Source organism: Algoriphagus aurantiacus (assembly GCF_035156405.1).
Taxonomy (GTDB): Bacteria; Bacteroidota; Bacteroidia; order Cytophagales; family Cyclobacteriaceae; genus Algoriphagus; species Algoriphagus aurantiacus.
The window spans coordinates 346,030-461,372 of sequence record NZ_JAXRUT010000001.1; the positions used below are offsets into that span (position 1 = coordinate 346,030).

The 115,343-nt window shown below is 40.4% G+C and carries 108 protein-coding genes, 2 tRNA genes and 2 pseudogenes (2 of these 112 only partly in view); 51 read left to right on the forward strand and 61 right to left on the reverse strand.

Going from position 1 to position 115,343, the window contains the following annotated elements:
- The 5 genes in view from SYJ56_RS01370 to SYJ56_RS01390 are tightly spaced (at most 38 nt apart) and all read left to right on the forward strand, a layout consistent with a single transcriptional unit that may run on beyond the window.
- Positions 1-889 carry the 3' end of a TonB-dependent receptor gene (locus SYJ56_RS01370; RefSeq protein ID WP_323831692.1) on the forward strand. The gene continues 1,499 nt to the left of window position 1, outside the view, so 889 of the gene's 2,388 nt are visible here — the last part of the coding sequence; the start codon falls outside the window, past its left edge; it ends in the stop codon at positions 887-889.
- Positions 890-927: 38 nt separating this feature from the next.
- Positions 928-1,650 (forward strand): class I SAM-dependent methyltransferase, encoded by a 723-nt coding sequence (locus SYJ56_RS01375; RefSeq protein WP_323831693.1) that lies wholly within the window; start codon positions 928-930, stop codon positions 1,648-1,650.
- Positions 1,650-2,702: an AIR synthase family protein gene (locus tag SYJ56_RS01380; RefSeq protein ID WP_323831694.1), complete on the forward strand. Its 1,053-nt coding sequence runs from the start codon at positions 1,650-1,652 to the stop codon at positions 2,700-2,702. The genes SYJ56_RS01375 and SYJ56_RS01380 overlap by 1 nt, the downstream gene beginning before the upstream one ends.
- A complete protein-coding gene (locus SYJ56_RS01385) occupies positions 2,699-3,343 on the forward strand; it encodes a thiamine phosphate synthase (protein ID WP_323831695.1) in 645 nt (214 codons plus the stop codon). Before SYJ56_RS01380 ends, SYJ56_RS01385 begins: the two co-directional genes overlap by 4 nt.
- A complete protein-coding gene (locus SYJ56_RS01390; RefSeq protein WP_323831696.1) occupies positions 3,340-3,624 on the forward strand; it encodes a Trm112 family protein in 285 nt (94 codons plus the stop codon). The genes SYJ56_RS01385 and SYJ56_RS01390 overlap by 4 nt, the downstream gene beginning before the upstream one ends.
- Here the strand turns inward: SYJ56_RS01390 and SYJ56_RS01395 are convergent.
- The 7 genes from SYJ56_RS01395 to SYJ56_RS01425 all read right to left on the reverse strand — a co-directional run bounded on the left by SYJ56_RS01395 (position 3,610) and on the right by SYJ56_RS01425 (position 11,067).
- Complete coding sequence (locus SYJ56_RS01395; protein ID WP_323831697.1) at positions 3,610-4,095, reverse strand: hypothetical protein; 486 nt, start codon at positions 4,093-4,095, stop codon at positions 3,610-3,612. The genes SYJ56_RS01390 and SYJ56_RS01395 overlap by 15 nt on opposite strands.
- Before the next feature lie 44 nt (positions 4,096-4,139).
- Positions 4,140-4,757: a YceI family protein gene (locus tag SYJ56_RS01400; protein WP_323831699.1), complete on the reverse strand. Its 618-nt coding sequence runs from the start codon at positions 4,755-4,757 to the stop codon at positions 4,140-4,142.
- Positions 4,750-5,370, reverse strand: a complete 621-nt coding sequence (locus tag SYJ56_RS01405) for a dioxygenase family protein (RefSeq protein WP_323831700.1) — start codon at positions 5,368-5,370, stop codon at positions 4,750-4,752. The genes SYJ56_RS01400 and SYJ56_RS01405 overlap by 8 nt, the downstream gene beginning before the upstream one ends.
- A 77-nt stretch (positions 5,371-5,447) precedes the next feature.
- Positions 5,448-6,269 carry a LytR/AlgR family response regulator transcription factor gene (locus tag SYJ56_RS01410; protein WP_323831702.1) on the reverse strand — a complete coding sequence of 274 codons (822 nt, stop codon included), beginning with the start codon at positions 6,267-6,269 and terminating at the stop codon, positions 5,448-5,450.
- Positions 6,270-6,817: 548 nt separating this feature from the next.
- A complete protein-coding gene (locus SYJ56_RS01415) occupies positions 6,818-7,231 on the reverse strand; it encodes a 3-hydroxyacyl-ACP dehydratase FabZ family protein (protein WP_323831703.1) in 414 nt (137 codons plus the stop codon).
- A 49-nt stretch (positions 7,232-7,280) separates the two neighbouring features.
- On the reverse strand, positions 7,281-8,399 hold the full coding sequence (locus SYJ56_RS01420; protein WP_323831705.1) for an amidohydrolase family protein: 1,119 nt from the start codon (positions 8,397-8,399) through the stop codon (positions 7,281-7,283).
- Positions 8,400-8,511: 112 nt separating this feature from the next.
- A complete protein-coding gene (locus SYJ56_RS01425; protein ID WP_323831707.1) occupies positions 8,512-11,067 on the reverse strand; it encodes a M14 family zinc carboxypeptidase in 2,556 nt (851 codons plus the stop codon).
- A 175-nt stretch (positions 11,068-11,242) separates the two neighbouring features.
- Between SYJ56_RS01425 and SYJ56_RS25870 the strand changes: the two genes are divergently transcribed.
- Genes SYJ56_RS25870 through SYJ56_RS01435 form a run of 3 tightly spaced genes read left to right on the forward strand, consistent with a single transcriptional unit; the run spans position 11,243 to position 11,842 of the window.
- Entirely contained in the window at positions 11,243-11,437 is a 195-nt protein-coding gene (locus SYJ56_RS25870) for a PLD nuclease N-terminal domain-containing protein (RefSeq protein WP_416377778.1), read from the forward strand.
- A 38-nt stretch (positions 11,438-11,475) separates the two neighbouring features.
- Positions 11,476-11,667: a PLD nuclease N-terminal domain-containing protein gene (locus SYJ56_RS01430; RefSeq protein ID WP_323831709.1), complete on the forward strand. Its 192-nt coding sequence runs from the start codon at positions 11,476-11,478 to the stop codon at positions 11,665-11,667.
- A 1-nt stretch (position 11,668) separates the two neighbouring features.
- Positions 11,669-11,842, forward strand: coding sequence for a PLDc N-terminal domain-containing protein (locus tag SYJ56_RS01435; protein ID WP_323831711.1), 174 nt, complete (start codon positions 11,669-11,671; stop codon positions 11,840-11,842).
- Positions 11,843-11,872: 30 nt separating this feature from the next.
- Here SYJ56_RS01435 and SYJ56_RS01440 read toward each other — a convergent pair whose 3' ends face one another.
- A complete protein-coding gene (locus tag SYJ56_RS01440) occupies positions 11,873-12,760 on the reverse strand; it encodes a TIGR01777 family oxidoreductase (protein WP_323831713.1) in 888 nt (295 codons plus the stop codon).
- A gap of 135 nt (positions 12,761-12,895) precedes the next feature.
- Here SYJ56_RS01440 and SYJ56_RS01445 point away from each other — a divergent pair, with 135 nt between their 5' ends.
- From SYJ56_RS01445 to SYJ56_RS01455, 3 genes are all read left to right on the forward strand, one after another.
- Positions 12,896-14,161 (forward strand): voltage-gated chloride channel family protein, encoded by a 1,266-nt coding sequence (locus tag SYJ56_RS01445; RefSeq protein WP_323831715.1) that lies wholly within the window; start codon positions 12,896-12,898, stop codon positions 14,159-14,161.
- 27 nt (positions 14,162-14,188) lie between these two features.
- On the forward strand, positions 14,189-16,003 hold the full coding sequence (locus tag SYJ56_RS01450) for a TrkH family potassium uptake protein (protein WP_323831717.1): 1,815 nt from the start codon (positions 14,189-14,191) through the stop codon (positions 16,001-16,003).
- Between the two features lie 131 nt (positions 16,004-16,134).
- A complete protein-coding gene (locus tag SYJ56_RS01455) occupies positions 16,135-16,824 on the forward strand; it encodes a potassium channel family protein (RefSeq protein WP_323831719.1) in 690 nt (229 codons plus the stop codon).
- Here the strand turns inward: SYJ56_RS01455 and SYJ56_RS01460 are convergent.
- The 4 genes from SYJ56_RS01460 to SYJ56_RS01475 are packed head-to-tail and all read right to left on the reverse strand — an operon-like array spanning position 16,821 to position 21,949.
- The gene (locus SYJ56_RS01460; protein ID WP_323831721.1) at positions 16,821-17,630 is read right to left on the reverse strand and encodes an ion transporter; all 810 of its coding nucleotides are present in this window, start codon (positions 17,628-17,630) and stop codon (positions 16,821-16,823) included. The two genes, SYJ56_RS01455 and SYJ56_RS01460, sit on opposite strands and share 4 nt — an antisense overlap.
- A gap of 37 nt (positions 17,631-17,667) precedes the next feature.
- Complete coding sequence (locus SYJ56_RS01465; protein WP_323831722.1) at positions 17,668-20,130, reverse strand: bifunctional UDP-N-acetylmuramoyl-tripeptide:D-alanyl-D-alanine ligase/alanine racemase; 2,463 nt, start codon at positions 20,128-20,130, stop codon at positions 17,668-17,670.
- Positions 20,114-21,196: a lysylphosphatidylglycerol synthase transmembrane domain-containing protein gene (locus SYJ56_RS01470; RefSeq protein WP_323831724.1), complete on the reverse strand. Its 1,083-nt coding sequence runs from the start codon at positions 21,194-21,196 to the stop codon at positions 20,114-20,116. The genes SYJ56_RS01465 and SYJ56_RS01470 overlap by 17 nt, the downstream gene beginning before the upstream one ends.
- Before the next feature lie 3 nt (positions 21,197-21,199).
- Positions 21,200-21,949, reverse strand: coding sequence for a segregation and condensation protein A (locus tag SYJ56_RS01475; RefSeq protein ID WP_323831725.1), 750 nt, complete (start codon positions 21,947-21,949; stop codon positions 21,200-21,202).
- Between the two features lie 178 nt (positions 21,950-22,127).
- Between SYJ56_RS01475 and dxs the strand changes: the two genes are divergently transcribed.
- Both dxs and SYJ56_RS01485 read left to right on the forward strand, forming a co-directional pair.
- A complete protein-coding gene (dxs, locus tag SYJ56_RS01480) occupies positions 22,128-24,047 on the forward strand; it encodes a 1-deoxy-D-xylulose-5-phosphate synthase (RefSeq protein ID WP_323831727.1) in 1,920 nt (639 codons plus the stop codon).
- A gap of 1 nt (position 24,048) precedes the next feature.
- A complete protein-coding gene (locus SYJ56_RS01485; protein ID WP_323831729.1) occupies positions 24,049-24,822 on the forward strand; it encodes an alpha/beta fold hydrolase in 774 nt (257 codons plus the stop codon).
- Between the two features lie 159 nt (positions 24,823-24,981).
- Here SYJ56_RS01485 and SYJ56_RS01490 read toward each other — a convergent pair whose 3' ends face one another.
- From SYJ56_RS01490 to SYJ56_RS01505, 4 genes are all read right to left on the reverse strand, one after another.
- Positions 24,982-25,464, reverse strand: a complete 483-nt coding sequence (locus SYJ56_RS01490; protein ID WP_323831731.1) for a GAF domain-containing protein — start codon at positions 25,462-25,464, stop codon at positions 24,982-24,984.
- On the reverse strand, positions 25,457-26,482 hold the full coding sequence (gene ribD / locus SYJ56_RS01495; RefSeq protein ID WP_323831732.1) for a bifunctional diaminohydroxyphosphoribosylaminopyrimidine deaminase/5-amino-6-(5-phosphoribosylamino)uracil reductase RibD: 1,026 nt from the start codon (positions 26,480-26,482) through the stop codon (positions 25,457-25,459). Before ribD ends, SYJ56_RS01490 begins: the two co-directional genes overlap by 8 nt.
- A complete protein-coding gene (locus SYJ56_RS01500; protein WP_323831734.1) occupies positions 26,482-27,279 on the reverse strand; it encodes a DUF4382 domain-containing protein in 798 nt (265 codons plus the stop codon). Before SYJ56_RS01500 ends, ribD begins: the two co-directional genes overlap by 1 nt.
- Positions 27,280-27,367: 88 nt before the next feature.
- Positions 27,368-28,189, reverse strand: a complete 822-nt coding sequence (locus SYJ56_RS01505; protein WP_323831736.1) for a DUF4382 domain-containing protein — start codon at positions 28,187-28,189, stop codon at positions 27,368-27,370.
- Between the two features lie 103 nt (positions 28,190-28,292).
- Here SYJ56_RS01505 and dgt point away from each other — a divergent pair, with 103 nt between their 5' ends.
- Complete coding sequence (dgt, locus tag SYJ56_RS01510) at positions 28,293-29,639, forward strand: dGTP triphosphohydrolase (protein ID WP_323831738.1); 1,347 nt, start codon at positions 28,293-28,295, stop codon at positions 29,637-29,639.
- Here dgt and SYJ56_RS01515 read toward each other — a convergent pair.
- Positions 29,636-30,007 carry a VOC family protein gene (locus tag SYJ56_RS01515; RefSeq protein ID WP_323831740.1) on the reverse strand — a complete coding sequence of 124 codons (372 nt, stop codon included), beginning with the start codon at positions 30,005-30,007 and terminating at the stop codon, positions 29,636-29,638. The genes dgt and SYJ56_RS01515 overlap by 4 nt on opposite strands.
- 210 nt (positions 30,008-30,217) lie before the next feature.
- Here SYJ56_RS01515 and SYJ56_RS01520 point away from each other — a divergent pair, with 210 nt between their 5' ends.
- On the forward strand, positions 30,218-33,226 hold the full coding sequence (locus SYJ56_RS01520) for an AsmA-like C-terminal region-containing protein (protein ID WP_323831742.1): 3,009 nt from the start codon (positions 30,218-30,220) through the stop codon (positions 33,224-33,226).
- Positions 33,227-33,306: 80 nt separating this feature from the next.
- Here SYJ56_RS01520 and SYJ56_RS01525 read toward each other — a convergent pair whose 3' ends face one another.
- The 17 genes from SYJ56_RS01525 to SYJ56_RS01610 all read right to left on the reverse strand — a co-directional run bounded on the left by SYJ56_RS01525 (position 33,307) and on the right by SYJ56_RS01610 (position 53,064).
- Positions 33,307-35,718, reverse strand: a complete 2,412-nt coding sequence (locus tag SYJ56_RS01525) for an alpha/beta hydrolase (protein ID WP_323831744.1) — start codon at positions 35,716-35,718, stop codon at positions 33,307-33,309.
- Positions 35,719-36,281: 563 nt separating this feature from the next.
- Positions 36,282-36,752, reverse strand: coding sequence for a GyrI-like domain-containing protein (locus tag SYJ56_RS01530; RefSeq protein ID WP_323831746.1), 471 nt, complete (start codon positions 36,750-36,752; stop codon positions 36,282-36,284).
- Between the two features lie 94 nt (positions 36,753-36,846).
- Entirely contained in the window at positions 36,847-38,640 is a 1,794-nt protein-coding gene (locus tag SYJ56_RS01535) for an acyl-CoA dehydrogenase family protein (RefSeq protein WP_323831748.1), read from the reverse strand.
- 178 nt (positions 38,641-38,818) lie between these two features.
- Complete coding sequence (locus tag SYJ56_RS26035; protein WP_323831750.1) at positions 38,819-38,962, reverse strand: four helix bundle protein; 144 nt, start codon at positions 38,960-38,962, stop codon at positions 38,819-38,821.
- A gap of 199 nt (positions 38,963-39,161) precedes the next feature.
- On the reverse strand, positions 39,162-40,337 hold the full coding sequence (locus SYJ56_RS01550; protein ID WP_323831752.1) for a thiolase family protein: 1,176 nt from the start codon (positions 40,335-40,337) through the stop codon (positions 39,162-39,164).
- A 61-nt stretch (positions 40,338-40,398) separates the two neighbouring features.
- Positions 40,399-40,758, reverse strand: a complete 360-nt coding sequence (locus tag SYJ56_RS01555) for a four helix bundle protein (RefSeq protein WP_323831754.1) — start codon at positions 40,756-40,758, stop codon at positions 40,399-40,401.
- A 73-nt stretch (positions 40,759-40,831) separates the two neighbouring features.
- Positions 40,832-43,237 (reverse strand): 3-hydroxyacyl-CoA dehydrogenase/enoyl-CoA hydratase family protein, encoded by a 2,406-nt coding sequence (locus SYJ56_RS01560; protein WP_323831756.1) that lies wholly within the window; start codon positions 43,235-43,237, stop codon positions 40,832-40,834.
- A 45-nt stretch (positions 43,238-43,282) separates the two neighbouring features.
- Positions 43,283-43,753 (reverse strand): MarR family winged helix-turn-helix transcriptional regulator, encoded by a 471-nt coding sequence (locus tag SYJ56_RS01565; protein ID WP_323831757.1) that lies wholly within the window; start codon positions 43,751-43,753, stop codon positions 43,283-43,285.
- A 246-nt stretch (positions 43,754-43,999) separates the two neighbouring features.
- Positions 44,000-45,748 carry an AMP-dependent synthetase/ligase gene (locus SYJ56_RS01570; RefSeq protein ID WP_323831759.1) on the reverse strand — a complete coding sequence of 583 codons (1,749 nt, stop codon included), beginning with the start codon at positions 45,746-45,748 and terminating at the stop codon, positions 44,000-44,002.
- A 461-nt stretch (positions 45,749-46,209) separates the two neighbouring features.
- Positions 46,210-47,808, reverse strand: coding sequence for an Ig-like domain-containing domain (locus SYJ56_RS01575; RefSeq protein ID WP_323831761.1), 1,599 nt, complete (start codon positions 47,806-47,808; stop codon positions 46,210-46,212).
- Positions 47,809-47,879: 71 nt separating this feature from the next.
- The gene (locus tag SYJ56_RS01580; RefSeq protein WP_323831764.1) at positions 47,880-48,791 is read right to left on the reverse strand and encodes a class I SAM-dependent methyltransferase; all 912 of its coding nucleotides are present in this window, start codon (positions 48,789-48,791) and stop codon (positions 47,880-47,882) included.
- On the reverse strand, positions 48,781-50,646 hold the full coding sequence (gene mnmG, locus SYJ56_RS01585) for a tRNA uridine-5-carboxymethylaminomethyl(34) synthesis enzyme MnmG (RefSeq protein WP_323831766.1): 1,866 nt from the start codon (positions 50,644-50,646) through the stop codon (positions 48,781-48,783). Before mnmG ends, SYJ56_RS01580 begins: the two co-directional genes overlap by 11 nt.
- 77 nt (positions 50,647-50,723) lie before the next feature.
- Positions 50,724-51,149, reverse strand: coding sequence for an rRNA maturation RNase YbeY (ybeY, locus tag SYJ56_RS01590; RefSeq protein ID WP_323831768.1), 426 nt, complete (start codon positions 51,147-51,149; stop codon positions 50,724-50,726).
- Positions 51,150-51,152: 3 nt separating this feature from the next.
- Positions 51,153-51,554: an ATP-binding protein gene (locus tag SYJ56_RS01595; RefSeq protein WP_323831771.1), complete on the reverse strand. Its 402-nt coding sequence runs from the start codon at positions 51,552-51,554 to the stop codon at positions 51,153-51,155.
- Positions 51,555-51,588: 34 nt separating this feature from the next.
- Complete coding sequence (locus tag SYJ56_RS01600; RefSeq protein ID WP_323831773.1) at positions 51,589-52,350, reverse strand: exodeoxyribonuclease III; 762 nt, start codon at positions 52,348-52,350, stop codon at positions 51,589-51,591.
- A gap of 3 nt (positions 52,351-52,353) precedes the next feature.
- Complete coding sequence (locus SYJ56_RS01605) at positions 52,354-52,716, reverse strand: hypothetical protein (RefSeq protein ID WP_323831775.1); 363 nt, start codon at positions 52,714-52,716, stop codon at positions 52,354-52,356.
- Between the two features lie 6 nt (positions 52,717-52,722).
- On the reverse strand, positions 52,723-53,064 hold the full coding sequence (locus SYJ56_RS01610) for a carboxymuconolactone decarboxylase family protein (protein WP_323831777.1): 342 nt from the start codon (positions 53,062-53,064) through the stop codon (positions 52,723-52,725).
- 81 nt (positions 53,065-53,145) lie between these two features.
- Between SYJ56_RS01610 and SYJ56_RS01615 the strand changes: the two are divergent.
- The 7 genes and pseudogenes from SYJ56_RS01615 to SYJ56_RS01645 all read left to right on the forward strand — a co-directional run.
- Positions 53,146-53,259: pseudogene (locus tag SYJ56_RS01615) on the forward strand (double zinc ribbon domain-containing protein); the annotation flags it as partial.
- Positions 53,260-53,346: 87 nt separating this feature from the next.
- Entirely contained in the window at positions 53,347-53,838 is a 492-nt protein-coding gene (locus tag SYJ56_RS01620; RefSeq protein WP_323831887.1) for a ComF family protein, read from the forward strand.
- A 5-nt stretch (positions 53,839-53,843) separates the two neighbouring features.
- Positions 53,844-54,377, forward strand: coding sequence for a YfiT family bacillithiol transferase (locus SYJ56_RS01625; RefSeq protein WP_323831778.1), 534 nt, complete (start codon positions 53,844-53,846; stop codon positions 54,375-54,377).
- A 186-nt stretch (positions 54,378-54,563) separates the two neighbouring features.
- A complete protein-coding gene (locus SYJ56_RS01630; protein WP_323831780.1) occupies positions 54,564-55,322 on the forward strand; it encodes an SDR family NAD(P)-dependent oxidoreductase in 759 nt (252 codons plus the stop codon).
- Between the two features lie 31 nt (positions 55,323-55,353).
- A complete protein-coding gene (locus SYJ56_RS01635) occupies positions 55,354-55,947 on the forward strand; it encodes a hypothetical protein (RefSeq protein ID WP_323831781.1) in 594 nt (197 codons plus the stop codon).
- A gap of 4 nt (positions 55,948-55,951) precedes the next feature.
- On the forward strand, positions 55,952-56,407 hold the full coding sequence (locus SYJ56_RS01640) for a PaaI family thioesterase (protein ID WP_323831783.1): 456 nt from the start codon (positions 55,952-55,954) through the stop codon (positions 56,405-56,407).
- A gap of 130 nt (positions 56,408-56,537) precedes the next feature.
- Positions 56,538-56,954 (forward strand): hypothetical protein, encoded by a 417-nt coding sequence (locus SYJ56_RS01645; RefSeq protein WP_323831785.1) that lies wholly within the window; start codon positions 56,538-56,540, stop codon positions 56,952-56,954.
- Here SYJ56_RS01645 and SYJ56_RS01650 read toward each other — a convergent pair.
- Positions 56,951-57,484 (reverse strand): RNA methyltransferase, encoded by a 534-nt coding sequence (locus tag SYJ56_RS01650; protein WP_323831787.1) that lies wholly within the window; start codon positions 57,482-57,484, stop codon positions 56,951-56,953. The two genes, SYJ56_RS01645 and SYJ56_RS01650, sit on opposite strands and share 4 nt — an antisense overlap.
- A gap of 89 nt (positions 57,485-57,573) precedes the next feature.
- Here SYJ56_RS01650 and mutS point away from each other — a divergent pair, with 89 nt between their 5' ends.
- From mutS to SYJ56_RS01675, 5 genes are all read left to right on the forward strand, one after another.
- A complete protein-coding gene (mutS, locus tag SYJ56_RS01655) occupies positions 57,574-60,180 on the forward strand; it encodes a DNA mismatch repair protein MutS (RefSeq protein ID WP_323831789.1) in 2,607 nt (868 codons plus the stop codon).
- A 51-nt stretch (positions 60,181-60,231) separates the two neighbouring features.
- Positions 60,232-61,029, forward strand: coding sequence for a LuxR C-terminal-related transcriptional regulator (locus tag SYJ56_RS01660; RefSeq protein ID WP_323831791.1), 798 nt, complete (start codon positions 60,232-60,234; stop codon positions 61,027-61,029).
- 139 nt (positions 61,030-61,168) lie between these two features.
- Positions 61,169-61,241, forward strand: a tRNA-Gly gene (locus SYJ56_RS01665).
- A gap of 65 nt (positions 61,242-61,306) precedes the next feature.
- Positions 61,307-61,390: transfer RNA gene (locus SYJ56_RS01670), tRNA-Leu, on the forward strand.
- Between the two features lie 153 nt (positions 61,391-61,543).
- Positions 61,544-62,410 carry a mechanosensitive ion channel family protein gene (locus SYJ56_RS01675; protein ID WP_323831794.1) on the forward strand — a complete coding sequence of 289 codons (867 nt, stop codon included), beginning with the start codon at positions 61,544-61,546 and terminating at the stop codon, positions 62,408-62,410.
- Here the strand turns inward: SYJ56_RS01675 and SYJ56_RS01680 are convergent.
- Complete coding sequence (locus tag SYJ56_RS01680) at positions 62,405-62,872, reverse strand: nucleoside triphosphate pyrophosphohydrolase family protein (protein ID WP_323831796.1); 468 nt, start codon at positions 62,870-62,872, stop codon at positions 62,405-62,407. The genes SYJ56_RS01675 and SYJ56_RS01680 overlap by 6 nt on opposite strands.
- 80 nt (positions 62,873-62,952) lie before the next feature.
- A complete protein-coding gene (locus SYJ56_RS01685; RefSeq protein WP_323831797.1) occupies positions 62,953-63,720 on the reverse strand; it encodes a hypothetical protein in 768 nt (255 codons plus the stop codon).
- Between the two features lie 603 nt (positions 63,721-64,323).
- On the opposite strand from SYJ56_RS01685, the gene dapF reads away from it, so the two are divergent.
- The 7 genes from dapF (at position 64,324) to SYJ56_RS01720 (ending at position 73,843) form a co-directional block, all read left to right on the forward strand.
- The gene (gene dapF / locus SYJ56_RS01690; RefSeq protein ID WP_323831799.1) at positions 64,324-65,097 is read left to right on the forward strand and encodes a diaminopimelate epimerase; all 774 of its coding nucleotides are present in this window, start codon (positions 64,324-64,326) and stop codon (positions 65,095-65,097) included.
- Positions 65,098-65,196: 99 nt separating this feature from the next.
- The gene (secA, locus tag SYJ56_RS01695) at positions 65,197-68,577 is read left to right on the forward strand and encodes a preprotein translocase subunit SecA (RefSeq protein WP_323831801.1); all 3,381 of its coding nucleotides are present in this window, start codon (positions 65,197-65,199) and stop codon (positions 68,575-68,577) included.
- Between the two features lie 7 nt (positions 68,578-68,584).
- Positions 68,585-69,109 carry a hypothetical protein gene (locus SYJ56_RS01700; protein WP_323831802.1) on the forward strand — a complete coding sequence of 175 codons (525 nt, stop codon included), beginning with the start codon at positions 68,585-68,587 and terminating at the stop codon, positions 69,107-69,109.
- Position 69,110: 1 nt separating this feature from the next.
- Entirely contained in the window at positions 69,111-70,301 is a 1,191-nt protein-coding gene (locus SYJ56_RS01705) for a M20 metallopeptidase family protein (protein WP_323831803.1), read from the forward strand.
- Positions 70,302-70,463: 162 nt separating this feature from the next.
- On the forward strand, positions 70,464-71,231 hold the full coding sequence (locus SYJ56_RS01710; protein WP_323831804.1) for a S1/P1 nuclease: 768 nt from the start codon (positions 70,464-70,466) through the stop codon (positions 71,229-71,231).
- 83 nt (positions 71,232-71,314) lie between these two features.
- Complete coding sequence (locus SYJ56_RS01715) at positions 71,315-73,171, forward strand: tetratricopeptide repeat-containing sensor histidine kinase (RefSeq protein WP_323831805.1); 1,857 nt, start codon at positions 71,315-71,317, stop codon at positions 73,169-73,171.
- A 21-nt stretch (positions 73,172-73,192) separates the two neighbouring features.
- Positions 73,193-73,843, forward strand: a complete 651-nt coding sequence (locus SYJ56_RS01720; protein ID WP_323831808.1) for a response regulator transcription factor — start codon at positions 73,193-73,195, stop codon at positions 73,841-73,843.
- Between the two features lie 54 nt (positions 73,844-73,897).
- On the opposite strand, the gene SYJ56_RS01725 is transcribed toward SYJ56_RS01720, so the two are convergent.
- Genes SYJ56_RS01725 through ruvB form a run of 3 tightly spaced genes read right to left on the reverse strand, consistent with a single transcriptional unit; the run spans position 73,898 to position 75,609 of the window.
- Complete coding sequence (locus SYJ56_RS01725; protein WP_323821416.1) at positions 73,898-74,188, reverse strand: helix-turn-helix domain-containing protein; 291 nt, start codon at positions 74,186-74,188, stop codon at positions 73,898-73,900.
- A gap of 2 nt (positions 74,189-74,190) precedes the next feature.
- Positions 74,191-74,532, reverse strand: a complete 342-nt coding sequence (locus tag SYJ56_RS01730) for a type II toxin-antitoxin system RelE/ParE family toxin (RefSeq protein WP_323831810.1) — start codon at positions 74,530-74,532, stop codon at positions 74,191-74,193.
- Positions 74,533-74,574: 42 nt separating this feature from the next.
- Complete coding sequence (gene ruvB / locus SYJ56_RS01735; RefSeq protein ID WP_323831812.1) at positions 74,575-75,609, reverse strand: Holliday junction branch migration DNA helicase RuvB; 1,035 nt, start codon at positions 75,607-75,609, stop codon at positions 74,575-74,577.
- 122 nt (positions 75,610-75,731) lie between these two features.
- Here ruvB and SYJ56_RS01740 point away from each other — a divergent pair, with 122 nt between their 5' ends.
- The 5 genes from SYJ56_RS01740 (at position 75,732) to acs (ending at position 81,748) form a co-directional block, all read left to right on the forward strand.
- The gene (locus SYJ56_RS01740; RefSeq protein ID WP_323831813.1) at positions 75,732-76,802 is read left to right on the forward strand and encodes an FAD:protein FMN transferase; all 1,071 of its coding nucleotides are present in this window, start codon (positions 75,732-75,734) and stop codon (positions 76,800-76,802) included.
- 91 nt (positions 76,803-76,893) lie between these two features.
- Positions 76,894-77,649: a ZIP family metal transporter gene (locus tag SYJ56_RS01745; protein ID WP_323831814.1), complete on the forward strand. Its 756-nt coding sequence runs from the start codon at positions 76,894-76,896 to the stop codon at positions 77,647-77,649.
- 189 nt (positions 77,650-77,838) lie between these two features.
- Complete coding sequence (locus SYJ56_RS01750) at positions 77,839-78,102, forward strand: DUF4212 domain-containing protein (RefSeq protein ID WP_323831815.1); 264 nt, start codon at positions 77,839-77,841, stop codon at positions 78,100-78,102.
- A 19-nt stretch (positions 78,103-78,121) separates the two neighbouring features.
- Entirely contained in the window at positions 78,122-79,807 is a 1,686-nt protein-coding gene (locus tag SYJ56_RS01755; protein WP_323831816.1) for a sodium:solute symporter family protein, read from the forward strand.
- A 48-nt stretch (positions 79,808-79,855) separates the two neighbouring features.
- On the forward strand, positions 79,856-81,748 hold the full coding sequence (gene acs / locus SYJ56_RS01760) for an acetate--CoA ligase (protein WP_323831817.1): 1,893 nt from the start codon (positions 79,856-79,858) through the stop codon (positions 81,746-81,748).
- A gap of 52 nt (positions 81,749-81,800) precedes the next feature.
- On the opposite strand, the gene SYJ56_RS01765 is transcribed toward acs, so the two are convergent.
- Positions 81,801-81,974, reverse strand: coding sequence for a hypothetical protein (locus SYJ56_RS01765; protein ID WP_323831818.1), 174 nt, complete (start codon positions 81,972-81,974; stop codon positions 81,801-81,803).
- A gap of 124 nt (positions 81,975-82,098) precedes the next feature.
- On the opposite strand from SYJ56_RS01765, the gene SYJ56_RS01770 reads away from it, so the two are divergent.
- The 4 genes from SYJ56_RS01770 to SYJ56_RS01785 all read left to right on the forward strand — a co-directional run bounded on the left by SYJ56_RS01770 (position 82,099) and on the right by SYJ56_RS01785 (position 86,589).
- A complete protein-coding gene (locus SYJ56_RS01770; RefSeq protein WP_323831819.1) occupies positions 82,099-84,045 on the forward strand; it encodes a DUF294 nucleotidyltransferase-like domain-containing protein in 1,947 nt (648 codons plus the stop codon).
- Positions 84,046-84,074: 29 nt separating this feature from the next.
- Positions 84,075-84,713 (forward strand): 3'-5' exonuclease, encoded by a 639-nt coding sequence (locus SYJ56_RS01775; RefSeq protein ID WP_323831820.1) that lies wholly within the window; start codon positions 84,075-84,077, stop codon positions 84,711-84,713.
- Between the two features lie 130 nt (positions 84,714-84,843).
- Positions 84,844-86,088: an LGFP repeat-containing protein gene (locus SYJ56_RS01780; RefSeq protein ID WP_323831821.1), complete on the forward strand. Its 1,245-nt coding sequence runs from the start codon at positions 84,844-84,846 to the stop codon at positions 86,086-86,088.
- Positions 86,089-86,100: 12 nt separating this feature from the next.
- On the forward strand, positions 86,101-86,589 hold the full coding sequence (locus SYJ56_RS01785; protein WP_323831822.1) for a HEAT repeat domain-containing protein: 489 nt from the start codon (positions 86,101-86,103) through the stop codon (positions 86,587-86,589).
- Between the two features lie 46 nt (positions 86,590-86,635).
- Here the strand turns inward: SYJ56_RS01785 and SYJ56_RS01790 are convergent, their stop codons facing one another.
- Positions 86,636-88,039 carry a DUF4403 family protein gene (locus tag SYJ56_RS01790; RefSeq protein WP_323831823.1) on the reverse strand — a complete coding sequence of 468 codons (1,404 nt, stop codon included), beginning with the start codon at positions 88,037-88,039 and terminating at the stop codon, positions 86,636-86,638.
- Positions 88,040-88,110: 71 nt separating this feature from the next.
- Between SYJ56_RS01790 and ytxJ the strand changes: the two genes are divergently transcribed.
- The 3 genes from ytxJ (at position 88,111) to SYJ56_RS01805 (ending at position 92,659) form a co-directional block, all read left to right on the forward strand.
- Positions 88,111-88,446, forward strand: a complete 336-nt coding sequence (gene ytxJ / locus SYJ56_RS01795) for a bacillithiol system redox-active protein YtxJ (RefSeq protein ID WP_323831824.1) — start codon at positions 88,111-88,113, stop codon at positions 88,444-88,446.
- Positions 88,447-88,572: 126 nt separating this feature from the next.
- Positions 88,573-91,428, forward strand: a complete 2,856-nt coding sequence (locus tag SYJ56_RS01800) for a TonB-dependent receptor (protein WP_323831825.1) — start codon at positions 88,573-88,575, stop codon at positions 91,426-91,428.
- Between the two features lie 157 nt (positions 91,429-91,585).
- On the forward strand, positions 91,586-92,659 hold the full coding sequence (locus SYJ56_RS01805; RefSeq protein WP_323831826.1) for a BF3164 family lipoprotein: 1,074 nt from the start codon (positions 91,586-91,588) through the stop codon (positions 92,657-92,659).
- A gap of 94 nt (positions 92,660-92,753) precedes the next feature.
- Here SYJ56_RS01805 and SYJ56_RS01810 read toward each other — a convergent pair whose 3' ends face one another.
- The 5 genes from SYJ56_RS01810 to pyrF form a co-directional block, all read right to left on the reverse strand.
- Positions 92,754-93,611 carry a nucleoside phosphorylase gene (locus SYJ56_RS01810; protein WP_323831827.1) on the reverse strand — a complete coding sequence of 286 codons (858 nt, stop codon included), beginning with the start codon at positions 93,609-93,611 and terminating at the stop codon, positions 92,754-92,756.
- 8 nt (positions 93,612-93,619) lie between these two features.
- Positions 93,620-94,588 carry an oxygen-dependent tRNA uridine(34) hydroxylase TrhO gene (gene trhO, locus SYJ56_RS01815; RefSeq protein WP_323831828.1) on the reverse strand — a complete coding sequence of 323 codons (969 nt, stop codon included), beginning with the start codon at positions 94,586-94,588 and terminating at the stop codon, positions 93,620-93,622.
- A 72-nt stretch (positions 94,589-94,660) separates the two neighbouring features.
- Complete coding sequence (locus SYJ56_RS01820; RefSeq protein ID WP_323831830.1) at positions 94,661-95,296, reverse strand: acetyltransferase; 636 nt, start codon at positions 95,294-95,296, stop codon at positions 94,661-94,663.
- A 55-nt stretch (positions 95,297-95,351) separates the two neighbouring features.
- Complete coding sequence (locus tag SYJ56_RS01825) at positions 95,352-96,647, reverse strand: DUF2851 family protein (RefSeq protein ID WP_323831832.1); 1,296 nt, start codon at positions 96,645-96,647, stop codon at positions 95,352-95,354.
- Positions 96,648-96,747: 100 nt separating this feature from the next.
- Positions 96,748-97,563: an orotidine-5'-phosphate decarboxylase gene (gene pyrF / locus SYJ56_RS01830; RefSeq protein ID WP_323831834.1), complete on the reverse strand. Its 816-nt coding sequence runs from the start codon at positions 97,561-97,563 to the stop codon at positions 96,748-96,750.
- A gap of 148 nt (positions 97,564-97,711) precedes the next feature.
- Here pyrF and SYJ56_RS01835 point away from each other — a divergent pair, with 148 nt between their 5' ends.
- Positions 97,712-98,134, forward strand: coding sequence for a hypothetical protein (locus SYJ56_RS01835; RefSeq protein WP_323831836.1), 423 nt, complete (start codon positions 97,712-97,714; stop codon positions 98,132-98,134).
- Positions 98,135-98,167: 33 nt separating this feature from the next.
- On the opposite strand, the gene SYJ56_RS01840 is transcribed toward SYJ56_RS01835, so the two are convergent.
- From SYJ56_RS01840 to SYJ56_RS01850, 3 genes are all read right to left on the reverse strand, one after another.
- Entirely contained in the window at positions 98,168-99,343 is a 1,176-nt protein-coding gene (locus SYJ56_RS01840) for an ATP-binding protein (RefSeq protein WP_323831837.1), read from the reverse strand.
- A gap of 75 nt (positions 99,344-99,418) precedes the next feature.
- The gene (locus tag SYJ56_RS01845; protein WP_323831839.1) at positions 99,419-100,300 is read right to left on the reverse strand and encodes a lysylphosphatidylglycerol synthase transmembrane domain-containing protein; all 882 of its coding nucleotides are present in this window, start codon (positions 100,298-100,300) and stop codon (positions 99,419-99,421) included.
- Positions 100,301-100,310: 10 nt separating this feature from the next.
- A complete protein-coding gene (locus SYJ56_RS01850) occupies positions 100,311-101,306 on the reverse strand; it encodes a glycosyltransferase family 2 protein (RefSeq protein ID WP_323831841.1) in 996 nt (331 codons plus the stop codon).
- 118 nt (positions 101,307-101,424) lie between these two features.
- On the opposite strand from SYJ56_RS01850, the gene SYJ56_RS01855 reads away from it, so the two are divergent.
- On the forward strand, positions 101,425-103,089 hold the full coding sequence (locus tag SYJ56_RS01855) for an ArnT family glycosyltransferase (protein ID WP_323831843.1): 1,665 nt from the start codon (positions 101,425-101,427) through the stop codon (positions 103,087-103,089).
- A gap of 22 nt (positions 103,090-103,111) precedes the next feature.
- On the opposite strand, the gene SYJ56_RS01860 is transcribed toward SYJ56_RS01855, so the two are convergent.
- The 7 genes and pseudogenes from SYJ56_RS01860 to SYJ56_RS01890 form a co-directional block, all read right to left on the reverse strand.
- A complete protein-coding gene (locus SYJ56_RS01860; RefSeq protein WP_323831845.1) occupies positions 103,112-104,617 on the reverse strand; it encodes an ArnT family glycosyltransferase in 1,506 nt (501 codons plus the stop codon).
- A 72-nt stretch (positions 104,618-104,689) separates the two neighbouring features.
- Positions 104,690-104,995: a ribosome hibernation-promoting factor, HPF/YfiA family gene (gene hpf, locus SYJ56_RS01865; protein WP_323831847.1), complete on the reverse strand. Its 306-nt coding sequence runs from the start codon at positions 104,993-104,995 to the stop codon at positions 104,690-104,692.
- A 35-nt stretch (positions 104,996-105,030) separates the two neighbouring features.
- A complete protein-coding gene (locus SYJ56_RS01870; protein ID WP_323831849.1) occupies positions 105,031-105,915 on the reverse strand; it encodes a tyrosine-type recombinase/integrase in 885 nt (294 codons plus the stop codon).
- A gap of 247 nt (positions 105,916-106,162) precedes the next feature.
- Positions 106,163-106,345: pseudogene (rpsU, locus tag SYJ56_RS01875) on the reverse strand (30S ribosomal protein S21); the annotation flags it as partial.
- A 348-nt stretch (positions 106,346-106,693) separates the two neighbouring features.
- Positions 106,694-106,939 carry an ATP synthase F1 subunit epsilon gene (atpC, locus tag SYJ56_RS01880; RefSeq protein WP_091692508.1) on the reverse strand — a complete coding sequence of 82 codons (246 nt, stop codon included), beginning with the start codon at positions 106,937-106,939 and terminating at the stop codon, positions 106,694-106,696.
- Between the two features lie 129 nt (positions 106,940-107,068).
- Positions 107,069-108,571 (reverse strand): F0F1 ATP synthase subunit beta, encoded by a 1,503-nt coding sequence (gene atpD / locus SYJ56_RS01885; protein ID WP_323831851.1) that lies wholly within the window; start codon positions 108,569-108,571, stop codon positions 107,069-107,071.
- A 150-nt stretch (positions 108,572-108,721) separates the two neighbouring features.
- A complete protein-coding gene (locus tag SYJ56_RS01890) occupies positions 108,722-109,201 on the reverse strand; it encodes a C40 family peptidase (RefSeq protein WP_323831853.1) in 480 nt (159 codons plus the stop codon).
- A gap of 107 nt (positions 109,202-109,308) precedes the next feature.
- Between SYJ56_RS01890 and SYJ56_RS01895 the strand changes: the two genes are divergently transcribed.
- Both SYJ56_RS01895 and SYJ56_RS01900 read left to right on the forward strand, forming a co-directional pair.
- Positions 109,309-109,548: a hypothetical protein gene (locus tag SYJ56_RS01895; protein ID WP_323831855.1), complete on the forward strand. Its 240-nt coding sequence runs from the start codon at positions 109,309-109,311 to the stop codon at positions 109,546-109,548.
- A gap of 155 nt (positions 109,549-109,703) precedes the next feature.
- Positions 109,704-110,690, forward strand: a complete 987-nt coding sequence (locus tag SYJ56_RS01900; RefSeq protein ID WP_323831857.1) for a D-alanine--D-alanine ligase — start codon at positions 109,704-109,706, stop codon at positions 110,688-110,690.
- Between the two features lie 160 nt (positions 110,691-110,850).
- On the opposite strand, the gene metK is transcribed toward SYJ56_RS01900, so the two are convergent.
- Positions 110,851-112,104 carry a methionine adenosyltransferase gene (gene metK, locus SYJ56_RS01905; protein WP_323831859.1) on the reverse strand — a complete coding sequence of 418 codons (1,254 nt, stop codon included), beginning with the start codon at positions 112,102-112,104 and terminating at the stop codon, positions 110,851-110,853.
- Positions 112,105-112,281: 177 nt separating this feature from the next.
- Here metK and SYJ56_RS01910 point away from each other — a divergent pair, with 177 nt between their 5' ends.
- Positions 112,282-112,899, forward strand: a complete 618-nt coding sequence (locus SYJ56_RS01910) for a hypothetical protein (RefSeq protein ID WP_323831861.1) — start codon at positions 112,282-112,284, stop codon at positions 112,897-112,899.
- 48 nt (positions 112,900-112,947) lie between these two features.
- On the opposite strand, the gene SYJ56_RS01915 is transcribed toward SYJ56_RS01910, so the two are convergent.
- The 3 genes from SYJ56_RS01915 to SYJ56_RS01925 all read right to left on the reverse strand — a co-directional run.
- Entirely contained in the window at positions 112,948-113,526 is a 579-nt protein-coding gene (locus SYJ56_RS01915) for a precorrin-2 dehydrogenase/sirohydrochlorin ferrochelatase family protein (RefSeq protein WP_323831863.1), read from the reverse strand.
- Between the two features lie 173 nt (positions 113,527-113,699).
- Complete coding sequence (cobA, locus tag SYJ56_RS01920; RefSeq protein ID WP_323831865.1) at positions 113,700-114,476, reverse strand: uroporphyrinogen-III C-methyltransferase; 777 nt, start codon at positions 114,474-114,476, stop codon at positions 113,700-113,702.
- On the reverse strand, positions 114,473-115,343 hold the 3' end of the coding sequence (locus SYJ56_RS01925) for a nitrite reductase (protein WP_323831867.1). Its footprint extends 1,229 nt past the window's final position; the window shows 871 of its 2,100 coding nt (coding positions 1,230-2,100); the start codon falls outside the window, past its right edge — the gene reads right to left on this strand; its stop codon occupies positions 114,473-114,475. Before SYJ56_RS01925 ends, cobA begins: the two co-directional genes overlap by 4 nt.

Below are 115,343 nucleotides of genomic sequence, written 5' to 3' on the forward strand. Positions count from 1 at the left end.
TGATTATTCATTTGTAGGTATAAATGATGATGGAAGAATAGTGGATGGAGAGGAAAAATATAACTTCTTTAATCCAAAAGTTGGGGTCAGCTACGAGAAGTTCGGCCGCACTTGGTATGCGAGCTATGCAGTGGCAAACAGAGAACCGAAAAGATCTGATTTCACGGACAATCCAATCACAGAAATCCCAAAACCTGAACGATTGAATAACATCGAAGCAGGACTCAGAGCCAGAAGCGGGAGTTTCTCCTATAACGCTAATTTCTACTTCATGGACTACAAAGATCAATTGATCCCTACTGGACAAATTAACAACGTAGGCTCAAGTATCCGGGAGAATGTAGCAGACTCATACCGAGCAGGAATTGAGTTGGACGTGGCCTACCAGCTATCTAATAGGTGGATTTTGGGCGCAAATGTGGCACTTAGTCAAAATAAAATTAAGGAATTCACTGAATATGTGGACGATTACAGCACAGTTGAGTTCACTCAAGAAACGTTCACTTACACAGATACAGATATTGCGCTTTCTCCAAATGCGGTGGCCTCTGCAATGATCGAATATAAGCCTGTGAAAAATCTTTCCCTGAACTGGCTGAGTAAATATGTGAGCAAGCAGTATCTGGATAATTCAAGTCTTGACGCACGCTCGCTGGATGCTTTCTTTACAAACGATATCCGCATCAGCTATTCCGTACAGCCACGATTCTTCAAAAGCGTGGAGTTAAATCTTCTGGTGAATAACATTTTCAATGAGATGTACGAGCCAAATGGCTACACATTCAGCTATTTCCTTCCGGGAGAAAACGATAGAGAATTGGTAACGGAGAATTACTATTACCCAATGGCTGGCACAAACTTTATGCTGGGACTCAGCCTGAAGTTTTAAGAGATATTCATAGTTAAAATCAACATTGACGACTGACCATGCAACTCGAAAAACAGAACTTCGAATTACTGCCCAAAGCACAGCAAAACTGGCAAAACCGCCCCGAATGGTTTTTTAATCGTGCCCATACAGATACTTACGAGCTTTGGTACGAAGGTCGCTATAAGCGTGCTGAAGTCTGGCAAAAGAAAGTCATGGAGCAGCTGGTTTCCAAAGATGGAAGGATTAAAACATTGCTGGAATTTGGCTGTGGCACGACACGATTCACGCGTTGGTGGAAGGAAATAGGCATCAAAGCTACCGGAGGAGATATTTCTCCTCTGATGCTTTCCCAGGCGATCAATCTTTTCGATGGAGATTTGGTCATGGCCGATTCGCATCATATGCCTTTCAAGGATCATACCTTCGATTCCCTTGCGTTCATCACGACCTTTGAATACTATAAGGATCCGGTGAAAGTGATCCGGGAATCAGCCCGCGTGGCAAAATATGGGATCGCTATGGGAATGATGAATCGCAATTCCCCCAAAGTGCTGAGGCGAAGGGTTCAGCAAGTTTTTGGCAAGAATCCATTTTACGTCACAGCGACATTCTACACTCCTGATATGCTCATCAAGATCATTGAGGAAGCACTGCAAGGGAGGCAATATACCATCGAGTGGTCTTGCACGGGACTACCGAAGTGGTTTCCAGTCCAACAATGGAGCGTTCCCTATGGCGATTTTTTCGGCTTGTATGTCAAATTCAATGACGTGGACTGATGGCGGATCTCGGCAAAATCAACAATGAAGGTTATCAAAAATTACTTAGTGGTAGACTTGGTGCTGTGCGCAAAGAAGTGAAGCAAGGCCCAGGCTTTGGTGTGGATGTGTCCATTACTTCATTGACGGGTGGCTTGGCTATGGCTGCCACGAGCGATCCTTTAACACTAATTCCATCCCTAGGATTGCAGGAATCAGCCTGGCTCAGTGTGCACCTGATGGCAAATGATATGGCTACGACTGGCTTTGCTCCGCAGTATGGGCAGTTTGTGCTAAATCTGCCTGATTCCTTGAGCAATGAAGATTTTAGTACGTATTGGGGATTTATTGACCGCTATTGCAAAGAAATAGGAGTAGCAATTACCGGTGGTCATACTGGATTTGTTCAAGGGCAAAATTCGACTTTTGCCGGGGGAGGCACCTTGATTACTATCGCGCCAGAGTCAGAAATAATCTGTGCTACCGGAGCTCAGGAAGGGGATGTGGTTTTGGTCACAAAAACCTGTGCACTCACGGCTACGGCTATTTTAGGGATGAGCTTTCCGGATACAATTAAAACCAAATTGGGTACTGAGATCTATCATGCCGCATGTGAGCAATTTTATCAAACTTCCTCACTCGCCGAAGGACTGATTGCTGCTGGAGAATCCGAAAAATTCTCAGAAATCAATGCAATGCATGATGTGACTGAAGGCGGAGTGCTGGGAGCAATCTTCGAAATGATGGTCGCCTCAGGCAAAGGTGCGCTGATTGAAAATGAATTGATTCCGATAGGAGAAACTGCCTCAGCGATTTCAGGATTATTTCAGCTTGACCCACGCTATTGTGTAGGAGCAGGAGCTATGATCATTTCCTGCAACCCTGAGAAGTCAGACCAGCTGATCACCCGCTTGGCAAAATCCAACATTGCGTGCTCAGTGGTAGGAGAAGTAAAATCTAATGATTTTGGGATAATGTTGGAAACAGCTGGGAACACATCTCCGCTAGTTTATCAAGAAACTGATCCTTACTGGAAAGCATATTTCAAAGCTTTAAATGCTGGCTGGAAATGAAAAAGCAACCAAAAATATTGGCGGGGCTTTACCTTGTGATTGATCCAGGCAAAGCTGAAAAAGGGCTTCTTGACGCATTGCAAAAAGCCCTGGAAGCTAAGCCTTGTGCCGTTCAGATCTGGGATAATTTCTTAGAAAATGCTTCAGTGTCTGCGCTGATCTGTAAAATCAAAAAGCTATGTAACGCTGCGGGTGTTCCGCTTCTGATCAACAATCATCCAGAATGGGTTGAGCTTTTTGATTTGGATGGCGTACACTTTGACGAATTTGATGAGCTTTCACAGCGCTGCGTGACAACTTTTCATGAATTGGGAAAATTAGTGGGGATCACCACCAATAATGATTTAGATGTGATCCGGAAAGCTGTCGAAGCTGGAGTAGATTATCTTTCTTTTTGCTCCATATTTCCTTCCGACACGAGCACAAGCTGTGAGTTGGTGGATTTTGACTCGGTACGGCAGACGAGAGTAATGACAGATATTCCGATTTTTCTGGCTGGCGGGATCAATTCTAAAAATATGGATAAGCTTCGGACTTTAGACTTTGACGGAGTCGCCATAGTTTCTGGAGTGATGAGCTCTCCAGACCCAGCGGAAGCCGTTCTGAATTACCAACAATCACTTATTAACCTTAAAAAATGAAATTAGAAACTATCGAGAAATTGTGCTGTCCCTTTGATAAACAGGATCTTGAATTGAAAACAATTTTGACAGATGACCGGGAGAATATCATCGAGGGATGGCTGACCTGCGGTACATGCATGAGACTTTATCCGATTATAAAAGGCATTCCTATCATGAATCCTGACGAATATAGAGAAGGACATTTGGAGCAGCCTGTACTTGACCGTTGGCAAAAACAGCTAGCGGGAAAAGAAATTAAGGATTTTAGATTGCTGGATAAGGCTTCAGACAATACCTAACCCGGATTTGAGAGCTTGTAACGCTTTAATTGCTTCTTTTTCTCTGGCGAAATCAAGCGAAATAAATTTGGTCCCTCCTGCCACGAGCACACACTTGTAAATGGTGATCTCCCTCGAAAGTGTGGGGCTAATTCCATTGGGAATATTTGTTCTTCGAAAACTATGAAGAATCAATTCCGCATGCTCGATTTTAGCAAGCTCTTGCCATTCGCCAAATTTGATCCAAAAAATACTTTGGTATTCTTTGAATTTATTGCCTTCAAAATCAATGAGAGTCCCGGTAAAGGTGGATAAACTCAAAAGTCCCAGCAAAAATGAAATCCCAATAATCGTGTACAAAGTAAGGGGATCAGTCTTATTGTCAATAAGATATGATGTGACCCATATGATCAATGCGATTGAAATCAGTAAAACACCTATCAGGTGAAAGCCACTCCAGTGCGACTGATTCTTGTGGATGAATTGAGGCAATTAGATTTTTGTATGATTTACTTTTCAATTTAGCAAACTATGCCTTAATCATATGCAATTTCTATCTTAAGCTCAATTATCCTATCCACTTGTGTTCGATCTATCCAGCTTCCGCTATAGGCAATATCCCAATCAAAACGATCTATTTCCAATGTTGCAGTATATCCATTCTCATACTCCGTAGCAGCCAATGTAACGGTATTTGTGATTCCTTTTATCTTCAGCTCTCCGCTTATACCTATTTCTCCATTTTTATTTTTCTTGATTTCAACGATTTTGAAGGTTGAAAAAGGATATTTGTCCACATCAAAAAAGTCTGCACTTTTAAGATGATTCGTGAGATTTCGGATTGGTATTGGATCAGTGGCAGGAATATCAGTGACGGTTATACTATTCATATCCACGAATAATTCTCCTCCCGCTAGCTGCTTGTTATCTATCAAAACATACCCCTCATGAATTGCGATTTCTCCCTCATGCTTCCCCAAGCCCATCATCTTGGTACCTTTCCAAAATATTTTTGACTTGAAAAGATCAATTTCAAGTGTGTCTGCCCCCTGATTAGAAATCGGGTCACCTATTGATGCAAACGTTTTAGAATCTGAGCTATCTATACAACCAATCATTAAAAATCCGATAATGGAAACAAGCAACTCATTCATATTCTGGAATATTCAAGCCTAAGATAAGATCTCGGTGAATGGTCAAAATCCCATTCTCTAACATAGGTATCATCACACCCGAACCACCTCTATTATTAAGGTTCTCTTTTCTTTCCTTTGTCAAAAGTGGATCATCTTCGAAAACAAAATCATCCAGATAATACGCTGTTTTTCCAGGCTCTTTTATAGTGATATGAATATGCTCAGGCTCATCTCTGCTGGAATAGGCGCCAGGCCGGAAGGTGTAAAAAGTATAGTTTCCTTCATCATCCGTTTTCACCCAGCCCCGAATAAAGCCATGGCGTTTTGCCCACCCTTTTTCATTTCCTTGAGTTTGATAGATGCCTTCCCGATTTGTATGATAAATGTAGATTATCACATCAGAAGTAGGGGTTTTGCCATCTCTTTGAAATACCCGTCCAGTGATTATTAGCTTGGGTTCGTTTTCGGAAAAGAGTGGTAAGGTATCCACCGCATTCAATTTCTTGTCTCCAAATTCAAATATTGCTTCGCAACCCTCACAAGGGCCGCCCACAACTTTATCAGAAGGAATCGTTTGTGCATTGCAGGAAAAAGAGCACAAGAGCATTAGAGAAAAAAGGAGTTTTTGCATCGCTTTATTTTTTCCAAAAGATTGGTAAAAGTTCTTTTGGGAAAAAACTGACTAGGCTAACCTGAGGAAAAAATAGGTCAAGACGATTGCAGGGACGAAAATCTCTCTTTGAAGTTATCCACATAATTCCTGCTTAGGCGCAATTCGCTGGAATTGGACAGCTGAATATCGTAATCACCGTTTAATCTGGATTTATAAGAAATCACTTTATTAAGATTCACAATTGTAGATTTATGGATTCTAACAAACTTGTCTGGATTCAACTGATCCAAAATCGATTTAAGTGTGGAGGAATGAAGTAATTTTTTATTTATTGTATGAATCGCGATATAAGGGGCTTCGGCGCTGATGAAGAAAACGTCCGATGTTTTAATCGCTGTTTTTGTCCTTCCAGAACCTACTAATATCTGATCGAGGTAATTTGACTTGCGCACTTCTTTTATAATGGATTTGTTTTTTCGCAGAAGTACCAACGAAATCACCGAATAGATCAGCAGATATTTGTACAAATCCGCTGAAATAGTATAGTTCAAATTCCTGAAAAAAGTGAAGGTGTGCCCATAGAAAAGTGCAGAAATTATATGCACTAAACCCGCAAAGATCAAGATGTGAAAAATGGAAGCGAAAATGACAAACAAGAGCCTTTTCGCTAATAAAACCCGAATCCCGGCAAGTGCAGAAACCTTATTAAAAAAACCATTAAGGATTATAGAAACTGGCAAAATCAGAATCCAAAACATATTGAAAAGGAAGGATTCTGAAGCGTAAAAAGAATAATCATTATACTGTGAATGCAGGTAATCCTGAAAAATCGTAACCAGCAATATCAGAACCAACACGGCTAGATATTTCAGTGTCGCCTTGATTCGGAGTTTCTTTTGTTGGAATATTGGACTCATGTAATCAGCAATTTGAACTTCTTTAATTTACATATTTAAAAATTAGTGCCCTGTCTATGAATAGCCTGTTGGTTCAGCCTAATCAACTCACATATCTTATTCCTTACCTAGCAATAGACATATGTAAAGATTTTTCGATTTTCTTTACATATAGTAAAGGGTATGTAAAGCAACTTTACATACGATTTGAAAAAAATGTAGGGCTGTAATGAAAAATCTTTCGCCCTATTTTATGTGTAAAGAGACATGTTTATTCCCTCTCCTATGGAAAAAGGAAATCACTACCCTAATTCTATCTCGCTCCTTCAGAGCTTATATATGGACTAAAATTATATTACCCAGCCCTTTAGGCTGGCCTAGGGTATTTTGGGCTGTCAGCCCATTTTTCCAAAAATTCTAACAAAATCTATATAAGGATGAAATAGTGATTTAATCGTTAAAAGATCTAAAGAAAGGTAAAATCTTCGTGGTCTCTGCGAAAACCTCTGTGTCCATTGTGGTTAAAATAGCATTTCAGAAAAAAGGACAGAGGAAGATTTGATCTTAATTCAGCCTAGCTTGGCACAGATCCAGGAAGCTTCTGCTACAGGTTTATTCATTGCATAAACGACTCCTTCTTGTTTGATCAATCGATCACTAATCCGGATATTTTTCACCACATATTTCACTTTTATCTCATAAGAGACTCCGCTTAAAAATCTAACTTTATCCAAACTCACCAGTCCAAAAAATCCCTCAGCTAGACCGAGCAATTTAATTCCAGCGCCTCCACATTGGGCCATTGATTCTATCAAAATCATTCCTGGAATAAATCCTGAATCAGGAAAACTGCCCGTTAGCATTTGGTCTTTGGTCTTGCTAAATGTCTTAATACCAATTATTTCCTCACGTGAAGCACTAAGGATTTCATCTACAAAAAGAAATGGATAACGGTGCGGAATCAGAGACTCAATAGTATTCATAGCAATATTGTTCTAGCTGAAGATACTTTTTTCCTGATTTATTTTTGCCCTATTCCGGAAAAATACTCTCATCCATTCCAGGAACGATCCTCAAAGCATTTTTGTAATACAATTTCTTCAATACCTCATCAGATAGCCCTAGACCATACATAGCCCAGTAGGCGTGGTATTTTTTGTAGTAGGGAAAATATTCGTCTTCAGTCTCTAACACCCTGAAATAGGTGTAATACTCCTCTTTATTGTAAGCATCCTTTCCGAATAAAACCCGGTCCTGATATTTCTCAAAAAACTCTTTAGCTCGTCTCGGTTGCCGTCCAAACTCAGCAATCACGGCGCCGATCCCAAAGTTTACATTCGGATATTTTTCCAGATGTGCAGAAGCTGCATTCAGATCATTGGCCATCCAGCCCATGTGTGCATTGATAAAAGTTGTCTCAGGATGCTTTGCAAAAACATCATGTTGCTCAGCCATTATCTGCTCAAAAGGTGCCGGATTATCGGCTCCACGCAGACGGTTTGGGTGAGTTTTCAACTCCAGCCATCGTTCATTAGTTGCATCCATTGGTTGCCAAAACTGTGCTGGATCGGCAGAATGGATAATCACAGGAATTCCCAGTTCACCAGCTTTTGCCCAGACTGGATCCAGATCCGGGTGATTTACCGGAACTCTATTTCCATTTACATCTGTCACATTCAACCCGAGACTCTTATATATTTTCAATCCACTGGCTCCTGCTGCTACATCTTCTTCTAATTCCTTTACTGCAATCCTCGCCCAATTCTCATCACCAAAACCAGCTAAATTGAGATTAGTAAAAACCATGAATCTGCCTGGAGCATAGGTGTTGAATTCCTTCAGCATGCCTTTGATATACTCTTGCTGCGTATTGCTATCTCCACGACCAAACCCTCTTCCGCTAAGGTTCACCAACACTCCCATGTTGAGTTGATCCATTTCGGAGATTAGCTGGCCGATTTTTTCTTCGTTGATTCCGCCCTGATGTGAGTGAATATCCACAAATGGAAATTTTGCCCGCGTGACTGGATGCTCAGGTACTTTCAATGTAGAGGGAGGATTATATTCTTCAAAACTCAAGTCCTGAGCTAACGCTGCATTTCCAAAAAATAAGAGTGATGATACAAGCAAAAATTTTGTGATATTATTCATAGACTAGCTTTTAGAGTTATTTAGGCTTGCTTACGCAAAAGATTATAAAAGAGTTAAGTATCCTGAAAATAGAAAATCCCGAGTGAATACCCGGGATTTTAGAATTGTATAATTATCTAGTAGTTCCTCCGTCGATCACCTGCCCAAAGAAGATCGCATTCATATAGAGTTTGTTCGTCCCAAACCAGAATGCCCGGAAGTTCATATTATCTGCAAAAGCGACTATGCGCCCCCTTCCAACGCCAGAAACCTGAATCACAGAGCCATTCTGAATTCCTGGAAGATTTGATGGGTGAAGATATCCAGAGGCCAATGGCTTCTCGGTATAAACCAAGGGATTCGCATACGGGTTTTCTGATGGCTCTAGGAATAAGTTATCATTTCTGAATGTATGGATATCTGAATTGATGTAACCGTAGCCGATTGGATGTGTCAAGTCAAGATTCGCATTAAAAATCGCTCCTCCTGTCACTTTCGCTCCTCTTTCGTTTTCATAATCTGCATAGGTTTTTTGAAGTACAGAATCTGGTTCAGCTCCATCACGGAATTTGAAATTTCCTACTTCATTCTGGGCAAGAAATTGGATTGCACCTCCTTTTGCCAATAGCGTTCCTCCACCTGAAATCCAAGACTTAAGCGTAGCTGCACCTGACTTTCCCAAACTATTGTATCTGCCATCCGGCATCAGAATAACATTGTACCTCTCTAGTGTACTCGCGCTCACTCTATCCATAGAAAGCAAGGTAATAGGCATTTCATAGCGCTGATCTAGCAAATGCCAGATTTCACCCGCCTCATAACTATCTACTCCGCCTTCCACTACAAGTGCGATCTCTGGTTTGTCTAAGGGCACTATATTTGGCGAACCAATATTCAATCCTCCGGTATATCCTGTTGTTAATCCATAGATATCTACTGTAGACTCTTTGGCTATTTCTGAAAGCTTATTGAAAAAAGCCTGGTCATCCAATCCACTTTCACCTTTATTAATCAATAAACTGCCCCTTCCGTATTTTTTACCATCGGCTGTGCTGAATTCTCCTGTAGCTACTCGCACCTGAAAATCAGCTTCCATCAATTTATAAGCAGCTTTAGGAGCATAATAATCCGTCCATTCCATTGCATATTGATATGCACCGACATCTCCAATTACTTTTCCTGGAGCCAAAGCGATAGAACTTTTTGTGATTTCGTTCACACTCGCCAAATTCAAAATCTGACTGTTAAGCGCCATGTAGTCAAGATTGAAAGCCATCGGATAGGTCCAGGCAGAAATATCATAAAACAAGCTGTCTTTAAATGTATTTCTTGTTTCGAACATTGCCTTGATCAATCTATACTGAGACTGATCTGCTGGTACGATGTATGAATTTTCTTTATCAAATTCTTTCCCATTCACGGTGATATCATCGTTAAGACTAAACACTTTGATGTCATGCTGGAGGATCAAATCAGCCAAATGATAGCTTCTTGCATCATCTTGCTTACTACCAAAAATGTATGCTTTATTGGCATCTGCATCCACTTCTACTTGAATCTCTTTATAAAAATCATTCATAAACTCATTCAACTCCTGACGCATTTCCTTAGCAGCTTGAAAGGAAGAGAGATTAGCTGTGAATTGGTTTCTAATGGTAAAAGGGAAGCTTAACATGCCATTTACACTTTCTTGTAAGTGTCCTCGGGAGCTGGCCTGCTCAAACAAAATTCCTATTGAGCCCTGCACATCTGGATAGGTAGAGCCTTTTCCATAATAATAATCATCGTAGCTCTCCTGATTGAAATATAAGGAACCAATTTGATCCAATGCTTTCGCATGATAGCTGCCAATTTTCTTCGTCAACTCAAAGTTCTTTTCTGGCGTGAGTGGGTGCATTCGTGCCGGTACTCCTGGTTGGAAAAAGAAGGTGCTATTTGTCCCCATCTCATGAAAATCCAAATGAATATTCGGAAGCCATTCCTGGAAAACCCGAACACGGTTTCTGGATTCTGGATGCTGAACAGGAAGCCAGTCTCTATTTAGGTCAAACCAGTAGTGGTTCGTTCTGCCTCTCGGCCAAGCTTCACTAAACTCCACATTGTTCGGATCTCCGTTCATGTTATAGGACTTATGCGTGTTTACCCATGACGCAAAGCGATTGAGTCCATCGGGATTAATAGCTGGATCCAGCAGCAAAACCATGTTGTCTAAGTCCCCGGCGATTTCTTTTGCGGCAGCAAAATGATACGCCGCTAGAAGAGAGGCATTAGCACCACTTGGCTCATTGCCATGAACAGAATACCCCATGAACATCACAACGGGCATACTTGCAATATCCGGTGATGCACCTGCATCTCTGAGTTTTTTCCTATCAGATTTAATCTGATCTATCTTCGCAAGATTGGACGGAGAGGTGATGGTCAATAAAACCTGAGGTCTTTTCTCGTAAGTTCTACCTGTTTCTTCGAAAGTCACTCGATCTGACGCTTCAGCCACAGCCTTCATATACATCACAAGCTGGTCATGACTTACATGCCATTCACCAACTTCATATCCCAAAATTTCCTTAGGTGTCGGGATAGACTCGTCATACGTATATCCCGTTGGGAGATAATAACTTAAGTCGACTTGAGCGAAGGCACACAACGCAAAAAAAGACAAAAGCAGCGAAAGCAGACTTTTTTTCATAGAGATTGGAGGTTTAACTTTTAGCTAAATTCACACATTGATTCCTTAAAAAAAGCTATTTTGGTTCAATGGTTAAAATAATTGAAGAAAACACATGGATTTAATAGCTCCCGGAAACGGAATACTTTACTGGCAATTAACAACTTTAGCGGCGGTCCTCGGCTATTTTTGCTTTATGATTTACGCATTGGTTGATTTGATTCGCTCAGATTTCAGAGAGCATCATATGAAACTGATATGGGCGCTTATAATTTTATTCATTCCTTATATTGGGACTTTTTTATATCTCAGTGTGAGTAGAAGAACCAAAAACAATTTTAGAAAATTCACTCCTGATTTCTCTTCTCATAGTACACAAAATACCAAATGACACTTTCTTTTATTCAAAATATGGGCGGCGGCTCAATTATGTTTTTCCTACTATTTGGTCTGATCTACACCATATTATGGATTTATTGCTTGGTAGATATACTTCGGTCAGAATTCAAAGATCCCAATATGAAAATAATCTGGATTGTGATTCTACTCTTTGCACAGGGAATTGGGCCGATTGTTTATCTGGCGATGGGAAAAAGCACAAAAACTACAAACTATTCTTGATATGTTCGGGCTTGGAATTATTGGGTTGGCTATTTATGCTTTCACCATTTATGATGTAATCTCCAGTAACTTCGCCAACCAAAACGACAAATTGATCTGGATTATTATTGTAGTACTTGTTCCACTTGTCGGAGCTGTCCTTTGGTTTTTGATTGGCAGGGGGAAGAGGATTTAATGGGCTCTCATATTTGTTGGGGTGACTTATTTATTTATAAATATGCTTTAGCGCAGGCTCCAGATCAGGACACTCAAAGTCAAATCCTGCTTTTTGGATTTTTTGGGAAGAGGCTCTATTACCTCCCAAGACCATCGCTGCCATTTCCCCAAGCACTAACTTGAGCACAAATCCCGGAACTCCGATCCCCACATAGGGTTTCCCCTTAGCTTTTGCTGCAGCTTGAGTAAGCTGTTGATTGGTAGCAGGATTTGGACCCACCGCATTGAATACACCCTGCAACGTCGTCTTTTCCAAAGCAAACACAAACATCCTGGCCAGATCATCAATTGCAATCCAGCTCATCCATTGATCACCATTCCCCAATGGCGCAGCTATAGGTGGCTTCATCATTTCTCCAAGGGCTCCCCCTTTGTCATCTAACACAATGCCTATTCTCAGCATCACCGTGCGAAGGTGCAGTTCCTCCATTCTCTTCACTTCATTTTCCCAAGCCACCACTACCTTGGCTAGAAAATCGGAACCGGATTCCTGGGTTTCGTCCATTAGAGAAGTGCCCGTATCGAAACCATAGTAACCAACCGCAGAGGCAGAGATAAAAGCATTCGGCTTGGAAGAGGACCTCTCCACTGCATTATAAAGCAATCTCGTACTTTGAATTCGGGAATCTAGAATAAGTTTCTTGCGATCATCTGTCCAGCGCTTCTCCGCCACCCCAGCACCTGCTAGGTGAATGATAGCATCCGCCCATTCCACTGCTTCTGGATCTATGTTTTGCTTTTCTACGTCCCATAGAAAAGATTTTTGGTTTTGCGGAGATCTACTAAGCCAGGCCACGGAATATCCTTTCAATTCCAGCAGCTGGGTAATTTTGTGGCCAATAAGACCTGAACCTCCGGAAATAAGAATATTTTTCATAGTTGGGTGATTTATATTTAGATAACCCTAGAACATCCAAATAAGTTGGCTCTCTCTGGCAGATATAAGGTTACATATGCTTCATTAAATTCAATATCTATTCCTAATTTGGCCTAACTATTTGTAAAACCTAGTTTGAACAGCGCTTCCATTTTTCGTTACATCCTTCTTTGGCTCGTTTTAGGCCTCTTGGTTGGACTGCTTTCAGGTGCCGCATCCGCTGTTTTCCTTATTTCGTTGAATTGGGCTACCGCATATAGAGAATCTCATCTTTGGATCATAGCACTGCTACCGATTGCAGGCTTCGTGATCGGCTGGAGCTACTATCGCTATGGGGAAAATTCGGTGAAGGGAAACAATCTCTTACTCGATGAGCTTTACAAAACTGAACAGCCAATTCCGCTCAGAATGACTCCTTTGGTGCTCTTTGGGACGATTTTGACACATTTATTTGGAGGATCTGCTGGAAGGGAAGGCACTGCTGTGCAGATGGGAGGTTCATTAGCGGATCAACTCACCAAGTATTTTAAATTACATCCAGAGGATCGTAGAATTATTTTAATTGCGGGAGTTTCGGGTGGATTTGCATCCGTTTTTGGAACTCCGCTAGCTGGAGCAATATTCGCATTAGAGTGGATGCAACATCGAAAAATTCGTTGGAAATCACTGTTTCCAGCGTTTTGGACTGCCTTGGTAGCAAATTGGGTTTGCTCTTCACTTTTCGGTGTAGGACATACCCATTATTTCATAGATCTGGTTCCTCCACATACTTTGATCAACTTACTCTGGATCATTCCTGCAGGAATTGCCTTTGGCTTATCAGGGAGATTATTTGCCCAAAGCACTCACTTTTTTTCTCATCAATTTTCCAAATACATCACTTACCCCCCACTTCGTCCGGTCATAGGCGGACTGTTGATTGTGGCATTTGTATATATTTCGGACAGTACGACCTACCTTGGTCTAGGCATTCCGAGGATTGTAGAAGCATTCGAGACACCCCTTCCTTGGTACGATTGGTTGGCAAAAACCGGCTTAACTAGCTTTACGCTAGGAGCTGGATTTAAAGGTGGAGAAGTTACTCCTTTATTCTTCACCGGAGCTACGCTCGGCAATACACTCGCTACCTGGATTCCACTACCGCTCGCACTTATGGCAGGAATGGGTTTTGTAGGAGTCTTTTCAGGAGCTACCAATACACCAATAGCATGTACTGTGATGGGTATGGAGCTGTTCGGGTACGAATCAGGGATATTTTTGGGTATTGCCTGTTTGATCGCGTATCTTTTCAGCGGAAAATCCAGTATCTATTCTTCCCAAAATCTTGATAAGAAATTCCATTTGTACCCCGCAGAAGGGATTTTTACCTTTTCCCGAGATAAGTCTCACACGCATGATTGATATTTCTCTAAAGCCTATTTCTCAAGCATGAAAATCAAGCTGAAAATCTTTTCCAACCCTGATCAAAATATCCTGTTTCTGAAAAAGGTGATTAAGGTGCAAGAAAAAGTGGTTCAGATCAGCAGTATTCTTGCATTTGGAATATTGCTTTTTCACTTGGGCTATTCCATAGATCCACAAGATCAGGTCGGAACTTCTTCGCTCTTCAGCATTTCCCTGATTCTAATCGGATTAGGTTATTTTGTTAGAGTATTATTAGTAGAAAAATCAATATTTCCTGCAAGAGTGATTCTCGAATTACTCCTTTCTCTTGTATTGATCGTCACGGCCTTAGTCCGTTGGAATGTGCTAGGATATGAAATAAGCCAACTTATTTTAGAGTTCACTGCGAGTTATCATCTTATCAATGGCTTGGTGATCATTCTGTTTTTCATAGAACTCAGCAAGTTCAGCCTTACTATAAATGAGCTAAAACTCAGTCCCTCACTAGTCTTTATTCTATCTTTTATCTTGCTGATCCTCTTAGGCGCCGGACTTCTGAGTCTTCCTGAAGCCACTACAAAAGATATTAGTTTTATAGACGCTCTGTTTACTTCAACTTCAGCAGTATGTGTCACTGGTCTGATCGTTCTAGATACCGCTAAAGATTTCACTTTTTTTGGTCAGGTAGTCATTATGATTTTATTCCAAATTGGTGGTCTGGGAATCATGGTTTTCACAAGTTTCTTTGGCTTCTTTTTCAAGGGAAGTTATTCTATAGAAAATAGACTTTTCATCCGGGATTACATCAATGAAAACAATGTAAATGAGATTTACTCGACCTTATTTAAGATCATCTCTTTTACCGTGCTAGTAGAAGGCCTTTGTGCATTTATGATCTATCAATTTACTGATGCAGCACAATTTATCGGACGAGGGGATCACTTGTTCTTTTCACTTTTCCATGCAATATCTGGTTTTTGCAATGCCGGTTTTTCTACACTGAGTAATGGATTATACGAAGAAGGATTCCGGGAAGCTTACAATATGCATTTGGCGATTGCTATGGCAATTGTGTTAGGCGGAATCGGCTTCCCGGTTGTTTTGAACTACTATTCTTATCTGAAGCATGTGATCGTAGGCTATGTGAAAAGTATCCTTGGTATAGAAAAATACCGACATACCTCACGGGTTTCCAGCGTCAATACGAGGTTAGTGGTCTATACCACCGGAATTCTATTGGTAGTGGGAATGATGGTATATGCAATCTCAGAACAGGATGCTACACTAAAGGGACTAAGCCCATATGGTAAATTTGCCACCACCGTATTTGGAGCTGTGACTCCAAGAACAGCAGGATTCAACACTGTTGATATGAGGGAATTAGCAGTTCCCACGGTATTAATTTACCTACTTCTGATGTGGATAGGAGCATCTCCCGGATCTACAGGGGGCGGACTAAAGACCAGTACTTTCGCAGTTGCTATGCTTAATACATTTAGCATTGCTTCAGGAAAAACCAGAGTGGAAGTTTTTCGAAGACAACTCTCCAATGAAACCCTCAAAAAGGCTTTCGCCGTAATTTCCCTTTCTGTTTTAGTCATTGGACTTGGCGTATTTTTACTGATGATTTTTAATCCTGAACTTGCGTTGATGGACGTGGCATTCGAAGTGTTTAGTGCATTTTCCACCGTGGGACTCTCACTGGGAATTACTTCACAATTAAGTATGGGTAGCAAATTAGTTTTGATGGCAATAATGCTGATAGGAAGAGTAGGGACGCTGACTATCCTAATAGCAATCGTGCGAAAAATCGGTGAGCAGCGGTATAAATATCCTGAAGAAACAGTCTTTATAACTTAATTTAAATCACATGAGATCGAGAATGACGAAAACGTCACACAAAAGGATGATTATAAATCCGGCGAGATTCCTCCCGATAGCTCCCGATAATTATCGGGACGGGATGACCATTAAAAATCTATTATAATCACATGAAATATATAATCGTAGGCATAGGCAATTTTGGAGGCTATCTGGCGAAGCGTCTGACGAATCTTGGACACGAGGTTATCGGTGTGGATTCCAGCGAAAGCAAGATAGAATTGATCAAGGATAGCATTACACATTCAATCGTAATGGATGCAACAGATAAGGCTGCCGTGAAAAATCTGCCTATTAAAGACACAGATGTGGTTATTATAGCTATTGGTGAAGATATTGGCGCTTCGATCATGAGCACGGCTATCTTCAAGCAACTGAAATCCAAGCGAATTATTGGCCGCGCTATTAATGACCTTCATGAAACGGTGATCCAAGCTATTGGGATTGATGAAATCATACATCCCGAAGAAGAAACGGCTGATAGACTTGCTAAAAGACTTCAGATGAAGGGGGTGCTAGATTCTCTGGAAATTTCTGACGAATACAATATCGTAGAGGTGAAAGTCCCAAAACGCTATTTGGAGATGACGGTGGCAGAAGCTAACATTCGAAAAGAATTTTACTTAAATATCCTCACAGTCATAAAAATAGAGCAAAAGAAGAATCTCCTAGGAATTAATTCGCCATACAAAAATGTGATAGGTGTGGTTACTCCTGATTATAAGTTCGAGTCTGAAGATATTTTGCTGCTTTTCGGGAAAATCAAAAACATACAGGACTTCTTGCAACTCGGAGATTAGTTTAGCTTTTCTCCACAAAATTTACAATACTCGTCCCATTCATCCAGACCGGAATGTTTGCAAGCAGGACAGGTTATTTGATTTCTTTTTTCCATCCTTCTTTTCTCAGCGGCCATCTCAGAGGAAACTATCCCGGTGGGCACGGCTATAATAGCATAGCCAAGAAGCATGATAATGGAGGCCACGAATTGGCCAATCGTAGTCTGGGGAGTAATATCACCAAAACCCACAGTAGTCAAGGTCACAATAGCCCAATACATCCCAACAGGAATACTCGAAAATCCATGCTCTGGCCCCTCTATGATAAACATCAAGGTTCCCATGATGAGAACTATGGTCAGCACAAAGCCAATGAAAATCATTATTTTATGAGAGCTCGCTTTTAGGGATTTGGTTAGATATTCTGCTTCTGCTACATACCTTCCAAGTTTCAAAATCCGGATCACCCGTAACAATCTCAACGCTCTGACAACGGTGAGTAGCTGAGAATTCACAATCAGAATACTCAGATAAGCGGGCAAAATTGCCAACAGGTCTACCATCCCAAAGAAGCTGAATATATATCCTTTTGGCTTGCGCGAGAGCCATATCCTCAACGCGTATTCTATCGTGAACAGGATAGTAAATAACCATTCCAGTAAAAGAAATAATTTCCCGTGCTGTAAGTGAAGGCTAGCTACTGAATCCAAGATTGCCACCAGAATACTGCCGAAAATCATAAACAGCAGTACGATATCGAATGTCTTGGAAGCCCAATCGTCTGACTCAAATACAATATGGGCCAAACGCTTTTTACTGATTTTCATAAAGAAATTTAGAAAAATTTAACAGCCAAAACCAACCCTAGTCCAAGTAATAAACCCGTTTTACACGGGTACTAATATTTGTCAGCAATTCATAGGGAATGGTTCCTATTTGATCCGCTAGTTCTTTCAAGGAAATTTTTTCTCCATATACAATCGCTTCATCTCCTACCTTCACATCCATCCCGCTGACATCCACCATGCACATATCCATGCAGACATTTCCAATGACGTATGCCTTCTGGCCGTTGATCAACACATAGCCTTTACCATTGCTGAATCTGCGGTCATAGCCGTCAGCATAGCCAATGGCAAGTGTGGCAATTTTACCGCCAGAATGTAAAACACCTTTCCTTGAATAACCTATCGTCTCGCCTGGATCAAGCTCTTTGACCTGAGAAATAGTGGTTTTTAGCGTACTGATAGCCCGGAGAGCCAACTCATGCTTTCCAGTCACCTCCACCCCATATAGCCCAATTCCAAGTCTCACCATATCAAATTGAAATTCCGGAAAAGCAACTATACCGGCAGAATTGAGAGCATGAATTAGAGGTTTATAGGAAAGAATATCGAGAATTTCATTTTTCATTTCTTCGAAATTCTTCATTTGTATCAATGAGAATTCTCGATGAATTTCCTCATCTGCCCCAACCAAATGAGTATAAATTGAAGCAATTTCCAAATGTGGATTTGATTGAATTAATCTCGTTAAGATGGGCAATTGTTTCTTCTCAAAACCCAATCTGTGCATCCCGGTATCCATATCAAGATGTATTTTCATCTTTTTCTGATGAATAGTACACCAAGTAGCGAGGCTCTCAAAAAACTCCGGACTGAAAACTACTGGCTCCAGATCATATTCACTGCAAAGTCCAAAGGATTCCTGCATGGTATTAAGTACCATAATTGGGAGTTTTATACCCTGCTTGCGCAAAGAAACTCCCTCATCTGAAAATGCAACCCCTAAGTAATTAGCTCCCATCATTTGGATTTGGTTGGCTATTTCCACAGCTCCTCCACCGTAAGCGAAAGCCTTAACCATCACCATTACTTTCGTATTTGGTAAGATCTGCTTTTTGTAGAAATTATAATTGTGCGTGAGCGCATTGAGATTGATTTCTAGTGTGGTGCCATGAAGCCGTTGTTGGAGTCGATTTACCACTTCCTCAAAACCAAAAACACGAGCTCCAGTGACTAGAATCAGGTCATTGTGAAATGATTCAGGATCTAAGTTTGTCAAAAGCTCTTTCGTAGAACTAAAGCCTCTGAAAGATTCAGGAAACACTTTTTCCAAACAGAAAATCTCACTGCCTACACCAATTAGTTGATCAAACTGATATTTCTTGATCAATTCAGTAACCTCTCCATAAATTATTTCTGGTGATCCTTGCTGTAACAAATCCGACAAAATCAGGATTTTTCGCCGCTTAGGCCGCTGCTGCTGCATAAAGTCCAGTGCAACCTTCAATCCCGCCAAATCATTATTATAGGTATCATCGATCAGCAGCGAGTCATTGATTCCAGGCTTTAGCGTAAGACGCATATCCACTGACTTCAAATGAGCAATTCCTTCCTGGATTGACGCTGCACTTTGTCCCAAAGTAATCGCGGCTACGATCACATGTGTAATGTTTTCTAATGAAGCCACATCCGTAAATGGTACCTGAAAAGTATGAGTACTGAGATCTGATTTCATCAAAATCAGCCGTGTTCCAGTTGCTTTCACTTTCACAGACCTGGTAAATTCCGCTCCTGATCGATCTGACCATCCTACCAATTTTTCCACAGAAAAAAGCACTTCAATTTGCTTAGAAACCTCTTTTTGATCTGTACAGTAAACCAAAAAGCTAGCATCCGCAAAAAGTGAAAGTTTCTCTTCTAGCTTAGATTCCAAGCTTCCAAAGCCTTCTTGATGTGCAGTTCCGAGATTGGTGAATATTCCTAGATCTGGCTCGATCATCTCTTTCAATGCCAACATTTCTCCCGCTTTGGAAATGCCTGCTTCAAGAATTGCTACTTGATGATAGGGCTCGATTCCAAAGATCGAAAGGGGCACACCAACTTGGGAATTGTAGCTTTTTGGACTTTTGGCCACAGCGTACTTTTGCCCCAAAATCTGCCCTAGCCATTCCTTAACTATCGTCTTGCCATTGCTGCCGGTTATACTTACCACAGGGTTTGTAAATAACCTTCTCTGGTATTTGGCTAAAAGCTGCAAGGCTCTACGAGTATCCGGAACTTGAATAAAACTAACATCAGGGTAGGCGGATCCATCAAAATCGAGATGAACCAGGAATGTTTTTACACCCAAGGCCACTAACTGAGAAATAAAACCAGCGCCGTCAGCCTTGGCACCTTTTAATGCTACAAAAAGCGTTTTTTCAGGATGAAGAATTTGTCTGGAGTCAATGACAATTTGAGAAACCACCAGCTCATCATTTCCATTGACAAGGGTTCCTTCTGTAATTTCAGCGATTTGCTTTTGACTAATTTCCTGAAACATCTTGCTCCGGATCTATTTTCTTTTTCTTAAAAAACACCTGCTTAACCCATCGAGGAAGGAAAAAGGCACCTAAAATCAAATATGGATAGTAGGATAGAAGTCTCCACAAAATGCTAGTTACGAACGTATAGTTGATCAAAAACTCCGTAAAGAATTGACCAAAGAAAAACTCCGCTGTCCCGCTGCTACCTGGGGTCGGTGAGATCATCATTACAATCCACATGATCACTTGTCGGGCAAACACAATAACATGCTCATAAGCTGCCAATGGGACAAATGCGGATATAAGTGCATTAAGCATTAAATATCTTGAGCTCCAAATGAAGATCGTCGCTAAGGTGATTGGCACCCAATAATTCCAGCTTTTTCCCGAAAGCTCCTTAGATGCTTCAATTATCTGGTTGCCATATTCCTGAGCATCATGCTTCCATTTTCTCAGCCATTTGATCGAAAAAATCTTGATCAATACCCATTTAAAGACTCTTGGCCTATAGAACAAAGCCGCTGCCATTATTACGCTGTAAACTGCATAAAGCGAATACGAAATCCAGAAAATAGCCTCCATGCTATTTTCAAGTTGCATCTCAAGTACTTTGTTCTCTGGAAATATATTCCCTTTGGCTAAAAAGAGGATAATCGGTGCCCCTATCACAAAAAATAGATTGTCCAAAATCGCGGTCACCATCACGTATGCTACCGCTCTTCCAAGTTTGATCCCTTCCTTATTCAGGATAAAAATCGCTACTGCTGTCCCACCAACAACTGAGGGTGTCACTGCAGAAGCAAATTCCCAAAGGATGATAACATAAATAGACCTCTTCCAGGTTAAATGCCGGTCTGTAATCTCTCTTATTCTATATACATAGCCTACATCTCGAAATAAAATAACCACAATTGCCAAAATAACCCAAGGCATAGATGCATCAAAAATCCCGCTTAGAGAATCCTTATTTACCGATGGATCAAAGTAAAACATGCCAAAAACAATGGCCAAACCAATGATTACCGGTACCCAGATTTTATTCGGGTTGAGTGTTTGAAAAATCTTTTTGTTATCCAATTTCATATGCTAGACAGCAGCTATTGGCTCAGTCTTTTCCACCCAAAAGTTATTAAAACCATCTCCTATGACTATGGTAACTAGGGAAAGTTGAAGTAATTCTAAAATTGCTAGAAAGGTATAAATCACAAAGATCTTATCGGGTTTGTAGCTGATAAACTCAGCGAATGGTACTTTTTCCTTAAAACTAATTTTCTCTAAGACAAAATCCTTTTGCTGGGAAATAGTATATGGATACTGGATAACGGTGTGTTTTGTTTCATCCACTCGTGATGCCATTTTGGCCATAGTCCTCTGGAACACTTTCAGCAATTTATACAAATCCATGTCCTGCATCTCTGCATCCACATCATCCACTTTACTCAGGGTTTTCAACTCCGCAGCAATATTACCGCGCTTTTGTTTAGACATCTCTTCCCCCTCCATTGAGGAAAGTTCTTCAATCACGGATTTGTACTTTTTGTATTCCAGTAAATTCCTAATCAATTCCTCGCGAGGATCTACTTCTTCGCCAGCCTCATTGAGTTCTGGCCTCGGCAAAAGCATCCGTGATTTAATCTTCATTAGCGTAGCCGCAAAAAGGATAAAATCACTGGCCACTTCCATTTCCATTTGCTCCATCTGATGGACATAATCCAAGAAGTCATTGGTAATCTTGGAGATAGGAATGTCATAAATATCCAGTTCATCGCGCTCGATGAAGAAGAGCATTAGGTCAAAAGGACCTTCGAAGAGTGGTAATTTGATTTCGAAACTCAAAGGATATTTAAATTATTGGTTAATTTTGCCACCTTGTTGCCAAAGATATTCAATTAAGCTAAATTAATTGGAAACGGCTGGAGAAAGAGGCAATTGCCTTTAAACCAAATTTACTTGATTGGAAAAACAAATAAGCACATTTATTGTTATTCTAATTTGACCACATTACCGCTGAAAAATGCTGATTGAACCAGGAGAATTATTAGCTCAAATAAATAGTCCCGCAGACCTTAGGAAATTTCCTAAGGAAAAACTGGTTCAAATCTGTGATGAACTTCGCCAGTACATTATTGACAATGTGTCTGTATATGGTGGGCATTTCAGCGCTAGCCTTGGAGTAGTCGAGCTTACAGTTGCCCTTCATTATGTCCTCAATACTCCCGAAGATCAGTTAGTTTGGGATGTAGGGCATCAGGCTTACGGTCACAAAATTCTTACAGAAAGAAGAGGGCGTTTTCATACCAACCGTCTTTACGGAGGCTTATCTGGTTTCCCCAAAAGAAAAGAAAGCGAATATGATACATTCGGGGTAGGTCACTCCAGTACATCTATTTCCGCAGCATTGGGAATGGCTGTAGCTTCGCAATATAAAGGCCTTACGAAGAAACAACACGTCGCTGTGATCGGTGATGGGTCTATGACAGGTGGCATGGCTTTCGAAGCAATGAACCATGCCGGCGTAAGCGATACCAACTTATTGATCATCCTGAATGATAATTGCATGGCTATCGACCCAAATGTGGGCGCACTAAAAGAATATCTAACAGACATTACTACTTCAAAAACTTACAATAAAGCAAAAGATGAAGTTTGGAAGATTTTAGGCAAACTAAGTAAGTTTGGGACTAGCGCTCAGGATGTGCTATCCAAAGTAGAGGGTGGAATTAAATCTGCCTTACTAAATCAAAGTAATCTCTTCGAATCATTAAATCTCAGATACTTTGGTCCAGTAGATGGCCACGATGTAAATCATCTTGCAGAAGTGCTGAAGGATTTGAAAGATATTCCCGGACCGAAAATCCTCCATTGTATTACAATGAAAGGAAAAGGATATGGTCCTGCAGAAAAAGGAAATCAAACAACTTGGCATGCCCCTGGGACATTTGATAAAATAACCGGGGAAATATATAAATCCACTCCAAGCACTCCACAAGCACCAAAATATCAGGATGTCTTCGGACATACTTTGGTGGAATTGGCAGAACTAGATGAAAGAATCATGGGCGTGACTCCAGCTATGCCTTCTGGTTCATCTATGAATATTATGATGAAGGCGATGCCAAAACGTGCGTTTGATGTAGGAATTGCCGAACAACACGCGGTTACTTTCTCTGCTGGGTTGGCTACACAGGGACTAGTTCCTTTCTGTAATATATATTCTACTTTCATGCAGCGTGCCTACGATCAGGTGTTGCATGACGTATGCCTGCAAAACCTTCCAGTAGTGTTTTGTTTGGACCGAGCTGGCTTTGCTGGCGCCGACGGACCTACACACCATGGAGCTTATGACATCGCATTCTTTAGATGTATTCCAAATCTGGTCGTTTCGGCACCGATGAACGAGGAAGAACTTAGAAATATGATGTATTCCGCATCAATTCACAATGGCCCATATTCTATCCGCTACCCAAGAGGTAAAGGAGTGATGCCAGAATGGAAAACACCATTTGAAATGATTCCTGTCGGACAAGGCAGAATAGTAAAAGAAGGTGTAGAGATCGCAATTTTAACAATTGGACACATTGGCAACTACGCTATAGAAGCCTGCGAAAAACTTGAAAAAGAGGGATTAAACCCTTCCCATTACGATATGCGATTTGTGAAGCCTCTAGATGGGGAGCTGCTTCATGAGATTTTTGGGAAATTCAAAAAGGTAATTACAGTAGAAGATGGTTGCTTGATGGGAGGATTTGGCTCGGCGGTGATCGAATGGATGATGGATCATGGTTATCAGGCTCAAGTGAAGCGTCTGGGTATTCCTGACGAAATCATTGAGCATGGCGAGCAACATGAATTACATAGAGAATGCGGCTTTGATCCAGAAGGAATTGCTGCCACAGTGAGAAGCCTTACAGGGGTTTCAAAAACTATATTGTAATATGTCTCCAATACATTTTTTCGAAAAAGGCAAAGGGCAACCTGTTGTCCTTATTCATGGTTTCTGTGAAATCGGGGAAATGTGGAGAGGTTTTGCCCATGCTTTATCTAAGGACTTCAGGGTGATTTGTCCAGATCTTCCCGGCTCTGGCAAATCTCCGATCAACTCTGACTCCATTCAGCTGGAGGAAGTCGCAGTACTTTTAGAAGAATGGATGGAAGAGAACGCTATTCAAAATCCAATCGTAATCGGTCATTCACTTGGCGGATATGTGACTTTGGCATTGCTGGAATTGTTGGGAAATAAACTCAAAGCCGTTGGCCTTTTTCATTCCACAGCGTTTGCAGATGATGAAGAGAAAAAAGAGATGCGGGACAGAGCGGTCATTTTTCTAAAAAAGCACGGGGTAGATACTTTTGTGACTTCATTTGTACCGCCGCTTATACCAGAACCCAACAGAGCTAGTTTTCAAAGCGAAATTGCAGAGGCTATAGATCAAGCAAAGCAATCCACATTGGATGGTTTAATTGCATATACTAAAGCTATGAGGGATAGAAAAGATCGCTTTGAGGTATTGGGGAATTATTCTGGACCAAAGTTGATGATAGCAGGCACACTGGACGGAGCTGTTAAAATCGATGCCAGCCGAGCCCATAAATCCGCAGTCACCGACTTTTATGAATTGGTGGGCGTCGGCCATTTGGGAATGATCGAGCAGAAAAATACGTGTACGGAGATTTTGAGGGAGTTTTGTGGGAAGGTTACTAATTTTTAAAGTTTACCCGAACACAACTTTAAATTGGTAAAATGATTCTATAGTCCAATTTAAATTTCCAATTACTTCAAACTCTTTGAAAGAGATAAATCCTCAGATTTTGGATTCAGCGATGGAAAGAATTTTATCGAAAATGAATTGATGAACGAAGTCCAACCATTATAACTTCTGCTCAAGCAAGCCCATCAATTTCTCCAAATACTCCTGATCCACTGCGTCAAAATCATCTAGCTGATCGGAATCAACATCCAATACCATAGCAACTAACCCTCCTTTGAACACTGGGACTACTATCTCAGATTTAGAAGCTGAGCTGCAGACAATATGGCCAGGAAAAGCATCCACATCTGGAACTAGAATAGTCTTTCCTTCTTGCCACGCAGTTCCACAAACTCCCTTACCCATGGAAATCCTTGTGCAGGCGATAGGACCTTGAAATGGTCCTAAGACCAACTGATTTTCTTTAGTTAAATAAAATCCTACCCAAAAAAAATCAAATGCTTCCTTCAGCGCAGCAGAGATATTTGCAAGGTTTGCGTAAAGGTCGGGTTCGCCAGTGATCAGAGCTTCGATCTGTGGTAAAATCGCTTCGTATTTTTCGCCTTTCGTTGCCGACTCAGGAATGTAAAGACTTTCAGACATGATAATAAATTCTTAAGGTATCTTCCAAGATTTCTATAGTTTCAAATACTGGGGCAGGGGGGATTGGTGCTGCTATCCCACTGCCAAATTTGTTACTGCTTGTAAACACGCGGGCTTCATCCCAAAGTTCGGATGCCAAAAATTTATTCAATAAATAGCTTCCTCCTTCAATAAGTACACTTTGAATATTCCGCTGATGGAGATCTTCCAAAATATCCTTTACCTGAAACCCTGAATTCAACTTAACAAACTCCAGTGTTCCTCTCACTTCGGCTTTCTGTGTATTGTAGCAAATCGTAGGAACCGCTTCATCAAATAATTTAAGTGAATTTGGAAGCTCAAGCTTGCTATCAACTACCACCCGGAGCGGGTTTTTACCAACCCAATCTCTTACATTCAGGGCTGGATCGTCGTATTTGGCGGTTGTTTTGCCAACCATTATCGCATCTTCTTCAGCGCGCCATTTGTGCACTAGCTGGCGGCTGGAAGCATTCGTAATCCACTTGGAAGAGTAATCCTCTCTTGCCACAAAACCATCTTGAGTTTGTGCCCATTTCAAAATCACATAAGGTCGCTTCTTTTCGATTTGAGTGAAAAAACGTTTGTTTTGGAGCCGAGCTTCTTTCTCCAAAAGTCCTGTTTCCACTTCGATTCCAGCTTCCTTCAGAATCTGGATACCTTTTCCACCTACTAGTGGATTGGAGTCAAAAGCGGCAATAACAACCTTCATTACCTTTTTCTCTATCAAAAGATTAGCACATGGAGGCGTTTTGCCAAAGTGGGAACAAGGTTCCAACGTCACGTAAACAGTAGACTTAGCAAGTAATTCAAGATTCTCTACAGAATTTACTGCATTGACTTCTGCATGCGCTTTGCCATATTCCTGATGATAGCCTTCGCCTATGACCTTATCTTGATGGACGATCACACATCCCACCATTGGATTTGGGCTTACTTTTCCCCGACCAAACTCCGCCAATTCAAGGGCTCGTTGCATGTAAAGTTGGTCAGAAATCATCAAGGCTTCTTTAGCAATGTAATTTCAGTGAGAACAGTATCCATTCTCTCTACTAAGTTTATGGTAAGTGTATAGTCTTCATAGAGATCATCCTTAGCGTCTATGTACAGTTCATAAGATCCCGCCGGAACTCTGAAAGTATACCTCCCAGAGGCATCTGTATGAGTAGTATACGACTCATTTTCGCCAGTTAAGATTAAGGCAGGGTAAAGGCTTACAGGTTTTATTACACCACTTATTTCCCCTGTATCAGCTCCTTTGATTAAGGTAAACGTAGGATCCAACTCATAAGTAAGGGGAGACTCTGAAACTTGCACAATTGATTTTTCAAGATCTAAATCCAATAGGATGTCGTAAGATGTTCCTTGCTCAATATCAATTGATGTTGACAAACTTATTTGGTCCTCAGATGGGTCTGACAGCTCCAAAACAAACTTTTTTTCATTCAAAAACATGGAATGATTGTCTCCCAAAATAATTGTCGCATTAATAACTTGACCTATCGGCAGTTCACTTCTACCTAAAAGTAGCGCATTGCCACCCACCAAATCACTTATTTTTATACGCTTGTCGCCGGATTTATACTCTAAGAAAAAAGTCTGACTTTGGGTCTCACGTCCCTCCGCCAAAACCTCAATATCCACTCCTTCGATCTCTACAAATACAGAATCCCACTTGGCAGGACTATCCACCAATATAAGGTTGAGAAGTGCGCGTGGACTGGAATCTGGATCTTCACAGGAAGCGAAGAATAGCACACAGATGATAGGGAAGAGATAAAAATGCAGTTTTTTCACAAGGTAAATTTAGGCCAATTCTATTGAATACAGCGATTCAAGCTAACCTAGATTAAAAAAAAGACCAGCCTAAGCTGATCTTTTTTTCCTAGTTCTGACTCAAAATTTCCGGGTCAACTTTGGTAATTTTTCCGGCTTCGACTACGATACCTTCTACTACACTAATACTATATAATTCATTTGGGGTAAATGTTAATCTATACATTCCATCATCGAGGCCTGTGATTTTATAGTTTCCATTTTCATCTGCAAATGTATTCATCGTTTCATCCTCACTTTGAACTGTAACTTGAATTGGAAGTGCTTCCGTTGGTAAAACCTGCCCCATGATGCCAGAAGAAACTTCATCCAAATAAGCTCTCAGGACTGGCTTAAGAATGATTTGCCCAGAATTACCTGCTTCCACGATAGATTTCGCAGCATCAAAATCGATGATCAAATCATAAGACATTCCACCATGAATTTCCTCATCAACTTTTATTTTCAAACCACTTTGTTGAGCACTTGGTGTTTTCATATCATATCGTTCACCATTTTTGATCACATAATTATCTTCACCGAGGATCAACCTGATCTGATCGATTTCTCCTTCAGGAAAATCTTCTGTTCCCAAAAGTTCGCTATTTCCTCCTGTCAAGTCTAAAAGATTGATGGGTTGGCTTTTGTCATAGGCTATTTCTATCCAAGAAGATTCATCATCATCTTTCATATCATCATCTATCCCATATTCATCTACTTTGACCCTTACCGCCAACACTTCGATCCAAACTTCATCATAGGATGCAGGTGCATCCACAAGATAAAAATTAACGCGCGCCGAACCGCCACTTGGATTGTCTTCATCAGAGGAGCATGCCATAGCAAAGAATGCTAGGCTTGTCACCATGAGATAGGAAAATATATTTTTCATATTAATAAGATTGGTTGAGAATTACATATTTCCAATGACCATGCCAAGTCAAAAATGATAAATAGTAAAGTAATGTCTAAAGAGCTTCTTATTTTTGGGGATGATGAAATGGGAACGCCTTTTATCCCGAGGCAGATTTGGTGATAGTCCGGGATTTATACCAACACAAGTGGTTCGAAGTGAGTTTGAAGTAGATTATGATCGAATTATTTTTTCTTCTCCTTTTCGAAACCTTCAGGATAAAACTCAAGTTTTCCCTTTGCCTGAGCAGGCATTCGTACATACAAGACTTACGCACAGCTTAGAAGTGTCCAGCGTCGGTAGATCGCTTGGGAAAGCAGCCGGGGAAATGCTTTTGGAAAAGTACCCATTATTGAATAAAACTGGTATTACTCCTTTTGAAATCGGCGCTATAGTGGCTGCTGCTTCTTTGACACATGATATTGGAAACCCTCCTTTTGGTCACGCAGGTGAAGAGGCTATTTCAGATTTTTTTAAATTTCATTCCGCAGGGAAATGCTGGGAATCTCATGTACGCACAGAGCAGTTAGCAGATCTTTGCAATTTTGAGGGAAATGCTCAAGGCTTCCGAATGCTTGTTTCAAAGCAATTTGGGCTAAAACTAACGTATGCAACCTTGGCTGCATTTTCCAAGTATCCCCGACCCAGCATGATTGCACAGCGGGATATAGCTCGGAGAAGTCAGAAGAAGTATGGCTTTTTTATTAATCAGTTAGCTGATTTTGAGCAAATGGGAACTGTATTAGGAATGGAGAAATCAAGCCCTGAATGCTGGTATCGACATCCATTGGCTTTTTTGGTGGAAGCTGCAGATGATATTTGCTATAGCATCATCGATCTGGAAGATGGCTGCACGCTAGGCTTGGTAAGCTTTGAAGAAACAGTGAAACTTCTTGCGCCGATTTTGAAAGATAAATTTGATCCGAAAAAACTCAAGGAGCCAAGGACTCTAGCGCAAAATCTGGGCGCATTACGTGCATTGGCAATTGGGGAATTAATCAGCGAATGTGTTGATGTCTTTGCCAACTACGAAGAAGGTATGTGCAAGGGGAATTTTGATAAAGCTTTGACCGATATTATTCCTTCAGCCAAAGCACTACAGATGATATCGGAGGTTTCAGTTCAAAAAATTTATCGATCTCAAGTAGTTTTGGAAAAAGAAGCAGCCGGGTTCCAAGTTATAGAAGGATTGCTGGAAGTTTTTTCCAAAGCGCTTTACCATCAGTTTTATGATCCGGATAATTTCTCAGGCCAAGATAAAAGTATCCTAAGACTGCTGCCGGAAGATTTTCCCCTAAAAGGATGGGGAGCAGAAGTAAACCCTTATCCGTTGCTTCGGAGCTTGGTAGATTTTATTTCTGGAATGACGGACAAATATGCGCTGAATCTCTATCGCAGAGTGAAAGGTATTTCCTTCCCAGGCTCCTAAAGCACGGAAGTAATCCACCATGTATTTCCGAAAGGGTCTCTTATTCGTCCATAAGGTTTGTCTGAAACTTCTAAAATCATCTCGGAACCTAACTCCAATGAAAGCTGAAAAGCTGCATCCGCATCTTTGACATACACAAACAGTCCGGCATTCTGAGGTTCATAGTCGGTATTAGAATCAGCCACCATTACTGTGCTACTACCGATTGAGATCTCAGCATGCATGATGCTCTCCGAATCGCGCATTTCTTTAAATGTTACCGTAGCATCAAAAACCTGCACAGCGAAATTGATGAAAGACTCAGCATTTTTGAGAATTAAATAAGGCATTACAGCCTGATAATTATTGGGAACTTTAAGACCTTTCATGATATCTTGATTTAATGGCATTATTATAAAAATTTAGCGCATTTGGCACTACGATCAAATAATTTTGCATTTACCCCTTAAATAAAGCGTACACCACGGCTTAAATCTTGTTATTATTAAGACTATCTAAGCTATTAATTACGTATCTAACACCTGTTTGGAATCAATAAATTCTAGCAAAAACACCCATTCGATAAATAAATCCCAATTATGAAAAAGACACTGATTATCGTTTTAAGTGTATTTCTAATTTTGATAGCGGCAGCAATCGCGGTTCCTTTTCTATTCAAGGACAAAATCGCTGCCCGGATTGACCGGGAAATTGCCCAATCTGTGAATGCCAAAGTCATTTATGACATTGATAATGTGAGTTTAAGCCTTTTTAGAAGTTTTCCGAATGTTTCCGCCAAAATCAATGACTTGGATATTGTAGGAAATGCTCCATTTGAAAATGATACGCTAGTTTCGCTGCGGGAGCTTACAATTGATTTCAATCTCAAATCAGTACTCTTTGACGACTACCCGACCTTAACTGGAGTGCATTTGAACGGTGGGGATGTTTATATTAAAGTCCTAGAAGATGGTACAGCAAATTATGACATCACTTTCCCATCGGAAGAATTAGCAGTAGAAACCAACGAAAGCAATTTCCGAATCGGTGTAGATGAAATGGATGTCCGGGATTTGAATTTGGTGTACGACGACAGACAGCTCAATTATTTTATGGCTTTAGGAGGAATAAACGCCAAAGGGTCTGGTGATTTCACGACCGATGTCTATGATCTGCCGATCGAAATGGAAGCTCTAATTGCAGATATTACTTATGAGGACATCAGTTACCTTTCTAATAAAAGCTTCGAAGGAGAAGCCCTTTTAAATATTGATTTAGAGAACATGAAATTCACGCTGAGTGAAAGCAATCTTCAGTTGAATGATTTTTTATTTGGAATGAATGGCTATTTAGCGATGCCAACTGATGATATAGAAATGGATATCGCCATTAAAGGCATTGACAATGAGTTCAAAAGTATTCTGTCCCTAGTTCCAGGCATTTACACTGAGAGTTTTTCGAGTCTGAACACTTCCGGTACGATGGATTTCGCCGGAACTATCAAAGGCATTTACAATGACAATAAAATTCCTTCTTTTGATATTTCGCTGAAAGTAGCTGACGGAATGTTCCAATACCCCGACTTGCCAAGGCCTGTTAAAAATGTGAACCTTGACCTTCACTTGAAAAATGAAACGGACAATATCGACAATACTTCTATCTCCATTCCAACTTTCAATTTGGACTTTGGAAATAATCCGATTTCAGGCAAACTCTACCTCTCTGACTTGGTCAGCTACACCATTGACGCGGCACTAAAAGGAAAACTAGACCTTGAAGAACTGACATCCATTTTCCCAATTGAAGGCATTGCTTTAAAGGGAAATCTGGATGTGGATGCTACCGCAAAAGGGAAATACGACTCTGTGGCACGCATTATTCCTGCAACAGATGCGAAGCTGAATTTGGCTAATGGGTATGTGAAAAGTGCGGATTATCCTGCGCCGATTGAGAATCTAAATGTGAATGCATCTGTCCAAAACCCAAGTGGAAGTATGACCGATTTTCTAGTTGACTTAAGCCAGTTTGGTTTTGAGCTAGAAGGTGAAGCAATTAACGGAAACATGAAAATCCGGGATTTTGAAAAGCTGATCTGGGATGGCGAAATCAAAGGAGGAGTAGATTTGAAAAAGATTCTAGCCATTTTCCCGATGGAAGATATGAATATGGAAGGCCGCATTCAGGCAAATATCAATACAAAAGGGTCTTATGCTGCAGTGGAAGCTGAAAAATATAATCAGTTGGAAACCCGTGGCTCTATGGATATCAGCAATTTTAAATATTCTTCCTCTGACGTTCCCCAAGGAGTTCAGATCGCTAAGGCAAAAGCCGAATTCACACCAGAGCTAATTAATTTGACAGAGTTTGACTCGAAGATTGGCGAAAGCCCACTTCAAGCTACAGGTACCCTTTCAAATTACATGGATTATTTCTTGGGAGAAAAAGGCACGTTGAAAGGTCAACTTGCTTTGAACAGTAGCAGATTCAACGTGAATGAGTGGATGAGTAAGGATTCCTCCGCTGATACTACAAATTCGGAACTTTCAGTCATCGAGCTTCCAGAAAATATTGATTTCAGCATGACTGTGGCGGCGAATGAAGTGCTGTATGACAATATGAGCCTCAAAGATGTGAAGGGAAATATGGCTTTAAAAGATGGGGTTTTAACATTTTCCGATGCTTCTATGAAAACTATGGGCGGCACTATAGGTTTGGCAGGAAATTATGATCCACGAGATCTTACAGCTCCTGCTTTCAATTTCAACCTAAACATAGCTGAGCTTAGCATTGCGGAAGCATTCAAATCCTTCAATACCATAAAGGCTTTTGCTCCGATTGCTCAGAACTTGACTGGAAAATTCAATTCGAAACTTATTTTCTCAGGAAAACTGGGTCAGGATATGATGCCATTATTGTCCAGTTTAGATGGCGAAGGTTTGCTAAAAGTGGCCGAAACAGCCTTGAAGGACAGTAAAATTTTGGAAGGAATTACGAGTCTTACCAAACTCAAAGATGTCAATACCCTTCAGATGAAAAACATTTCCATTCCTATCAGTATCGAAAATGGGGTGATGGATGTGAAGCCATTTGATGTGAAACTTTGGGATTATGAAGCCAATGTGCAGGGAACCGCTGGTTTTGATGGCTCGATTAATTATTTGATCAACTTACTAGTTCCTGCAGGTAAATTTGGATCCCAGGCTAATTCTCTGCTAGCTAGCATTTCTGGAACTGAGATGGATGAAAACGCCACAATTCCAGTGGCTTTGAATCTATCTGGAACCTACAACTCACCTAAAATTACCCTTGCTGGCGGTAATAGCATAGAGTCCTTGCTCGCCAATGCATTGAAAGCTAGAGTAAGCGGAGAGGCCAAAGACTTGCAAACACAGGCTACGGAACAATTCAATGCAGCTCAAGACAGCATGAAGCAAGTGCTCAAAGCAAAATCTGAGGTAGCTCAGGATAGCGCTAAAAAGGAACTTGAAAAGCAAGTGGATGAAGCCAAGGACAAAGCGGTGGATGAGGCAAAGAAGTTGTTAAAAGGCTTTTTTCCAAAAAGTACTCCTGCTGCAAAACCTGATACTACTACAGTGAAGAAGGATTAATAAATGTCTTTTGAGCGAGGTCTATAAGGCTCATATTTTGGGCTTCGACTCCGCTCAAAATGACCAACATCTCTTTCTTTTTAAAATTCACGGCTAAAGCCAATATTATCAACCACTACTACACCTGAAATACTTTGATCGAAGATAAATTTGATAGTCTTGATCTGAGTATGGGTAAAGCTTGGATTTAGTTTAGCGAACTTCTCCAAGTTAAATGAGAAAGTCTGGAATACTTTTTCAGACTGACTATCTCCCTTTATAAAATCAGATTTCCAAATCGTAACTGAGATCTCGCGCTGCAAAGGTGAATATTCACTCAATAAGAATTCGATGGATTGTCCTGCCGAATCAATAAGGTGGATGGTAAAATCCAGGGGCTTCTCAGCTTTCTTTTCTTCTGAGTCTTCCTCACTATTATTATCACTAGTTTCAGAGTCATCTGTAGAATTTTCCTCCTCAGCCTCATCATCTTCCTCCTTATTGTTATCATTAGTGTTTGAGATCCATTTTCCAGATGATTTCGGATTGGAATCTTCTGTTGATTCTGCCATTGAGAACATCAAAACATTTGATGAATCAAGCAAGAAAGTGGAAGGTTCTAAGTTCAAACTATAACTGGCAATCAGTGAATCAGGAACTACATCTTTTGCTCTTCCATCTTTCAAACTATCCTCCACATCATAATTCCAACCCAAGAATGCAGCTCGAGAGCCTTTCTTTTGCCATTTCAATTGAATCTCAGATTCTCTCCATACGCTTAGATTTTCAGATTGTATACCTCCAGAATCTGCAGATACGCTGCTCACATCAAAATCCTCATCAAAATTTGCAAGTATTTTCAGGTTTGAATCTTCAAACTGGTTTAAGTAGATGGTCTCAGGAAGCCAGTTCTTCCCTTTTCTAGCATCTAGAAAAAGTGGTAAATATTCCATTTTCCCCTGTAACGTAGATTCCAGAAAGGCTGAAATATATACCTTGGAAATCTCTTGCTGGGTCGACTCATCAAGCTGTTGCTTGAGATTTAATAGACCCAAGAATGGATTACCGGTGTCATTGTTTCCCCAAGAAGTATTGAATTGTCCATGATTGGCTCCATAGACATAGAGTCCTGACTTGAAATGATAGCTTGAATCTTGAAACTTGATTCGCTCATATTGCATTGACCCCATATAGGAAGATACGTCAGCATCCTGAGCTCCATGGATTACGAAGTAGTTAATGTCTTGAAGCCTAGTTCTACTATCACCGGGCTCATACTGACCATCTACAGGAGCTATAGCTACTAATGACTGGATATTGAAATGATACCCAAGCCTGACACTTGCATCATCAGGGTAATAGTCCAATTCATTAAGCATGGCTGCATGGGCCACAGCTTCTCCACCTCTGGAATGACCAACAAGTGCAATATTATCTATGTCTACTTTTTTGAAAAAAGGATGATCTATCTTAGAATTCCACTGATGCCAAACCTTGAGGTGTTCCAAAAGCAACCAGCCTCTAGCATCGTTTTCCTTTTGCAATCCTTTGAAAATATCTGTCCAAGAACCATTTATAAAATTCTGATCCGCGGATACCATTATCATCCCTTTGGAGGCAAGTAACTCACCCAGATAATCGTAACCATAATCAGAATAATCCTGCATGCTGTGATTGCCGTGGACTACAACTACAAGAGGGAATGGGCCTTGTCCATCAGGATACCAAACCCGACCGTTAATGGGTAGGGATTTATCATCAAACCCCCAGTAATTTTCCCTCCACCAACCAGAAAATCCTTTCCAATTATCCAAAAAAGCTACTCCATTGACCGAATCGGTTATGAAATTGTACGTTACCTTATCTGCAAATTCGGGTCGATGTTTATCTTTTCCACTTCCATACGTAATAGTTTTTACACTATATTCTCCAGGTTCTGCAGGAGATTTTCCAAGGATTGGGGATATTTTATCAATGGATATCAAAGCTGCGTTTTCTATTGGATCCACCTCCAAACCAGTGAGTGAATAATAATACCCTGCTACTCCCAACCCTAAAAATCCAATCAATAATCCCAATACAGCAATTACTTTTTTGGGAACCTTTAAGGCTGAAAAACGGGATTTTCTGAAAATAAAATACGCTGCTCCCAGCAAAGATGAGATTAGAATAAGTCCAATGACGAGAAGGACTTGTCCGTGAACAATCAAAAATAATATGGGCACCGACATAATGGATGCCACCCTATAGATTCTTGGAATCAGAGAAATAATCTTGATCAACCATGCCCCCAACAATCCTAGTAAATAGGAAGCAAGAAGAGTCAATAGGCCAAAAAGCAAATACCAAGGATCTCCTATATCAAAAGAGAATAAAATAGAATTGATAAGAATCAAAGAAACAGTAAAAACTATCAATCCAATAGCTGCTCCCCTTATTGCTGTACTACCCGGAGTGATTTGTGAAAACTTTGATCTAATCCATAAAAATGTATTCTTACAGCTTTTTTTCATGTTCAAAATGAAATTTTGCCCTAAGCTATATTAATCCAGATTAATATTGGAACCACTTATACTCTTTTTTTACCTGCTGAGAGAATAGATGGTATTTAACTCCTAATAACTGTTATCAATTTTCTAATAAATCTACCACATCAAAAAGCATGTTTCTACAATACAGTCCTACTTAGCACACCAAACATATGGTGTTAAACTGTTTCACAATGAACACCACTGTTGCCTTTCTAAGAACATGATTGATGGTTTGCTTTGCACATCTGCAGCGAAGTCTGGCAACTCAAAAATGCTGTGTTTAACACAAAAAAAGCAGGAGCTTTTGACTCCTGCTAATTGCTTAATTATTTTTCTTACTTTCTTTTTTCGCGGCTTTTGCAGCTCGCTTTTCTTTTAACGTTTTTGTAGCCTGAGACTTGTCATTCTTAGGTTTACCTTCTGGTTGCTTAGCCATAGTTTCAATTGAGAAATGATGTAACTGAATGCTGTTAAGGTAGGGGGAATTCTGCAACTCTCCATCTGGCTTGACTATTATTTTTACATAGTTCAAGTGGCTCTAGTTCCTATTTCAAAGCGATAAAAATATCAACTTCTGAATTTTCACCTTGCTGAGATTTGGTATCGTAAACTTCAAAATCGGCCGAATATTGTCTGTCCAAATCCGCGTCTTTCTCCCAGATTTCCATCCAAGTCTGCACAACAGCATCAGGCATTTTCCCCTTGGCTGTAAATTTGGTATGCTTACCTCCTGCGAATTCTCTTGCAACTAGGCCATCAGCTATCTTTTCTAGATTATGCACCTGATATCCAATCAAACAGGTATATTCTCCTGTATAGTCAGACTCATAATCTGTGTAAATAGCATAAATATCTTCACTCACTTTTCCGATTATTTTTGTCCCTACCTGCTCTTCAAAGAATCTTCCCCAAAGATTGCCTAAATCCTCAGCTGCTTTGCCAGTTACATTAGAAGTTCTTGTCGCTATTCCAACAATCTTAAATGGCTCTATAGACTGTTTTTTGTTTATAGTCATTAATAAAATTTTACTTGTATAAAAATCTCAATTTAATAAAAAAGCCTCCGAACTCTTTCTTTTCGGAGGCTTTGGTGCTCAATTTATCACAACTTTAAAAAGGGTATTTGCCTTGATTAATCATATAATCTGCAATCTGCCTTCTCAGTTCTTTCGTATTGTAAAGCTCTGACTTGGTAAATCTCTTCAAACCCATCAACATCACTTTCTGCTCATCACCTTTAGTGAAGCTACCTATTGCTTCTTTTGCTGCCGTATTGATTTTATCAACTGCCTGAGAAAGATAAATCTGCGTCATCGCGATTTGATTCTTGCAGGTTCCTTCACCTTTCATTGAGATAAGCTTCTCCGTACGAAGAATCGCTGATTCACTCGCATAGATCTCGATCATCACATCAGCGAGGTTCATCATAATTTCCTGCTCGTCTTCGATTTTGTCTTGAAGCGTCATTGCAGCTTTGCCTCCGACCATCAGAAATACTTTCTTTAGCTTTTTCAGCACCTCTTTCTCCGCTGCGAAAAGCTCAGATGTATCGATAGTCTCAAATGATGGCACAGACGTAAGCTCTTTAGAAACCGCCATTGCTGGATCGAAAATATTGATATCTCCTTTCATTGCCCGCTTCAGAAGCATCCCCACCATCAGTATTCTGTTGATTTCGCTTGTCCCTTCATAAATCCTGGATATTCTGGCATCACGATAAGCACGTTCCATCGGTGCATCCGCTGAGTAACCCATTCCACCGTAGATTTGAACTCCTTGATCCACCACATAATCCAATACTTCAGAACATTGCACTTTTGCAATAGCGCACTCAATGGCAAAAGCTTCCACACCTTTTAACTTCGCCTCCGAAGGATCCATTCCATCGGCTTCCAGTGCATTGATTTTATTCTCAATATCCTGTCCAGCACGATAGCAAAGTGCCTCTGATACATAGGACTTGGTCGCCATCTCAGCAAGTTTGGATTTGATAGCTCCAAAAGAATTGATGCTTACACCAAATTGCTTCCGCTCCGTGGAATACTTGATTGCATTAGTAGTTACTGTTCGAACACCTCCTAACACTCCAGCTCCTAGCTTTACCCTACCGATGTTTAAGATATTCACAGCGATTTTGAAGCCGTTCTGACGGTCAGAAAGCATATTCTCAACCGGGACAGGACAATCGTTAAAGAACACCTGGCGAGTGGAAGAGCCTTTGATTCCCATCTTTTTCTCTTCCTCATTCATAGTGATTCCGCCGAAAGATTTCTCTACGATAAAAGCTGTTAGGTTTTTATCATCTTCAATTTTGGCAAAAACGATGAATAGATCTGCAAAACCTGCATTTGAGATCCACATTTTCTGACCGTTGAGAAAGTAAGTCTTACCATCTTCAGAAAGAGTAGCTTTGGTCTTACCACTATTGGCATCCGATCCTGCATCTGGTTCGGTGAGGCAATAACATGCCGCCCATTCGCCTGTGGCGAGCTTTGGCAGATATTTCTTCTTCTGTTCCTCCGTACCATAGTATAAGATCGGCAGCGTACCAATACCCGTATGAGCCCCGTATGTAGTAGAAAAGGAGCCAGCAGAACCGATAATATCTGCGATAAGCATTGAAGTATTGAAACTCATGCCCATTCCCCCGTATTCTTCAGGAACAGTGATTCCCAAAAGACCGAGATCTCCGGCTTTTTTGAAAATCCTAGGGACTAGATCAGGATCTTTCATGCTATCAATCTCCTGCACATGAGGAGTGATCTCAGTATCGATAAAATCCTGACAAGCCTGAGCCATCATTCTTTGTTCTTCGGTAAATTCTGCTGGAATAAAGATGTCTTGTGCATCAGTTTCCTTGATAAGGAATTCTCCTCCTTGGGTTGATTTTGTTAGTGTGGCCATTAATATTTAGACTTAAGATTATAGACGTTAGACTTTAGACGTAAGACACTAGACGTAAGACACTAGACTTAGCTGGATTTCGTATCGAACTTTAGTATCAAAGCATAAAGCATTTTTTGTATTTCAGTAATTTCGTGGGTGACATATTCTATTTTACCCAAATCAGTAAATTCTAATTCTACACTACACTTACAAAGAGTTGTGTTTCCAGTTCGCAAATTGAACCATGAGCTATTCCAAGAAAATGCACAAATTCCTTATCTGTTCTTCTTCCTCCTCCCTCAGCAATATTGGAAGGAACAGAGACAGAAGCTCTTCGCATTTGGAAATCAAGCCAAACCTTTCCTCATTAGGGAAATTTGCAGAAAGCTTATAAATATGAGCACATAGTTTAATTGCTCTTTTCCAGACAAATAGTTCCTTGTAATTGTGCATGACTGATTTGGATAAAATATAACAATCGTATTAATAGACTAATGCTAGATCTATTGTCTCAGGTCTAGCGTCTTATGTCTAAATACTTATTTCAACAATTCATATACCCCAGCAACACCCTGACCACCTCCTACACAAGCAGTGACAAGTCCATACTTCTTGTTCTGGCGTCTTAGCTCATTGAAAATCTGAATGGAAAGTTTTGCACCAGTACATCCTAAGGGGTGACCTAGCGCTACTGCACCACCGTTTACATTTACGATATCAGGATTAAGATCCAATGCTTTTATAACTGCCAAACTTTGCGCAGCAAAAGCCTCATTCAGCTCTATCAAATCAATATCATTGAGACTTAATCCAGCTTGTTCTAAGGCTTTTGGAACGGCAAGTTTGGGTCCAATTCCCATGATACGTGGATCTACTCCCGCAGCGCTATAAGACATCAATCTTGCGATAGGGTCGAGATTCAGGGATTTCATCAAACGCTCGGACATCACCACCACGAAAGCTGCTCCATCAGAAGTTTGCGAAGAGTTTCCAGCGGTCACCTGTCCTTTGTTTTTGAAAGCTGGCTTCAATCCCGCCAATACTTCCATAGTAGTCCCAGCTCTAGGACCTTCGTCAGTATCAACTATATACTTTCGATTTTTCTTTTTCCCTTTCTCATCCAGGTAAGTCTCTTCCACTTCAACAGGTACAATTTCTTCTTTGAATTTGCCAGATGCTATAGCAGCTAATGCTTTTTCATGAGATTTTACCGAAAATGCATCTGAATCCTCGCGTGTAATGCTGTACTCACTAGCTAGTTCCTCTGCTGTCAATCCCATGCTGAGGTAATATGATGGATGCTCCGTTGCTATTTTGTAATTCAGGACTGTTTTATACCCCATCATTGGCACCATAGACATGGATTCCGTCCCGCCAGCGATAATACAATCTGCCATTCCTGCCTTCACTTTTCCTACTGCCAATGCAATAGCTTCAATTCCCGATCCGCAATAGCGATTAATAATAAATCCAGGATTTTCTACTCCTAAAGCAAGGAGAGAAATCATCCGACCCATTTGCATCCCTTGTTCCGCTTCTGGAACAGCATTTCCTACAATCAGATCATCAACCATTTTAGTTTCCAATCCCGGTGTATTTGCTACCAGGTGTTTGATCACATCTGCAGCGAGATCATCAGGACGGTAAAATCTAAACCCTCCTTTTTTAGCCTTCCCTACAGCCGATCTATATCCATTTACTATATATGCTTCCATTTGAGTTTTTTGTTTATTAGTTATTTGGGATTAAAGAGTAAAAAGTATCAAGTAGCTAGTATCAAGATTTTGCCTCAATTGAAGATTTAAGCCCCATAATCATTCGTTGAACTTCTGCGACATCTTTTTCCATTTCCCTTGCGGTATCTGAATCAAGAATCCCAACACGCTCTGATATGTTCATTTGAGTCTCCAGTTCGAAACTTTCACCTAGACTTATTTCTAATGAGTTTACGAACGATTTACCTGAAGTTTTTGCACAACCTTCTGCGATATTTGATGGAATAGAAACTCCAGCTCTTCTCATTTGAGAAATCAAACCAAACTTTTCGTCATTTGGAAAGGACTTAGTAACGGAATAGATTTTCACAGCAAAATCAACTGCTTTCTGCCATACTTTGAGTTCTTTGAAATTGTGCATAGTTCTAAAAGTTAAATCTTAATACTAACTACTGTCTCTAATTTACTTGATACTTATATCTTGCTATTTGATACTAATTTCGAAGTGGTTTTCCCTTGAATAAAATACTGTGAATTCTTTCCAGCGTTTTCTTCTCGCCAGTTAGGCTCAAGAATGCTTCTCGTTCCAAGTCCAATAGGTATCTCTCGGAAACTTCAGTGGGTGTAGATAGGTCCCCTCCGGACATCACGTATGCTAATTTTTTGGCGATTAACGCATCATGTTCTGATATATATGCACCATACCTCATGCCTGTTATTCCTGCTTCAAACAGTGCCAATGATTCTTTTCCAAGAACTCTAATATCTGTTTGCTCAATTGGTTGGGTATAGCCTGCTTCATGAATAGAAAGTACTTTCATTTTGGCTTCAGCCAGCTGACGCTTTCTATTCAGCGTGATTCCATCATCTTTTCTCAAATAGCCTAAGCTTCGAGCTTCTTCAGCTGAAGTAGAAACTTTTGCCATGGCAATATTCATAAATGCATCTTGCAGCCGATTCAATTCTACATCACCGGATTGTATTGCATTAGAAAATCTCAACGTCATTTCTTTGGTACCACCACCTGCAGGAATTAATCCTACTCCAACTTCCACCAAACCCATATACAACTCTGCATGAGCTTGGATGTGATCGGAATGAAGCGAAAACTCACAGCCACCACCCAATGCCATGTTATGCGGAGCCGAGACTACTGGAACAGAAGAGTATCTAGCCCTCATCATTGTATTTTGAAATTGAGCTATCATAAGATTGATCTCATCAAAATCCTGATCGCCGGCAAACATGAATAGCATTGCCAAATTTGCGCCCGCAGAGAAATTAGCTCCTTCATTTCCAACCACGAGGCCTTTGTGAGATTTTTCTGCCATACCGATAGCGGTATTGATCCCTTCGATCACTTCGGCTCCCATAGAATTCATCTTCGTATGGAATTCAAGACCAATCACATCGTCTCCTAAGTCATAGACGGATGATCCGGCATTATTCCAAATGACTTTTCCTGCAGATTTAAGTGTATCTAGGATTATGAAATCATCCATACCTGGCACTTCCTTGTAAGATTTGCTCGGGATATCATAATAATGCTTCTTACCATTTTCAACCTTATAAAAGGAATCATTTCCTGTTTCCAGCATTTCATAAACCCATGCAGCTGCCTTTTCCCCAGCAACTTCCATTTTCTCAATGGTCTCTTTTACACCGAGTAAATCCCAGTTTTCGAAAGGTCCAAGTTCCCATCCAAATCCCGCACAAACAGCCTGATCTATCCTGAATAACTCATCCGCGATTTCCGGAATTCTATTGGAGCAATACTTGAACAAATCGTAAAAAGTAGCCCGATAGAATTCTCCGGCTTTATCATCAAAATTTACCAAATGCTTGATTCGCTTTTTCAGGTCTTCAAACTCCTTGGCAGCTTCCAACGCTTTGAATTTTGGCTTTTCAACATCCTTATACTCGAATGTATCAAAGTCTATTTCTTTCAGTTCTTTGCTTCCGTCTTCATGACGGATCATTTTGAAATAACCCTGGCCTGTTTTATCACCGAACCATTTATTGTTATACAAGACTTCTACAATATTCGGCAGTTTGAATTTATCTCTTGACTCATCATGAGTTAGTGTCTTATAAAGATTGTTGGCCACATTCACTGTAGTATCTAACCCGACTACATCCATTGTTCTGAAAGTGGCGGATTTTGCGCGACCAATGATTGTACCCGTCAATTTATCAACTTCAGATACACCTAGACCCATTTTTTCTATGGTATGCATCGCAGAAATAATAGCGTAAACGCCTATTCTGTTTGCAATAAATGCTGGAGTATCCTTACAAAGCACGGTTTCTTTACCAAGAAATTTGTCACCATACTCCATTAGAAAATCAATATTTTCCTGCTTGGATTTTGGACCAGGAATGATCTCCAGTAACCGTAAATACCTAGGCGGATTGAAAAAGTGCGTCCCAACAAAATTCTCCTGAAAGTCTTCTGACCTTCCTTCGCACATCATCTGCATCGGAATTCCAGAAGTATTGGAAGTAATTAGTGTTCCTGCCTTTCTGTACTTCTCTACTTTTTCGAAAAGAGACTGCTTGATATCCAATCTTTCCACGATCACCTCCATTACCCAATCGTAATCTTTGATCTTTGGCAGATCATCATCAAAATTTCCTGTGGTAATTCTGGAGGCAAAAGCCTTATCATAGATTGCTGAAGGATTTGACTTCAGGGTGCTTTGCAAAGCCTCGGTAACAATTCGATTTTTGACTATAGGATCTTCCTTGGTCAGTCCTTTTTTCTGTTCTTGCTCGCTAAGTTCAAACGGTACTATGTCCAATAAAAGCACCTGCACGCCAATATTGGCGAAATGACAGGCAATTCTGGATCCCATAACACCCGAACCTAAAATGGCAACTTTCTTAATGGTTCTGTTCATAATTTTGGGCTTTTGGTAGATTCTACCTTGTGGTCGTTATCTGGTTTATAGTTCAAATATTGGTTTGTTGATATCTATACCTTTTGTGGTCTGTACTTGATCGATTACCAAATGGATCTTCTCAAATACATTGAAAAAAGACTGTAGTTCATCTTCACTAACGATTTCTCTTACTTGTTCGTTAAATTCCCTAATCGTGTTGACGGATATCTCCTTCTTCCTTTTTCCTTCATCTGTAAGAAAAATGCGGACTGATCGCTTATCAATGAGATCGGGCTTTTTATAAATCAACCCCTTTTCTTCCATTGTTTTCAACATCCTGGTAAGACTTCGTGTCTCCAGACCAAGCTTGGGAGCAATTTTCGTAGCTGGGGTTCCATCTTTGGAACTGATATTTATCAGGACAAAACCTATAGCCGTTGTAAAATCCTCTTCAGCTGCCTGCTGATTATACATTCTTGAGATAGCATGCCAGGCACTTTTTATATGGTAATCAACTGTCTCTTCTCTCTTCATCTCTACAGAATTCTTCAAATATTGAGGAAATCTAAATTACTAAAAATAATGTATGCATGCATACTATATTCGAAAAAAGTTATGCATGCATCACAAATTATTTTCGTAATAAATCATTTATCACGGTATAATCGTTCAATAAATGAAGAATTTTTAGGTCAATACAGAATAATTTCAAATAAAAGTCTCATTTAGTCAAATGATGTACTAATGTTAAAAAATAGTAAAATCATCAAATCAAGTCCTTCATTCTACGTAAATACGCTCAATCTCTTGACCATATTTCTGCATAATCACCTTGCGCTTCAATTTCATTGTCGGAGTCAATTCACCTGATTCGACTCCCCATGGTTCTGATAGAAGTTTGAAACGCTTGATTTGCTCCCATTTGCCAAAGTATTTGTTCAACTGCTCTACCTCACGTTCATACTTTTCCAGAATGTCCGGTCTCTGGATCATCTCCTCATCTGTTGTGTAGGGAATCCCTTTATGCTTACAATAGTCCTTTAAACCTTCAAAACTTGGGACTATAAGCGCACTCGGGAAATTTTTATTTTCCCCAACTACCATCAATTGATCGATCAGCGTAGATTCTTTGAATTTATTCTCCATTAGCTGAGGTGCGATGTACTTCCCACCGGAGGTTTTGAACATCTCTTTCTTACGATCTGTAATCTTCAAGAATTCTCCGTCTAGCTCTCCGATGTCACCGGTATGAAACCAGCCATTTCTAAGTACCTCTGCGGTCATTTCAGGCTGTCGGTAGTATCCTTGCATGACATTGGGTCCCTGAACAAGGATTTCGCCATCTTCTGCAATTTTTACCTTCACATCTTGCACCAGTTTTCCTACCCATCCAATTCTGATCTCCTCAGGAGTACAAACAGAAGCTGAAACTACCGGTGAAGTTTCTGTCAAGCCATATCCTTCGCAGACTTTGATTCCTGCCGCCCAAAAAACTCTAGCCAATCTAGGTTGCAAAGCGGAGGCCCCTGAATTAATCTGAAGCACCTCTCCACCCAAAGCTTCTCTCCATTTACTAAAAATAAGCTTATTAGCCATTTTCAGCTGAAAATCATACCATGTTCCCATTTTCTGTCCGGGATCATATTCCAAGCCTAGGTTTAAAGCCCAAAAGAAAAGTCCTTTTTTAATTCCTGAAAGCTCATATCCTTTAGCTATGATTTTATCATAGATTTTCTCCAAAAGACGCGGGACAGTATTGAAAGCATGTGGTTTGATCTCCTTCATATATTCTCCCAACCTATCTAAGCCTTCTGCATAATATATAGAGAAACCCAAATACATAAAACAAAATGCACCTGTTCGCTCATAAATGTGACATAGAGGAAGAAAACTTAGCACTCTAGATGTACCTTCTGCAGGTGTCATTATAGACGCAATAGAAACTACATTCGAGAGAACATTCATATGTGAAAGCATTACACCTTTTGGCCTACCTGTAGTCCCAGAAGTGTAAATAATGGTAAATAAATCATTTGGCCTGACTTCCTCTTTCAAAAGCTCCAACTCTGCAATGCTCTCAGTTATACCTTTTGCCAAGAAATCCTCCCAAAACACAGCTCCATCTATGTGCGAAAAACTGTAGATCAAACGTTCACCACAGACCTCTTTTGCTTTCTCATAGACAGTTTGGTCTCCAACGAAAATCATTTTGACATCAGCATGGTCAAATATGTATTCAAAATCAGATGAGGTAATGGTAGGATAAACGGGAACTGAAATGGCACCGATCTGCTGAAGCGCCAAATCAACGAAATTCCATTCCGGACAATTTTCAGAGATTATCGCAACTTTCTCTTCTTTTTTCAACCCGATCTTTAAAAAGGCTAGGCTTAGATTGTCAACTATTTCTTTGAATTCCCTAGATGAAAATGATTTCCACTTTCCGTTTTCCTTTTTAGATAGCGCTATTTCTTTATCATAAGTAGCAATTTGATAAGGTATCAAATCAAAAAGTCTTGAAGGCTTCATAGTTCATCATTTTGGGTTCTTATAATATTACCAAAATATGAGGCCATTACAAAGAGTTATCCACGCTCTCTTTTTATAGTAGTTGTAAAATAGATTTTTAAAAAAATTCTTTACTAAGGTTATTAGGACTGTGGATTTGTGGAAAAGCAGGTTGAATAATCTTCTCCACGTTATTAGTATTACTTTATTTCAGTTTCCCACGGGTTATCCTCTTTTTGTCCACATGTAAGTTGCTGTAGATGATGAGACTAATTCATTTGACTTATTTGTGTGGATAGGAACCTACATATTCTCTGTGGGGAAAAGTGCTGTGGATATAATGATTTTACAAGGTGGATAACTCCGGGCTTTTCCCCAAATAACCTATTGGGAGGTAATGCTTGAAATGGTCTGTGTATAAGTACTCGATTATCCTAGGCAACCCCACTTTTATCCACAGTTGGAACAGCACTTATCCACTGTTAGTTGGGGATGGTTTTTAAGCCTGTTTTTGGTGTGGATCTGATCACAAGATCCGTAAGGGTCCAGCCACCTCTGATAGATATATTCTTATTTCCTGTTTCTGGATCCAAGTAATAGAATGTCCGTTCTGCATTTCGTTTCTCTTCAAAATTGGCTGGATCCCAGCGCTGATTCCCGTTTGTATCTTCTATAATCCGGATTTGATAGTTCCCTGCTTCTATTAAACGGAAGGAAAAGTGATTTCCACTTTCCACATAAGTCTCTCTTTTTAGTTCTTCTTTACTATCTAGAAGCTGAATAATAAAAGGACCTTCTGCGTCTTCTATTGTTCCTGTTATGGCATCTGCAAGGGTTTCTTTTTTCAACTTTTTATAATTCGCTGAAAGTGCTACTTCGTTGTATTGACCCTCGATATCAATAAATGTAGAATCAGCTGCTTTTATAGAGAAGACTTCAAAAGGTATGGAATCTGGTATGTTGAGGTTTATTTCAAGCATATCCCTTTTTAATGAATCCTTAAAGCTTAGCATATCTTGGGTAATAGGAATAACAGAAGCCGTGTCGTAGGCCAGATAGAGTGAGTCGTAATTAATATTGTTAAGTGGTTTATTGAAGGTGAGTTCAATAGGAAGGTTTTGATAAAAGCTTTTCCCAGAATTAGCAGTTATACTGAGCTTTTCTGGTTTTCTATCTGATTCTTCGAATTTTGCCCAGATTAGTGAATCTACTTGGTATCCTACTGAATCTCTTAAATTAATATTAAGCGCTAAACTATCAGCTAGTGACTCTTTGGAATATAGGTTAATTCTTTTATCTCCCAGGGTATAAAATATGTCTTTGCCCAACTTCTCATTTTCCAAATATATTTCTAAAGGAGTTTTATTTAAAACGAGTGTATAAAAAGATCCGGTAGGAGAAGACCTAAGTAGTCTAATTGGGTTTTGATCTCCTTTCGAGAGATTAAATTGAATACCGTCAATATCTTGGTTGATATTAATTGTGTCTTTTATGAAGTCGAATGCTTCGGATTTGTATTCTGCTTTTAAGCTATTGTTATCATCCTGCCATGCATAGGCGAAGTACTTTCCTTCTTTGATATTTGTTATGCTGAATCTGCCTGCAGTATCTACTTGTGTCAAATAATATGGTGGTGCTAAAAATACGTTTGTGGTATCATCAATCGGATATAAGCCTACGATGCCATCTTCTAGTTTATCATTTCTTCCAGGGAAATAAGTATTTACTGATCCGCTGAATTTTAAACTGTCAATGCTTTCACCTGTTGAAAAGACTAGCTTAAGATTTTCTGCTGGATTTCCTTCTGATAGATCGGTGATGGATTTTTGGAAGTTGAAAACGTAGGTTGTGCTGTCTTCCAGCTCCTGATTAAGCTCTATGACCAACGTGCTCTTTATTGCCGTGAATATTACTTCATCCTTATTTATTCTGGGTGTGATGAGGATGTTTTTAGTGGCATTATCTAGTTTGATGTATTCGTCAAACACAATGGTAATTTCCTTGGGTTTGATGTTCAAGCTTTGATCCTTTGGATTCATCACCATTACTTTTGGAGGGTCTTCATCTCGTGGCCCACCCATAGGAGTGCTTTGTTTAGCACATGAAAAAGCTAGTAGGGAGTAAATTAAAAGAATTAATTGGTTAGTATATTTCACTTCTTTTTGAAAACGAATAAATTACTTGAATGATTTCCTGTAGTGTTTTTAGATGCTTCTTTATTGGACTTTTTACCAGATAAGATTGCCTTCCAATATTTTTGAATTATTGACTGCTGCGGGTTTGTGTATCCTTCGGAAAGTAGGGAAACGTAGTAGCTATCAAATTTCATTGGCATCTCGTCTACTAGCTGTAGATCAAAGATCTCTTGGAAGCTGTTAATAGCTTGATGATTGAAATGATAAAGGTGTCTGGGTACATCCCATCCAGCCCAATTTGTACCGTATTTTTTTGCATCATAACTTTCCGGATTAGGAAGAGCTATGATGATGTAACCATCTGATTTTAAGTGTTTTATAAGTGTTTTAAAGGTTTTTCTTAAAGTATGGATATGTTCTACAACATGATAAAGTGTTATCACATCAAAAGAGCCTTTAGGAAGGTCATTAATTGATTCATATACTTTTCTACTAAGTTTTGAGTTAGCCAAATTTCTGGCTTTTTCATTGGGTTCAATCCCTGTCACATTCCAGCCTTGCTCACTTGCCTTCATAAGTAACTCAGCAGTCCCACAGCCATAATCAAGATATTTACCCTTTAGTGGCTTTAGCTGATTTATATGCTTTACTTTTTGTGATACAGCGTATTTACGTACTTCTTGGTAGACAAATTGAGTCAGGTTTTTTGCCTTATCATCGTGAGAGAAATATTCTGGAAAATCATAATATGGAGCAATAGCTTCTTCTGTTGGTCTAGGGTTTGTGAATTTGAGACCGCAATTGGTGCAGTTGCAAATGATGAAAGACTCTTGGCTTACTGCATGGTCTTTTAACTCTATAGAATTAAGAAAACGTCCACTTTTACATAGTGGACATTTAGTAAGTCTTTCTAGCATTTTATCTTCCAAGATAAACGGTAATTATAGATAGGTCTGCAGGTGTGACACCACTTATTCTTGATGCCTGACCCATGGTTTCTGGCCTTATCTTATTCAGTTTTTGTTTTCCTTCCGCTGAAAGTGCAGGGATAGCTATGTAATCAAATTTTAATGGAATTTTGAAGTTTTCCATATTACTTAATTTTTCTACCATCTGCTGTTCTTTTTCTATATAGCTATCGTATTTGATTTGTATTTCTGCTTGTTCCAAGACATCTATAGCGTATTTGGAAAGATATACATCAATTTCTGGATTGAAAGTCTTTAAATTTTGAAGACCGATTTGTGGTCTTTTCAATAGCTTTTCAGCTGAAATCTTTTCCTTAATCGTTGCGGATCCTGCTTCTTCAAGACCTTCATTTACACTTTCTGGAGAAAATTTCTTTTGCTTAAGATCATTGATTAGTTTGGCTGTCTCCTCTTTTTTAGCATTCATTTTTGTTAAGCGTTCATCAGAAGCTAATCCAATATCATATCCTTTTTGTGTTAATCTTAGATCTGCATTATCCTGACGAAGTAAAAGTCTGAACTCAGCTCTTGAGGTAAACATTCTGTAGGGCTCATCTGTCCCCTTGTTAATGAGGTCATCAATTAGCACACCTATATAAGCATCAGATCTTTTCAAAATAAAAGGATCCTCTTCTTGGGCTTTTAGACTAGCATTTATTCCAGCTATTAATCCTTGACATGCGGCCTCTTCATAACCTGTAGTTCCATTAATTTGTCCAGCGAAATACAAATTTTCCATCAAGTGCGTCTCTAAAGTGAGTTTCAATTGAGTTGGTGGGAAAAAGTCGTATTCAATTGCATATCCCGGACGGAACATCTTAGCATTCTCAAATCCAGCTATTTTTCGTAACGCCTTATACTGCACATCTTCTGGAAGTGATGTAGAAAAGCCATTAATGTACATTTCTACTGTATTCCATCCTTCGGGTTCTACAAAGATTTGATGTCTGTCTCTCTCAGCAAATCGATTGATCTTATCCTCAATAGAGGGGCAATATCTTGGCCCAAGACCTTGGATTCTCCCATTGAACATCGGAGATCTATCAAAACCTTCTTGCAGACTGGAGTGAACATCTTTGTTTGTGTAGGTGATCCAGCATGTCCTTTGCTCTTTAAGCGTATTCGTAGTGTCAGAATAGCTGAATTTCTCTGGGTTTTCGTCCCCATATTGGACTTCCATTTTGGAATAGTCTAAACTTCTTCCATCTACTCTAGGAGGTGTTCCCGTTTTCATTCTACCAGACTCGAAGCCGAGTTCTACTAATTGCTCGGTAATTCCTTTCGCTGCCGCTTCTCCTGTCCTTCCTCCCCCAAATTGTTTTTCGCCTATATGTATTAATCCATTCAGGAAGGTTCCGTTGGTTAAGATGACACATTTAGATTGAATTTCCAGGCCAATACTTGTTCTGATCCCTTTTAATTCACCATTTTTCACCACGAGCCCAGTGATCATTTCCTGCCAGAAATCTACATTTGGAGTTTGCTCTAGCGCTAATCTCCATTCTTCTGCAAATTTCATACGGTCATTTTGAGATCTTGGGGACCACATTGCAGGACCTTTAGATCTGTTCAGCATCCTAAACTGAATCATTGACTTATCAGAGATTATGCCTGACAATCCGCCTAGAGCGTCTATTTCTCGTACTATTTGCCCCTTAGCCACCCCTCCCATTGCTGGATTGCATGACATTTGAGCAATGGTATTCATGTTCATAGTGCATAATAGTACTTTGGAGCCCATGCGTGCTGCGGCCTGTGCCGCTTCACATCCTGCATGCCCTGCTCCTACTACTATGACATCATATATTGGAAACATTGTATTCTTTGTTTACTGTTTCACGTGAAACACCAGTATGTTCTACTTCTAGTTATTATCTATTTCACGTGGAACGTTTAATTCTTTTCGAACAAATTAATAGCAAATTCCTCTTTGCTTCTCATCAATTTTGCCTCGGCTTTTGATTTGTCCTTGTATCCAAGTAAATGAAAAAGCCCATGGCTGATTACTCTGTTAAGTTCTTTTTCCTCATCAATATTTAAGAGCTTGGAGTTCTCCTTCACTCGTTCTATACTTATGAAGACATCCCCTTCTATGATCCCTTCTTCTTCTGAATTATCAAAAGTGATAATATCAGTATATGTGTCGTGATCTAAGTATGCTACATTGATGCTGAGGAGGTATTCATCAGAGCAAAACACATAATTTAGTTCCGAAATCTTATGATTATTATCCTCAGCGAGTAGCTTTAGCCAAGCTTTCCTTTTTCTCTTTTCTTTGAGGATAAATGAAATTTCTTCAGTAAAGAAATTAATAGGCATAGCTTAATTCATGTAAAATGATAAAACTGCCTTTGTGCCGTTTTCTTCAAATTTTACATCGTCAGAAAGATGCTTTATTAGAAAGATGCCTCTGCCCCCAGTTTTTTCTATGTTCTCTGGAGCAGTTGGGTCTTTGAGCTCATTGTAGTCAAATCCATCCCCTTCGTCCTGAATCGTGAATAAAAGCAGCTCTTCTTCGAGCGCTAATTCCAAATGAACGAGTTTGTTCTTATCACCTTGATTTCCATGAATGATTGCGTTACTAATACATTCAGTCACAGATATCATTATATTGCCATAGATATCATCATTGATCTCAAAATTTTCACGAGCGTTGTCGATGAAACTTTCAATTATTTTTATGTTCTCAATGAGAGAAGGAATAGAAATTTTTATGCTTTTCATCATAATTGTTTTCAATGAGTAATATCTACCTATTTTATTCTACTTCGATTAATATTGGACAATGATCGGAATGCTTAGCATCGGCTAATATGATCGAGCTTTTGATACGATTTTCCATTGGTGCCGTTGCCATGTGGTAATCAATTCTCCAACCTAAATTCTTTGCCCTGGAATTGGCTCTATAACTCCACCAAGTGTAATTGTCAGGTTGGTCATTGAATTTCCTGAAACTATCAACAAATCCAGATTCCGTGAATTTATCCATCCATGCTCGCTCTTCTGGTAAAAACCCAGAGGTATTCTTATTTGATTTGGGGTTATGAATATCTATCGCCTTATGGCAAATATTATAATCCCCACTCAGAATGAAGTTTGAATTGGTTTTTCTTAAATCTTGCGTGTAACCAAATATATCGTCTAGAAATTCATATTTAAATGTTTGACGTATATCTCCTGTGGTTCCTGATGGAAAATAAGCTGTTAGGAATGAGAACTCTTCAAAATCAACCTGAAGTAATCTGCCTTCATCATCATATTTTGAGTAATCCATTCCAAATTTCACTGATTTTGGTTTTATTTTACTCAATATTGCTACTCCACTATAACCTTTTTTAAATGCTGGATACCAATATATTTCATAACCTAAATCATGAAAAACAGAAGCATCTATTTGGTCTAAATTGGCTTTAACCTCCTGTAAACCAATTATATCTGGATCTACTTGCTTAAGCCAATCTATAAAACCTTTGTTTATAGCAGCACGAATACCATTTACGTTATACGATACTATTTTCACAATTTATTCAATTACTATTTCGTATTCCTTTTCAAAATATTCTAACACCTGAATCTTCAATAGCTTCTCTTGATCCAGCAGATCGAAATGAGGAAGCTCCTTCATTAATTTCCAATGAGGCCAACCCTCCTGATCCACATAGTCAAGTTCATAGAAGCCATCATAGCTCAGTACTTTACAAACAGCGATGTGCATTAGGTCCTGCTTTTGCTCTTTACTAAATATCTTATTCCCCTGTCCAAGTTCTTGAACACCAATAAGAAAGAGTACGCCATTTAAGTCCGCAGGTTTTTTTCCTATGGTTTCTTTTAGGCCTTCAAGTAATTTTGACCAACGTTTTTCTAATTCTAGATCGCGTTTAAACATTATAACCTACTGATTTTCAAGTGTTTCCCGGTATTCTGTAGCTCTTCTCAAGTGTGGGATTACTATTGTCCCTCCTATCAAAGTAGCAATTGAGAATACTTCAAATATTTGCTTTTTCGTCATGCCAACTTCATGACACTTCCCTAAATGGTACTTGATACAGTCGTCACACCTCAACACCATAGAACAAGCTAGTCCAATCATTTCTTTAGACTTTATATCTATCGATCCCTCAGCATATGCATTAGTATCAAGATTAAATATACGCTTGATTACTTTATTGTCTTCAGCCAAAATCTTATCGTTCATCTGGCTTCGGTACTCGTTGAATTCCTCTATGAGATTCATTAACTTAACTGTTTAGGAAAGAATTAAGTAGCAAATATACCACTATTTGCCCTTGGCAGATATGAACAAGCCTTTTTCACTATGCGTTTATTTTTTATAAAAGATTTTTTGGATTTAGTTTTTCCCCGTAATTGTCTCCTATGCGGGAGGTCTCTTTATGATCACGAAAGTAGCTTGTGCACAATTTGCAAAGGGACTCTCCCTGTTACTAGCTATCATTTAAGACCAATTGATAATGATTTAGTCGATAAGGTAAAAGGACTAAGTAACGTTAGTATGGTGATGGCTTATCTGAAATTTACCAAAGGAGGAAATAGTCAAAAGCTTCTTCATCAGCTTAAGTATAGAAATAAACCTCAGTTAGCCCAGGAGTTAGGATCGTTATATGGGAAAATCCTTCAAGATACTGGATTAGGGAATCACTGGGATATTGTCGTGCCTGTGCCTTTGCATCCGCTGAAACAACGCCGAAGGGGCTATAATCAGAGTGAATATTTTGGAATTGGACTTAGTGAGAGCCTATCAGTCAAGTTAGAAAGTAGGCTGACACGTCGAAAGTTTACAGAAACACAAACCCAAAAATCCCGACTGCAGCGAATGGACAATATGGATGAAGTATTCGAGGTTTCTACTCAAAGTTCTATTACCAATAAGTCAATTCTTCTCGTGGATGATGTGATGACGACTGGAGCCACATTATGCGCATGTGCCAATGTGCTTTTGGCAAACGGCGCAAAAAATGTAGATTTGGTTACTATCGCAGCTGGAGGATAAACATTATGATTGATATAGAATTATTGAAATACCCAATTGGTAAATTTCTGAAGCCAGAGAATATTTCAGACCAAAATCTTAAGGAGGCTGGCGCTTATCTACGTGCGTATCCAGAGTATTTGGAAGAAACAGTTAAGGAATTTTCCAAAGAACAGTTAGACACTCCTTATCGACCTGGAGGATGGACTGTAAAGCAAGTAGTTCATCATCTATCTGATAGTCATATGAATGCGTTGATACGTTTCAAATTGGCTCTTACTGAGGATAATCCTACGATTAAGCCATATAAGGAAGCTGCTTGGGCCCAAATGTCCGACTATTCACTAGCGATAAAGACATCTCTCTCTTTAGTGCAAGGAATTCATTTAAAATGGGCGGTTATACTTGAAAGCATGATGCCGTCGGATTTTCAGCGAACCTATTTTCATCCTGAACACCAAAGCTCTGTTCCATTATCTGAGGTGACTTTGATGTATCACTGGCATTCCATGCATCATTTGGCACAAATACAGCACTTAATCATTCGTGAAAAGTGGTAGGCATATTTCTACTTCCTGTCAAAAATTCTAAGGAATTACTGAGTTTTGCCAGTATTTTCAATCTATGAAATCGAGCATGATCCCGTACCTACGGGATCACACGAGGGATGAGTATCAATTATGCGAGATTCTCCCGAATGAAGTTCGGGAGAGGCTATGTGGCTGATAAAAATCAATTTTAAGCAGATGAATATTTCCCTCAAAAATCAACGAATTCTTGTTACCGGAGCTTCCCGTGGCATAGGTAGAGCTATCGCAAAGCAGCTTTCTGAATCGGGAGCTGAAGTGATTATCCATTTTAATAGCAATGCTGCAGAGGCGGAAAAGCTTAAAGCTGAATTAAAAAAACCATCATTTATCGAATCTTGCGATCTGTCTGATGTAAACCAAGTCATTGGGTTTATTCCCAAATTGGTAGAAAAATATGGACCCATTTCTGGATTGGTAAATAATGCAGGAATTGCGCGCTCCGCCCCCGATGTTCTTCCAACAAATGAATGGGTCAAAATCTGGCAAGAAACGCTGCTGGTAAACGCTACTGCTCTGGGAATTCTCTGTAAAGAATTTGTAGAGCATGCGTTAAAACACCAAAACGGTAGAATTGTAAATATCTCATCCAGAGCAGCTTTTCGTGGAGATACCACAGACTACATAGCCTATGCGGCTTCAAAAGGCGCAGTTGTGAGCTTGACAAGATCCATAGCCCGACATTACGGTAAGCAAGGAATAAAGGCTTTTCTAATCGCACCTGGTTTTACACGCACAGATATGGCTGATGAAATCCTGTCTGAATATGGAGAAGAGTTTGCGCTAGATGATATTGCTTTGAATGAGTTGACCAAGCCGGAGGATATTGCTCCGATGGTGACACTCCTTTGCTCGGGTTTAGCCGATCATGCTACCGGTGCCAGTATCGACATTAATGCGGGGTCGTATGTACATTGAGCATCGCATGAATCCCTAAGCATATTTATTTATGCCACAAAGGCAAAAAGCTAACAATATTCTCTCCCCAGAACTTATTAAAATTCTGAAGATTTTTGGCCTAGTATCTGTAGGCTTGGTTTTGCTTCTTTCCTTTTTCAATACCAAACGAGCGAACAACACTGGAAAAGACACGACTTTCCGAATGGCTTCTTCGAATCGCATTTATTTTCTGAATGTACGTGCTATCAACTATGATAGAGAAACAAGGTCGGATGCTGGAATGGTACTTTTTCGTCATTGGAAAAGAGAAATTTCTGAAAATAAAGCCTCTCTGGATCTGGTGATAATCCTCAATAGTCAAAAAGAGGAGGCCTATATCTACATGGAACCAGTAAATATGGATTGGCCGCTCGAAATCCGAGTTTCTATGGACGGTAAACAAGAAGAAGTTCAACTTCAGAACGGCAATAATTCGGAGTTCCTAAAGTATGTTAGACAACTTGAACCTTGGATAGCCAATGATGCCAAATTTGAAATAAGGCAAAACTCGGCGTGGGTCGATATTTGGTCTACGCCAAAAGAAAAAGAGGCCTTAAAAACTTTAGTGGAAGACTATTTTAGATTGATTGATGAAAGAAGATAATTCTATGGAAAACCCGAATCCGCAATTAGAGCACTTCAAAAAATTAATTGGAAAAAAGCTGGATAAAACCCCATCGATGGCTGGTAATTGGCTTGAAGGGACACTTCTGGAAATTGAAAAAGGTTTTATAAAAGTATCTTATATAATCACTCCAGCCATGTGTAATCCTGCCATAATTCTTCACGGTGGCGTCGCCTCATTGATGATGGACGATGTGATTGGGAGGGGTAATTATGTAGCAGGTTCCGAGTATCTTATGACAAGCATCAATTTAACTGTTGACTTTTTATCAGCAGCACAGATTGGCGAAAAAGTAGAAGTCTCTGCAAAATTACTTCGGTCTGGAGCCAACCTAAATCATTGGGAAGCCGTAATCACTAAGGAATCAGGTAAACTTGTGGCCAAAGCCAGCTCTAACATGATCAAAACTCATATAAAGCTAAGTGAGCTAGGATTTTAAACTTTTACACAACTTAATTTTACACAAATGAAATCGAGCATGACAAATGCGTCACACAGAGGGATGATTATCAACCATGCGAGATTCCTCTCGATAGCTATCGGATGACCATTAAAAACAATCATAACATATGAAAAAAATCGTACTCATTACCCTTTTAGGGCTCTTTTCTTTGGCAGCTTTTTCTCAGACTACCATCACTTTTCACCAAAGCAACCTACCTTTCATAGGAGTTAATTACCAATTTGGTGAGCGCTTTATCCCTGAGTTCCGTGTAGGGACTGATGCTTATTTTAGTAATTTGAGTGCGGAACTCGTGGCTAATTATATTTTCAAGAAGACTGATCGATTTGAGTTTTATGGTGGGGTTGGTCCAAGAGTTGGGAGTTTTTCTGGTATAGTTGTACCGGTTGGGTTAAATATTTATCCCTTTGAACAAAAAGATTTTGGATTTCATATAGAGGGAGCGCCAATTATTGTTCTCGATAACGACAATTCTATTTTTCGTGGCTCATTTGGACTGAGGTATCGATTCAGCAAAAATTAGAATTGCTTCATTTTTACCATCAAATCCCATACTGCTATCCCAAGTGATACAGAAATATTCAAGGAGTGCTTGGTGCCCAACTGTGGGATTTCCAATACCGCATCGCAGGCATTGAGCACTTCTTCTTCAACCCCAAAAACTTCATTTCCGAATACTAGTGCATATTTTTTCCCTTTTTCAGGAATGAAATCATTCAGCATTTCCGAGCGATCTACTTGCTCCAATCCACAGATTTGATAGCCTGCAGCTTTCAATTTTTCTATGGCTATCATGGTATTCAGGCAATACTCCCAGTCTACCGATTCTGTAGCGCCTAGGGCAGTCTTTTGAATATCGCGATTAGGGGGAGTTCCTGTAATCCCGCAGAGGTAAATTTTTTCTATACCAAAAGCATCACCAGTACGGAAAGCAGAACCGACGTTATTTAGGCTTCTAATATTGTCCAGAACCAGCACGATCGGGGATTTATCCATTTCCTTAAATTCTTCCACAGATACTCTTTCGAGCTCTTCCATGCTTAATTTTTTCATCCTCTTTTGTTCTGCTTTATGAATGGCTTATTTTCGACTTTATTCTCCTAGTGAGTTTTCGAAATTAAGTATAAAAGTAAGCATACCCCATGAGTAAGTCTAAAGACGGCAAAGAAACGCCCTTAATGAAGCAGTATAATGCGATAAAAGCTAAGCATCCAGGTGCGTTGTTGCTTTTTCGGGTTGGGGATTTTTATGAAACATTCGGAGAAGATGCTGTGCGAGCCAGTAAAATCCTGGATATCGTTCTTACAAAGCGGGCTAATGGCTCTGCATCCCACATAGAACTTGCAGGATTTCCACACCACTCTTTAGATACTTATTTGCCAAAATTGGTGCGTGCTGGAAATCGCGTAGCAATCTGTGATCAATTAGAAGACCCGAAGTCTGTAAAAGGCATCGTAAAGCGAGGAGTTACAGAATTAGTGACGCCAGGTCTTTCTTTTAATGATCAAGTGCTCGATACCAAGAAAAACAACTATTTGGCATCTATTTCTTTTGGCAAGGATAAGCATGGAATCGCTTTCTTGGATCTTTCAACAGGAGAGTTTATGTGTGCAGAGGGGACTGCATCCTATCTCGAAAAGCTGATCCAGAGCTTTGCGCCAGCGGAAATAATTTACTCCAAAGCTGCTAAAAAGCCTGCTGCTGATCTGCTCAAGAATGATTTCATCACCTTTCATTGTGAGGATTGGGTCTATCAATATGACTTCACCTACGAAAAGCTCAAAACGCATTTCAGTACCGCAAATCTCAAAGGATTTGGTATAGAAGAACTGGCGGCTGGAACTGTGGCAGCAGGGGCAATTTTGTATTACTTGGAAGAAACGGAACATAAAGAAATTCAGCACATTTCTTCTATCTCACGCATTGCCGAGGAGAAATACGTGTGGTTGGACAAATTCACGATTCGAAACCTAGAGCTTGTATTTCCGCAGCACGAAGGCGGAGTTCCATTGATCAATATTTTGGATCAGACGGTGACACCAATGGGTTCACGGATGATGAAAAAGTGGATGGTGCTGCCGCTGAAGGAGAAGTCAGCAATAGATGAGCGCTTGAATGTCGTCGATTTTTTCTATCAAAATTCAGTGTTGATTGAAGAAATTGTAGATCCACTCAAGCATATTGGAGATCTGGAGCGATTGATTTCCAAAGTAGTGGTAGGTCGGGCAAATCCACGTGAAATCAATCAGATCAAACGTGCGCTGAACAACATCCAGCCAATCAAAGAACTTCTCAAAACCCAGAAGAATCCGACATTGAAGCGGCTTTCTGATCAGCTCCACCCTTGTGAGTTTTTACTTGAGAAAATTGACAAAGAGTTAAAAGAGGACGCTCCTATGCTTACTCATCAAGGTGGAATTATCAATGACGGAGTTGATCCGGAATTGGATGAATACCGAGGATTGGCAAATACCGGAAAGGATTTTCTCGTCCAAATTCAGCAACGTGAGGTACAGAAAACAGGAATTTCTTCACTCAAAATAGCCTTCAACAAAGTCTTTGGATATTATCTTGAAGTTACCCATTCCCATAAAGACAAGGTGCCGGCGGAGTGGATTCGTAAGCAAACACTTGTAAATGCAGAGCGTTATATCACGCCGGAACTGAAGGAATATGAAGATAAAATCCTGAATGCAGAGGATAAGATGATTGCGATTGAACAACGCTTTTTCTTGGCGCTAGTACAAGAGACGGCGCAATTTGTTACTCAAATCCAGCAAAACGCCAGAGTTCTCGGCACACTGGATGTCTTACTTTCTTTTGCCCAAGTAGCACTTTCCAATGGCTATTGCAGACCAAAAATCTCAGAAACAGAGACACTCGAAATCAAGGACGGTCGTCATCCTGTTATTGAAAAGCAGTTGCCTCCGGGAGAGAATTATGTTCCGAATGATATTTACCTGGATCACGATTCTCAGCAGATTATGATCATCACAGGCCCCAATATGGCTGGTAAGTCCGCCCTACTGCGTCAAACAGCCCTGACTGTGCTAATGGCACAGATGGGGAGCTTTGTGCCGGCATCCTTTGCTAGAATAGGTATTATCGATAAGGTATTTACCCGTGTGGGCGCTTCGGATAATCTTTCCAAAGGGGAATCCACCTTCATGGTGGAGATGACCGAGACAGCAAGTATTCTTAATAATTTGTCAGATCGCAGTTTGGTGCTGATGGATGAAATTGGCCGGGGAACGTCCACTTACGATGGGATTTCCATTGCTTGGTCAATTGTAGAATACTTGCACAACCATCCGACTTTCCGTGCAAAAACACTTTTTGCTACGCATTATCATGAATTGAATCAATTAGCTACTGATTTTCCGAAAATCAAAAATTTCAATGTGTCGGTGAAGGAAGTTGGAAACAAGGTGATTTTCATGCGAAAACTAAAGCCGGGAGGAAGCGAACACAGCTTTGGTATTCATGTGGCTCAAATGGCAGGTATGCCTAATCCAATCGTTTTGAGAGCAGCAGAAATCATGTCTCATTTGGAGAAAGACAAGGCTGTAGCAGATCAAAAGGAAAACATTAAATCTATTCCAAAGAACAACTATCAGCTAAGTATGTTTGAATTGGATCCAAAATTTCAGGAGGCAAAAGAATTGATTGAAGGAATTGATATCAATGCTATTTCACCTATTGAGGCACTTTTAAAATTGCATGAAATCAAAAAGAAAATCGAAACATAAGAATTTCGGTTTCGTGTATTAACTTACGTTTTAAGAAAAAGATTTTTTTTTATGGATAAAGTATTGCTGAAAGATTTGAGGAAGCAAAATACGTACACTCAGTTTTTTCAAGAGTGGAAAGAACAGGAGTTTCAAGAATATCCTGATGAGCAAAAGAAAATGGATGAGCTTGAACAGCTAAGCCAGAACATCGGCATGCGGGAAGGAATTACCATTGGCTGTTTTGATTATAGAAATTTAAACTTGGCATTTTTTACAGGGAATGTAGAAGAACTGACAGGATATCCCGAGTCCATTTTTCGGGCTAAAGGAATGGAAACATCTTTTACGATGATCCATCCGGAAGACAGGCCTGAGCTATTTCGCTTTCAGAAAATAGTTTTTGATAGTTTCCATCAGCTCACTTTGGATGAGAAGCATACATTTGAATTTTCATATACCACCCGCTGGGTGCATCGTAAAACCAACGCAATCTCTTGGATGCTGGGGAAAGTACGGCCATACTTGATTGATGCTGCGGGTAATTTTGCAATGGATCTACATATCATTGTCCAGTTACATACACCACCCAAAACAACTGGGTATGATTGGAATTATTCGTATCAAAAAGAGGATAATACGCGGATATTTGTGAGCAAGAATTCGCCAAATAGCAGAGTAGTTGCCTTGACTAAAAAGGAAAAAGAGATCGTAAAGTTGATTTTGGATGGTAAAGAGTCCAAGGAAATTGCCGAGGAGTTGAATATTTCTGTGAATACAGTAGCCACGCATAGAAAAAACATCCTAAAAAAGCTCAAAGCAAGGAATGTGGGAGAAATGGTGAAAATTTTATCAATGTATCCTTTCTGATACTTCCTTGAAAATCAATGATAAGTGTGATTAATAAAAGAAATCACTAAAAAAATAACGGAGGAATGCTTGTGATTTTATTTGTGACGCTTACCTTTGCATCCACAATTCAACTGGATCACGTTCCAGTTAACACAACGCGAGAGTAGCTCAGCTGGTAGAGCACGACCTTGCCAAGGTCGGGGTCGCGAGTTCGAATCTCGTCTCCCGCTCAAAAAGCCCTTGATTCAAGGGCTTTCTTGTTTCACGGAACTAGTAGCTTGGTAATCCAAGTGAAGCCGGGATGGTGGAATAGGTAGACACGCAAGACTTAAAATCTTGTGGCCGTAAGGCCGTGCGGGTTCGATTCCCGCTCCTGGTACATAAGCCTCACAGAAATGTGGGGCTTTTTGTATTTTACAGGGTAATCGGCAATAATAATGGAAATATCACATCAGGAAATATCCTCGTATAGGATTAGGGGAAATCAAGCTTCTTATCACTTGTACATTCATTTTTTTGTACTTTAAAACCTATGAATGAATTGGAATTGTTATCAGCAGATTGGCCCGCCGTAAAGCAATGGCTAATTGTCGGAGGCATTGCGCTTGGTACATTTTTGATTTTTCTTTTTCTAGCCAGAAAATCACGGGCTCTGCTGAGTAAAAGATTAATCAAGAGAATGGACGACGATCTGCTGGCTAATTTTTTAGCTGGGGTTTTTGGGTCTATTGTGATTCTGATTGGTTTGCTGATCGTATTCCGGATTATTGGCTTGACCGGAGTGATCTCAGGGATGCTGGCAGGAGCAGGTATTTCCGCCTTCATTATTGGTTTTGCATTGAAGGATATTGGAGAAAACTTCCTAGCTGGAATTATACTGGCTTTCAAGCGACCATTTAGGGTCGGGGATATTGTAGATATAAATGGGATGAGGGGCCAAGTACTTACCCTTAACCTCAGAGATACGCAGATCAAAACCGGTGACGGAAAAGATGTATTCATCCCCAATGGGATGATCCTCAAAAATCCTCTGGTCAATTTTACTATAGATGGATTTCTGCGCTATGACTTCATAGTTGGGCTGGATTATGGTTCGGATTACCAAGCTGCTATTGAAGTGATCTCGTCCGCAATAGTGCAGGTTCCTGGAGTTTTGGATAGTGCTAAATTGCCATCAGTTTGGGTGACTGAGATGGCTGAAAGCACACTGAATATTCAGGTGACTTTTTGGGTAAACACCTTTGATCGTGCAATATCCGACGCTGTCGTAAAAAGTTCAGCAATTTTGATGGTACTAACGGCATTAGAAAAGGCCGGCTTTAATATGCCGGGCCGAATTGTAGAGTTGAAAAATCATCAGGGGAAAGAATTAAAAACTTCCACTACTGATTCTTTATGATTTGATGATTGCTTCTAAATCTGCCGGTGAATAAGCTACGGATTTCAGTGTTTTTCTATCCCCTTCTCTAAAGACCAAGTACAAATCCCCTTCTTTTTCATAGAAGCACTCAGTACCTTTTGCGTTGTAGTGTGCTACAGTGGCTTTGGCCTCATCTTCAGTTTTGCAAGCTTTGCTCATATTAGAGCGCTGCACTTCGTCGAAAAGCGTTTTAAATTTTTCTCCCAAACCAAATTCTAAAATTGCCCCGGAAAGCACGTATTGTAAGTCACAAAGGGCATCTGCTACTTCAACCAAGTCATTATTTGCAATAGCTTCTTCAAGTTCTTTTAGTTCCTCGGCCAAAAGAGAGACACGGAGATCGCATCTTACTTTATCTGGGATGGTGGGAGAAGGTAAGACTGGGTGCTTGAATGTTTCGTGGAATAAGGCTACGGATGTAAGTGACTTAGGGTCTTGCATAAGATTGTGATAGATGAAAGGCTGAAATAACTAAAAAAGACCGGAATTTCCGGTCTTTTTGAAGAATAGTCTAGTCTGGGTTATCGTTTTTTCAGCACTACGGAGTTTTCTATGTTAGCTTCTAACTGGGTTAAAATTTCAGTATTACCATCAGGACTGTTCGGACTGATTTCAATTTTACCATCATTATTAGCATCTGTGGCCGTGCTAAAATCAACATCTGCGAAAAGCTTCTCCATTTCAAAAGAGAGTAGTAATTCTGTATTGTTTTCTACTTCAATTCCTGAGTCAGATTCTGCAGTAGCTTCTATTACCTTTTCGGTTTCAGTCCAAAACTGAGTTGACTTGCCATTGATTTCTCCAGTGATGAGCAACGATTTCTGATACATCGGATCCTCACTGCTTTGAGCTTTATAAAGTGAAAAAGAAACTTCTTTGTACTTTCCTTTTGGAGTACTTCCTTCACCTACCAAAGAAATTTTAGTTTCTCCATTAGATAGTAATGTAAGGGTTTTTTCCTGTGAGGACGAGCTTTGTAATTCTGCGTTTAGGGCGGTATTAAGCTCTATCCCACCTAAATCAATTCCTGTCACTAAGTCTGCGGCAGCATAGTACTTCATTTCTACATTTTGAGTCCCAACTGTAAATTCATTCACAGTAAACCCGCTAATTGTAAATCTCCCGTTTTCTGAAGAACTTGAATTAGGTTGGGTAGCTGTGGCTTTTAATGAAGCCTGAGTTTCAGATTCCGAAATCGGGCTTTCATCTTCTGATTCGCAAGAGAATAGTCCCAAACCTGCTGGGATGACTAGTGCAGCAAAGGCTATTTTTCCAAGATTCAATTTCATAAGTTTTTAATATTTTGGTTCCTGTTGCCTTTTCAACACAAGTGCCACTTTGAAATTTTTCTTCTTACATTGATAGATTTAGCTGGATGAAAAGAAATAGTTTCGTGAAATCTAAAAGGGCAGTTATCCCTTGTCTTATAAAAAAACAGCTACTTTCGGAGCTCCCAATTTGTTGATAAGTAATTGATAAAAAGAAAATTAGATCAAATAGTGAATGATAGATTCCGCTTTTTAATTCTTTTTTTTGAACGAAATTATTGTTGTCAGATCATGGTTTATACAGCAAATAAAGAGAATGGTTTTTCAATCGTACTGAGGTTTTTCAGATTTAGGAGTAGGTAAGCAATCCTTGTAGAAATTATTATCAACCTGTTGCATCAAAGGACGGAATTGAGATGTATTCGAAGGCAGAGAATCCCATTTTAAGATGAGTCAGCTCTATGAACTATTCAATTTGCTTGAGAATTTTGCGAAAAAAGAATTATCTGACCGATTTTAAATTGAGAATCAGACAATAAGTCTGAATTTGTGACAAGATGTTTAAGTTTGTGTTACAACATTGGCTTGGATGGGTTTTTGTCCCCATATCCACAACAATTTTCCATGGAAATTTCATTTTACAAATATCAAGGAACAGGCAATGACTTCGTCATGATTGATGATCGTGACCAGAAATTTGATGATTCTGATTTGAAACTAGTTAGTAAACTTTGCGATAGAAAGTTTGGCATAGGCGCTGATGGGTTGATTTTGATCCGTAATCATGTAGATTTTGATTTTGAGATGATCTATTTCAATGCCGATGGAAGTCAGAGTATGTGTGGCAACGGTGCGAGATGCGCAGTTTCCTTTGCAGCTTTTCTGGGGATTTTGGAGGAAAGGACGAGTTTCCTTGCCATTGATGGGGCTCATGAAGCTACTCTGAAAGATGGATTGGTGCAACTTCTGATGGGAGATGTAGCTGGAATAGATGAAAAAGGAGAGGATTCCTTTGTCAATACCGGCTCGCCGCATCACATTCGCTTTGTCCAGGACGTGGATAACTATCCTGTTTTCGAAGAAGGGAAAAAGGTTAGATATGACCAAATGTATGCTCCTGCAGGCACAAATGTGAATTTCGTAGAAAAGGTGAGTGCAGATGAAATCTTCGTTCGTACATATGAAAGAGGTGTGGAGGATGAGACACTCTCTTGTGGCACTGGAGTGACGGCGGCAGCAATTGCTTTCGGCAAAGAGCAGCCTGCTCCAATGATTAAAATCAAGACCCTCGGTGGTCAATTATCTGTAAAATTTAAAGTTTCCGATAATGGAAGTTTTAAAGAAGTCTGGTTGATCGGACCTGCAAAGCAGGTTTTTGCCGGAAAAATAAGTGTTTAACCAACCTATTGGAGTTCTTCTCCGATGAACTGGTTTTATTATCAATTATAACAAAAAGGGCTTAATTTTGAAGCCCAAGAAGAATTACAATAAGCTAGCATGTTAGATATTATAGCAAAAGGACTTGCAAAAGTATTTGGAACCAAGTCCGACAGAGATATAAAGGAACTTCTCCCGATCGTTACCCAGATCAATGAAGTTTTTTCTGGATTAAAGAGCCTTAGCGATGATCAATTGCGAGCTAAAACTGAAGAAATCAAAGCTGAAATCGACTCTCATCTGAAAGAATTCGATGATAAGATCATTACTATCAGATCAAAAGTTGATGAGTTGCCGGCAAAAGCAATTCATGAAAAAGATCAGCTTTTCAATCAGATAGATCAGGTAGAAAAAGATCGAAACGTAGCCTTAGAGGTTGTTTTGGAGAAAGTTTTGCCAAAAGCTTTCGCGGTAGTGAAAGAAACAGCAAGGCGCTTCAAAGAAAACGGGAAGCTAGTTGTGAAGGCATCCGACCGTGATCGTGAGCTTTCTGCAAACAAACCACACGTAGAGATTCAGGGTGATGATGCGATTTGGCATAACAAGTGGATGGCCGCAGGTACTGAAGTTGTTTGGGACATGATTCACTATGACGTGCAGCTGATCGGAGGTATGGTGCTTCACAAAGGGAAAATAGCCGAAATGGCAACTGGTGAAGGTAAAACTTTGGTTTCTACCCTTCCCGCTTACCTCAATGCTCTTGCTGGACGGGGCGTTCACATCGTTACAGTGAATGATTACTTGGCTAAGCGTGACTCCGAATGGAATGCACCACTTTTTGAATTCCACGGATTAAGTGTGGATTGTATCGATAAATTTACTCCTAACTCAGCAGGCCGTAAGAAAGCCTACAGATCTGATATCGTCTACGGTACCAATAATGAGTTTGGCTTCGATTACCTAAGAGATAACATGGCTCGCGAGGCGGGAGATTTAGTTCAGGGTAAGCATCACTTCGCAATGATAGATGAGGTCGATTCCGTGTTGATTGATGATGCAAGGACTCCATTGATTATTTCTGGACCCGTGCCTAAAGGCGATGTGCATGAGTTTGATGACATGAAGCCTCGGGTTTCTACGCTAGTAGACGAGCAGCGAAAGTTAGTGCAAGGTTTTTTGAGCTCTGCCAAGAAAATGATTGCTGATGGAAATGATAAAGAAGGTGGTGTGGCCTTATTCCGTGCTTTCCGCGGAATGCCGAAGTATAAGCCATTGATCAAATACCTCTCTGAACCAGGAATCCGAGTTATTCTACAGAAGACAGAGAATCATTTTCTACAGGATAATAAGCGCCAGATGCCAGAAGCTGATGAGCCGCTATTGTTTACGATAGATGAAAAGACAAATGTAGTCGATTTGACAGATCGTGGTATCGAGACGATGACTACTAAGAATGAAAACACTGAGTTTTTCATTCTTCCGGATATCGGGATACTAATAGCCGATTTGGAGAAAGAAGTAGGGATTTCAGATACTGAGAAGCTTGTTCGTAAAGAGGAAGCAATAAAAGATTATAGCATCAAAGCGCAACGTATTCACACCGTAAACCAATTGCTCAAGGCATATTGTATGTTTGAGCGGGACACGGAATATATTTTGGTGGATGGCAAAGTGAAGATTGTCGATGAGCAAACTGGTCGTGTGATGGAAGGTCGCCGTTATTCTGACGGCCTGCACCAAGCGATCGAGGCGAAGGAAAATGTGAAGGTGGAAGATGCTACTCAAACCTATGCTACGATTACCCTTCAGAACTACTTTAGAATGTATCACAAGCTGGCTGGTATGACTGGTACGGCGGAGACTGAAGCTGGAGAATTCTGGGAAATCTACAAACTGGATGTGGTAGTTATTCCTACTAACAAGCCGATTATCAGAGATGACCGTGACGATAAGGTTTATAAGACTGTTCGTGAGAAATTCAACGCAGTAGGTGATGAGATCAATGAGCTAGTCGCTGCAGGAAGACCAGTATTGGTAGGTACTACCTCGGTAGAAATCTCAGAAGTACTCAGTAGGATGCTGACGCTCAAGAAAATACCTCATCAGGTATTGAACGCGAAGCAGCACGCTAGGGAAGCGGATGTGGTAGCAATTGCGGGTCAATCAGGTACAGTAACTATTGCAACCAACATGGCTGGTCGTGGTACAGATATTAAACTATCTCCTGAGGCAAAAAAAGCTGGAGGTCTGGCAATTATCGGTACAGAGCGTCATGAATCACGTCGTGTCGATAGACAGCTTCGAGGAAGATCTGGTCGTCAGGGTGATGTGGGTTCTTCTCAGTTCTTTGTGTCCTTGGAAGATAGCTTGATGCGTCTTTTTGGTTCTGATCGTATCGCCAAATTGATGGATAGAATGGGTCTTGAAGAGGGAGAAGTGATCCAACATAGCATGATTTCTAAGTCTATAGAGCGTGCGCAGCGTAAGGTGGAGGAAAATAACTTTGGTACAAGAAAGAGACTACTTGAATACGATGATGTGATGAATTCACAGCGTGAAGTAGTTTATAAGAGAAGAAGAAATGCACTGAAAGGAGAAAGACTGGAACTGGATATTTTGAACATTCTTTACGATGTCTGCGAAGGTTTGGTAGATATGGGCAAATCCACCGCTGATCCAGAGGATTTCAGAATGAATGTGTTTACTACCCTTGGTGTTGATCATAATGTATCTGAAAATGATCTCAAGTCTAAAGATGCAGGTCAATTGACTCAGGAGCTTTATACTGTTGCGTTTGAAACATATCAGAAGAAAAATGAGGTAATGACGAGCACCGCACTTCCGATTTTCAAGCGAGTTCAGGAAGAAAGAGGAGCTACTGTGAAGGATATCATGGTACCTATTTCTGATGGAATCAAGCAAATCGGTGTGGTAGCGAATCTCGAAGCCACAGTGAATTCTGAAGGAAGAGAATTAGTTAGAGCAATCGAGAAAAATGTATCGCTCGCTATTATTGATCAAAACTGGAAAGAGCATCTGAGAGATATGGATGACTTAAAGCAGTCGGTACAAAATGCCGTTTATGAGCAAAAAGATCCTCTTTTAATCTATAAGTTTGAGGCGTTTGAGATGTTCAAGCGCTTTATCGGCAAGCTGAATGAAGATATGACTACTTTCTTGACGAGGGCAGATCTGCCTAAGCAAGATCCAAATCAGGTGCATGCTGCTGCACCTCAACACTCTTCAGAGCCACATGTGCAGGCTTCTAAAGCTGAGGCTGGTAGTACGCTAAATCCTGGTGCAAACCGTGCGGCTGCAGCTGCTTCCAATGCTGGAAGAACTGCTCCACAAGTAGTAGCTCCTAGGAAATCAGACAAGGTTTACGGGAGAAATGATAAAGTTTCTGTTCAGTATACGAATGGAATCACTAAAAATGATGTGAAATATAAAAGTGTGGAACAGGATGTGCAGGAAGGAAAATGTGTAGTCATTGATAATTAAACGAAGCATGAGAATTTTCTGGATTTTAGGATTAATAATAATTTTCGCGAGTTGCAAAAGCTCTCGCAACATATCGAATTCTGCATCTAGGTATGCGAATTACCAAGAAGACCTAAGTCCATCGCTTCCTCTTTATCCAGATTATCGTGCGCAGATGAATGCAAAATCTTCTATTGGATCTTCTGAATCTACGGAGGCTATTGATGGTCAATTGGATCAGGTACAGGAAAGTTTAATAAGTAAGAATAAGTCTGAGCCCTACTATAATGGATATTCAGTTTTGGTTTATTCGGGAGTTGATCGCAACCAGGCGTTCAAAACCCGTGATGATTTAGCAATGAATTTTCCTGACCTTATTCCTGAAATGCAATATGAGCAGCCAAGGTATTTCGTGAAAGTTGGAAAATTTGCACACAAAATAGAAGCACAAAAAAGCTTTGCAGAAGTAAAAACAGAATTCCCCACAGCGAGGATAATTCAAGACCGCTTTCAGCGCGAAGAATTCAAGACGCTAAATGAACTCAACCAATAAAATGCTGAAGGACAAAATTAAATCTCTGGCTAAGGCCTACAAGGAAGAAGTAATTGCAAATCGTCGCCACCTTCATGCTAACCCTGAACTTTCCTTTCAAGAATATAATACCTCGAAGTTTGTAAAGGAAAAACTTCAGGAAATAGGAATTACTAACATAGAATCGAAGGCAGACACTGGATGGGCTGCATTGATAGAAGGAAAAAACCCTACCAAGCGAGTCATAGCTCTTCGTGCAGACATGGATGCATTGCCGATCATAGAGGCAAACGACGTCTCTTATAAATCTCAAAATCCAGGTGTGATGCATGCCTGTGGTCATGATGCACATACTGCTTCCTTGTTAGGTGTAGCGAAAATTCTAAATGAAGTCAAAGACGACTTTGAGGGAACTATCAAGTTGATTTTTCAACCAGGCGAGGAAGTGGCTCCAGGAGGGGCTTCTTTGATGATCGCTGATAAAGTACTTGAAAATCCACGACCAAATGGAATTATTGGTCAACATGTAATGCCTTTTATTGAAGTTGGCAAAGTCGGATTCCGTCCAGGAATCTATATGGCCAGTGCTGATGAACTTTATGTGACAGTAAAAGGCAAAGGTGGTCATGCCGCAATGCCTGAGACCTTGATAGATCCTATTCTGATCGCATCTCATATGATTGTTGCTCTGCAGCAAGTAGTCAGTAGAGCCGCTAGTCCAAGGGTCCCTTCAGTTCTTTCCTTTGGAAGAGTGGAGGCATTAGGTGCTACGAATGTAATTCCTGACGAAGTAAAGATTCAAGGTACTTTCCGGACGCTTGACGAAGCTTGGAGAGCAAAAGCTCACGAAAAAATGCTTTCTATTGCCAAGGGAATTGTAGAGGGAATGGGAGGAGAAGTAGACTTTGAAATTAAGAAAGGGTATCCATTTTTGAAAAATGATCCTGAGTTGACAGCGAGATCTCATCAGGCAGCTATAGACTATCTAGGTGAAGAGAATGTACTTAATTTGGATATATGGATGGCTGCTGAGGATTTTGCTTTCTATTCTCAGGAAGTTGAAGGCTGTTTTTACCGATTAGGTACAAGAAATGAAGCTAAGGGAATTACCTCTGGAGTTCATACACCTACTTTTGATATTGATGAAGATGCTTTGGAAGTTGGTGCAGGTTTGATGGCATTCTTGGCTGTATCCGAACTCGAAAAAGGGTAAACTTCGGGTAACTTTCCTTCCGCTTTTTAGCTTTATCTTTCCGCTTTCTCTCCAATTTCCAATCGAGCATGTTGCAAACAAGACACGGAGGAATTATTATCCGTTATGCGAGGTTCCTCCCGATAGCTATCGGGAGGATCTTTGAAAATTAATTATAAACACATGAAAAAACTCCTCACTACTTCATTTTTTGTTTTTCTATTAGCTTCCCAAACCTTCGCTTGGGGCCAATTAGGCCACTATTTGATCGGCTATATGGCTGAGAAGCAAATGAAGCGATCTGTTCGAAAGAAAGTAGAGAAGGTGCTCTACCCAATGTCTATAGGTAGAAGTGGAACTTGGATGGATGAAATCAGATCAGATCATGCTTTTGATTATGCCTCTTCCTGGCATTATATGACTAGCATTAGTGGAGAATACGACGGGTCGATTCAGGAAGAAGGAGGAAATGTTTATGCTGAAATCAATCGCATCAAAAACGAGTTGAAAGCAGGAAATCTTGAGCCTCAAATAGAAGCAGAATTGCTAAAAATGCTCATTCATATGGTGGAAGACATCCATCAGCCACTGCATGTGGGAACAGGTAAAGATAGGGGTGGCAATGATGTGAAGCTCGAGTATTTTGGGAGAGCTACCAATTTACATGCGGTATGGGATAGCGGAATCATTGACGGCAAATCGATGAGCTATACTGAAATTGGAGATGAGCTTTCCAAAAGAGTAAATAAGGAAGTGATCACGAGATATCGTGCAGCTAGCATGCAGGATTGGCTGACAGAAGCTGTGGCCGCAAGACCAACAGTGTATAATCTACCTGAGAATAAGAAAATCTCCTACGTATATGGCTATGAAAGCACGCCGCTTTTAGAAGAAAGATTAATTGCTGCCAGTGTGAGATTAGCCCAGATTTTGGAAGAAATCTACGGATAAGGAAAAAATATTCGTTTAAATGCCGTTGGACTATTGATGACCGACGGCATTTTTTATATTTTACTAGTCGTAAATGCTAGTAAATGCGGATACTTCTTACCCTAAGTCTAATTTTCTTTCTTAATGATTCCGTTTCTTTTTCTCAAGATCTAAGAAAAAGATTGGGAAGAACTTATTTCAATGCTGACTCTGTAGATATTATTTTCGAACTCGAAAAGGAGAATCTACACGCCGCCAATGATAGTGGGATATATTATTTTTTTGTTGCGGAGAAATACAACCGGGAATTTGAAAATGCACTTTCACAGGAGATGTTTCTAAAAAGTGCTTCACTACTTGATCCCAAGCAAAGCAATGATCTGATCAGTCTATGTTATATCCGACTAAACCGATTGGAAGCTAATTCAGGTAATTGGGATAGGGCACTGTTTTACTCTCAAAAAGGCTTGGAAAATGCTACCACTGGACTGGATAGCAACTATATGGGCTATGCTCTTTTGGATATTTCTGTGGTTTATCATGACATGGAAGATTATGCGAGGGGCGTCGAATATGGTAAGAAAGCACATGAATTACTCGCGCATTTTAACAAAGCAAACCCAACATTTATAGCTTATTCGTTGAATGCAATCGCAATCAATTTTGACGATTGGGACAAGCCGGATTCAGCACTTTTTTACCATTACAAAATCTTCGATAATATCGACAAGCTGGACAGTTCTCGTATCTCTTTCACCTTTAATAATATCGGGAATACGCTCTTGAAGCAGGAAAAATATAAGGAAGCGCAATCATGGATTCAGACGGCTGTAAAGTTGAATATGAAGGATAAAGACGATTATAGTTTGGCCGCAAACTATACCAATCTTGCAACAATTGCGTACAAGCTGAGCGACTTTCCGAAGGCTGAAATTTTGATGGATTCTGCCTACAGATATGTGGAGCAAAGCAAATCCACAGAGAAAATGCGGGATTACCTGGAAGAGCAGTATCGCTTCCATAAAGCCAAAGGTGAGCTTTCCACCGCTATGGATTACCTAGAGCAATATTCCACGCTGAAAGATTCTATCTTCAAAGAGGAACGAGTGAAGGTGCTAGGAGAATTGGAAGCAAAGTATCAAGTCGAAACCAAGGAACGGGAATTGGCTGAATCCCGTGCTGCACTTGTGGAGCATGAATTACTGGCAAAAAACCGTAATAATCAGATATTACTTTTAGTGGTGTTTCTGCTTATCATTTTGGGAGTGGGCTTTTTCATTTATTATAGACAGAAGACCAAAAATAGACACTTGGAGCAGGAAGCGAAATTGCAGCAAATTTACGCTGAGCAGGAAACGCAAAAGCGGCTTCATGAGCAGCGAAATAGAATTTCCTCGGATCTTCATGACAATATCGGTGCGCAACTGACTTTCATAGTTTCTTCATTGGACAACTTGAAATTCCTTGAGTTAAGCAAGGAAAAAATGGTGAGTAAAATAGATCAGATTTCAGCTTTTACAGTGGAGACCGTGAATGAACTTCGTGATACAATCTGGGCGATGAACAAGGATAATATCAGTCTGAGTGATTTGCAGATCAGGCTTGCGGGATTGATTGCGAAAGCCAAAGTTGCCTGTCCACAGATTGATTATGAGCTAGAAATGGAAGATGATTTGGAAAGGGATTTGTTGCTCAATTCGATGGAAGGAGTAAACTATTATCGAGTTGCTCAGGAAGCACTTAATAATGCAATCAAACATTCAGAAGCAAATCGGATTAAGATCGTCTTTTCTCAGAAGAATGGACAAATTCGGGTTTGTATAGAAGACAATGGCAAAGGCCTAGTGCAAGAAGGTATTGGAAATGGATTGGGTAATATGAGGAACAGGGCAGAGCGCATAGGTAGAGAATTGAAAATTGATTCAGCTACTGGAAAAGGTACTCAAGTTTGTATATTCTAGTTGTTTTTAAACCTGAAATCTATGTCAATAAAAGTAGCAATTGCCGAGGACAACAGTTTTCTACTCAAGGCCATTTTGGAAAAGCTTTCATTTTTTGAAAAAATAGAGGTGAAATATGCTGCTTGTAATGGTCTGGAGCTCTTGGAAAAATTGGAGAAGGATTCGAATGTTCATCTGATCTTAATGGATATCGAGATGCCAAAAATGAATGGGATTGATACCGTAGCTCATGTGACCCAAAAATATCCTCAGATCAAAACAATTATGCTCACGGTATTTGATGATGATGAGTATATTTTCAAGGCAATTCAAGCTGGCGCAAACGGTTATTTTTTGAAAGAGGTAGATCCAAGAGCTCTCTATCAAGGCATATTGGATACGATGGAGGGTGGTGCTGCGATGACCCCGTCAGTAGCGATGAAAGCGCTTAAGCTTCTTCGCAACCCACCTGATTTCTCCCAACCCGTAGAAGATATTAAGTTGACGACTAGGGAAATAGAGATTCTGGAACAGACCTCAAAAGGACTCAATTACAATCAGATCGGAGAAAACTTATTTGTTTCTCCCAAAACTGTCCGAAAACACATCGAAAATATTTACCGAAAATTACAGGTTCACAGTAAGTTGGAGGCTGTGCAGAAGGCTGTGAAAAATCGGATTATTGGAGGATAAAGTAGATAAGCTGATCAATGATAACCCTTATTCAAAGCAAAACGGGAATGGATTCTAAAGTTCAATTGAAATTTTGACTTTGCCACCAAGTCCTTTTTCCACAATATCAAATAGGGTTTTCAAAGTCAAATTGCTTCCATTATTTTCAATTCTTGAAATATATTCACGCTTTCTATCCACGAGTTCTGCAAGTTCAGATTGAGTTAATTTTCTTTCTTCACGAGCTTTTCTCAGAAGTAAACCAATCTGGAAACTTTCAAAATCTCTATCCAATTGATCGCGACGCTCAGTTCCTTTTGAGCCATAAACGTCATTTTTAATATCTTTCCAGGTTTTAGTTTCCATGTCTATCTTGTTTTTTGCTCGTAATATTCAGCCATTAGTTTTAACGCTTTTTCAATTTCACGTTTTGGCGTTTTTTGAGTTTTTTTTTGAAATTCATTTAACAGAATTACTAATTTTCCATGATCGAAGAAGCAGAAAACACGCCAGATATTAGAACCTAATTGAATTCTGGCTTCATACAATCCATCAGTGCCGACAAGGAATTTGAGATAGTTTTGAGGGACTCGCTCTAAAGTTTCTATGGCTTCAATTATTTTGAATATTTTATCCTGAACCTTTTGAGGTTGAGAGACTAGGAAATCTTCAAAATAATTTTTAAAAGCTATGACCTCTCTAACTTTCATCCCCAAAGGTAACTTATAAGTTACAAATACGCTACTATTTCCTCACATCCCTTCAAACAACCCCCCCATTCCCTGAGCAGGTTTAATTTTCAAATGAGTATAGGCCAACTCTGTTGCCATACGACCACGAGCTGTTCTTTTTAGGTAGCCTTCTTGTATTAAAAATGGTTCGTAAACTTCCTCTATAGTCTCGGCTTCCTCCCCGCAAGCCGTGGCAATCGTGCTCAGACCTACTGGTCCTCCTTTGAACTTCTCTATAATGGTCAATAGGATTCGATTATCCATTTCATCCAACCCGTTCACATCTACGTCAAGCGCATCTAGTGCAATCTTGGAGATCTCTAATGTAATGGTGCCATCCCCTTTGACTTGTGCAAAGTCACGCGTTCGCCGAAGGAGCATATTGGCGATTCTTGGTGTGCCTCTGCTCCTTCTTGCTATTTCATAAGCGGCGACTTCATCAATTGGCGTCTGCAAAATACCTGCAGAGCGCGTAACAATATCTGTCAATAATTTCGCATCGTAATATTCCAATCTGGAATTGATACCGAATCTTGCACGGAGAGGAGAAGTCAGTAGTCCTGATCGGGTGGTAGCACCTATCAGGGTAAATGGACTTAGGGAAATCTGCACCGAACGGGCATTGGGGCCTGAATCCAACATAATATCAATCCTGAAATCCTCCATAGCCGAATACAAGTATTCTTCCACTATCGGATTTAGCCTATGAATCTCATCTATAAAAAGCACATCACCTTCTTCCAGATTGGTGAGCAAACCAGCCAGATCAGAGGGCTTATCTAGGACAGGTCCAGAGGTGATTTTGATACCAGCACGCAGTTCATTTGCAATAATGTGACTAAGTGTAGTTTTTCCCAAGCCTGGAGGGCCATGTAGAAGTACATGATCTAATGGCTCATTTCTATTCTTTGCCGCTAGCACAAACACGCGTAAATTTTCCACGATTTTGAACTGACCCGTAAAATCTTCGAAGCTTAAGGGTCGTAAAGCTTTTTCAAAATCCTTGTCCTTTGGGCTTAGACTTTCATCTTCACCACTTAAATAATCTTCTCTCATAGTTTATCCGTACGCTCACAAATATAGAAAAATACGAATGCCTTCTCGCTCATTTTTGAATACCAAGCGTTCCTGCGAAACTGAAAAATAAGCCTTAAATTCACCCTCAAATACTCAAGATCATGCGCCAAAACGCCAGAAAAAACATCATATATTCTATTGTACTTCTTACCGCCATCATGCTGGTATACTCATGGCGTAATCGTGATAAGACTGAGATAGCTTTGAAGGAAACCACCGATGCAGTTGATGGTAAAATGACAATTTCGGGTAAAACCATGGGGACGACTTATAATATTACTTACATGGACCAGCAGAGTCGTGACTTGCAGACTTCCATTGATTCACTTTTGGTTGTGTTTAATCAAAGCCTTTCCACCTACATTCCTGATTCAGAACTTAGTCAATTCAATCAAGGTGACACTCTGGACTTCAAATTACCCTATTTATTGCCTGTTCTGGAAGCTTCCAAAAAAGTCTTTGAAAATACCAATGGAGCTTTCGATCCTACTGTGGGACCTCTTGTAAATATTTGGGGTTTTGGCCCAGGAGGTCCAGAACTTAAGGACAGTGTGGATATCAAAAATCTGCTCGCTACAGTTGGCTATTCAAAAATCGAATTTGATCAGAAGCAGCTTCGCAAAAAAGTAGCTGGGATCTATCTGGATTTTTCAGCTATCGCAAAAGGCTATGGTTCTGATGTGGTTGCTGATTATTTGAAAACCAAAGGAATAGCAAATTATTTGGTTGAAATCGGCGGCGAGCTTGTTGCAAACGGTGTAAACGATAAAGGAGAGTTATGGAAAGTTGGAGTGAATCGTCCTGAAGAATCTGCAAATGCGTCTGACCTCATCAGCATTATTGCCTTGCAAAACCGAGGAATGGCAACATCAGGAAACTACCGTAATTACTATGTGCGTGACTCAGTAAAAATCTCTCATACTATTAACCCAGCTACAGGATATCCTGTAAACCATTCCTTACTCAGTGCTACAGTGGTGGCTGGTGATTGCATGACTGCAGATGCTTACGCTACTGCTATGATGGTAATGGGGAAAGATGGTGCAATTGAACTCGATGAAAAACTCGATGAAATTGAAGTCTTCTTAATTTACGATGACGGTTTGGGCGGTTTCAAAACTTTTGCGAGCGAGAGCTTAAAGCCATTTTTGTCTTTCCCACAGGAAAATTAATTTTAAATGCAACACTATTGAATTTTATTACCTTTGCCTGAGTTATAACTTTCTCCTTTTCACCATATGAAAAGGAAAGTAACCCAGGACGATGGAATTCAAATTTTTACTTCTTTTTCTTACTGCGATGATCGCAGGGTCATTGGTTTTTTTTGCTCCGAAATTCAGGGAGAAATACTTTCGTTTGGTACTGGTATTTGCTGGATCCTATCTCTTTTCTATTACCATTCTCCACATTCTACCTGAGCTATTCGATAGTGGATTCGATAGCAAGCGAATGGGGCTTTATATCCTGATCGGATTTCTGCTGCAGCAACTATTGGAATTCTGGTCTAGCGGTATCGAGCATGGACATATCCATACACATGAGCACCAGGGAAGCAAAGCTATGACTACCGTTATGCTAGGCTTGTTTATTCATGCATTTCTCGAAGGCACACTGCTTTCACATGGAGAATTGATGGATCAAGGAGAGCATTTACTTGGTCATGTGCATAACAGTAAAACAGTGCTACTCGGAATAATCCTACATAAAGGGCCAGCTGCATTTGCTTTGGCAGCAGTGCTATCAAGCACATTAAGCAGAAAAACCACGCTAATATTATTGTCACTTTTTGCATTGGCGTCCCCTCTTGGGATGATGTCCAGTTCATTTTTATTTGAAAGAGGCCTCCTTGAAAAGCAAGGAATAGGGATCCTATATGGCTTAGTCGCAGGAGGATTTCTACATATTTCAACCACTATATTTTTTGAAAGCAGCCCTCATCATAAGTTTCAGCTTAACAAATTGTTGGTAAGTTTTCTTGCGGCAGGCTTAGCAATTCTATCTGAGTTTTTGATGAAGTGAAAGTAAAATAACACAGATTCTGAGAAGGAGTCTTAATAAAGTAACTCCAGCATGAATCCAAAGAATCTCAGGCGAATTTCTGGCGATACGGTAAATTTTTGAATATTTCATGGAAATCAGCTTGCATTCCTATGGATGCAATCACTAGCTTCAAGGCTTGTTTTATTTTCTAAGCCTAAACCCCAAATTATGCCTCCCCAAAATGAAAAAATGAAAGCTTACTGGAGGAAAAATCTCCAAACCCTTTTTATTCTATTAATAGTCTGGTTTGTCGTCTCTTTCGGGTGTGGAATACTTTTCGTAAATGAGTTAAATGAAATCCGGCTTGGTGGATATAAACTAGGATTCTGGTTTGCGCAGCAAGGATCGATTTTCGTGTTTGTGATTCTGATTTTTGTCTACGTGGTACGAATGAACCGATTGGATAGGGAATTTGATGTGGACGAAGAATAACTTTTTAATCTAAAAAACTATGGAAATTTTAACCTGGACCTACATTCTCGTAGGACTTTCCTTCGCACTTTATATAGGAATAGCAATCTGGACTCGCGCTGGATCTACCCAAGAATTCTATGTTGCCGGTGGAGGCGTATCCCCCTTAGCCAATGGTATGGCGACCGCTGCAGATTGGATGTCTGCAGCATCCTTTATCTCGATGGCGGGAATCATATCATTTGCTGGTTACGACGGCTCAGTCTATTTGATGGGTTGGACTGGAGGCTACGTTTTGCTTGCCCTTTTACTCGCTCCCTACCTTAGGAAATTCGGCAAATTCACCGTTCCCGACTTTGTGGGAGACCGTTATTATTCCAATACGGCTAAGGTGGTTGCAGTGATCTGTGCGCTTTTCATTTCTTTCACTTACGTCGCTGGGCAGATGCGTGGCGTGGGAATTGTATTTTCCAGATACCTTGAAGTTCCCATAGAGTGGGGAGTAGTCATCGGGATGTGTATTGTGTTTTTCTATGCAGTACTAGGTGGAATGAAGGGCATCACTTATACACAAGTAGCTCAGTATTGCGTGTTGATCTTTGCATATATGGTTCCTGCAATATTCATTTCCATGCAGTTGACAGGCAATCCTGTTCCACAACTCGGGCTGGGAGGATCAGTAGCGGATGGGACTCCACTTTTGGATAAATTGGACGGAGTACTTACCGAATTGGGTTTTGCTGCTTATACTTCTGGGAGAAAGAGCATCACTGACATGTTTATGATCACGCTGGCTCTCATGGTGGGAACGGCTGGCTTACCGCATGTAATTGTTCGTTTTTTCACAGTTCCACGAGTAAAAGACGCGAGGCTTTCTGCTGGATATGCATTGGTTTTTATTGCTATTTTATATACCACTGCTCCGGCGATTGCTGCTTTTGGAATTTATAATGCAATTGAAAGCACCTCCGAAAAGAATATATCAGAGCTTCCTGCATGGATTAGCACCTGGGAAAAGACCCAACTAATCAGTGTCGATGATAAAAATGGCGATGGCAAAGTCCAATATGTGGCAGATCCCGATGCAAATGAACTGACAATAGACAGAGATATCATGGTTCTGGCAAGTCCTGAGATCGCTCAGCTTCCAAACTGGGTAGTTGGCTTGGTAGCGGCTGGAGCAATGGCCGCTGCACTTTCTACGGCTGCCGGCTTACTTTTGGTTATTTCTACTTCTGTTTCAAGAGATTTGTTCAAGACATTCAGACCGGATATTTCGGAAAAAAAGGAGTTACGGATTGCTCGTATTGCTGCAGCTGGAGCAGTACTTCTTGCAGGCTATTTTGGAATAAATCCACCAGGCTTTGTTGCCCAAGTAGTGGCTTTTGCCTTTGGCTTAGCAGCAGCATCCTTTTTCCCTGTCATTATCATGGGCATTTTCTCTTCGAGAATTAACAAAGAAGGGGCCATTTCAGGAATGATCACAGGCCTGGTATTTACGATTGGCTACATAGTTTATTTCAAATTTGTCAGTCCTGAAACTAGTAGCGCGGAGAATTGGTGGTTTGGGGTTTCACCAGAAGGCATAGGGTCTATAGGAATGATCCTTAATTTTATCGTATGTGTGACTGTATCCAAATTCACTCCTGCTCCACCACAGGCTGTACAGGATATGGTGGAGGAAATAAGAATTCCTCGTGGTGCTGGTAAAGCACAGGATCACTAAATTAGACTATACTTTACCCAGAATTGAATACAATAAACCAAAATTATTATGAGTGACAGAATTCATACCCTCAGCGGGTACCTCTACGAATACCAAAAAAGCGTAACCCAGCCTGAAGAGTTTTGGGCAAGAATTGCGGATTCATTTCACTGGAGAAAACGCTGGTCAAAGGTATTGAAATGGAACTTCGAAGAGCCTGACATAAAGTGGTTCATCGATGGTAAGCTCAATATCACAGAAAATATTTTTGAACGCCATCTTTATACCATCGGCGATCGTCCGGCTATTATCTGGGAGGCAAATGATCCGAATGAAGAAGGAAGAACGCTGACTTATCGAGAGCTTTTCCACGAAGTAAATCGCTTCTCAAATGCGCTCAAAAGTAAAGGAATCGGTAAAGGAGATAAGGTAATTATCTATATGCCAATGGTTCCTGAAGCAGCAATCGCGATGCTTGCCTGTGCAAGGATTGGGGCCATTCACTCCGTTGTTTTTGCAGGGTTTTCCAGCTCTGCGTTAGCAGATAGAGTAATTGATTGTGAAGCAAAAGCAATCTTGACTTCAGATGGAAATTTTCGTGGAAATAAAAAAATAGCAGTAAAGGCAGTGGTGGATGAAGCGCTAGAGAAAAGCTCAGTGGAAACCGTTATTGTCTATGAGCGCACCAAGCAAGAAGTTATGATGAAAGAGGGGCGAGACTTCTGGTGGCATGAGGTAATAGCAGAGGAATCTGAGCAATGTACCGCAGAAGAAATGGACAGTGAGGATATGCTTTTCATTCTTTATACTTCTGGTTCCACTGGAAAGCCGAAAGGTGTCGTTCACACAACAGGGGGATACATGGTTTATTCTCAGTATTCATTTGATAATGTATTTCAATACTCCGAAGGCGATGTTTATTGGTGTACAGCTGATGTGGGTTGGATTACAGGCCACTCTTATATAGTTTATGGACCTCTTTTGGCAGGAGCGACCACTCTGATGTTTGAAGGCGTACCGACTTTCCCTGATGCTGGTCGATTCTGGGCAGTGGTAGAAAAGCATAAAGTCAATGTATTCTACACCGCTCCTACAGCAATTAGGGCGTTGCAAGCCTACGGTACTGAGCCAATAGCTAATTATGATTTAAGCTCATTGAAAGTGTTGGGCTCTGTAGGCGAACCGATCAATGAAGAAGCATGGCATTGGTATCACACGCACATAGGGAAAAATAAATGTCCTATAGTAGATACATGGTGGCAGACAGAAACTGGCGGAATTATGGTTTCTCCGATCGCAGGAATCACTCCTACCAAACCTGCTTACGCAACTTTGCCTCTTCCTGGAGTACAGCTATGTATAGTAGATCCTGAGGGAAATGAATTGACTGGAAACTCCGTAGAAGGAAATCTATGCATCAAATTCCCTTGGCCTTCCATGATCCGCACCACTTATGGTGATCATGAGCGTTGCAAGCAAACGTATTTTTCTACTTACAAAGGCATGTATTTCACAGGGGATGGTGTGAAACGTGACCACGATGGCTACTATAGAATCCTAGGGCGTGTTGATGATGTGATCAATGTTTCTGGACATAGAATGGGTACTGCTGAGGTGGAAAACGCGATCAACGAACATCCTAAAGTTATTGAATCTGCTGTAGTCGGATATCCACATGAGGTCAAAGGCCAAGGTATCTACGCATACGTGATAGCTGATTTGACTAATCGTACAGAGGATAATTTGATCAACGAGATTAAGGAGATGGTATCCAAAATCATTGGTCCAATCGCCAAGCCTGATAAAATTCAACTTGTGCCGGGGTTACCGAAAACCAGATCAGGGAAGATCATGCGTAGAATATTGCGTAAAGTAGCGGAAGGATCTTTCGATAATATGGGGGATACCAGCACCTTGCTTGATCCGGATGTCGTGACAAAAATTATTGAAGGGAAAAAATAATTGCAGATTGTAGAGTCAAGATTTTGGACATGGAATCTTGGCTCCTTATTATTCAATCTTTAGGGGATGAATCTTCCTCCTCCTCGTCCATCTGTATGGAGGAGACAATAGAATCAGCTGAATCCATTTCTTGTTTATAAAAGTTGTGAACCCCGACCATAAAGGCCACTATCAGTGCCCACATCAGGCGTCTGCAATAGCGTAGAAATTGATAAGGGTATTTCATATCCAACTGATTACTGATATATCTGCTCAAAAGTCATTCCCCCTCTGAATTTAGACAGATTGTCAGTAATTTACAGATAAAATCAACTTGTTACTCCAAGATCATCAGACAACCTTTTCGCTAAATGGCCAATGTAATAGTCAATAGAGTAGCAGAATTTTTAAAGAGATTCCCGCCCTTTTCGTTTTTATCCAAGGAGGAATTAGAGAAAATTTCAAGCGCTGTAGAAATCCAATTTTTTGAAAAAGGGGAAACTCTTTTCAAGCAAGGCGATGCTCCCCAGTCTTATTTTTTTATCTTAAAAGAAGGAGCAATCCATCTTACAGAAAGCAAGCAGTCCGGGGAGGAAATAAAAGAATACTTAGATGAAGGAGATGTATTTGGCGTATTGGCTCTATTGGGCAAAAGGGCTTATGTTCTAAATGCCCGAATCAGTCAAAGTAGTCTGATTTATGCTATTCCTGTTCAGGTTTTTGAAGAAATACTTGCCACCAATAATCGGGTAGCACTTTACTTTGCAGCGGGATTTGCCTCTGGACAGGTAGTCGTCAGGCAGGATTTATCCCAAGGCCAGAAAGCCCGGGGAATACTAAAAAATGAATCAAGAGATAATTCTCTGCTTATTTTCTCGGATCAGTCCGAGGTGAAAATGTCTGATAAAGTTCTCACCTGCGACTCTTCCACCACTGTCCATGAAGCCGCTCAGTTAATGGTGGAAGCTGATGTCAGTAGTATCGTAATCGTAAAGGAGAACTTCAGACCCATCGGCATAATCACTGATAAAGACCTGCGGTCCAAAATACTGGCAAAAGCACTTTCGCTTTCCACATCTGTTGTTGAAGTGATGACTTCGCCGGTGATCACCCGGAAGAAGGATACGGGCTTTTCGGATCTTTATCTCACGATGATCAAAAATCGGCTTCATCACCTGATTCTCACAGAGGATGGCTCAGATCAATCGAAGGTCTGTGGAATAATCTCAGATCATGATGTACTGGTTTCCATGGGGAATAGCCCTGCCGTGCTCATACATGGATTGCTGAATACTCAGGACATAAAAGAAATTAAGTCCATCAGAGACCGTGCAAGTAAGATGCTGGCGTATTACCTGGAAAATGAGGTTGCCATGGATTTTGTGGCTTCCATCATGACCGAAATCAACGATGTGATTATTCAGCAGGCAATTAAAATCGCTGAAAAATCGCTGGTCGGACCATACCCGGACATGCAGACCGTACGCTATTGTTTTTTGACTTTAGGAAGTGAGGGGCGTGAAGAACAATTGCTTCAAACGGATCAGGACAATGCTTTGGTGTATGAAAATGTGGCCGAGGAACTAAAGGCAAAAGCGGCTGAATATTTTCTGAAATTGGGAACTACAGTGGTAGAGATACTTATAGCCTGTGGATTTGCGCCATGTCCGGGAGAGATCATGGCCAGCAATCCCAAATGGGTTCAGCCAGTAGCTCAATGGGAAAATTATTTTATCAAATGGATTTTGACTCCTACTCCAGAAGCTTTGATTTCTGCCTCGATCTTTTTTGATTTTAGAGCAATCGGCGGAAGCAAAAGCCTATCGGAAGAGTTGAGTTTGTTTATCTATGATTCTCTTAAGAAAAAGCCTTTTTTTCTCAATTTTCTGGCACAAAATACCTTAGCCACACCTCCTCCACTGGGGTTTTTCAGGAATTTTTTAGTAGAAAAATCCGGGGAGCATAGAGATCAATTCGACATCAAAGCCAGAGCAATCCGGCCCCTCGTTGATTTGGCAAGGCTGCTTATATTAAGCCATGCGGTAATTGGCGTCAATAATACGTTTAGGCGGTTTGAACACTTGGCAGAATTGGAACCTAATTACAAGGAACTATTTAGTCAAGCGGCAAAAGCATTTGAGATACTCATTAGAATGAGAGCGATAGAAGGGATGAAAAATGGGAATGATGGAAGATTTATCAACCCTGAATCCCTCGGGAAACTTCAGAGACAATTGCTGAAAAATACCTTTGTGCCTATCGATGAGCTTCAGGATATTGTGAAGGTACGTTTTCAGCTACACCAATTTGGACGATGAATTGGTGGCCATTTTCAAAATCAAAAAGAATGCTTCCTGATTTTGTTAAAGAATACCTTGCAAAAAATGAATTGCAAATCCCTCCTATTCGTGCTTTAAATCAACTGAATTTTGTGGTGCTTGATACAGAAACCACCGGACTTGATACGAAAAAGGATTCAATAGTGTCCTTTGGTGCTGTGAAGATTTCCAATGAAAGAATATTAGTCAGTTCCGCAGTAGAATGGTACCCTGAAGCCGACCAAAGCCTTAAACAATCGCCTTTAATCCATGGTCTCGTAGAGAGACAGAATCAGCTTCCTAAAACGCTATTTATAAAACAGGTGCTGGAATACATTTCTAATGCTATTCTGGTTGGGCACCACCTCGGTTTTGACCTCGCCATGCTTCAGCAGACTACGAAGGATTATGGTTTGACTCAATTTAATAACCCAATAATTGACACCATGAATTTTGCTATTCGTCTAGACCATGGCCCACAAACTAACCTAAGCCATATGCAGGTGAAAAACTACAGCTTGGATGCCTTGTGTGAGCGTTTTAAGATCCCACTCGATGATCGTCATACTGCAGCGGGAGATGCACACCTTACGGCTATACTTTTTCTGAAATTAGTGAAAATTGCCGAGGCAAAAGGCATAAAGAGTTATGCCCAACTTCTTCGCTAATAGTTCCTGCCAGATTAATTTTATCAATTATTAAATTTTGCCAAAGTAAAAACCTTAAGACCCTTTTTTACAGCGAGTTAAATATAAATTTGAGGAGTATTTTTATATTCATTAAAAAACTTTTAATACGATGGCAAAACTCACAATTGACCCAAAATTGGCTCTAAAAAAAGAGCTAAACGTGGAGCTGCTTAAAAATCTACAGGTTTTTCATGCCCATCCCATCACCCAAAAATACTGGGCTTTGGGAGGAGCAAGTGGCTGGCTTGGTACTCATACTACACCGATCAGAACTTGTCCAGATGGTGTAGGTCAGTATCAGCATTTTGTAAACGGTTCGATCTATTACCATCCCTCTATCGGCGCCCATGAGGTTCATGGCCTTATTCGTGCTCGGTGGCAATCCTTGGGTTGGGAAAGAAGCTTTCTTGGCTATCCACTCACAGATGAATCAACATGTCCTGATGGTATAGGTCGGTACAATCACTTTCAAGGGGGAAGCATTTATTGGAGCCCTTCTTCAGGTGCTTGGGAGGTGCATGGAGCTATCAGAGGAAAATATTCCAGTTTAGGATGGGAACGAAGTTTTCTACGCTATCCACTGACAAATGAAAATACTTGCCCCGATGGCGTAGGTCGTTATAACCACTTCCAAGGAGGAAGTATTTATTGGTCACCGAGTACTGGAGCTCATGAAGTTCATGGAGCCATTCGATCCCATTGGGCCTCTTTAGGTTGGGAAAAAAGTGCCTTAGGATACCCTACTTCAGATGAGTTGGTCGTTTTTGGTGGTGCAGCACGGATTTCTCATTTCCAGCGTGGGAGCATCTATTGGTCTCCTACTGCAGGAGTGAGGGTATTGAAAGAGCGTGTACGAGTGCATGTTAAAATCTTAGAAACTCCTACATCTTTCACCATCAATGAGCAGTTTGCTGCGATGCAAGAAGTGTATGCTGTGGCTGGGGTGAGAGTAGACTGTGCCTCTACCGAAAATCTTAATCTACCAACTCTCAAGGATGTGGATGTAGGGGGTTGTACCATGGGGTCTGTCTCTTCTGAGCAGGTAAGTCTTTTTGGCAACAGGAATTTTGTAGGAACAAATGATGTTGTGGTTTACTACGTTAGAAGTACTGTGCCAGGATACAATGGATGTGCCGCTCATCCATCAGGAAGGCCTGGTTGTGTGGTGGTACGCTCAGCCAGTCGATGGACTTTGGGACATGAGTTTGGACATGTATTGGGCATTCATCATGTGAATGACAATAATCGTCTGATGACAGGTAATGGGACGTTCAATATCACGAATCCCCCACCAAACCTCATATCTAGTGAATCAACAAAAATGCGTAATTCTAGTCTAACTGTTCCACTATAAAACTGAAAAAACATGGCAAAGTCAAACAGTAATTCAACAGCGCGGGATTTTGATGCGCAAGAACTCCTTGCTTTTCTCAGACAAGATGAGTTGGACTATCCTGCAGGAGCTAAGAAATTTGGAAAAGAAGCTCTACCATTTCTCTCAGAACTGGTACAGGGATCTGATGAGAACCTATCCATAAAAGCGGCTTATCTAGTCGGATATATCGATGATGAAGCAGTAAATGATATTCTGCAAATGGCTGCTGAAAAAGGCAGCGCTCCAGTAAGAATTGCCGCGGCTTTTGGTGCGCAAAAGAGAGGCGAAAAAGCCGCTGAATCTATTCTAAGCAAGTCATTGGAAGATAGTGATCCTTCCGTGGTAAAGTTTGCTTTGAGATCAGCTACTGCGATGAAAATGGAAAAAACCTTCAAATCAAAAATTGATAAAATTTCCAAATCATTTCATCAAGATGAAATCAAATTGGACGCTTTGAATATGATGAAAAGGATGAAGTAAATTTCATCCTAAATAAACTTGAAAGCCGTCAAATTTGGCGGCTTTTTTATTTCCATTCTACATCGACTTCACCACTGGCTTCCATATGAATCACTAATTCCTTGGCCATTGGGTAAAAACCAGAAGGTTCGATCGTAAGATCAGCGATTTTTAAATTCATGATCGGGGTGCTTAAACCCAGGCGATCTGTGATATTGTCTAAGCTTTCATTCAGCATTTCTCCAATTGGAAAAACAGCTTTGCTCTCAATACTGCGGATTATCTTACGCTTTTTCAGGCTAACACCTGTCTGTGCTCCCAAGCTTCCACTCTCCATTTTGAAATTAATATCCTCAAAAATTAAGCTTTGGGTGGTAGCATTATACGCTGGTTTGGCAACTACAAATAGTGTTCCGCTCAACGTCTTTCCGTTGGTCTGCTCCGCAGTGAAATCCATGTTAATTGCCAATAAATCTCCAAAAGCTTGGGTCTTAATATTGGATGGAATCATGGTAGTTTTCTTATCCACACGCAATGCTTTCCCCTCCAAATTCTGTTTTAATAGCTCGTCTAGCGTAGTAAAGCTTACTGTCAGAGGAATAAGGATTTCTAATTCATTTGCGGGATTTTTATTCGGACTGAGCCCTGGAAGTGGGAACGCACGTGAGGGAGCAGCATCTGCAGGATGAGAATTTACTTTACCGTCCATTCCCAGCCAGAGATTATAATTCTGGTCCGTATCGAAATATTCTGTGAGTTTTACCTGTTGAGGCTGTATAGAAAAAGCAGTATTTCCCCCTATCCACTCAATGGAAATAGGCTTGCCAACCTGAGCCCAGGCAAGGTCAACCAAGGTTTTTAAACTTGCTACTTCTTTTCCTCCAGTTAGATTTTCATTTCCCCATTTTCTTAATTCCTTGCTTAGTAAACCACTCAGATCCACTTGCATTCCCAATACATCAACAGCTAAATTTCCTCCTAACTCTACCAGTTCGAAACTCTCAGCTCCAATACCCCAATTAGAATTGATCACTGGATCTATCACAAAAACAGGCGAAAAGTCTTCGTTTAAGGGTAATCTGGATTGAAATAAACTTCCTAATCCTTTAGATTTTAAGCCGACTTCCCCCACAACATTAATAGGAACAGTCAGCTGAATTCGTTGGCTATCCAGCGCAGTCCAAGAAATTTTGCCATTTCTCTTCAATTGCAGATCACCCGTTATTCCGCTTCCCATATCCAATCCTTTTTCCTGAAGTAAAACTGCAGGGACCTGACTATCCAGAAGTTTGCTTAACGTTTCTTTGGGGATTTTTAGAGGCATATTGACCCTAGCAGTCGCACTGGGCGGAGGAGTGGACGGCCCCGGATTGATACTAGGATTTATACTTTTGCAGGAAAATGAAATAAGGACTACTAATACGATAGCAATCGGAAAGTTTATAAATCGCCTATTGAACTGTAATTTCATAAATGAAGTTTGGTTTTCATTGGGAGATCTACCTTCTACAACTATTGCCCCAAAAATATAAAATCAAGAAAATGAATTGGAATAAACTCACAGAAACTGGCCAATTAAAGGAAATCAAAGCATTAAGCGAACAGAAACCTGTATTGATTTTCAAGCATAGTACTCGATGCTCGATCAGTAGTATGTCATTAGATCGGCTATTAAGAAAGTGGAATGATACTGATTTTGAGAAAATAACTCCCTATTTTTTGGACCTTATCGCATATTGCGAATTATCAGAATTAGTAGCAAGGGAATTCCAAATACCTCACGAATCGCCTCAGGTTTTGTTAATAAAAAACGGGGAGGTTATATATGATAACAGTCACTTTGGGATTTCCTATTCAGACCTAATGGGGAAAATTTAATTCTTATGATTTTTAAATGGTTTTTATACCATTTATCCTCCTCATTATCCATTCTTATTTTTCCCCAGATCCTGAGTAAACCTTTGGTATTACTATGCGGTCAAAGAAGTAGAAATTTGCATAATTATGAAAAAAAACTACTCAGTTATTGTTCTGATTTTTAGCCTTTTAATGGGAAGTTCAGCATATGGACAGCGACCTACAGAGCAGGGCAGTCCAGAAAGAAAATTCACTGGAACCGTCATGGACGGAAGTACCAAAACTCCAATGGCTGGAGCAAACGTGCTGATCAAAACAGTGACCGATTCACTTTTGGTTGGAACAGTAACTGATGATAAGGGACAATTTGAAATCGCGAGACCAAGAATTCCTTCTGTAAAAATCGAAATCAAGTTTGTAGGTTACGTAACGATCTCAAAAGTCCATACAGAAAGAGAGCCAGTTGATTTGGGAGTATTGACACTTGAAGAAGATGCACAGGTACTTGGAGAGGTAGTGGTAGAAGGTCAAAATCAGTTAGGCGAAATGAGGGGAGATACTACCTCATTCAATGCCAATGCATTTAAAACCAAAGAAAATGGAATGGCTGAAGACCTCGTTAGAAAACTGCCTGGAATAACTATTCAAAATGGCGAAGTTCAGGCACAGGGCGAGGCAGTACAAAAAATCTTGGTAGATGGGCGGGAATTTTTCGGTTCTGACCCAAATATCGCTTTGAGAAATCTTCCAGCTGACGCAATTGATAGAGTAGAAGTATTGGATCAGCGGTCTGATCAAAGTCGATTGACTGGTTTTGATGACGGCACCTACACGAAGACTATCAATATCATTTTGAGAGAGGATAGAAAAAATGGCCAGTTCGGTAGAGCCTACACAGGCTATGGAACAGATGATAGGTACAATGCTGGAGGAAGTTTAAACCTTTTTAACGGTGATAGACGAGTTTCTATCCTAGGATTATTCAATAATATCAATCAGCAGAATTTCTCCAGTGATGATCTTGCTGGAGTCAATGCAAACGCATCAGGTGGAGGTGGTGGTAGAGGTCGGGGCGGCTTTGGCAGAGGAAATAGTAATTTCTATGGTGGAAATGATATTGGTACTATTACTACCAACGCAATGGGGTTAAACTACAGCGACAAATGGGGTTCTAAGGTCAATTTTACTGGAAGTTATTTCTTTAATAATACTCAGAATACCTTAAGGCAAATTACCAATCGCCAAACTGTGATTAATGAAAGCACCACACAGAATTATCAAGAAAACCTTATCAATTCGGTGGAAAATTCCAATCACAGAGCAAATGCTCGAATCGAAGCTGATCTGAATGAAAAAAACTCATTAATTATTACCCCGAACATTTCTTTTCAGAGCGGTAATACATTTAGTGATAGAGATGCCTTGACTTTGGCAAACGATACAGATTCACTTTCCGCACTTCGCTCCATCACCAATGCTAAGAACAATTCTTATAACATTGGCAACAACCTGACATACCGATATAAGTTTGACAAGATAGGAAGGACATTTTCTACAGATATAAGTACTTCATGGAATAACAGAGACCAAGATTCCGAGCTGTTGGGAGCAAGTGTAGACTATAATAGAAATCAATTAGACACGACGTTGCAAGATACCTACCTGCTCTCCAACGGATTCAACTATAGAGTAAATGCAACTTTAACGGAACCTCTAAGCGAAAAATCAATTGCTACTATTGGATACCAAGTCAGCAATAACAAAACTGATTCAGATCAAAAGACCAGGGTGCTCAACAATGAAAATATTGCCGTTTTAGATACTGCTTTGAGTAACGAGTTCAATAACAAATTTATCACCCAGAGAATTAGAACAGGCTATGCCTATAATAGTGAAGGCTGGAATTTGAACTTCAACCTTGACTACCAATATGCTAAAATGGACAATGAAGCCTTCTTCCCAACTGAAGGCGTATTTGTTCGTGATTTCAATAATATTCTACCGAGTGCTAATGTCAGCTATAGAAATAGAGAAACGGGCATGAACTTCCGGTTAAGGTATAGAACAGGCACAGACGAACCTTCGGTCAATCAGTTGCAAAATGTGGTAAATAATCAAAATCCGCTTAGTCTAAGCGTGGGTAATCCTACGTTGGCTCAGAGCTTTCAGAATAGCATTTTTGCCAACATCGGTAAATTCAATATGGAGAAAAACCGTAGCTTATTCATGTTTGTTAATCTTTCTACCACCAGCAATTACATAGGCAGCAGTACATACATTGCTTCACAGGATACACTGATCAACAATGAGATTTTACTGAGACCAGGAGGACAAATTTCCCAACCAGTCAATTTGGATGGCAACTTTAATAGCCGGCTTTTCTTTACTTATGGCGCACCAATCAAAGGGATTAAAACCAACATCAACTTAAATACAAGACTTGGATTTAACAGAACTCCCGGGATAATCAACGGTGAGAAAAACATCAATGACAATTTAGATATAGGCCAAGGAATAACCTTTACTTCTAATATCAGTAAGGATTTTGACTTTACTATTAGTACTACGGGGACGTACACGATAGTTAACTCCAGTTTACAAGAGAGCTTGGACAACAATTATTACATCCAAGAATCAAATCTTCGCTTGTATTATTCTCCCAATGGCGGAAAGCTGTTTGTGGGAAATACAATCAACAATAGCTTGTATCGTGGACTTTCAGAAGGATTTGATCAGTCAGTATGGCTTTGGAATATCGAGGCAGGGTACAGATTTGCAAAAAATAATAAAGCCGAGATGAAAGTGGTTATTTTCGATTTGCTCAATCAGAATAATAGCATCACACGAACCATCTCAGATGTGTCTGTGTCCGATGTTTATACCAATGTCTTGACACGCTATGGCTTGCTCACCTTCACGTATATTTTGGGCAATTTCAAACAGCCAGAGCAATCAGATCAGCCTTGGAGAGGCGGACCACCAAGAGGCGGAAGAACGTGGTAGAAGTCTGAAATATGAGTTTTGAATTACGATTTACGAGGCTGTAGAAGTACTATGCCGACTGAAATAATTCAGTCGGCATTTTTGTAATTAGTCAATTTTGATCTTAGTCTTTAAACTTGTAGTTTAACCCATATTATAAATTCCTTGATTTTTAGATATGAACAGGTTTATTCTAGTCCTTTTACTTTTTGCATTGGTTTCTTGTGAAAATGACAGTGAGCAGGGAAAATATAGAACAATTACAAAGGAAGATTTCAAAGAGATCTCAATAACCTCAGAAAAGCACTTTTTTGAGGAAGTGATAAATCCATCCAGTATTGGACTTGCCCAAGGCAAACTTTTGATCTCTGAAGCTTGGCGGGTTCCGGAAGAATTTCCTAGAATGCATTTGATTAATTCTTCAAATTGGACATATGACAAACCAAAAGGAAAACATGGACAAGGGCCATTTGAAATTACCGATGCAGAAGTCCTATATTCCCCAGATGCAGATTCATTTTGGATTTACAATATGAATAGGAGGAAATTGGCGAAATTCTCAATTCAGGAGAGTTCTTTATTGGCAACTGAAGATTGGAAATTTCCAGAACCTATGATGGATCTTTGGTTTTTAGAATTTGGACCAAATGGAAATTATTTGGGTGTTCCCAGAGAAAGCGAATACAAAATCCAGGAGTTTGATTCCAAGGGAAACTTAGTCGCTAATTATGGTGAATTTGAAATCCTAGAAGAAAGGCCTGACCTGACCAAATTGCAAATTTCACTTTTAATGACTGGCTGGTTTAAAGGTGACCCAAAAAGAGGTCTCTATGTCAGAGCTTGTCTCCGCACAGATTTACTGGAAATCTTCAATTATAAAACGAAGGAGTTTATTTCCATAACGGGTCCCGACTCAACTCTTCCTGAATTCCAATATTCTGAAAGTAAGTTTGGAGGAGCAATGGTTTTCGACAGAAATGTAACCTATCGTTACCGTGATATTGCTTTTACGGAAGACTATATATTCGCACTATACGCTGGTCATGGTCAGTTGGATTACAACGAGACAGGAATCATGGCTGAGCAGATTTGGGTTTTTGATCATAATGGGAAGCCGCTTTGGAATTTGACTTTGGATAGATCAATTATCCAAATTGTAATTAATGACGAGACCAATGAAATCTACGGACTAACTACAGACGAAGATCCTGGAATTGCTGTTTTTGCTATTCCTGAAGAGCTAATGGATTAGAAATATTGATTCTGTGAATTAGAATGATCAGGAAATTAACACAATAAAAAAGCCTATTTACACTATTCAACACCGAGCATAAAGGGTGACGTTTTTAACAATAAACTTCTAGGGCTATGCGAATCATATGATCAACGGTTTTTTCAGCTTCTTTATCAAACTCTCCACTTGGACGATTAGCCACAATTGCATTAAGACTTAGCATTCGGTGATTCAATAATTGTCCCATGGCATAATAACCCGCTGTTTCCATTTCGAAATTGGTCATTTTCAGTGATCCCAGCTTCAACTCTGCCAACCGCTCAATCATATTATCCATCTTTGGCTTTAGCCTTATTTCTCTACCCTGGGGAGCATAAAAACCAGGAGCAGTGAGCGTGACCCCACGATGAAAATCTGATGGCAATTTTTGCAATAGCTCTGTTGAAGCGGATGCCTGATAGGGCAAAAAAGTAAGCCCAAGTGTGTCCTTTACTAGCTGTGACCAATCTTGGCTCCCCTCTAGTTGGGGGTAGAACTGCATCAAAGTATCAACACCCACCGCAATCTCTGAGGCTAAAAGACTGCCAACTGGCAAATCAGGCTGCATACTACCAGATGTTCCTAATCGAATAATATCTAGGTTATTTTCAGTTGGTTTGACTGTATGTGTTTTCAGATCCACATTGACTAAGGAGTCCAGTTCCGTCATCAATATCTCCACATTATCAGTCCCCATACCTGTGCTCATCACGGTGAGTCGCTTGCCTTTGATTCTTCCGGTATGAGTTACAAATTCTCGCTTACTGCCTTTAAAATCAACTTGATCAAAGTATCTTGACACCAGAGGAACACGATCTGGGTCACCCACAGTAAAAACAAGAGAAGCCAGGTTCTCTGGCTTCAAATGCAAATGATAAATGCTTCCATCAGCATTTAATATCAATTCGGATTCTGGAATTTGTCTGCTCACGTTACAAGTTAAGCATTTGATTTTTCTTTGGCTTTACGATTCAAGCCTTTGTAGGGGTTGTAACCGTTGGTGTTTTTCTGGTAATAGCCAGTTCCATCATATATTCGTTTTCCAGGAATTTCCTTGCATTCAGTGGAGCATGAACCCTCCATTTCCCAACCGCATTCTTCACACATTGGCACATGTGCATTACATGTCTGGTTGGCACAGTTTACCATGCGATCTGAGGGAGTACCACAGACATGGCAGGTAGAAACAACCTTCGGGTTTACGGTATTTACTTCCACAGCTATTCTATTGTCAAAGACATAACATTTCCCTTCGAAATCTTCACCTCCAGCTTCCATCCCGTATTTAATGATACCTCCATGAAGTTGGTATACATCTTCAAATCCCTGCTCCAATAGGAATGCAGAAGCTTTTTCACATTTGATTCCTCCGGTGCAATAAGTCAAGACTTTCTTGTTTTTCAGGTGCTCAAGCTCTTTGACTTTCTCAGGAAAATCCCGGAAGTTATCAATATCCAGCGTTAATGCATTTTTGAATCGCCCTAGTTCATGTTCATAATTGGAACGAACATCTAAAATTACTACGTCTTCCTGGTCCTTCAATTTCTTGAATTCCTCTGGATCTAGATGCTTACCTGTATTCACATTAGGATCAAGATGTCTCAGTGCACTGTGGACAATTTCAGGCTTGTAGCGCACATGGATTTTGGTAAACGCATGCTTATCATGAGTATCTATTTTAAACTCGGTCTTGGCAAATCGCGAATCTGCATGGATATAATCCATGTATTTTTCACAGTCTTCCACCAAACCTGAAACGGTACCATTCAGACCTTCGTCAGAGATAATGATACGCCCTCGAATGTTATTCTCGATACAAAATAAATGATGCTGCTCACGATATTCCTCAGGATTCTCAATCTTGGCGTAGCAGTAATAAAGGAGGATTTGATAATTGTTGTTTTCCATAACTGTTGCCCTGTTGCGGCAGGGTGTTTAGAATTTTGGATTTGAAATTTGAAATCTCAAATTAATAGTTTCTTATTTAACTTTTGCTGCAGGATTCCCAAAGACAGTTTCATTGGAGCCGACAGTAGTGATCACCACAGATCCAGCACCTACTCGGGCATTTTTGCCAATAGTAACTCCAGCAACGATTGTAGCTCCCGAGCCAATGAAAGCCCCTTCTTCGATGGTTACTTCAGAATTGATTACCGACCCAGCACCGATTTGAACAAAGTCTCCCAGCTTAGCCTTATGCTCGACTACAGCAGCGGAATTGATAATACAATGACTTCCTATCTCAGCTCCTGCACCGATATTCACATTGGCATTGATAAAATTACCATGGCCAATGATGGCATCTGTAGAAATGTAAGAACGCTGATGGATCGCATTCACAGGCTGCACCTTACGGCGATCATTTAATAACTCTACCAAGAATTTACGGTATTTCGGATTCTCTTCCGCCACAAATGCCTCAGTCTTCTGACCGATTAGCTTTAAGAAGCCATCATCTTCAGGATTTCCAAGTACTGAAACCGTATTGATTTCTGTCCCGTGAATTTTCTCATCCTCATCCAAAAATCCAAAAACAACCACATTGTTACTATTGAATATCTCAAGTGCGGAATGAGCGATGCCTTTTGCCCCAAAAATTATAACTGGTTTTTCCATAGTTTTCTGCAATTCAGGCTGCAAAAATACAGGAATTCACTGGCTTACCCAAAAATCATTTGGATTCTGATTTGATGAGCGATTGGGCAATTTTACACTGGAGGCATTTCTTAGGTTGGCAATAGTTCTTAAAAAGCCCAATCATTCCCTGAGAATCAAACCCATTTCCTGCCGGCCAGCCATATGACTTAAATCGTCTAATGATATGGTTATTTTCCGCTGAAATCTCCTGTATTAGATCAAAGCAGCGTTCCTGCCAGTCTGGCTCTTCAAAATAACGTCCATATGCAAACCAAAGAGGGACCACATAATTAATCACCAAAAGCTCCAATACCGCATTAGAAATACCTGAACTTGCCTGCCTTTCGGAAGGCTTACCGAAACTGTAATGATACTGCCAATAATCACTAGGCTTCACTTTCAGTATTTTTTTAAAACTTGCAAAATCATGGGAATCTTGCATCACTGATTGGAGTAAATTTGGTGCGTTGGATAAAATCGCAGCTAACTGGGCAATCCTTAAAGTTGGAAAATTACTTGGCCGAACGCCCATAAAGGTCCAGTGCTGTCGCTTCATCTGGGAAACCCAACTGTATTTCTTTCGGTAAAAATCATATTCCCGAATCAAATGCTGCACATATGGTTCTTCAGATTCTACTGGCAACAACCCCGCCTGTCCTAAAAGGATAGCTTCCAAAACAGGTAATTGATCCCTATGCTTTTGAAGGATTTTATACGGAACTATAGCAGCCAATTCCCCCATGGCCTGACTATTTATTTTGAATCCAAAGCAGGTGAATAGCCAACGATAAGCAGTTTCTTCCCAATCATCAGTTGTGGACTTGAGAATTTCTAAAATCAAGGTGGACTTTTCCTGGAGCCGTTCTACCAAAGCTTTTTCCAAAGTAGAAAACCTCACAATATCAGGTGCCTCCTTTAAGCCATGAGCACAGGGTAAATCAGACTTATAATCCAGCATCCGCTCATAGTTCCTCCAGATATCCAAAAAAATCAGTCCTTTTAGCTCCATGGTTGGCATGGGAGTACCATCATTGCGAAGAACTTCCTGATCATCTTCCCAAACTACATGAAGTACCACAGAATTATATGCTGGATTTCCACCATGTGCATGCTGCTTCCACTCGCTTGCCAGTCTGTGCACCTCCACATGTCCATGAAGTATTACTCTATCAATGACCACCACCGAATCCCGGAAGTCTGGCCCCTCACTTTGATTATGAAATCCTACCTGGATTATTTTCAATTCATCACCACTCGTGGTATGAAGTTTAGCCTTTTCGAAATACTGGTATTTCCAGACTAACTGTAAAAAGTCTTCTTTGAAAGTCATAAAAGTATAGTTTAAAAGTCATGGGAATTTAACCAAAAACTAATAAAATAAAAAGCCAGTATTATCTGACTTCTTTTTCATGACCTATCATTCTCGAATATCAGAGATACCTGTCAAGCAAACTAGCCATTTCCTCTTGTAGCTTCTTCGCTTCCTGCCTTGCCACTTTTGCAAAGTCTTTTTCTTCAGAGGCGTAAATAATCCCACGGCTAGAATTCACCAATAACCCACAGCTTGAGTTCATGCCAAATTTAGCAACATCGCCTAAGCTTCCGCCTTGGGCACCGACTCCAGGAACCAAGAAGAAATTATCCGGCACCACTTTCCTTACCTCTCCGATCAGATCTCCACGAGTTGCACCCACCACGTACATCAGGTTTTCAGGAGTACCCCATTCTTGGCTTTTCTCCAGAACCGTCTGATAAAGAGGCTTGCCATTTTCGTCTTTGATAAGCTGGAAATCCATTGAGCCTACATTGGAAGTCAATGCCAAAAGTATTACCCATTTATCCTCAAACTCTAAAAACGGCGTTACGCTGTCCGCTCCCATATATGGCGCAACCGTCACAGAATCGAAGTCCATTTTCTCAAAAAATGCTTTGGCATAAAGCTTAGATGTATTCCCAATATCCCCTCGCTTTGCATCTGCAATTGTGAAAATCTCCTTTGGGATAAGTTCTATAACTCTCTGAAGCGTCTCCCAACCGGTTGGCCCCAAAGCCTCAAAAAAGGCAATGTTTGGCTTATAAGCCACTGCATAATCCGCAGTTTCTTCTATAATTTCTTTGCAAAAACTGTAGATCGGATCTGATTCACTTTTCAGGTGAGCAGGAATTTTATTGATATCTGCATCAAGACCAACACACAAAAAGGATGATTTTTTCTGGATTTGGGAGAAAAGCTCGGCTCGGGTCATGGATTTTGCGGGTTTTGGCAAAGGTAAGGAAATCAGAATTAGTTCGGAAAATTCAATTCCAAGTGTATTCAAAGGGAAGTTCTACAAGAGTATTATACTCTATTTTCTGTAGCTTTTCAGGATAAACATTTATAGACTTTATGTACAAATGAATTCAACTCTTGTCAAAATCATCGTTCTGCTGTTAATGCAATTCATTTTTACGTCAGTAGTTTATGCTCAAAATATCTCAGGATCATGGAAATGGGTGGACAGCCCAGAAGATAGAACTTTCGATGTCACTATTTCCAAACCCAATCCAAAAGACGGCAAGTTGGCATCTTACGATTTTATTGGAAAGCATTGCGGACTGTACTACAACGGAGGCAGAATAGACTGTGCTGAGCAAGTATCCATTTTTCTGAAAAAAGAAAGAGACAACATCTTCACGGGAGCGATCAAAAGTGCTTATTCTGAAGAAATCTTTGAAATTCGCATAGTTTATACTCCGAAAACAGACCAAATCAATTGGCAGGTAATCAAAGGACAGGGGCAATTTTATTTCCCTCGTGACGCCATTTTAGAAAAATAACACTCCCACTTGGAAAACAGGAAAAGGAAGGAGTCAAAAGCCTTCCTTCATTATTCTCATAAATCCTGCTAAACCTATAGCGTGCGTATTTTCTCCCAACGGAAATTCATCCTTGCCAGCATAGATAAAATAGCGATGATCAGCCGAAATATCTTCCACCGCATTCAGAAAGCCTTTAGACAGCTTCGGGCTCAACGTCCGCTTGATTTCTATCGCCCAGACTTCTCCGTTCAGACTCAAAACTAAATCAAGCTCTGCTCCGCCAGTTGTCCTATAAAAGCCATAATCAGCACCTTTAGGCAAAATTGAAATAATATTTTCGATGATAAATCCTTCCCAACTTCCGCCTACCACAGGATGTCCCAGCAGGTCATCCAGTTTGGTTAAGTTCAATAAAGCATGTGTAATTCCAGAATCCCGGATGTAGATTTTGGGAGACTTCACCAGTCGCTTGCCCACATTGACTAGCCAAGGTCTGACAGAACGAATCAGCAGAAGATCTTCAAGTATTTCCACATAACTTTTCACAGTCGGAGAAGTCAAATCTAGACTTGCTCCAAGTTTGGATAGATTGATCACTTGTCCTTGCTGATGGGCGAGCATAGTCCAGAGTCGACGCAGACGGTTGGCAGGCACAAACTGCGCAATCTGCGGGATATCTCTTTCCAGATAGGTAGTGATGAAATTACCACGCCAAGTCATGCTTGATCGATCAGAACTCGCAAGAAAACTGTCTGGAAAACCTCCACGCAGCCATAGTTTTTCTACATGTCCTTCTATCGAATCCACTTCCATCACATTGAATCCGGGGAGTTCTTCATAGGCAATTCTTCCTGCCAGTGATTCGGAGGATTGCCGGATCAGGTCCAAAGAAGCGGAACCTAAAATCAGAAATTGGCCAGATCTAAAACCTTTCTTTCTCCTTCGATCTATCACGCCACGCAAAAGCGGAAAGAGGTCAGGCATGCGCTGGATCTCATCCAAAATAATCAAACGACCTTCATGCAGGTCAAAATACTGCTCTGGCTCAGCAAGCTTGCTACGGTCTGAGGGACTTTCAAGATCGAGGTAAATAGACTGAGGATCGATGGTTTCCACGAGCTCTTGCGCCAAGGTAGTTTTACCTACTTGCCGTGGACCCAGAATCGCTATAGCCGGAAAATCAGGCATCAATTCTTGCAGTTTCAAAAACAAATCTCGTGCAATCATCCTTGCAAATTTAAAATCAAATTTTAAATTTGCAAGGATAAATTTTTATTATTTAATTGAAAAGCAGCTGATTACCTATTTTTCATAGAAATCAATTGTCACACTCGACCCAATCAAAGAAACTGCTGCGCTAATCAAGAAAAATATTAAGCTGAAAGCTACTGCAATAGCTTCATCTATCCCAGCATACGTATGTGCATAGACGAAAACTAATTCTCTAGCTCCTACTCCGCCGATAGTCAATGGCAGCACTGCGACGATAGAGGAAAGCAAGAAAACCAGTTGATAGGCAAGAAAATGTTCAGTCACGCCAAGACTTTTCAGGATAAACCAAGCACATACCAACTGCGCTAGTTGACCAGCCATAGACCAGCCGTTCGCTTTCCAAAAAGATGGCAGAAATGCTTTGAACATCAGTTTTTGAATCAGCCAAAAGATTGGAAACACCAGCAAGGCTGCGAGTATTACCAAGAGATCCCAAGGAATTTGCGAAGCAAAAGGCAAGCTTATATCCACTAAAGGAATCAATACAAACAACAAAAATACAATTGCCACCAAACCACCTAAACGATCTAAAAGAGAAGCTTGTACAAGCGATTTGACAGGAGTACGGTAATGCTTGTTTAGCAAATACACTTTATAGCCATCACCTCCAATACCCCCCGGAAGAAAGAGATTGTAAAACATTCCGATCAGGTATAGCTTAATATTGATCTTTTCGGAAATATATAAACTGATGTTCTTGAAATAAAGATTGAGGCGAAAAGCAGTAAACAATTTACTCAGCACAAAAATCAAAACCGCAGGAATGAGCCAAATCCATTGAATGGTCTTGGTGATTTGCCAGAGCTGATCCGTGTCTATCTTTCGAAAAACCAGAAAGAGTGCCAGCCCAGTTAAAACCAGTTTTAAGGCAGTTGTTAATTTCTTTTTAAGAGAACTCTCTTTATTCGCCAAAATTCAATTGCTAGTTGGAATCCATCTTATCCTTTGGAAGAGTTTGCAACTCCACCAAAGGCTCTTGGATGCCCTGATAAACAGTTTTGATGGTATAGGTTTTTTTATTCTGTGATTCAAAATAGGTTCGGACAATGATCTCCGCAATAATCCCTGTGGTGACGAATTGAATACCACCCAAAACCAAAATAAATCCAAGAATCATAAGTGGTCTCCCCCAGATATCCTCCCCCAGAAGTTTCAGGATTAACAAATAGAAATTGATCACTATGCCGACCATAAACGCTATCAGACCGATTCCACCAAACAAGTGAATCGGGCGCTGAAAGTACTTTTGAAAAAACAGCATCAATATCAAATCCGACATCACTTTGAAGGTACGGCTCAGTCCATACTTAGACTCACCGTGGATTCTAGGATGATGCTTCACGTCGACTTCAGTCATTTTGGCACCTTGCTGTTTCGCCAAAACAGGGATAAAACGATGCAATTCTCCATAAAGTCCCATGCCCTGAGCGATTTGGGCTTTGTAAACTCTAAGCGTACAGCCATAATCGTTCAAATACACTTTGGTGGTATTGCGTATCACCCAATTGGCAACCTTACTCGGTACTTTGCGGAGAACAAAGCCGTCTTTTCTGTCGGCTCTCCGCCCAGCTACCACATCCCATTCCTCATCGATTGCTTTTTGTAGCATTACAGGAATATCGGTAGGGTCATTTTGCAGATCGCCGTCCATGGTTGCAATATATACCCCAGTTGCCATGTCTATTCCAGCTGCCAACGCGGTAGTCTGTCCATAATTCCTATTGAAAATAATCAGCTTGGTTTGGCTATTTGCATATTTTTTTACTTCTGCTACAGTGGCGTCAGTAGATCCATCCTCAATCAAAATCACTTCATAATCAATTGTTTCCAATGCGGAATAAGTAGCTTCCAAAAGAGGTTTGATGTTCTCCTCTTCATTGTAAATAGTGATTACTACAGAAATAAGTGGCTTGGACATGCTATAAAATTTTATCAAAAATACGGTAAAATACTTCCTAGGACAAAAATCTAAGATGGCTTTCGGAAGCCAACGAAAATTTTGTGTGGTAAAAGTTCAATCAGGTTATCTTTGCAGCATGTCTTTAGCCACCTCCAAAAATTATCAAATCAGCCCATGGGTAGTCATGATTGCATTTGCAGTTTTGGTTGGTCCCTTTGCATTGAGTTTTCACATGCATTATCCAGATGAGATGTACTACACTGATGCTGCTGTCAAAATGCTCCAAAACGGTGACTATTTGACTACTTACCTAGGCAGTGGTGAGCTCAGATTCAAAAAACCTATTGGGACGTACTGGACAGTCCTAGCCGGATTTAAGCTATTTGGGGTGAATCCTTTTGCTTCCAGATTTTTCTTCTTGATCGCCGGGGCAATGACTATTGGATTTACCTACTGGACAGCAAAAGTTCTATTTGTAGACAGACGAATAGCCGGACTTTCTGCCTTGATAATGGCCTCAAATCCTGTCTTGATATTCAGTGCGACACGGTCCATTCCAGATGTATTACTTGTACTGACCATGACCGCAAGTGCAGTAGGATTTGCAGGGTTGATCCGCTTTGGCGACGCTTCCCCAAAGAAATATCTATGGATTCTTTACATTAGTTTGGCTCTGGCTTTTGAAGTAAAAGGGCTCCCCGCTGCCGCTTTGGGGGGAATTGGGTTGATTTATTTACTTTTTAACCCTTGGAAGAAAATCTCGTTCATGACGCTTTTCCATTTCCCTTCCATTCTAGTCAGCGTCTTTATTGCCTTGTTTTGGTTTTTGGCAATGTGGAAAATTCATGGTCCAACATACTTGGATAGCTTTTTGGAAGACCAAGTCGGGACACGAGTGGCTTCACGTTATTTGCTCATTATTCAAAATGGTTTTCTTGCGCTAGGTATTCTTATTTTGATCTTTCTCCCTTGGGTCCTTTTTGGCTTTGCAAAAGCTAAAAAGTCGATCACAACTGCCAGAAAAGAAGACCCTGCGTTTTTTTGGTTTGCTATCCTTTGGGGCTTGGCAATTCTAGGAATGGGTGCAATGACCAGCAAATTTTATGAGCGTTACTTGCTACCTGTCGCTTCTGTATTGGCAATTTTGCTAGCATGGATTCTAGTAAGAGCAGAATTTGAAAGCAAAAGAACTGGATTAAAAATCACCAGCTGGTTTTTTCTTATCCTGAGCTCAATCGTTTTTCTCTTTAGCCTTTGGCTGAATATCAACTTAGGCGCGTCTTTCCTTATTTGGATTCAACTGGGGTTAGCTCTTCTTATTTTACTTTACCTAGGAAGACTCACTGTGAAGGACATAAAACTTCCTAAAGCTATTGCCTATGGATTCTTGCTACTTTTCTTTTTGATCTCTACAGGGACATACCAGATTTCATTGCCGGATCAAGGTCAACAAGTCAAAGCCTTTGCAGCTAAAGAGAATATTGATCCGACAGTTAAAATAGGCTTCATCGGCAATCTGCATACCAGTAGCAAAATAAGAATTGGACTTGGCACGGACTTCCAGATGATCGACTTGTCACCTGATGAGTTTAAAAAAGAAATCATTAATTATGACCGACTGATCATAGAGGACAAGTACCTGGATTCTATTGACATATCAATTTTTCAAAAGCGGATAGTATCTCTAAACTGGGCTTCCCGTGCGATTCCAGATTTATTAAAAAATGCAGGGAATGCCAATTTCATACAGATATTAGAGGAAAAAGGGCAGAAATATTATTGGCTGGATAGACTAGAGTAGTAGGTATTTGCAAAAATATACCTTAATAGGTTTCAGACTGATAAGGGTTGAATTTTTGCAATTTCCTCCAAATCTGGATTTTGGCAATTCGATGTGGCTCATCTCTGAATGTAATCGGCCACTCTTCTTCATACATCAATTCCTGAAATTCGGCAAATTCACCCAGCGAACTGTGATTCCAGCTTACGAAAATCCCCACCTCATCTTTGCCTAAAAATTGCTCCAATCCTGGCCAAAGATCAAATTGATTTTTTCGTGCACCCATATTCAACATGTAGGTTTGAGGATGTTCTGGAAGGTAAAAGGACAGCTCTGAAGCCATATGATAAGTCTCCGAAAATACAAAAGCATCTTCCAGTCGCAAACTATCCTGAAGCATAACCAAGCGATCTGATAAGGGCTGATAACCTGACATTCTCCTGAAGGCTGACTTCTCTGCTTTTTTGATCGCTGTAATACTTTTCATATAAGTAAAATCAGGAAGTAGAAAAAACAATGGCAAACCGATACTTAGACCCACTCCCCAGTTTCGGGTCTTCTGCCAGATAAAACTTTGCTCGCCTAACCAGGCGGCCATCAGAATCGCCAAACTACTATAAGCAAATACAGGCCAATTCACTTCAATCGAAGTCAAAAGACTCAAAAATGCAAAACCAGCCCACGACAAAAACGCTGGTAAAATTAAATAGAGCTTTATCTTATCTGTAATCCTCATAGCACTTCTAAAAGCAGCTACAAAAACAGGAAGCAAAAATATGGAAATCATCACCAGCTGTCCTCCCAAATATTCAAAGAATCGGGCAACTGCTTGTCCGGCATCAAAAGCTTCCGACTTCCCCCCGCCTCCGCTCAGCGCAGCCAAGTGCTTAAATGTGTCGAAATCATTCTGCCAGTTCCAGATTAACGCAGGAATAAACCCGAGCAAACTGATCAAAATAAAAATCATATAATGTTTGCTATAAGCTTTCCAGATTCTAGTATAGAGCAGATAGGTAAGCAGGAATGGGAAAATCAATACCATTACCATTTTAGCCATTAAGCCAAATGCAGTAGCTAAACCGGCATAAATCCACCAAGACTTTTGCCCATCCTCAACTCCTCTGTACGCCAAGTAAATACTCAAAGCCCAAAAGAAAGTGAGCGAGGAATCCGTCATATGAAAGGTAGAAGCAAGCCACCACATAGGCATTGCTTGCAAAATCATTGCAGACCAAAATCCAACTTTAGGAGAATAAAGGTGTCTTCCAAAAAGAAACGTCACCCAAGATATTCCGACACCACATAAAATCGCATTTATCCGAACACCAAGTTCAGTATTACCCAATATGCCAGTGCTGATATAATTAAGAGCAGCTACCAGGGGTGGTTTAGAATAATAATGCCAGGCCATATTCTGAGACCAAAGCCAGTATTGTGCTTCTTCTGTGAAAAGATCAATCTCTGGACGAAGTGTAAAAACAACTTTGGCGATCACAAGCAAAAGTGATGTAATCCAGAAATAGATACTGTAGCTTAAAGAACTTTGCATTAATATGAAATTAGAACAAAAAAAGCATCTCCCATTACTGAGAGATGCCGCAAATTTAGCTATGCTAGGTTATTACTGCTTAGCCAACACAACTTTTTCTTTGTATTTTTTAATCTGGCGTCTTAGACCTTCGATAGCATCATCGGAGGCTGCTTCGAATGAATCAGCTTGATTCTTTGCGAAGAATTGCTTGCCAGGAACATTCATTTTAATTTCTACAATTTTATTGGCGTTGTTGTCATTTTTGTCAAGCCTCAAAAAAACTTCTCCGTCTATAATTTGATCATAGTAAGTATCCAGTTTGTCCGCTTTTCTCTGAATAAAGTCGATCAATTTGCGATCGGCGTCAAAATGGATGGAGTGCATCTGCAGTTTCATATTGATTTGCATTTAGTGGTGAACAAATTATTTATTTATGCTTTCGGATGTGCCTGTTCGAACACAGCCTTGAGTTTTTCCATGGAATTATGCGTGTACACCTGAGTGGCCGCGAGATTTGCATGACCTAGCAAGTCTTTTACAGCGTTCAGGTCAGCGCCTTTATTGAGAAGATGAGTAGCAAAAGTATGTCTCAGCACATGTGGGCTGCGCTTCGATGTCTGCGCAAAAAGATCTAGATAGTGCCTGACGATACGAAAAATCATCATAGGGTAACTTTGCTTTTGTTGATTGCTGACAATAAAATAGTCACTTTGACCTACTTTTGAAAACCTTTCTTCAAATACTTTTTTGTACAGCAAAATATTCTGTTTTAATCCTTTTGTAATAGGTATTATTCTTTCTTTTTTTCTCTTACCAAGCACCTTCACCGAATCCTCTATCAGATTAATATCTGACCATTTTAATCCAATTAGTTCTGAAAGTCTGACTCCAGTGAGGTAAAGAAACTCCATTACCATTTTGTCACGCTGCCCTTGGAATGTCAGTTCGTAGACGCTTTCATTTAGAACGGATTTTATGGCCTCTTCTTGTACAAATTCGGGAAGTTTCTTCGGGTTTTTAAGACCTTTTAACTTATACGTTGGATCCTTTGAAATGATCCTAGATCTCAGTAAAAACTTGTAATATGACCTCAGCGTAGCGATTTTACGATTGACTGAGGTAGTACTTAACCCACTATCTACCAGATCAATTACCCATGCGCGAAGCTCTGGATGTTGGGCTTCAGAAATTTCATTTATTTCAAAAGAAATAGCCACAAACTCTTGGAATTGCATCAGATCCCGACGATACGCATCTACCGTATGTGGGCTGGCTTTTTTCTCAAACTCTAAATAATTGACGAAAGAATCGATCATATGTCAGGTAACTCAGGAGATAAGTTAGGGGAAAAAATCTCAAATGATACGCATTGAAATCACAAAAGTCCATAAAAAAAAACGCACCTGCCTGACGACAAGTGCGTTTGGTATAGGAAGATCAAATTTGATTACTTCGCTGCTTCTTCTTGAAGATGCTGCTTGTAAGCTGCTTTGATTACTTGTGCTCTTCTTTTGATGGAAGGCTTAGTGAAAGCTTGTCTCGCACGAAGTTCACGGACTGCANTTCTTCTTGAAGATGCTGCTTGTAAGCTGCTTTGATTACTTGTGCTCTTCTTTTGATGGAAGGCTTAGTGAAAGCTTGTCTCGCACGAAGTTCACGGACTGCACCAGTCTTGTCAAACTTCTTTTTGAAACGCTTTAGCGCTTTCTCGATTGATTCGTTCTCTTTTACGTTAACTATGATCATATCTATACACCCCCTTTCGTGGCTGCAAAGGTATAGAATATAAATCTCGAAAACAAGCTACTGACAAACCCCTCGAAAAGAAGAAAAAGAATTGCAGCGCCGATACTCCTAGATGGGTATGACAATGAGCCCTAGCCTGAGACGGATCAGGGTCCAAATTGGGTTAAAGCACTCTCTTCAGAAGGATAAATCAACAAAAGGACGAATGGTTCCATGCTAAAGAATAGGGTATTGTTAGCGATCTCTTCTCTTAGCGCGAGGACGTCAACTAGCCATCGCAGGTAAATATCAAAAAAAGGTCTCCCATTTACACAGGAGACCTTTTTCATATAGTTAGATGGATTGCGCTTACGCGACTACTTTCTCAGCCAGCAATACAATTACATTATCTTTTACTTCCACTACGCCTCCATCGACGACCATGGATTGCTTTCCCTCCGGAGTGGTAAAGGAAACAGTTCCTTTTGCCAAAGCCGAAACGATAGGAGCGTGATTATTCAGCACCTGAAATGATCCATTGGCACCAGGAAAACTGGCCTCGGATACTTCACCCTGAAATACTTTTTTGTCCGGTGTGACGATTTCTAAATGCATGGAATTAAAATGAATCTTTAAAAGGCCACTTTCTTAAAAGCCAAAAGTAATGCCCTGATAAATTTATGAGATGTTATGGGTAGTTAGTTGCTTGTTTCTAGAACGTACAACTGGCAACACACAACTAACTTATTTGACTTCAGCCAACATTTTCTCACCCTTAGCAATTGCATCTTCGATGCTACCTACCAAGTTGAACGCTGCTTCAGGTAGGTGATCCAACTCACCGTCCATGATCATGTTGAAGCCTTTGATGGTGTCTTTGATATCTACCAATACACCTTTCAAGCCAGTAAACTGCTCCGCTACGTGGAATGGCTGAGAAAGGAAACGCTGTACACGTCTTGCTCTATGTACGACTTGCTTATCTTCTTCAGAAAGCTCTTCCATACCCAAGATCGCAATGATATCCTGCAATTCTTTGTAACGCTGAAGAATCTCTTTCACACGCTGTGCACATCCGTAGTGCTCCTCGCCCAAGATATCCGGAGAAAGGATACGAGATGTAGAATCCAATGGATCCACCGCTGGATAGATACCTAGCTCGGCGATTTTTCTTGACAATACAGTAGTAGCATCCAAGTGAGCGAAAGTCGTTGCCGGAGCCGGATCAGTCAAATCATCCGCTGGTACATAAACTGCCTGTACGGAAGTAATGGAACCGTTTTTCGTAGAAGTGATACGCTCCTGCATGGTACCCATTTCTGTTGCCAATGTTGGCTGGTAACCTACCGCAGATGGCATACGGCCAAGAAGTGCGGACACTTCAGAACCTGCCTGAGTAAACCGGAAGATATTGTCGATAAAGAAAAGAATATCCTTACCTGCTCCTTCACCGTCACCATCTCTATAATATTCTGCCAAAGTCAAACCAGTCAAAGCCACACGTGCACGTGCCCCTGGAGGCTCGTTCATCTGACCGAAAACAAAGGTTGCTTTAGAGTCTTCTAATTTTTTCAAATCAACTTTAGAAAGATCCCATCCACCTTCTTCTTCAAGGCTATGGACGAAGTCATCACCGTATGTCACGATACCTGACTCGATCATTTCTCTTAACAAGTCATTTCCTTCTCTTGTTCTTTCACCTACACCTGCAAATACAGATAGACCAGCATATGCTTTCGCAATGTTGTTGATCAATTCCTGGATCAATACAGTTTTGCCTACACCGGCACCACCGAACAATCCGATCTTACCGCCTTTTGCATAAGGCTCGATCAAGTCAATTACTTTGATTCCTGTGAAAAGTACTTCTGTAGCTGTAGAAAGATCTTCGAAGCGAGGAGCTGATCTGTGTATTGGAAGTCTCTTTCCAGCAGGAACAGGAGGTAAACCATCGATAGCTTCTCCTACCACGTTGAAAAGACGGCCTTTGATAGCCTCACCTGTGGGAACTGAAATAGGAAGACCAAGGTCTCTAACTTCCATGCCACGAACCATCCCTTCAGATGAGTCCATTGCGATAGTTCTCACTCGATCTTCACCCAAGTGCTGTTGAACTTCCATTACGACCACTTGGCCATTTTCTTTGGTAACTTCTACCGCGTCAAGGATATTAGGCAGCTTGCCGCCTTCAAAGGAAACGTCCACTACGGGCCCGATCACTTGAGTTATCTTTCCAATATTTGCCATTTGATAATTGAAATGTAAAAAGGATGTGCTTTTTGAATTCGACCGCAAAATTAACCAATAATGCCTAAACCCAAAGGATATTTGGGAAATAATGTGCAGCATCTCAATTAATTGTCAATCATTAGCCTTAAACAGCTTGTCTTTCTAGAATTAATCCAAAACTCTTCTTGCAAATAAAAATGCCTTGGACCAATAATTATTGCTCAAGTAATCTTCGGAAACACCTAGTGAAGTGGAAGAGTGGATAAAACGGACATCTCCACGTGAGGTCTCGGTGACAATTCCTGAGTGGGTGACTTGCTTCCTTCTTTTACCTGTAGAGAAAAACAATACATCCCCGGGCTTAATCTCATTTGTTCGAATACTCTTACCCATTTTACTTTGATCCGTTGACATCCGAGGCATATTGACTCCAACTGAATAAAACGAATGATAAACTAAAGCGGAGCAATCCATTCCTGAACGGGTAGTTCCGCCATACCTATAAGGTGTACCCGTATAGCTTCTAGCAGTCTGAACCACAGTATTAAAAGGCTCATTCGCTGCTTTCTTTTTGGATGCGCAGGATGCGGAGAGCATCAATCCTAAAACAAGAATAAAAGAGGTAAAACGGAATTGTTTGCGCAGCATAGTGGTTTTTGTACTTTCAAGTATAAGTCGAAGCATGACAGGAATCAATCTTTTTTTGACAAAAAAAGCGTTTCATTTTCTTAACTTAACGAGTACAAATGTAGATTATGAGCAAAGAAGAATTCGCTAACCTTCCTTTCCACAAAAAAATAACTACCCTCTATACAGAAGGCACCTTCGTAGTGGGTATTCGCTATTACAAGCACAAGGTGAATTTATATTTGTTGGAGAATGAATACGTGGAAGTTTTCTATAATCACAAGCAGGACAAAATCGATAAAATTGACTTTTTGCCACGCGATCATACCCGGATGAAATTCTATTTGGATCAGATTAAGTTGGCTTGAGTTTTCCCGCAGATGAGCGCAGAAAAGGACGCTGATTATCTCTGATTTTTATTCCACAAGCCTATGTTTCTGCCATCATCTTCGGTAGTTATCTGCGACAATCTGCGGGAAATAACATAAAATTCGAGTAATTCGTACCGTTAATTCTGATACCTATGAAGAGAAAAATTGCCTTGGTCACCGGCGGATATACCGGAGAGTCTGTAATCTCATTGAAAAGTGCTGCTGTTGTAGAAAAAACCATCGATAGGGCACTTTATGATGTGTATAAAATCCTGATCTATCCTGGAGATTGGCATTTTCTCAGTGCGGCAGGGGAAAAAATTCCGGTAGACTTGAATGACTTCAGTATTACGATTGGCGATGATAAAATCACTTTTGACGGAGTCTTTAATATTCTTCACGGCTCACCGGGGGAAGATGGCAAACTTGCTGGATACTTCGACATGATCGGTATTCCTTACACCACTTGTGATCAGCTTAGCTCCGCCATTACCATGAACAAAGGCTATACAAAAGCCATTGTAGACGATATTGAAGAACTGCATATTGCCAAATCACTTCAACTCTTTGAAAACTCAGCTTCAAATCTCAAGCGAGTGGAAGATGAACTGACCCTACCGCTTTTCATCAAACCCAACAATGGAGGCAGCTCTATAGGAATGAGTAAGGTGAAAACTTGGGAAGAATTGCCAGAGGCCCTGGAAAAAGCTTTTGCTGAAGATACACAAGTACTTGTCGAAGAATTCGTATCCGGGAGGGAATTTTCTATCGGATGTTATAAGGGAAGAGGAGAAATCACCGTTCTTCCCGCTACTGAGATCGTGAGCAGCAAAGAGTTTTTTGACTACGAAGCTAAATATGTGGCCGGAGTTACTGAGGAAATCACACCTGGCCGTCAATCTCAGGAAGAAATTGCGCGCGTCAACCGCATTATCCCTAAGATCTATGCGAAGCTAAACTGTAAAGGTGCAATCCGTATAGATTACTTTCTTCAAAATGAAACCGGGAAATTTTACTTTATAGAAGTAAACACAGTCCCAGGCCAAACCGAAACAAGCTTAATTTCCCAGCAAGTTCGGGCAGTGGGAATGGAAGTAAAGGACTTTTATACAGAGCTGATTGAGGAGATGTTTTCCTAAGTAGCTAGTATCTAGATTCAAGTATCAAGAAAGACCGCATTTAGGATCTTTAGTCCTGACTCAAGATAAAAAAATAGATGGCTACTTGTAATCTTGATTCTTACGTCTAGCATCTTGGTACAAAAAACAAAAGCTTCCGATTTTTCGGAAGCTTTTGTTTTTATAGTTCGAATGCTTTTTTGATTCTATCCACGTAGTCTAGTTTTTCCCATGTGAACAGCTCCACATCAAGTTTGATCTCATCTCTGTAAGGAGAATAGAAAGTCTTCGTGACAACTTCGTTAGTTCTTCCCATGTGCCCGTAAGCAGCAGTTTCCTCATATATAGGATTACGTAGCTTCAGGCGCTGCTCAATTGCATAAGGACGCATATCAAAGAGGTCTTCAATTTTCTTTGCGATGGCCCCATCGTGCATATCCACTTTGGCAGTACCGTAAGTGTTGATGTAAATACCCATTGGCTTAGCAACTCCAATTGCGTAAGAAACCTGTACCAAAACCTCATCCGCTAGGCCTGCAGCAACCATGTTCTTAGCAATATGACGTGTTGCATAGGCAGCAGAACGGTCAACTTTTGAAGGATCTTTCCCAGAGAATGCTCCTCCACCGTGGGCACCTTTACCACCGTAAGTATCTACAATGATTTTTCTTCCTGTCAAACCTGTATCTCCGTGAGGTCCACCAATGACAAACTTTCCAGTTGGGTTGATATGGTATTTAATGTCTGAAGTGAAAAGCTTCTGTATTTCTGGCTTCAGTTTCGCAATTACTCTTGGGATCAAGATCGACGTGATATCAGACTTGATTTTGGCAAGCATTTTTTCTTCCTCGTCAAAATCATCATGCTGCGTAGAAACTACAATTGCTTCAATTCGCTGTGGCACATTATCATCGCTATATTCGATAGTGACCTGAGCTTTAGAGTCAGGACGTATGTAAGTAATTTCCTTATTTTCCCTTCTCAATTCAGCCAATTCCCGAAGGATCATATGGGAAAGATCCAATGCCAATGGCATGTAATTCTCAGTCTCGTTAGTTGCATAGCCAAACATCATCCCCTGATCACCTGCACCTTGTTCTTCAGGATTTTCACGGACCACGCCTTGGTTGATCTCGGAAGATTGCTCATGAATAGCAGAAAGAACACCGCAAGAGTTTCCTTCGAACATGTATTCACTTTTTGTGTAGCCAATTCTATTGATTACATCACGGGCGATTTTCTGCACATCAAGGTAGATATCAGAATTCACTTCTCCCGCCAAAAACACCTGGCCAGTCGTTACAAGGGTCTCGCAAGCTACTTTGGAATTGGGATCAAAAGCTAAAAAATTGTCAATTAACGCGTCAGAGATTTGATCTGCGATTTTATCTGGATGCCCCTCAGATACGGACTCTGAGGTAAATAGATATGCCATAAATAGATGTTGGTAATGCGTATTTTAAAGGAATCCCAAAAATACGGTAACTGGCTGAAATAAAAAATTGAAAACTAGGGGAGTTTTAAAGGGGTGAATAATTTATAATTCCAACTAGAAAATCTTTAACTTATCAAAATGCGTTTATAATAATGGAATTTATAATCTACTCGCATGATGAGAAATCAACTTTATGTAATTTCAATTCTTCTAATGTTAGGTTGCTCGCAAGAATTGGAAAATCCTGAGCTTGTAGAGCCACTTCCGCTTCCAGTAGAGACAAAGTGTAATCCCAAAGACATTTGCTGCTATGATCTGAGTGACGAGATAGGGACCTTTGATCTGTTTAGTGAGTGGGAGTTTGCAGGATTTCAGAGCAGCACCAACGATAACGAAACATTAGATAATCTGACTTGCTTAGCAAGAACAGCAGTATTTGCGCTTGGAGGTGAAGATTACGACAATGTGTTTAAAGTAACGCTGCAGTTTTCTAAAGAGGACTCCAAATTGTCAGAATGCCAGAATTTGGATGCTTTCAACCTCAGGACATTTTCAAATAAAATCACAGGATGTTATTTCAGCAGTGATTCAGAAAACCTATCAATGGTTGCTCCTGAAAAAGGAATAGAATTTATACCAAATCATGCTTCTAGCACTTTCCCTGTATTACAATTTGAAGCTAACTTCTTAAAAGCAATCGAGTCGGTAGAATCCTACGAAATAAAAAGCAACAAACTCTATTTGACGTCAAAAGGTATAAGCGAAAAACTCCTTTTTATCGCTATTGAAGATTGACTTTAATACCAGAATTTATTTACTAGAAAATTCTTTAGGCAATCAACCTTAAACTTTCTTTTTTACCAGCCCCTCAGTAATCTCATTCATAGCCTTCACCTTGTATTCAAAATCACCTTTCAGGGTATCTCGATACGCATTCAGATTATCCAGCAAATCATCCAATTCCTCGGGAAGCACTTCTTCCAACAATTGACGAAGTCGCTTGGCAGCTGTAGGCGATTTGCCATTCGTGCTGATAGCGATCTTCAGGTTTCCCTTGGTGACTATTCCACCCAAATAGAAATCACATAAATCCGGTGTATCGGCTACATTCACCAAAAGAAAGCGCTCTTTCGCTTCATCTCTGATTTGTCTGTTTACAGCCTTATCATCAGTGGCAGCAATCACGATGTGTTTGCCACCAAGATACTTTTCATGATAAAGATCTTCAATAATAGTCACAGATTCTGTAGTCGATGCCAGATCCAAAAAGGACTGGGAGAATTCCCTTGAAACTGCCGTAACCTGAGCATTGGGGCTTGATTTCAACAAAAATTGCAATTTTTCTGTACCTACATTTCCTCCACCGATCAGAAGCACGTTAAGTTCATGAACTTTCAGAAATATGGGATAGAGATGATTCATTTTTTACAGTATCAAGATGTTAGATTCAAGACAATAGACTAAGTCAACTGCACTTTTTTACTTGGCGGCCGATAGGAATTTCAGAATTCAAATTAGGTTGAAAGGTACCAGGGCGAGGAAGGCTCTCCATCGAAAAAATGCTTATTTGCAGGTTCTTTTCTTCGGTCTTCCGTCTACTGTCTTCCAGCTCCTAAAGCCACTTCTCTGTACAACTCGGCCAACTTCATACTTTCACGTACTACTTCTCCGATGATGATAATTGCCGGAGCTTCCACTTGGGCATCTTCAGCCTTTTGTTCAATATCATAAATATAGCCTGCCACGATTTTCTCTTCACGGGTTGTTCCGCTCTGTATAATCGCTATCGGCAAATCAGCTTTTCCAAACTTACTATAAACACGCGAAATTTCAGCCAACTTTCGTGTCCCCATAAGCACAACAACAGTCGCTGTTGATTGCGCTGCCAAGGCCAAATCCTTAGAAAGTTCACCAGCTGAAGTAGTGCCGGTCACAACCCAGAAGCTTTCGGAAATTCCTCTCTTGGTCACTGGAATTCCCGCAGCTGCTGGAACAGCGATAGCCGAGGTAATCCCGGGAATTGACTCCGTAGCGACACCAAACGCTTCTATATATTCTATTTCCTCTGATCCACGTCCAAAAACAAATGGATCTCCACCTTTGAGTCGAACTACATGACCATACTTTTTGGCCAGACTAACGCAAAGCTGATTAGTTTCCTGTTGAGGCTGGGAATGCTTTCCTACTCGCTTGCCAACAAATATTCTTTGTGCTGTCTCCGGTGCATGATCTAGCAAACCAGGGTCGATTAGCGCGTCATACAAGACCACATCGGCTTTGTTCAACGCCAAAACGGCCTTGAGGGTGATCAACTCAGGATCACCCGGGCCGGCTCCGACCAGTGTTACTTTTGGCTGAATAATAGGTGTCATGCAGTCACCTCTTCCTCACGGTAACTTTTCAGCAAACCATAGATTTCCAAAGCCTGTGCAGCATATGCATTTGCAAACTCTTCTGTAGGCTCATTTTGATTGATTTGGTAGATCTTCTCTGCAAATGTTCCGCCCAAATCAATTTTGCCACTGGCGATGAAAGCTTCGTCAAACTGAGCTATAATGTTTGCATAAGAATTCGCACTTAGGCTTTCGCTGAGCAATATTGCTTTGGCAGCATTGATCAAGCCTGCATAGTGATGATAGATACTATCTGACCAGCGGCCTTCTTCCAGGCATTTTTGTGCTATGTCGATTTTCTCTTTTGCTTCCAAAAGCAAGGTAGCCACCAAGTCAAGAACTACACCGGCACATTCACCCACGCCAACTGCAATTTTATATTCCTCTGTATTTCCCCAATCCACATAATCGGCAGGAGTCACCGTAGAAGCATCACCTAATTCCTTCAATAACTCATAGAAATAGATTTGACCTTTTTCGTCATAATAACTCAAGAAATCCAGCCCATTTGCATTTGCTTCATAGTCATCCAGCAGCACTCTCAATGCTTGAGGACCCCTTTTACTTGGAATTTTAGTGACTTTATCTGCAAATCGTCCGCTTCCATCCCCCATATTACCACCACCAAGCAGAACTTGAAGTGCAGGAATCACAACTTTACCAGCCTTCATGGACATACCCTGAAAACCAATATGAGCCATATTATGCTGACCACAGGCGTTCATACAACCTGAGATCTTGATTACCAAATCCTGATTTTTCAGGTATTGTGGGTACTCAGCTAGAATAACTTTTTCCAATTCAGCTGCAATACCGGTAGAACTAGCAATCCCGAGATTACAAGTG

Bases quoted from the DNA above. Each gene is read 5' to 3' on its own strand.
- SYJ56_RS01440 (WP_323831713.1), bottom strand. From the start codon at position 12,760: ATGAAAAATATTCTTATTTCCGGAGGTTCAGGTCTTATTGGCCACAAA.
- SYJ56_RS01460 (WP_323831721.1), bottom strand. From the start codon at position 17,630: ATGAAAATCAGTAAAAAGCGTTTGGCCCATATTGTATTTGAGTCAGAC.
- SYJ56_RS01565 (WP_323831757.1), bottom strand. From the start codon at position 43,753: ATGAAGAGAGAAGAGACAGTTGATTACCATATAAAAAGTGCCTGGCAT.
- SYJ56_RS01900 (WP_323831857.1), top strand. From the start codon at position 109,704: ATGAAGAGAAAAATTGCCTTGGTCACCGGCGGATATACCGGAGAGTCT.
- SYJ56_RS01820 (WP_323831830.1), bottom strand. From the start codon at position 95,296: ATGGAAAAACCAGTTATAATTTTTGGGGCAAAAGGCATCGCTCATTCC.
- metK (WP_323831859.1), bottom strand. From the start codon at position 112,104: ATGGCATATCTATTTACCTCAGAGTCCGTATCTGAGGGGCATCCAGAT.
- SYJ56_RS01635 (WP_323831781.1), top strand. From the start codon at position 55,354: ATGCCACAAAGGCAAAAAGCTAACAATATTCTCTCCCCAGAACTTATT.
- SYJ56_RS01640 (WP_323831783.1), top strand. From the start codon at position 55,952: ATGGAAAACCCGAATCCGCAATTAGAGCACTTCAAAAAATTAATTGGA.
- SYJ56_RS01505 (WP_323831736.1), bottom strand. From the start codon at position 28,189: ATGAAAAATATATTTTCCTATCTCATGGTGACAAGCCTAGCATTCTTT.
- SYJ56_RS01895 (WP_323831855.1), top strand. From the start codon at position 109,309: ATGAGCAAAGAAGAATTCGCTAACCTTCCTTTCCACAAAAAAATAACT.
- SYJ56_RS01710 (WP_323831804.1), top strand. From the start codon at position 70,464: ATGAAAAAACTCCTCACTACTTCATTTTTTGTTTTTCTATTAGCTTCC.
- dgt (WP_323831738.1), top strand. From the start codon at position 28,293: ATGAAATGGGAACGCCTTTTATCCCGAGGCAGATTTGGTGATAGTCCG.
- SYJ56_RS01415 (WP_323831703.1), bottom strand. From the start codon at position 7,231: ATGAATACTATTGAGTCTCTGATTCCGCACCGTTATCCATTTCTTTTT.
- SYJ56_RS01725 (WP_323821416.1), bottom strand. From the start codon at position 74,188: ATGGAAACTAAAACCTGGAAAGATATTAAAAATGACGTTTATGGCTCA.
- SYJ56_RS01520 (WP_323831742.1), top strand. From the start codon at position 30,218: ATGAAAAAGACACTGATTATCGTTTTAAGTGTATTTCTAATTTTGATA.
- mutS (WP_323831789.1), top strand. From the start codon at position 57,574: ATGAGTAAGTCTAAAGACGGCAAAGAAACGCCCTTAATGAAGCAGTAT.
- atpD (WP_323831851.1), bottom strand. From the start codon at position 108,571: ATGGCAAATATTGGAAAGATAACTCAAGTGATCGGGCCCGTAGTGGAC.
- SYJ56_RS01870 (WP_323831849.1), bottom strand. From the start codon at position 105,915: ATGATCGATTCTTTCGTCAATTATTTAGAGTTTGAGAAAAAAGCCAGC.
- SYJ56_RS01720 (WP_323831808.1), top strand. From the start codon at position 73,193: ATGTCAATAAAAGTAGCAATTGCCGAGGACAACAGTTTTCTACTCAAG.
- SYJ56_RS01675 (WP_323831794.1), top strand. From the start codon at position 61,544: ATGAATGAATTGGAATTGTTATCAGCAGATTGGCCCGCCGTAAAGCAA.
- SYJ56_RS01420 (WP_323831705.1), bottom strand. From the start codon at position 8,399: ATGAATAATATCACAAAATTTTTGCTTGTATCATCACTCTTATTTTTT.
- cobA (WP_323831865.1), bottom strand. From the start codon at position 114,476: ATGACACCTATTATTCAGCCAAAAGTAACACTGGTCGGAGCCGGCCCG.
- SYJ56_RS01620 (WP_323831887.1), top strand. From the start codon at position 53,347: ATGGCTTATCTGAAATTTACCAAAGGAGGAAATAGTCAAAAGCTTCTT.
- SYJ56_RS01835 (WP_323831836.1), top strand. From the start codon at position 97,712: ATGAATTCAACTCTTGTCAAAATCATCGTTCTGCTGTTAATGCAATTC.
- SYJ56_RS01560 (WP_323831756.1), bottom strand. From the start codon at position 43,237: ATGAACAGAACCATTAAGAAAGTTGCCATTTTAGGTTCGGGTGTTATG.
- trhO (WP_323831828.1), bottom strand. From the start codon at position 94,588: ATGGAAAACAACAATTATCAAATCCTCCTTTATTACTGCTACGCCAAG.
- SYJ56_RS01730 (WP_323831810.1), bottom strand. From the start codon at position 74,532: ATGAAAGTTAGAGAGGTCATAGCTTTTAAAAATTATTTTGAAGATTTC.
- SYJ56_RS01385 (WP_323831695.1), top strand. From the start codon at position 2,699: ATGAAAAAGCAACCAAAAATATTGGCGGGGCTTTACCTTGTGATTGAT.
- SYJ56_RS01705 (WP_323831803.1), top strand. From the start codon at position 69,111: ATGCTGAAGGACAAAATTAAATCTCTGGCTAAGGCCTACAAGGAAGAA.
- SYJ56_RS01825 (WP_323831832.1), bottom strand. From the start codon at position 96,647: ATGACTTTCAAAGAAGACTTTTTACAGTTAGTCTGGAAATACCAGTAT.
- SYJ56_RS01380 (WP_323831694.1), top strand. From the start codon at position 1,650: ATGGCGGATCTCGGCAAAATCAACAATGAAGGTTATCAAAAATTACTT.
- SYJ56_RS01430 (WP_323831709.1), top strand. From the start codon at position 11,476: ATGTTTTTCCTACTATTTGGTCTGATCTACACCATATTATGGATTTAT.
- SYJ56_RS01410 (WP_323831702.1), bottom strand. From the start codon at position 6,269: ATGAGTCCAATATTCCAACAAAAGAAACTCCGAATCAAGGCGACACTG.
- SYJ56_RS01775 (WP_323831820.1), top strand. From the start codon at position 84,075: ATGCTTCCTGATTTTGTTAAAGAATACCTTGCAAAAAATGAATTGCAA.
- SYJ56_RS01490 (WP_323831731.1), bottom strand. From the start codon at position 25,464: ATGTCTGAAAGTCTTTACATTCCTGAGTCGGCAACGAAAGGCGAAAAA.
- ruvB (WP_323831812.1), bottom strand. From the start codon at position 75,609: ATGAGAGAAGATTATTTAAGTGGTGAAGATGAAAGTCTAAGCCCAAAG.
- acs (WP_323831817.1), top strand. From the start codon at position 79,856: ATGAGTGACAGAATTCATACCCTCAGCGGGTACCTCTACGAATACCAA.
- SYJ56_RS26035 (WP_323831750.1), bottom strand. From the start codon at position 38,962: ATGCGAAGAGCTTCTGTCTCTGTTCCTTCCAATATTGCTGAGGGAGGA.
- SYJ56_RS01700 (WP_323831802.1), top strand. From the start codon at position 68,585: ATGAGAATTTTCTGGATTTTAGGATTAATAATAATTTTCGCGAGTTGC.
- atpC (WP_091692508.1), bottom strand. From the start codon at position 106,939: ATGCATTTAGAAATCGTCACACCGGACAAAAAAGTATTTCAGGGTGAA.
- SYJ56_RS01780 (WP_323831821.1), top strand. From the start codon at position 84,844: ATGGCAAAACTCACAATTGACCCAAAATTGGCTCTAAAAAAAGAGCTA.
- SYJ56_RS01400 (WP_323831699.1), bottom strand. From the start codon at position 4,757: ATGAATGAGTTGCTTGTTTCCATTATCGGATTTTTAATGATTGGTTGT.
- SYJ56_RS01680 (WP_323831796.1), bottom strand. From the start codon at position 62,872: ATGCAAGACCCTAAGTCACTTACATCCGTAGCCTTATTCCACGAAACA.
- dapF (WP_323831799.1), top strand. From the start codon at position 64,324: ATGGAAATTTCATTTTACAAATATCAAGGAACAGGCAATGACTTCGTC.
- SYJ56_RS01470 (WP_323831724.1), bottom strand. From the start codon at position 21,196: ATGAAATTGGATAACAAAAAGATTTTTCAAACACTCAACCCGAATAAA.
- SYJ56_RS01770 (WP_323831819.1), top strand. From the start codon at position 82,099: ATGGCCAATGTAATAGTCAATAGAGTAGCAGAATTTTTAAAGAGATTC.
- ribD (WP_323831732.1), bottom strand. From the start codon at position 26,482: ATGATTTCTGACCAACTTTACATGCAACGAGCCCTTGAATTGGCGGAG.
- SYJ56_RS01435 (WP_323831711.1), top strand. From the start codon at position 11,669: ATGTTCGGGCTTGGAATTATTGGGTTGGCTATTTATGCTTTCACCATT.
- SYJ56_RS01890 (WP_323831853.1), bottom strand. From the start codon at position 109,201: ATGCTGCGCAAACAATTCCGTTTTACCTCTTTTATTCTTGTTTTAGGA.
- SYJ56_RS01605 (WP_323831775.1), bottom strand. From the start codon at position 52,716: ATGTTTAAACGCGATCTAGAATTAGAAAAACGTTGGTCAAAATTACTT.
- SYJ56_RS01860 (WP_323831845.1), bottom strand. From the start codon at position 104,617: ATGCAAAGTTCTTTAAGCTACAGTATCTATTTCTGGATTACATCACTT.
- SYJ56_RS01785 (WP_323831822.1), top strand. From the start codon at position 86,101: ATGGCAAAGTCAAACAGTAATTCAACAGCGCGGGATTTTGATGCGCAA.
- SYJ56_RS01910 (WP_323831861.1), top strand. From the start codon at position 112,282: ATGAGAAATCAACTTTATGTAATTTCAATTCTTCTAATGTTAGGTTGC.
- dxs (WP_323831727.1), top strand. From the start codon at position 22,128: ATGCTGATTGAACCAGGAGAATTATTAGCTCAAATAAATAGTCCCGCA.
- ytxJ (WP_323831824.1), top strand. From the start codon at position 88,111: ATGAATTGGAATAAACTCACAGAAACTGGCCAATTAAAGGAAATCAAA.
- SYJ56_RS01915 (WP_323831863.1), bottom strand. From the start codon at position 113,526: ATGAATCATCTCTATCCCATATTTCTGAAAGTTCATGAACTTAACGTG.
- SYJ56_RS01525 (WP_323831744.1), bottom strand. From the start codon at position 35,718: ATGAAAAAAAGCTGTAAGAATACATTTTTATGGATTAGATCAAAGTTT.
- SYJ56_RS01625 (WP_323831778.1), top strand. From the start codon at position 53,844: ATGATTGATATAGAATTATTGAAATACCCAATTGGTAAATTTCTGAAG.
- SYJ56_RS01805 (WP_323831826.1), top strand. From the start codon at position 91,586: ATGAACAGGTTTATTCTAGTCCTTTTACTTTTTGCATTGGTTTCTTGT.
- SYJ56_RS01740 (WP_323831813.1), top strand. From the start codon at position 75,732: ATGCGCCAAAACGCCAGAAAAAACATCATATATTCTATTGTACTTCTT.
- SYJ56_RS01630 (WP_323831780.1), top strand. From the start codon at position 54,564: ATGAATATTTCCCTCAAAAATCAACGAATTCTTGTTACCGGAGCTTCC.
- SYJ56_RS01535 (WP_323831748.1), bottom strand. From the start codon at position 38,640: ATGGCCACACTAACAAAATCAACCCAAGGAGGAGAATTCCTTATCAAG.
- SYJ56_RS01855 (WP_323831843.1), top strand. From the start codon at position 101,425: ATGTCTTTAGCCACCTCCAAAAATTATCAAATCAGCCCATGGGTAGTC.
- SYJ56_RS01425 (WP_323831707.1), bottom strand. From the start codon at position 11,067: ATGAAAAAAAGTCTGCTTTCGCTGCTTTTGTCTTTTTTTGCGTTGTGT.
- SYJ56_RS01745 (WP_323831814.1), top strand. From the start codon at position 76,894: ATGGAATTCAAATTTTTACTTCTTTTTCTTACTGCGATGATCGCAGGG.
- pyrF (WP_323831834.1), bottom strand. From the start codon at position 97,563: ATGACCCGAGCCGAGCTTTTCTCCCAAATCCAGAAAAAATCATCCTTT.
- SYJ56_RS01465 (WP_323831722.1), bottom strand. From the start codon at position 20,130: ATGTTTCAGGAAATTAGTCAAAAGCAAATCGCTGAAATTACAGAAGGA.
- hpf (WP_323831847.1), bottom strand. From the start codon at position 104,995: ATGAAACTGCAGATGCACTCCATCCATTTTGACGCCGATCGCAAATTG.
- SYJ56_RS01610 (WP_323831777.1), bottom strand. From the start codon at position 53,064: ATGAATCTCATAGAGGAATTCAACGAGTACCGAAGCCAGATGAACGAT.
- SYJ56_RS01715 (WP_323831805.1), top strand. From the start codon at position 71,315: ATGCGGATACTTCTTACCCTAAGTCTAATTTTCTTTCTTAATGATTCC.
- SYJ56_RS01840 (WP_323831837.1), bottom strand. From the start codon at position 99,343: ATGATTGCACGAGATTTGTTTTTGAAACTGCAAGAATTGATGCCTGAT.
- SYJ56_RS01650 (WP_323831787.1), bottom strand. From the start codon at position 57,484: ATGAAAAAATTAAGCATGGAAGAGCTCGAAAGAGTATCTGTGGAAGAA.
- SYJ56_RS01450 (WP_323831717.1), top strand. From the start codon at position 14,189: ATGAAAATCAAGCTGAAAATCTTTTCCAACCCTGATCAAAATATCCTG.
- SYJ56_RS01515 (WP_323831740.1), bottom strand. From the start codon at position 30,007: ATGAAAGGTCTTAAAGTTCCCAATAATTATCAGGCTGTAATGCCTTAT.
- SYJ56_RS01485 (WP_323831729.1), top strand. From the start codon at position 24,049: ATGTCTCCAATACATTTTTTCGAAAAAGGCAAAGGGCAACCTGTTGTC.
- SYJ56_RS01850 (WP_323831841.1), bottom strand. From the start codon at position 101,306: ATGTCCAAGCCACTTATTTCTGTAGTAATCACTATTTACAATGAAGAG.
- SYJ56_RS01685 (WP_323831797.1), bottom strand. From the start codon at position 63,720: ATGAAATTGAATCTTGGAAAAATAGCCTTTGCTGCACTAGTCATCCCA.
- SYJ56_RS01390 (WP_323831696.1), top strand. From the start codon at position 3,340: ATGAAATTAGAAACTATCGAGAAATTGTGCTGTCCCTTTGATAAACAG.
- ybeY (WP_323831768.1), bottom strand. From the start codon at position 51,149: ATGCCTATTAATTTCTTTACTGAAGAAATTTCATTTATCCTCAAAGAA.
- SYJ56_RS01530 (WP_323831746.1), bottom strand. From the start codon at position 36,752: ATGACTATAAACAAAAAACAGTCTATAGAGCCATTTAAGATTGTTGGA.
- secA (WP_323831801.1), top strand. From the start codon at position 65,197: ATGTTAGATATTATAGCAAAAGGACTTGCAAAAGTATTTGGAACCAAG.
- SYJ56_RS01375 (WP_323831693.1), top strand. From the start codon at position 928: ATGCAACTCGAAAAACAGAACTTCGAATTACTGCCCAAAGCACAGCAA.
- SYJ56_RS01550 (WP_323831752.1), bottom strand. From the start codon at position 40,337: ATGGAAGCATATATAGTAAATGGATATAGATCGGCTGTAGGGAAGGCT.
- SYJ56_RS01575 (WP_323831761.1), bottom strand. From the start codon at position 47,808: ATGGGTGGGCCACGAGATGAAGACCCTCCAAAAGTAATGGTGATGAAT.
- SYJ56_RS01455 (WP_323831719.1), top strand. From the start codon at position 16,135: ATGAAATATATAATCGTAGGCATAGGCAATTTTGGAGGCTATCTGGCG.
- SYJ56_RS01765 (WP_323831818.1), bottom strand. From the start codon at position 81,974: ATGAAATACCCTTATCAATTTCTACGCTATTGCAGACGCCTGATGTGG.
- SYJ56_RS01750 (WP_323831815.1), top strand. From the start codon at position 77,839: ATGCCTCCCCAAAATGAAAAAATGAAAGCTTACTGGAGGAAAAATCTC.
- SYJ56_RS01660 (WP_323831791.1), top strand. From the start codon at position 60,232: ATGGATAAAGTATTGCTGAAAGATTTGAGGAAGCAAAATACGTACACT.
- SYJ56_RS25870 (WP_416377778.1), top strand. From the start codon at position 11,243: ATGATTTACGCATTGGTTGATTTGATTCGCTCAGATTTCAGAGAGCAT.
- mnmG (WP_323831766.1), bottom strand. From the start codon at position 50,646: ATGTTTCCAATATATGATGTCATAGTAGTAGGAGCAGGGCATGCAGGA.
- SYJ56_RS01790 (WP_323831823.1), bottom strand. From the start codon at position 88,039: ATGAAATTACAGTTCAATAGGCGATTTATAAACTTTCCGATTGCTATC.
- SYJ56_RS01645 (WP_323831785.1), top strand. From the start codon at position 56,538: ATGAAAAAAATCGTACTCATTACCCTTTTAGGGCTCTTTTCTTTGGCA.
- SYJ56_RS01595 (WP_323831771.1), bottom strand. From the start codon at position 51,554: ATGAAAAGCATAAAAATTTCTATTCCTTCTCTCATTGAGAACATAAAA.
- SYJ56_RS01570 (WP_323831759.1), bottom strand. From the start codon at position 45,748: ATGAAGCCTTCAAGACTTTTTGATTTGATACCTTATCAAATTGCTACT.
- SYJ56_RS01800 (WP_323831825.1), top strand. From the start codon at position 88,573: ATGAAAAAAAACTACTCAGTTATTGTTCTGATTTTTAGCCTTTTAATG.
- SYJ56_RS01755 (WP_323831816.1), top strand. From the start codon at position 78,122: ATGGAAATTTTAACCTGGACCTACATTCTCGTAGGACTTTCCTTCGCA.
- SYJ56_RS01555 (WP_323831754.1), bottom strand. From the start codon at position 40,758: ATGCACAATTTCAAAGAACTCAAAGTATGGCAGAAAGCAGTTGATTTT.
- SYJ56_RS01405 (WP_323831700.1), bottom strand. From the start codon at position 5,370: ATGCAAAAACTCCTTTTTTCTCTAATGCTCTTGTGCTCTTTTTCCTGC.